The 93,230-nt window shown below is 71.5% G+C and carries 90 protein-coding genes, 1 pseudogene and 1 riboswitch (1 of these 92 only partly in view); of the genes and pseudogenes, 47 read left to right on the top strand and 44 right to left on the bottom strand.

What is annotated here, in order from left to right:
- The 3 genes and pseudogenes from ACIRP7_RS15045 to ACIRP7_RS15035 form a co-directional block, all read left to right on the top strand.
- Positions 1-331: pseudogene (locus ACIRP7_RS15045) on the top strand (hypothetical protein); the annotation flags it as partial.
- Positions 328-1,404, top strand: a complete 1,077-nt coding sequence (locus ACIRP7_RS15040) for an S-adenosylmethionine:tRNA ribosyltransferase-isomerase (protein ID WP_403658370.1) — start codon at positions 328-330, stop codon at positions 1,402-1,404. The pseudogene ACIRP7_RS15045 and the gene ACIRP7_RS15040, both read left to right, overlap by 4 nt.
- A 297-nt stretch (positions 1,405-1,701) precedes the next feature.
- Positions 1,702-2,490, top strand: coding sequence for a transglycosylase SLT domain-containing protein (locus ACIRP7_RS15035; protein ID WP_403658367.1), 789 nt, complete (start codon positions 1,702-1,704; stop codon positions 2,488-2,490).
- 75 nt (positions 2,491-2,565) lie between these two features.
- On the opposite strand, the gene ACIRP7_RS15030 is transcribed toward ACIRP7_RS15035, so the two are convergent.
- Positions 2,566-5,193, bottom strand: coding sequence for an FHA domain-containing protein (locus tag ACIRP7_RS15030; protein WP_403658364.1), 2,628 nt, complete (start codon positions 5,191-5,193; stop codon positions 2,566-2,568).
- Between the two features lie 239 nt (positions 5,194-5,432).
- On the opposite strand from ACIRP7_RS15030, the gene ACIRP7_RS15025 reads away from it, so the two are divergent.
- Complete coding sequence (locus ACIRP7_RS15025) at positions 5,433-7,781, top strand: streptophobe family protein (RefSeq protein WP_403658361.1); 2,349 nt, start codon at positions 5,433-5,435, stop codon at positions 7,779-7,781.
- A 126-nt stretch (positions 7,782-7,907) separates the two neighbouring features.
- Positions 7,908-9,122, top strand: coding sequence for a phosphoserine phosphatase SerB (gene serB / locus ACIRP7_RS15020; protein ID WP_403658358.1), 1,215 nt, complete (start codon positions 7,908-7,910; stop codon positions 9,120-9,122).
- A 92-nt stretch (positions 9,123-9,214) separates the two neighbouring features.
- Here the strand turns inward: serB and ACIRP7_RS15015 are convergent, their stop codons facing one another.
- The 4 genes from ACIRP7_RS15015 to ACIRP7_RS15000 all read right to left on the bottom strand — a co-directional run bounded on the left by ACIRP7_RS15015 (position 9,215) and on the right by ACIRP7_RS15000 (position 11,675).
- Entirely contained in the window at positions 9,215-9,733 is a 519-nt protein-coding gene (locus ACIRP7_RS15015) for a SixA phosphatase family protein (RefSeq protein ID WP_403658355.1), read from the bottom strand.
- Positions 9,734-9,798: 65 nt separating this feature from the next.
- Positions 9,799-10,005 carry a hypothetical protein gene (locus ACIRP7_RS15010; protein ID WP_403658352.1) on the bottom strand — a complete coding sequence of 69 codons (207 nt, stop codon included), beginning with the start codon at positions 10,003-10,005 and terminating at the stop codon, positions 9,799-9,801.
- 155 nt (positions 10,006-10,160) lie between these two features.
- Positions 10,161-10,277 (bottom strand): SGM_5486 family transporter-associated protein, encoded by a 117-nt coding sequence (locus ACIRP7_RS15005; protein ID WP_086023195.1) that lies wholly within the window; start codon positions 10,275-10,277, stop codon positions 10,161-10,163.
- A 48-nt stretch (positions 10,278-10,325) separates the two neighbouring features.
- A complete protein-coding gene (locus tag ACIRP7_RS15000) occupies positions 10,326-11,675 on the bottom strand; it encodes a CynX/NimT family MFS transporter (protein WP_403658349.1) in 1,350 nt (449 codons plus the stop codon).
- A gap of 70 nt (positions 11,676-11,745) precedes the next feature.
- On the opposite strand from ACIRP7_RS15000, the gene ACIRP7_RS14995 reads away from it, so the two are divergent.
- A complete protein-coding gene (locus ACIRP7_RS14995) occupies positions 11,746-12,441 on the top strand; it encodes a FadR/GntR family transcriptional regulator (RefSeq protein ID WP_403658347.1) in 696 nt (231 codons plus the stop codon).
- Here ACIRP7_RS14995 and ACIRP7_RS14990 read toward each other — a convergent pair.
- The 3 genes from ACIRP7_RS14990 to fabG form a co-directional block, all read right to left on the bottom strand.
- Positions 12,416-12,769 (bottom strand): hypothetical protein, encoded by a 354-nt coding sequence (locus ACIRP7_RS14990; protein ID WP_403658344.1) that lies wholly within the window; start codon positions 12,767-12,769, stop codon positions 12,416-12,418. The two genes, ACIRP7_RS14995 and ACIRP7_RS14990, sit on opposite strands and share 26 nt — an antisense overlap.
- 157 nt (positions 12,770-12,926) lie before the next feature.
- Complete coding sequence (fabI, locus tag ACIRP7_RS14985) at positions 12,927-13,694, bottom strand: enoyl-ACP reductase FabI (protein WP_403658341.1); 768 nt, start codon at positions 13,692-13,694, stop codon at positions 12,927-12,929.
- 5 nt (positions 13,695-13,699) lie between these two features.
- The gene (gene fabG / locus ACIRP7_RS14980; protein ID WP_403658338.1) at positions 13,700-14,404 is read right to left on the bottom strand and encodes a 3-oxoacyl-[acyl-carrier-protein] reductase; all 705 of its coding nucleotides are present in this window, start codon (positions 14,402-14,404) and stop codon (positions 13,700-13,702) included.
- A gap of 251 nt (positions 14,405-14,655) precedes the next feature.
- Between fabG and ACIRP7_RS14975 the strand changes: the two genes are divergently transcribed.
- From ACIRP7_RS14975 to tyrS, 3 genes are read left to right on the top strand one after another with little or no spacing between them, the layout of a single operon-like run.
- Complete coding sequence (locus ACIRP7_RS14975; protein ID WP_403658335.1) at positions 14,656-16,179, top strand: TldD/PmbA family protein; 1,524 nt, start codon at positions 14,656-14,658, stop codon at positions 16,177-16,179.
- Positions 16,176-17,570, top strand: coding sequence for a metallopeptidase TldD-related protein (locus ACIRP7_RS14970; RefSeq protein ID WP_403658332.1), 1,395 nt, complete (start codon positions 16,176-16,178; stop codon positions 17,568-17,570). Before ACIRP7_RS14975 ends, ACIRP7_RS14970 begins: the two co-directional genes overlap by 4 nt.
- 57 nt (positions 17,571-17,627) lie before the next feature.
- Complete coding sequence (tyrS, locus tag ACIRP7_RS14965; protein ID WP_403658330.1) at positions 17,628-18,896, top strand: tyrosine--tRNA ligase; 1,269 nt, start codon at positions 17,628-17,630, stop codon at positions 18,894-18,896.
- Positions 18,897-18,959: 63 nt separating this feature from the next.
- On the opposite strand, the gene ACIRP7_RS14960 is transcribed toward tyrS, so the two are convergent.
- Positions 18,960-19,238, bottom strand: a complete 279-nt coding sequence (locus tag ACIRP7_RS14960) for a GlsB/YeaQ/YmgE family stress response membrane protein (protein ID WP_352390415.1) — start codon at positions 19,236-19,238, stop codon at positions 18,960-18,962.
- Between the two features lie 245 nt (positions 19,239-19,483).
- Between ACIRP7_RS14960 and ACIRP7_RS14955 the strand changes: the two genes are divergently transcribed.
- Positions 19,484-19,882, top strand: a complete 399-nt coding sequence (locus ACIRP7_RS14955) for a DUF3099 domain-containing protein (RefSeq protein WP_403658327.1) — start codon at positions 19,484-19,486, stop codon at positions 19,880-19,882.
- 190 nt (positions 19,883-20,072) lie between these two features.
- Positions 20,073-20,291, top strand: coding sequence for a hypothetical protein (locus tag ACIRP7_RS14950; RefSeq protein ID WP_403658324.1), 219 nt, complete (start codon positions 20,073-20,075; stop codon positions 20,289-20,291).
- On the opposite strand, the gene moaA is transcribed toward ACIRP7_RS14950, so the two are convergent.
- The 3 genes from moaA to ACIRP7_RS14935 all read right to left on the bottom strand — a co-directional run bounded on the left by moaA (position 20,288) and on the right by ACIRP7_RS14935 (position 23,407).
- Positions 20,288-21,277 carry a GTP 3',8-cyclase MoaA gene (gene moaA / locus ACIRP7_RS14945; protein WP_403658321.1) on the bottom strand — a complete coding sequence of 330 codons (990 nt, stop codon included), beginning with the start codon at positions 21,275-21,277 and terminating at the stop codon, positions 20,288-20,290. The genes ACIRP7_RS14950 and moaA overlap by 4 nt on opposite strands.
- 157 nt (positions 21,278-21,434) lie before the next feature.
- Positions 21,435-23,054: a cation acetate symporter gene (locus ACIRP7_RS14940; RefSeq protein WP_403658318.1), complete on the bottom strand. Its 1,620-nt coding sequence runs from the start codon at positions 23,052-23,054 to the stop codon at positions 21,435-21,437.
- Entirely contained in the window at positions 23,051-23,407 is a 357-nt protein-coding gene (locus tag ACIRP7_RS14935) for a DUF485 domain-containing protein (RefSeq protein ID WP_403658315.1), read from the bottom strand. The genes ACIRP7_RS14940 and ACIRP7_RS14935 overlap by 4 nt, the downstream gene beginning before the upstream one ends.
- Positions 23,408-23,660: 253 nt before the next feature.
- Here ACIRP7_RS14935 and ACIRP7_RS14930 point away from each other — a divergent pair, with 253 nt between their 5' ends.
- The 4 genes from ACIRP7_RS14930 to ACIRP7_RS14915 all read left to right on the top strand — a co-directional run bounded on the left by ACIRP7_RS14930 (position 23,661) and on the right by ACIRP7_RS14915 (position 29,354).
- Positions 23,661-25,199, top strand: coding sequence for a S8 family peptidase (locus tag ACIRP7_RS14930; protein WP_403658312.1), 1,539 nt, complete (start codon positions 23,661-23,663; stop codon positions 25,197-25,199).
- A gap of 92 nt (positions 25,200-25,291) precedes the next feature.
- Positions 25,292-26,842 carry a S8 family peptidase gene (locus ACIRP7_RS14925; RefSeq protein WP_403658309.1) on the top strand — a complete coding sequence of 517 codons (1,551 nt, stop codon included), beginning with the start codon at positions 25,292-25,294 and terminating at the stop codon, positions 26,840-26,842.
- Positions 26,843-26,903: 61 nt separating this feature from the next.
- Entirely contained in the window at positions 26,904-28,235 is a 1,332-nt protein-coding gene (locus tag ACIRP7_RS14920; RefSeq protein WP_403658306.1) for a CoA transferase, read from the top strand.
- Between the two features lie 111 nt (positions 28,236-28,346).
- The gene (locus ACIRP7_RS14915) at positions 28,347-29,354 is read left to right on the top strand and encodes a CopD family protein (RefSeq protein WP_403658303.1); all 1,008 of its coding nucleotides are present in this window, start codon (positions 28,347-28,349) and stop codon (positions 29,352-29,354) included.
- A gap of 52 nt (positions 29,355-29,406) precedes the next feature.
- On the opposite strand, the gene ACIRP7_RS14910 is transcribed toward ACIRP7_RS14915, so the two are convergent.
- The 3 genes from ACIRP7_RS14910 to ACIRP7_RS14900 all read right to left on the bottom strand — a co-directional run bounded on the left by ACIRP7_RS14910 (position 29,407) and on the right by ACIRP7_RS14900 (position 32,009).
- Positions 29,407-30,111, bottom strand: coding sequence for a lysoplasmalogenase (locus ACIRP7_RS14910; RefSeq protein ID WP_403658445.1), 705 nt, complete (start codon positions 30,109-30,111; stop codon positions 29,407-29,409).
- 116 nt (positions 30,112-30,227) lie between these two features.
- A complete protein-coding gene (locus tag ACIRP7_RS14905) occupies positions 30,228-31,142 on the bottom strand; it encodes a sterol desaturase family protein (RefSeq protein WP_403658300.1) in 915 nt (304 codons plus the stop codon).
- 138 nt (positions 31,143-31,280) lie between these two features.
- Positions 31,281-32,009 carry a VIT family protein gene (locus ACIRP7_RS14900; RefSeq protein ID WP_403658297.1) on the bottom strand — a complete coding sequence of 243 codons (729 nt, stop codon included), beginning with the start codon at positions 32,007-32,009 and terminating at the stop codon, positions 31,281-31,283.
- 88 nt (positions 32,010-32,097) lie between these two features.
- On the opposite strand from ACIRP7_RS14900, the gene ACIRP7_RS14895 reads away from it, so the two are divergent.
- Positions 32,098-33,081 carry a DEDDh family exonuclease gene (locus tag ACIRP7_RS14895; RefSeq protein WP_403658294.1) on the top strand — a complete coding sequence of 328 codons (984 nt, stop codon included), beginning with the start codon at positions 32,098-32,100 and terminating at the stop codon, positions 33,079-33,081.
- A 63-nt stretch (positions 33,082-33,144) separates the two neighbouring features.
- On the opposite strand, the gene ACIRP7_RS14890 is transcribed toward ACIRP7_RS14895, so the two are convergent.
- Both ACIRP7_RS14890 and ACIRP7_RS14885 read right to left on the bottom strand, forming a co-directional pair.
- Positions 33,145-33,360, bottom strand: a complete 216-nt coding sequence (locus tag ACIRP7_RS14890) for a hypothetical protein (protein ID WP_403658291.1) — start codon at positions 33,358-33,360, stop codon at positions 33,145-33,147.
- Between the two features lie 535 nt (positions 33,361-33,895).
- Positions 33,896-34,144 (bottom strand): hypothetical protein, encoded by a 249-nt coding sequence (locus ACIRP7_RS14885; RefSeq protein WP_403658288.1) that lies wholly within the window; start codon positions 34,142-34,144, stop codon positions 33,896-33,898.
- Positions 34,145-34,271: 127 nt separating this feature from the next.
- Between ACIRP7_RS14885 and ACIRP7_RS14880 the strand changes: the two genes are divergently transcribed.
- Positions 34,272-35,069 (top strand): SURF1 family protein, encoded by a 798-nt coding sequence (locus ACIRP7_RS14880; RefSeq protein WP_403658285.1) that lies wholly within the window; start codon positions 34,272-34,274, stop codon positions 35,067-35,069.
- 79 nt (positions 35,070-35,148) lie between these two features.
- Here ACIRP7_RS14880 and ACIRP7_RS14875 read toward each other — a convergent pair whose 3' ends face one another.
- The 4 genes from ACIRP7_RS14875 to ACIRP7_RS14860 form a co-directional block, all read right to left on the bottom strand.
- A complete protein-coding gene (locus ACIRP7_RS14875; RefSeq protein WP_403658282.1) occupies positions 35,149-36,096 on the bottom strand; it encodes a hypothetical protein in 948 nt (315 codons plus the stop codon).
- Positions 36,097-36,158: 62 nt separating this feature from the next.
- Positions 36,159-36,365 (bottom strand): YbdD/YjiX family protein, encoded by a 207-nt coding sequence (locus tag ACIRP7_RS14870; RefSeq protein WP_403658279.1) that lies wholly within the window; start codon positions 36,363-36,365, stop codon positions 36,159-36,161.
- The gene (locus ACIRP7_RS14865; RefSeq protein WP_403658276.1) at positions 36,362-38,461 is read right to left on the bottom strand and encodes a carbon starvation CstA family protein; all 2,100 of its coding nucleotides are present in this window, start codon (positions 38,459-38,461) and stop codon (positions 36,362-36,364) included. The genes ACIRP7_RS14870 and ACIRP7_RS14865 overlap by 4 nt, the downstream gene beginning before the upstream one ends.
- Before the next feature lie 98 nt (positions 38,462-38,559).
- Positions 38,560-38,775, bottom strand: coding sequence for a DUF3311 domain-containing protein (locus ACIRP7_RS14860; protein ID WP_403658273.1), 216 nt, complete (start codon positions 38,773-38,775; stop codon positions 38,560-38,562).
- 166 nt (positions 38,776-38,941) lie between these two features.
- Between ACIRP7_RS14860 and ACIRP7_RS14855 the strand changes: the two genes are divergently transcribed.
- The 5 genes from ACIRP7_RS14855 to ACIRP7_RS14835 are packed head-to-tail and all read left to right on the top strand — an operon-like array spanning position 38,942 to position 43,921.
- Positions 38,942-40,474: a sodium:solute symporter gene (locus ACIRP7_RS14855; RefSeq protein WP_403658270.1), complete on the top strand. Its 1,533-nt coding sequence runs from the start codon at positions 38,942-38,944 to the stop codon at positions 40,472-40,474.
- Positions 40,471-41,040 (top strand): sigma-70 family RNA polymerase sigma factor, encoded by a 570-nt coding sequence (locus ACIRP7_RS14850; protein WP_403658267.1) that lies wholly within the window; start codon positions 40,471-40,473, stop codon positions 41,038-41,040. Before ACIRP7_RS14855 ends, ACIRP7_RS14850 begins: the two co-directional genes overlap by 4 nt.
- Positions 41,040-41,315, top strand: coding sequence for a hypothetical protein (locus tag ACIRP7_RS14845; RefSeq protein WP_352390591.1), 276 nt, complete (start codon positions 41,040-41,042; stop codon positions 41,313-41,315). The genes ACIRP7_RS14850 and ACIRP7_RS14845 overlap by 1 nt, the downstream gene beginning before the upstream one ends.
- 33 nt (positions 41,316-41,348) lie before the next feature.
- On the top strand, positions 41,349-43,160 hold the full coding sequence (locus tag ACIRP7_RS14840) for a glycoside hydrolase family 15 protein (RefSeq protein WP_403658264.1): 1,812 nt from the start codon (positions 41,349-41,351) through the stop codon (positions 43,158-43,160).
- 5 nt (positions 43,161-43,165) lie between these two features.
- Positions 43,166-43,921 carry an SDR family oxidoreductase gene (locus ACIRP7_RS14835; RefSeq protein ID WP_403658261.1) on the top strand — a complete coding sequence of 252 codons (756 nt, stop codon included), beginning with the start codon at positions 43,166-43,168 and terminating at the stop codon, positions 43,919-43,921.
- A gap of 10 nt (positions 43,922-43,931) precedes the next feature.
- Here ACIRP7_RS14835 and amaP read toward each other — a convergent pair whose 3' ends face one another.
- The 5 genes from amaP to ACIRP7_RS14810 are packed head-to-tail and all read right to left on the bottom strand — an operon-like array spanning position 43,932 to position 46,272.
- Positions 43,932-44,510 carry an alkaline shock response membrane anchor protein AmaP gene (amaP, locus tag ACIRP7_RS14830; protein WP_403658258.1) on the bottom strand — a complete coding sequence of 193 codons (579 nt, stop codon included), beginning with the start codon at positions 44,508-44,510 and terminating at the stop codon, positions 43,932-43,934.
- Positions 44,511-44,515: 5 nt separating this feature from the next.
- Positions 44,516-45,190 (bottom strand): DUF6286 domain-containing protein, encoded by a 675-nt coding sequence (locus tag ACIRP7_RS14825; RefSeq protein WP_403658254.1) that lies wholly within the window; start codon positions 45,188-45,190, stop codon positions 44,516-44,518.
- Positions 45,187-45,579, bottom strand: coding sequence for an Asp23/Gls24 family envelope stress response protein (locus tag ACIRP7_RS14820; protein WP_403658251.1), 393 nt, complete (start codon positions 45,577-45,579; stop codon positions 45,187-45,189). Before ACIRP7_RS14820 ends, ACIRP7_RS14825 begins: the two co-directional genes overlap by 4 nt.
- Positions 45,576-45,770: a hypothetical protein gene (locus ACIRP7_RS14815; RefSeq protein ID WP_059206289.1), complete on the bottom strand. Its 195-nt coding sequence runs from the start codon at positions 45,768-45,770 to the stop codon at positions 45,576-45,578. The genes ACIRP7_RS14820 and ACIRP7_RS14815 overlap by 4 nt, the downstream gene beginning before the upstream one ends.
- A gap of 37 nt (positions 45,771-45,807) precedes the next feature.
- A complete protein-coding gene (locus ACIRP7_RS14810; RefSeq protein WP_352390441.1) occupies positions 45,808-46,272 on the bottom strand; it encodes an Asp23/Gls24 family envelope stress response protein in 465 nt (154 codons plus the stop codon).
- An 86-nt stretch (positions 46,273-46,358) separates the two neighbouring features.
- Between ACIRP7_RS14810 and ACIRP7_RS14805 the strand changes: the two genes are divergently transcribed.
- Positions 46,359-47,072, top strand: a complete 714-nt coding sequence (locus ACIRP7_RS14805; RefSeq protein ID WP_403658248.1) for a nucleopolyhedrovirus P10 family protein — start codon at positions 46,359-46,361, stop codon at positions 47,070-47,072.
- A 19-nt stretch (positions 47,073-47,091) separates the two neighbouring features.
- On the opposite strand, the gene ACIRP7_RS14800 is transcribed toward ACIRP7_RS14805, so the two are convergent.
- From ACIRP7_RS14800 to ACIRP7_RS14790, 3 genes are all read right to left on the bottom strand, one after another.
- Positions 47,092-47,904, bottom strand: a complete 813-nt coding sequence (locus ACIRP7_RS14800) for an enoyl-CoA hydratase/isomerase family protein (RefSeq protein WP_403658245.1) — start codon at positions 47,902-47,904, stop codon at positions 47,092-47,094.
- A gap of 130 nt (positions 47,905-48,034) precedes the next feature.
- Complete coding sequence (locus ACIRP7_RS14795; RefSeq protein WP_280887789.1) at positions 48,035-48,256, bottom strand: helix-turn-helix domain-containing protein; 222 nt, start codon at positions 48,254-48,256, stop codon at positions 48,035-48,037.
- Between the two features lie 374 nt (positions 48,257-48,630).
- Positions 48,631-50,229, bottom strand: coding sequence for an ABC-F family ATP-binding cassette domain-containing protein (locus ACIRP7_RS14790; protein ID WP_403658242.1), 1,599 nt, complete (start codon positions 50,227-50,229; stop codon positions 48,631-48,633).
- A 217-nt stretch (positions 50,230-50,446) separates the two neighbouring features.
- On the opposite strand from ACIRP7_RS14790, the gene ACIRP7_RS14785 reads away from it, so the two are divergent.
- Together ACIRP7_RS14785 and ACIRP7_RS14780 are read left to right on the top strand one after the other, a co-directional pair.
- Positions 50,447-51,337: a neutral zinc metallopeptidase gene (locus ACIRP7_RS14785; RefSeq protein ID WP_403658442.1), complete on the top strand. Its 891-nt coding sequence runs from the start codon at positions 50,447-50,449 to the stop codon at positions 51,335-51,337.
- Between the two features lie 103 nt (positions 51,338-51,440).
- A complete protein-coding gene (locus ACIRP7_RS14780) occupies positions 51,441-51,854 on the top strand; it encodes a VOC family protein (RefSeq protein WP_403658239.1) in 414 nt (137 codons plus the stop codon).
- Between the two features lies 1 nt (position 51,855).
- Here the strand turns inward: ACIRP7_RS14780 and ACIRP7_RS14775 are convergent, their stop codons facing one another.
- From ACIRP7_RS14775 to ACIRP7_RS14765, 3 genes are all read right to left on the bottom strand, one after another.
- Positions 51,856-53,262, bottom strand: a complete 1,407-nt coding sequence (locus ACIRP7_RS14775; protein WP_403658237.1) for a hypothetical protein — start codon at positions 53,260-53,262, stop codon at positions 51,856-51,858.
- Between the two features lie 158 nt (positions 53,263-53,420).
- Positions 53,421-54,566, bottom strand: coding sequence for an alpha/beta hydrolase (locus ACIRP7_RS14770; protein ID WP_403658233.1), 1,146 nt, complete (start codon positions 54,564-54,566; stop codon positions 53,421-53,423).
- Positions 54,567-54,810: 244 nt separating this feature from the next.
- A complete protein-coding gene (locus ACIRP7_RS14765; protein ID WP_403658230.1) occupies positions 54,811-55,476 on the bottom strand; it encodes a class II aldolase/adducin family protein in 666 nt (221 codons plus the stop codon).
- Between the two features lie 58 nt (positions 55,477-55,534).
- Here ACIRP7_RS14765 and ACIRP7_RS14760 point away from each other — a divergent pair, with 58 nt between their 5' ends.
- From ACIRP7_RS14760 to cobI, 10 genes are all read left to right on the top strand, one after another.
- Complete coding sequence (locus tag ACIRP7_RS14760; protein WP_403658227.1) at positions 55,535-56,185, top strand: GH25 family lysozyme; 651 nt, start codon at positions 55,535-55,537, stop codon at positions 56,183-56,185.
- Positions 56,167-57,417 (top strand): inorganic phosphate transporter, encoded by a 1,251-nt coding sequence (locus tag ACIRP7_RS14755; protein WP_352390450.1) that lies wholly within the window; start codon positions 56,167-56,169, stop codon positions 57,415-57,417. Before ACIRP7_RS14760 ends, ACIRP7_RS14755 begins: the two co-directional genes overlap by 19 nt.
- 25 nt (positions 57,418-57,442) lie before the next feature.
- The gene (locus ACIRP7_RS14750; RefSeq protein ID WP_352390451.1) at positions 57,443-57,664 is read left to right on the top strand and encodes a hypothetical protein; all 222 of its coding nucleotides are present in this window, start codon (positions 57,443-57,445) and stop codon (positions 57,662-57,664) included.
- A 207-nt stretch (positions 57,665-57,871) separates the two neighbouring features.
- Positions 57,872-58,015: riboswitch (cobalamin riboswitch) on the top strand.
- 97 nt (positions 58,016-58,112) lie between these two features.
- The gene (locus ACIRP7_RS14745; RefSeq protein WP_403658223.1) at positions 58,113-59,054 is read left to right on the top strand and encodes a cobalamin biosynthesis protein; all 942 of its coding nucleotides are present in this window, start codon (positions 58,113-58,115) and stop codon (positions 59,052-59,054) included.
- Positions 59,051-60,586 (top strand): cobyric acid synthase, encoded by a 1,536-nt coding sequence (locus tag ACIRP7_RS14740; RefSeq protein ID WP_403658221.1) that lies wholly within the window; start codon positions 59,051-59,053, stop codon positions 60,584-60,586. The genes ACIRP7_RS14745 and ACIRP7_RS14740 overlap by 4 nt, the downstream gene beginning before the upstream one ends.
- Positions 60,583-64,239: a cobaltochelatase subunit CobN gene (cobN, locus tag ACIRP7_RS14735; protein WP_403658218.1), complete on the top strand. Its 3,657-nt coding sequence runs from the start codon at positions 60,583-60,585 to the stop codon at positions 64,237-64,239. The genes ACIRP7_RS14740 and cobN overlap by 4 nt, the downstream gene beginning before the upstream one ends.
- Entirely contained in the window at positions 64,236-66,248 is a 2,013-nt protein-coding gene (locus ACIRP7_RS14730) for a putative cobaltochelatase (RefSeq protein WP_403658215.1), read from the top strand. Before cobN ends, ACIRP7_RS14730 begins: the two co-directional genes overlap by 4 nt.
- Positions 66,248-66,847, top strand: a complete 600-nt coding sequence (cobO, locus tag ACIRP7_RS14725; RefSeq protein WP_403658212.1) for a cob(I)yrinic acid a,c-diamide adenosyltransferase — start codon at positions 66,248-66,250, stop codon at positions 66,845-66,847. The genes ACIRP7_RS14730 and cobO overlap by 1 nt, the downstream gene beginning before the upstream one ends.
- Entirely contained in the window at positions 66,844-68,328 is a 1,485-nt protein-coding gene (locus ACIRP7_RS14720; RefSeq protein ID WP_403658210.1) for a cobyrinate a,c-diamide synthase, read from the top strand. The genes cobO and ACIRP7_RS14720 overlap by 4 nt, the downstream gene beginning before the upstream one ends.
- Complete coding sequence (cobI, locus tag ACIRP7_RS14715; protein WP_403658207.1) at positions 68,313-69,059, top strand: precorrin-2 C(20)-methyltransferase; 747 nt, start codon at positions 68,313-68,315, stop codon at positions 69,057-69,059. Before ACIRP7_RS14720 ends, cobI begins: the two co-directional genes overlap by 16 nt.
- A gap of 44 nt (positions 69,060-69,103) precedes the next feature.
- Here the strand turns inward: cobI and ACIRP7_RS14710 are convergent, their stop codons facing one another.
- Entirely contained in the window at positions 69,104-69,832 is a 729-nt protein-coding gene (locus ACIRP7_RS14710) for a ZIP family metal transporter (RefSeq protein WP_403658204.1), read from the bottom strand.
- A 95-nt stretch (positions 69,833-69,927) separates the two neighbouring features.
- Between ACIRP7_RS14710 and cobM the strand changes: the two genes are divergently transcribed.
- From cobM to cobC, 6 genes are read left to right on the top strand one after another with little or no spacing between them, the layout of a single operon-like run.
- The gene (gene cobM, locus ACIRP7_RS14705) at positions 69,928-70,749 is read left to right on the top strand and encodes a precorrin-4 C(11)-methyltransferase (RefSeq protein WP_403658201.1); all 822 of its coding nucleotides are present in this window, start codon (positions 69,928-69,930) and stop codon (positions 70,747-70,749) included.
- Entirely contained in the window at positions 70,746-72,068 is a 1,323-nt protein-coding gene (gene cbiE / locus ACIRP7_RS14700) for a precorrin-6y C5,15-methyltransferase (decarboxylating) subunit CbiE (RefSeq protein ID WP_403658198.1), read from the top strand. The genes cobM and cbiE overlap by 4 nt, the downstream gene beginning before the upstream one ends.
- Complete coding sequence (gene cobJ / locus ACIRP7_RS14695) at positions 72,065-73,750, top strand: precorrin-3B C(17)-methyltransferase (protein WP_403658195.1); 1,686 nt, start codon at positions 72,065-72,067, stop codon at positions 73,748-73,750. The genes cbiE and cobJ overlap by 4 nt, the downstream gene beginning before the upstream one ends.
- Positions 73,747-74,337: a precorrin-8X methylmutase gene (locus tag ACIRP7_RS14690; RefSeq protein ID WP_403658194.1), complete on the top strand. Its 591-nt coding sequence runs from the start codon at positions 73,747-73,749 to the stop codon at positions 74,335-74,337. The genes cobJ and ACIRP7_RS14690 overlap by 4 nt, the downstream gene beginning before the upstream one ends.
- Complete coding sequence (locus ACIRP7_RS14685) at positions 74,334-75,263, top strand: sirohydrochlorin chelatase (RefSeq protein WP_403658191.1); 930 nt, start codon at positions 74,334-74,336, stop codon at positions 75,261-75,263. The genes ACIRP7_RS14690 and ACIRP7_RS14685 overlap by 4 nt, the downstream gene beginning before the upstream one ends.
- Positions 75,253-76,323, top strand: coding sequence for an Rv2231c family pyridoxal phosphate-dependent protein CobC (gene cobC, locus ACIRP7_RS14680; RefSeq protein WP_403658188.1), 1,071 nt, complete (start codon positions 75,253-75,255; stop codon positions 76,321-76,323). The genes ACIRP7_RS14685 and cobC overlap by 11 nt, the downstream gene beginning before the upstream one ends.
- On the opposite strand, the gene ACIRP7_RS14675 is transcribed toward cobC, so the two are convergent.
- The 9 genes from ACIRP7_RS14675 to ACIRP7_RS14635 form a co-directional block, all read right to left on the bottom strand.
- Positions 76,271-78,178: a DUF2264 domain-containing protein gene (locus ACIRP7_RS14675; RefSeq protein WP_403658185.1), complete on the bottom strand. Its 1,908-nt coding sequence runs from the start codon at positions 78,176-78,178 to the stop codon at positions 76,271-76,273. The genes cobC and ACIRP7_RS14675 overlap by 53 nt on opposite strands.
- 14 nt (positions 78,179-78,192) lie before the next feature.
- Complete coding sequence (locus ACIRP7_RS14670; RefSeq protein ID WP_403658182.1) at positions 78,193-79,248, bottom strand: LacI family DNA-binding transcriptional regulator; 1,056 nt, start codon at positions 79,246-79,248, stop codon at positions 78,193-78,195.
- A 43-nt stretch (positions 79,249-79,291) separates the two neighbouring features.
- Positions 79,292-80,929: a sugar ABC transporter substrate-binding protein gene (locus ACIRP7_RS14665; protein WP_403658179.1), complete on the bottom strand. Its 1,638-nt coding sequence runs from the start codon at positions 80,927-80,929 to the stop codon at positions 79,292-79,294.
- 31 nt (positions 80,930-80,960) lie between these two features.
- The gene (locus ACIRP7_RS14660) at positions 80,961-81,848 is read right to left on the bottom strand and encodes a carbohydrate ABC transporter permease (RefSeq protein WP_403658176.1); all 888 of its coding nucleotides are present in this window, start codon (positions 81,846-81,848) and stop codon (positions 80,961-80,963) included.
- On the bottom strand, positions 81,845-82,699 hold the full coding sequence (locus ACIRP7_RS14655) for an ABC transporter permease (RefSeq protein ID WP_403658439.1): 855 nt from the start codon (positions 82,697-82,699) through the stop codon (positions 81,845-81,847). Before ACIRP7_RS14655 ends, ACIRP7_RS14660 begins: the two co-directional genes overlap by 4 nt.
- Positions 82,700-83,107: 408 nt before the next feature.
- Positions 83,108-84,199 carry an amidohydrolase family protein gene (locus ACIRP7_RS14650; RefSeq protein WP_403658173.1) on the bottom strand — a complete coding sequence of 364 codons (1,092 nt, stop codon included), beginning with the start codon at positions 84,197-84,199 and terminating at the stop codon, positions 83,108-83,110.
- A 73-nt stretch (positions 84,200-84,272) separates the two neighbouring features.
- Entirely contained in the window at positions 84,273-85,043 is a 771-nt protein-coding gene (locus ACIRP7_RS14645; RefSeq protein WP_403658170.1) for an amino acid ABC transporter ATP-binding protein, read from the bottom strand.
- On the bottom strand, positions 85,040-85,873 hold the full coding sequence (locus ACIRP7_RS14640) for an amino acid ABC transporter permease (RefSeq protein WP_403658167.1): 834 nt from the start codon (positions 85,871-85,873) through the stop codon (positions 85,040-85,042). The genes ACIRP7_RS14645 and ACIRP7_RS14640 overlap by 4 nt, the downstream gene beginning before the upstream one ends.
- On the bottom strand, positions 85,870-86,721 hold the full coding sequence (locus tag ACIRP7_RS14635) for a transporter substrate-binding domain-containing protein (protein ID WP_403658164.1): 852 nt from the start codon (positions 86,719-86,721) through the stop codon (positions 85,870-85,872). The genes ACIRP7_RS14640 and ACIRP7_RS14635 overlap by 4 nt, the downstream gene beginning before the upstream one ends.
- A 175-nt stretch (positions 86,722-86,896) precedes the next feature.
- On the opposite strand from ACIRP7_RS14635, the gene ACIRP7_RS14630 reads away from it, so the two are divergent.
- The 5 genes from ACIRP7_RS14630 to thpD all read left to right on the top strand — a co-directional run bounded on the left by ACIRP7_RS14630 (position 86,897) and on the right by thpD (position 91,557).
- On the top strand, positions 86,897-87,997 hold the full coding sequence (locus ACIRP7_RS14630) for a pyridoxal-phosphate-dependent aminotransferase family protein (protein WP_403658161.1): 1,101 nt from the start codon (positions 86,897-86,899) through the stop codon (positions 87,995-87,997).
- Positions 87,998-88,361: 364 nt separating this feature from the next.
- On the top strand, positions 88,362-88,889 hold the full coding sequence (gene ectA / locus ACIRP7_RS14625; RefSeq protein ID WP_403658158.1) for a diaminobutyrate acetyltransferase: 528 nt from the start codon (positions 88,362-88,364) through the stop codon (positions 88,887-88,889).
- 49 nt (positions 88,890-88,938) lie between these two features.
- Positions 88,939-90,210: a diaminobutyrate--2-oxoglutarate transaminase gene (gene ectB, locus ACIRP7_RS14620; protein ID WP_403658155.1), complete on the top strand. Its 1,272-nt coding sequence runs from the start codon at positions 88,939-88,941 to the stop codon at positions 90,208-90,210.
- A gap of 44 nt (positions 90,211-90,254) precedes the next feature.
- Positions 90,255-90,659 (top strand): ectoine synthase, encoded by a 405-nt coding sequence (locus ACIRP7_RS14615; RefSeq protein WP_403658152.1) that lies wholly within the window; start codon positions 90,255-90,257, stop codon positions 90,657-90,659.
- A gap of 4 nt (positions 90,660-90,663) precedes the next feature.
- Positions 90,664-91,557, top strand: a complete 894-nt coding sequence (gene thpD, locus ACIRP7_RS14610) for an ectoine hydroxylase (protein ID WP_403658149.1) — start codon at positions 90,664-90,666, stop codon at positions 91,555-91,557.
- Between the two features lie 28 nt (positions 91,558-91,585).
- Here the strand turns inward: thpD and ACIRP7_RS14605 are convergent, their stop codons facing one another.
- On the bottom strand, positions 91,586-91,792 hold the full coding sequence (locus ACIRP7_RS14605) for a hypothetical protein (protein WP_403658146.1): 207 nt from the start codon (positions 91,790-91,792) through the stop codon (positions 91,586-91,588).
- A gap of 155 nt (positions 91,793-91,947) precedes the next feature.
- Here ACIRP7_RS14605 and ACIRP7_RS14600 point away from each other — a divergent pair, with 155 nt between their 5' ends.
- Positions 91,948-92,250 (top strand): hypothetical protein, encoded by a 303-nt coding sequence (locus ACIRP7_RS14600; RefSeq protein ID WP_403658448.1) that lies wholly within the window; start codon positions 91,948-91,950, stop codon positions 92,248-92,250.
- Positions 92,251-92,501: 251 nt separating this feature from the next.
- Here ACIRP7_RS14600 and ACIRP7_RS14595 read toward each other — a convergent pair whose 3' ends face one another.
- Positions 92,502-93,230: the 3' portion of an aminotransferase class V-fold PLP-dependent enzyme gene (locus tag ACIRP7_RS14595; RefSeq protein ID WP_403658143.1), read on the bottom strand. 324 nt of this gene lie beyond the right edge of the window; only the last 729 of its 1,053 coding nucleotides appear in the window; its start codon lies beyond the right edge, outside the window — the gene reads right to left on this strand; its stop codon occupies positions 92,502-92,504.

Below are 93,230 nucleotides of genomic sequence, written 5' to 3'. Positions count from 1 at the left end.
CGAACAGCGCGGGCCCCGGCTCGACCGGACACAGGCCGCCGCAGCCGCCCTCGGCCCACAGCCCGCGGCGGCGAGGCGACCGAGGGCATCCTCCGAGCGGGCGGTACGAGGCCGCCTCGCTGAGGGAGGGCCGATGACACTCGCCCTGCGCGTACCGAAGGAACTGCCGACACAGGTGCCGGCCGAACAGCGCGGGACCGGGCTCGACCGGACACAGGCCGCCGCAGCCGCCCTCGGCCCACAGCCCGCGGCGGCGAGGCGACCGAGGGCATCCTCCGAGCGGCCGCCGAGCGGGCGGTACGCAGCCTCCTCGCTCAGGGAGGGCCGATGACACTCGCCGTGCGCGTACCGGAGGAGCTGTCGGCGCGGGTGCCGGCCGAGCAGCGTGGGGCCGGGGTCGACCGGGATGCCGTACGGCTGCTGGTGTCGCGGGGTACCGCGGTGTCGCACCACTCGTTCGGGGAGCTTCCGCGGCTGCTGCGGGCCGGGGACCTGCTCGTCGTCAACACCTCCCCCACGCTGGCCGCGGCCGTCGACGGTCGGATCGGGCACGCGCGTGTGGTCGTGCACTTCTCCACGCGCGGGGACGACGGCCGGTGGGCGGTGGAGCTGCGGGAGCCCGACGGGAAGGGCACCACGCGTGCGCGTGCGGGCGGGCCCGCGGGAACGGAGGTGCGACTGCCCGGGGGCCTGCGGCTGGTGTTGGAGGAGGCGGTGAGCGGGCGGCTGTGGTGGGCGCGGGTGTGCGGCGGGGAGGTTCTCGGGCTGCTGCGGGAGCACGGGCGGCCCATCCGGTACTCCTACACGGAGCGGGACCAGCCGTTGTCCGTGTACCAGACGGTGTTCGCGCTGCCGTCGCCCGACGGGTCGGGCAGTGCGGAGATGCCCAGTGCGGCACGGCCCTTCACCGCTCGGCTGGTGGTGGAGCTGGTGAGCCGGGGTGTGCAGTTCGCGCCGGTCACGCTGCACACGGGGGTGGCCTCGGCGGAGGCGCACGAGCCGCCGTACCCCGAGCGGTTCTCGGTGCCGGAAGTCTCCGCGCGACTGATCAACGCGGTGCGGGCCGGGAACGGCAGGGTCGTGGCCGTGGGGACGACGGCCGTGCGGGCCGTGGAGTCGGCTGCCGGGGCGGACGGGGTCGTACGCGCGCGTGAGGGGTGGACGGACCTCGTCGTGACCCCGGAGCGCGGGGTGCGGGTGGTGGACGGGCTGCTGACCGGGCTGCACGAGCCGCAGGCCTCGCACCTGCTGATGCTGGAGGCGGTCGCGGGGCGGGCGGCGATCGACCGCGGCTACGAGGAGGCCCTGCGCCGGCACTACCTGTGGCACGAGTTCGGGGACGTGCATCTGCTTCTCCCTGAGGAGCATCCTCACGCACAGCATTGCGAGCGCAACTGTTGGTGAAAACGCTGTGCGGCCGATGTGAGCCCGCACATAGGGCGCAGATCACGTACTAGGTGAAATAGGAGACAAAGGCTCCCGGCATGAACGGGGCAGACGTGTTGGTCTGTCCCGTTTTGCCCTCCCTGGGTCCACTACCCAGGGTCGTACGTCACACCTTTGCCCGGGCATTTTGCGGCAGCTAAGAATGGCCAACGTCGCTCAGCGCCGTGGGTTCCGCCCGCGGCGTTTGTGCCGGAAGCACCCGTCCGACACCGGACAGCGAGCGACCTCCGCGCTATTCGAAGAGGTCCATTCCGCATGCCCAAGAACCCTTTCACCCGTCCTCACAGTCGTGCGCTGACCAAGCGCCACAAGATCGCCATCGCCGGAGTCGCCACGCTCGGCGCCGCCGCCGTCGCCTTCAGCGCGGTTCCGGGCAACGCCGAGACCACCACCTCCGAGGTCGCCGTCTCCTCGGCCCCCGTGAAGTACACCTCCGAGCAGCTCAAGGGCCTCCAGGCGGACGTCAGCGAGCAGCTCGCCGCCAAGGCGCTGCAGAGCAAGGCCGCCACCGAGGCGAAGGCGGCGAAGGCGCACGCCGAGGCGAAGGCAGCGAAGGCGCACGCCGAGGCGAAGGCCAAGGCCAAGGCCGCGGCCGCCGCGAAGAAGAAGGCCGCGCACGCCGCCGCCGCCAAGAAGGCCGCCCAGGCGCGCAAGGCCAGGGCCAAGGCCGCGAGCCGGGCCGCGCATCGCGCCAAGCTCAGGGCCGCGGTGCACAAGAGCTACGCCAACAACCTTGACGGCTGGATCAAGGAGTCCCTGGACATCATGAAGGCCAAGGGCATCCCGGGCAGCTACAACGGCCTGCACCGCAACATCCTCCGGGAGTCCTCGGGCAACCCGAACGCCATCAACAACTGGGACATCAACGCCATCAACGGCATCCCGTCGAAGGGGCTGCTCCAGGTCATCCCGCCGACGTTCCAGGCGTACCACGTCGCGGGCACGTCCTGGAACATCTACGACCCGGTCGCCAACATCACCGCCGCCGCCAACTACGCGGCCGACAAGTACGGCTCGATGGACAACGTCAACAGCGCGTACTGAGGTCGCGCGGACCTCTTCTACGCACAAGGGCGGCACCCGGTCGGGGTGCCGCCCTTCACTGTCGTACGACGGTGGTCACTTGCGCATGACCTCGGGCTCGTGGCGGCGCAGGAAGCGGGAGACGAGCAAACCGCAGACGATCCCGATGGCGATCAGGGCGACCATGTTCAGGCCCCAGGTGGTGAGGGTGTGGTCCCACAGCGGGTCAGTCGTGTCGCCCGGTTTGACGGGCGGGTTGACCTGGTTGAAGTCCAGCGTGGCGCCCGCGGCGGCAACCGCCCAGCGCGACGGCATCAGATACGAGAGTTCGTTGACGCCGAGCGTGCCGTGCAGGGTGAACAGGCAGCCGGTGAAGACGACCTGGACGATCGCGAACATGACCAGCAGCGGCATGGTCTTCTCGGACGTCTTCACCAGTGCGGAGATGATCAGCCCGAACATCATCGAGGTGAACCCGAGCCCCATGATCGGCAGCGTCAGCTCCGCGAGGGTGGCGCTGCCGAGGACGAGCCCTTCCTTCGGCAGCCCGCGGGTGGCGAAGCCGATGACGCCGACCATCAGCCCCTGCAGGATGGTGATCGCGCCCAGTACGACCACCTTGGACATCAGGTACGCCGAGCGGGACAGGCCGGTGGCGCGCTCCCGCTCGTAGATCACCCGTTCCTTGATCAGCTCACGGACGGAGTTGGCCGCGCCGGCGAAGCACGCGCCGACCGCGAGGATCAGCAGGACGGTGGTGGCCGTGCTGTTCGGCTCGGGAAGCCTGGTCCTCGGGTCGACCGGCTTGGGCAGCAGGTTGTCGCCGAAGTCGATGAGCAGGCTGACCGAGCCGAGGACGAGCGGCAGGATCACCGTCAGCGCCAGAAAACCCTTGTCGGACGCGATCACCGACACGTAGCGGCGCACGAGAGTCCCGAACTGGCCCGTCCAGCGCTGTGGTTTCGGCGGCTTCATGCCCTGCATGGGAGGCGTCTGTACGGACTGCGGCGCAACGGCGTCTATGTCCGCGGCGTACATCTGGTAGTGCTGCGAGCCCTTCCAGCGGCCGGCCCAGTCGTAGTCGCGGTAGTTCTCGAAGGAGGAGAAGACGTCGGCCCAGGTGTCGTAGCCGAAGAAGTTCAGTGCCTCCTCGGGCGGCCCGAAGTAGGCGACCGCGCCGCCCGGGGCCATCACCAGGAGCTTGTCGCACAGGGCCAGCTCGGCCACGGAATGGGTGACCACGAGGACCGTACGGCCGTCGTCGGCGAGGCCGCGCAGCAGTTGCATGACATCGCGGTCCATGCCCGGGTCGAGGCCGGAGGTCGGCTCGTCGAGGAAGATCAGGGACGGCTTGGTGAGCAGTTCCAGGGCCACCGAGACGCGCTTGCGCTGACCGCCGGAGAGGGAGGTGACCTTCTTCTCCTTGTGGATGTCGAGCTTCAGCTCGCGCAGCACCTCGTCTATGCGCGACTCGCGCTCGGCGCCGGTGGTGTCGGCCGGGAAGCGGAGTTTCGCCGCGTACTTGAGGGCCTTCTTGACGGTCAGCTCCTTGTGCAGGATGTCGTCCTGCGGGACCAGACCGATGCGCTGGCGCAGCTCCGCGAACTGCTTGTAGAGGTTGCGGTTGTCGTAGAGCACGTCGCCCTGGTTGGCGGGCCGGTAGCCGGTCAGCGCCTTGAGCAGGGTCGACTTGCCGGAACCGGACGGTCCGATGACCGCGATCAGGGACTTCTCCGGGACGCCGAAGGAGACGTCCTTGAGGATCTGCTTGCCGCCGTCGACCGTGACCGTCAGGTGCCGGGCGGAGAACGACACCTCACCGGTGTCGACGAACTCCTCGAGGCGGTCGCCGACGATCCGGAACGTGGAGTGGCCGACGCCGACGATGTCGCTCGGGCCGAGCAGCGTGGAGCCGCCCTTGGGGATCGGCTGGCCGTTGACGTACGTGCCGTTGTGGGAGCCCAGGTCGCGAATCTCCATGCGGCCGTCGGGCATCGAGTGGAACTCGGCGTGGTTGCGGGAGACCTGCAGGTCGGAGACGACCAGGTCGTTCTCCAGGGCACGGCCGATGCGCATGATGCGGCCGATGGTGAACTGGTGGAACGTTGTCGGGCTGCGGTCGCCGTAGACCGGCGGCGCGCCCGCGCCCGCGCTGCCCGCGCCGGGGCCCTGCTGGTGCGGGATCTTCTGCGGCGGTTGGTGCGCGTGCGAGTACGGCTGCGCCCGCGGCTGTTGCTGAGGCTGTGGCCAGCCGGACGGCGAGGCCTGAGGTGCGGCCTGTCGAGGGGACTGGTCGGGGGCGGCGGCCTGGTGGGGTGATGGTCGCGGTGTCTGCTGCGGGGCCTGCTGCGGTGTCTGCTGGGCCCAGCCGGGGTTCGCGCTCTGCGCGGCGTACGGCTGCTGCCTGGGTTGAGGCTGCGCGGCCGGGGCCGCGGTGCCGGAGAGGTTCAGCAGCGGGCCGTCGCTCGCGTTGCCGAGGTGGACGGCCGCGCCGGGGCCGATCTCCGTCTGGTGGATCCGCTGACCGTGCACGAACGTGCCGTTGGTGCTGCTGTGGTCCTCGATGACCCAACCGCGCCCGTCCCAGCGGATCGTGGCGTGACGCCAGGAGACCCTGGCGTCGTCGAACACGATGTCCCCCTGCGGATCGCGTCCAAGGCTGTACGACCTGGCCGGATCGAGCGTCCAGGTACGTCCATTCGCTTCCAGTACGAGTTCCGGCACTCCAAGCCCCACTGAGTAGTCCCCCGAATTGCCCCCGTCACAGGGAGTGTAGGGATGTCGAACATCGTCGGGAACTATTTCAGGATCCCCCTCCTGACCGAAAGTCGAGCCCCGAGAACACCACGTTCACGCGCTTCGGCCGGTTCCGTTGACGGGGTTGAAACCGACCCGGAGAGTGGGTAATCCACGCGAGGGGGACAAGCGCGGTCTCGGCCGCGCCGCGGATCGGGGGGTCTGCCATGAGTGCGTCCATGAGCACGGAGGCCACGAAGCAGGGCGTGCGACTGCCGTGGGGAGACATCCTGCTGTCCGCGATTACGGCTGTGAGCTGGGCGTTGATCGGGATGGCGGGGGCCGCCGCGCTCGGTCTGCATCTGCTGGAGGCCGATTCCGTGGCCTCACTGGGTCCGATGACCGCGGCCGTTGTGGCCCTTGCGGCGGGTGGTTCGGTGACGCCGTCCGGTGATGTGTCCGCGTTCGGGCTGACGGGGGCGCAGGCGGCGACCGCCATCGAGATCACGCCATTGGGCGTCAGCCTCGTCGGTGCGGTGCTTTTGTCATGGTTCTTCCTGCGGTCCCTGCGGGGCGCCGGAGCGGTGATCGCGCCATCGGAACTCCTCGCGCGTGCGGGCTCGGTGGTCGCGCTGTTCACGGCGATGATGGGCGGGCTGGCCTGGGCGGGGCACGACGTCATCACGCTCGACGGGAGCGCGCTGGGGCTCGACAAGTTGCCCGGCGCGGGCGGGGGCGGCGGTCTCGACATCCCCGGGCTGGGGGACGTCGGGGACATCGGCGGACTGCTGCCCGACCAGATCGGCGACCTGATCGACGCGAAGGCGGCGGTCGGCTTCACGGTGGACACCGCGCCGACGCTGCTCGGCGGGCTCGGCTGGTCGGCCGGCATCCTGCTGGTCGCCCTGCTGGCGTCCCGTCGTACGCCGCTGCCGCGCGGCTGGGAGGCCCTCCACCGGGTCGTACGGCCGGCCGTGTCCGCCCTCGTGACGGTGCTGCTGGTCGCGGTGGCCGCGGGGTTCTCGGCGGCGGCGTACGCGGCGATCGGCGACGACCACCCCAAGCGGATCGCGGGAGCGGCGCTGCTCGGGGCGCCGAACGGGGTGTGGCTGGGCATCCCGGTCGGTCTGTTCGTCCCCTTCGACGGCCGCGCGACGGGCGTACTGACGAACTTCCTCCCGGACCCCCTGGACCGGCTGCTCACCTCCGACTCCGACCGGTCGGTGACGCTGGGACGCCTGGCGGAGCTGGACGGGCGGGTGTGGCTGCTGGGGGTGGGGGCGGCGCTGATGATGCTGCTGGCCGGGGTGCTGACCGCTGTGCGGACGCCGGGGACGGCTCCTGGGGCGGGGAATCCGGGGGCCCTTGGTTTCGCGGGGCGGTGTGCGCTGCGGCTGGGGGTCGCGACCGCGTTGGCGCTGCCGTTGCTCGCCTGGCTGACGGAGGTGTCGGTGGACGCCTCGCTGTCGGTGCTGGGGTTCGACGCGTTCGGCGCGGGGGTGCGGCTGCGGGGGCAACTCGGGATCGCGGTACTCCTCGGGGCGCTGTGGGGGGCGGGGGCGGGGGCCGCGGGGGCGTTGCTGGCGCGGGCGACGGGGGCGGCGGGGTCTCGGGCCGCGGGGTTGGCACGGGGTGACGTGGCGGGGGGTTCCGGTGTCGAGGCGGTGGGGGTGCCGGGGGCCGGGACTGACGGGGTTCCCCGGTATGCGGGTGAGGGCGGGGCCGGGCCGTCTGCAGATGGGGGCGGGGCTTACTGGGGTGAGAGCGCTCCTTATGGAGGTGACGCCGGCGCGCGCGGAAGTGAGGCCGGGTTTTACGAGGGGGGTGCCGGTGCTTCCGGCGGCGCGCCAGGAGGGTACGAGGGGGCGGGTGGTTCGTACGACGACGCGTCGCGGTCGTACGAAAGCGGGAGGCGGTCGTACGAAAGCGGAGGGGTGCCGTACGAAAGCGGAGGGGTGCAGTACGAAGGCGGAGGGCGGTCGTACGAGGAGGGTGCGGCAGGGACGGGCGGCGGTGAAGCCGGGCCGTACGTGCCCGGTACGCCCTATCGGGCGCCCAATCCGGCTACGAACCCCTATCTGCGGGTGCCGGACGAGCTGCGGGGGCCGGAGGATGCGCGGCCTGGCGGTGAGCCGCGGCGAGCCGGCCCGCGGGAGACGGGCCGTGAGAGTGGCGGGCAGGAGTCGCGCCCCCGGGATGATCGGGGAGCATCGGGTGGGGTGCCGCCCGCCCGGGGACCGCGGTCGTCCGATGGGTACCTGCAGGGCGAGGGCTCGGGCTCGTCCGAGGGCAGCGGTCCGCCGCAGGAGGTCGTACGGCCCCACGAAGACCGTTCGCAGCCGTCGGACGAGTCGAGCGGACCGGGCCGGCCGGGCGGCTCAGCACCGCCCGACAACGTCTACGGCGCCCCGACCGTGGCCCGCCCGATCGACCAGCCCCCTCGTGCGCCGCAACCACCTCCCAGGCAGCGGCCCGGCGGCCGACGACCCTCGGGGGACGAGGGCCGGCAGTCGCCGCCACCGCCTCCTCCCCCACCCCCACCGCCGCCGCCCAGGCAGCCGAAGGGGCCGCGCTGACCCACCGCAGTACACCCGTGGCCTGCCCGTAAGGATCTCGCCATCCGCTCGACACCCAGTGTTCCGTGTCCGTCAGACGGACCGCGGGAGCGGCAGGCACTGGGTGCCGGATACGGTGGGAGCACCATGAGTGCTTCGCAGAGCTCGTCCTCCGACGTCCCCACCCTTCTCGTCAAGATCTTCGGGAAGGACAGGCCGGGCATCACGGCCGGCCTCTTCGACACCCTCGCCGCCTACTCCGTCGACGTGGTCGACATCGAGCAGGTCGTCACGCGTGGCCGGATGGTGCTGTGCGCGCTCGTGACCGCGCCGCCCCGTCCGCTGGAGGGCGATCTGCGGGCGACCGTCCACAGCTGGGCCGAGTCGATCAAGATGCAGGCGGAGATCATCTCCGGTCTCGGCGACAACCGGCCGCGCGGGCTGGGACGTTCCCTGGTCACCGTGCTCGGTCACCCGCTCACCGCGGAGGCCACCGCCGCCATCGCCGCCAAGATCGCCAAGGCGGGCGGCAACATCGACCGTATCTTCCGGCTGGCCAAGTATCCGGTCACGGCCGTCGAGTTCGCGGTGTCCGGCGTGGAGACCGAGCCGCTGCGCACCGCCCTGGTGACGGACGCGGGCAAGCTCGGCGTGGACGTGGCCGTCGTCGCCGCCGGTCTGCATCGCCGGGCCCAGCGGCTCGTCGTCATGGACGTGGACTCCACACTGATCCAGGACGAGGTGATCGAGCTCTTCGCCGCGCACGCCGGCTGCGAGGACGAGGTCGCCGAGGTGACCGCGGCCGCGATGCGCGGCGAGCTGGACTTCGAGCAGTCGCTGCACGCGCGCGTGGCGCTGCTGGAGGGCTTGGACGCCTCGGTCGTCGACAAGGTGCGTTCCGAGGTACGGCTGACGCCGGGCGCGCGCACCCTCATCCGTACGCTGAAGCGGCTCGGCTTCCAAGTCGGTGTCGTCTCGGGCGGCTTCACCCAGGTCACCGACGATCTGCAGGACCGGCTGGGGCTGGACTTCGCCCAGGCGAACACCCTGGAGATCGTCGACGGGAAGCTGACCGGCCGCGTCACCGGGGAGATCGTGGACCGTGCGGGCAAGGCGCGGCTGCTGCGCCGGTTCGCCGCCGAGGCGGGGGTGCCGCTGTCCCAGACGGTGGCGATCGGCGACGGCGCCAACGATCTGGACATGCTCAACGCGGCCGGGCTCGGGGTCGCCTTCAATGCCAAGCCGGTGGTGCGGGAGGCCGCGCACACCGCGGTGAACGTGCCCTTTCTCGACACGGTGCTGTATCTGCTGGGCGTCACCCGCGAAGAGGTCGAGGCGGCGGACGCGCACGAGGAGGACTGACCTCGACGACGGATCGGCAGGGGCCCGGCGCCGTGATGGTGCCGGGCCTTTGCCGTTTCTCGCGTGCCGTTTCTCGCGCGAGTGGGATGTCGTCAGTCGGTCGGCGCCCAGTAGTCGACGAGGGTGGCCACTCCGGGCTCCAGGGCCTTCCAGGGGCCGCTGAACGACAGGACGGCGAAGGCTGCGGCGGGGAAGCCGCGGTCGCTCATCCGTTGGCGGGCCTCCCCCTCGGCGGCGCCCGCGAGGACGTCGGCGAGGCCCTGCACACCCGGGTTGTGGCCGATCAGTACGAGGTTGCGCACGTCGTCCGGGGTCTCGTTCAGCACGGCGATCAGCTCGCCGGGAGAGGCCTCGTAGATCCGCTCCTCGTAGACCGTTTTCGGCCGGTGCGGGAACTCCTGCACGGCGAGCTTCCAGGTCTCACGGGTCCGGGTCGCGGTGGAGCAGAGGGCCAGGTCGAGGGGGATACCGGAGTCGACCAGCCGTCGTCCCGCCTCCGCTGCATCTTTTCGGCCCCGGTCGGCGAGCGGCCGCTCGTGGTCGGTCACCTCGGGCCAGTCGGCTTTCGCATGCCGGAAAAGGACAATCCTGCGGGGATCTGCGACGCTCATAGGATCCAGCTTCGCATGAAACAGGCCATGGGGCGCAGGGAGTTGACGGGCGGCTTCGCGGGTGCTCAGCGCGCTATGAGGTGCTGTACGCGCTCCAGGAACTGGGTGACGACGGGGTCACCGGAGGCCGCGTGCGCGTCGGTGGGATTGAGGATGAGGGCCAGCAGTACCACGAAGGCGAGCGTCGGCAGGGCGAGGGCCCACCAGGGCAGCCGGATGTCGACGCCGCCCCGGGACGCCGGGTGGGGCGGGGTGTGCGTAGGGGCCGACATGAGTGCCTCCGCTGGTCTTCGAGTCCTCCGTGATCCGCTTCTCGCGGTCACATCTCGAAGCTACGGAACCGGGGCTCCTCAACCCATCCGGTGATCCACCCAGTTGACCCTGACACTCGCCCCCTAGGGGACTGGGGGGTTAACCCCACCGTCGGTCAGGGTGAGGCGATCGTCGCGATGATCGCGATGATGACGAAGATGGCGAAGAACGAGCCGAAGACCAGCAGCATCTTCTTCTGGCCGTTCTGGGGATTCGGATCGAGCACTGGCATACGGCCAGTCTCGCACCCCGGTCTCCTACCGAAGCCGCCAGGGTGACCTCAGCGGGCCGCCTCGTCCTCCACCGTACGGTCGCGGCCCGCCAGCACGCCGACCGCCATCTGCGGGACCATCAGGCCGATCATGAGCGCGATGGGCAGTCCCCAGCCGCCGCTGTGCTGGTAGAGCACGCCCACCAGGAGCGGTCCCGGGATGGAGATCAGATAGCCGGTGCTCTGTGCGAACGCGGACAGCTGGGCGACGCCCGGGCCGGTCCTGGCACGCATCCCGACCATGGTGAGAGCCAGTGGGAAGGCACAGTTGGAGACACCGAGCAAAACGGCCCAGGCCCAGGCACCGGCGGCGGGGGCGAGGTACAGGCCCGCGTAGCCGGCGAGACCGCAGACGCCGAGGGCGATCACGATCGGACCCTGGTGCGGCAGCCGGGTGGCCACGCGCGGGATGACGAAGGCGAGCGGGACGCCCATCACCATCGTGACCGCGAGCAGCAGCCCGGCGGTGCCCGCGGATACGCCCGCGTCCCGGAAGATCTGCGCCATCCAGCCCATGGTGATGTAGGCGGCGGTGGCCTGGAGCCCGAAGAAGACGGCGAGCGCCCAGGCGGTCCGGCTCCGGGCGATCCGCAGCGCGGGTGGCTCCACGCGTGCGTGCACGTGCCGGACGGGTCCGGCGCCCTCCACACGCGTGTGCACGCTCCGGGCCGCCTTCGGCTCCGTCGACGCCGGCCCCCGGTCTCGCACGAGCGGGATCCACGGCAGTACGGCCGCCGCGGCCAGGGCCGCCCACACCGCGAGCCCGGACTGCCAGCTCCCGCCCAGCGCCTCGGTCATCGGAACGGTCACGGCGGCCGCCGCCGAGGTGCCGAGGGCGAGGGCCATCGAGTACAGGCCGGTCATGGAGCCGACCCGGTCGGGGAACCAGCGCTTGACGATGACCGGCATCAGGACGTTGCTGACGGCGATGCCCATGAGGGTGAGGGCGCTGGCGGCCAGGAAGCCCGCCGTGGAGCCCGTGTACGGCCGTATCAGCAGGCCGGTCGTGATGGCGACCATGCCCGCGCACACCACCGCGCCCGCGCCGAAGCGGCGGGCCAGCCGCGGGGCCATGACGCCGAAGACGGCGAAGCACAGCGGGGGCACCGAGGTGAGCAGGCCGGCCACGCTGCCGCTCATGCCGAGTCCGTCGCGCACCTCTTCGAGGAGGGCGCCGAGGCTGGTGATGGCGGGGCGGAGGTTGAGGGCGGACAGCACGATGCCGACGACGACCAGGCGCACCGCCCACGCGGGCGTGGCGGGCACCACCAGTGGTTCCCCGTCGGGCGGGGTCGCGGAGCTGCGTACGGTCGGGGACTTCACTGTCCGGGTTTCCTCGCTTGCCATGCCCCCCATCATAGAATCATGGGATGATTGGTTGTCCATCCCCGGGTCGTCCGCGGTCGTCCCGCCCGTGCGAAGGTGTGCCATGCCCCTGAGCCATCCCCGCCGCTCGGCGCTGTCCGAGCAGGTCATCGCCGCGCTGCGCAACCAGATCACCTCGGGCGAGTGGCCGGTCGGCTCCCGGATCCCGACGGAACCCGAGCTGGTCGAGCAGCTGAGGGTCGCCCGCAACACCGTCCGCGAGGCCGTCCGCGCGCTCGCGCACAACGGGCTGCTGGACATCCGCCAGGGCTCGGGGACATACGTCGTGGCGACCAGTGAGCTGGCGGGCGTGATGCACCGCAGGTTCGCCGACGCGGATCCCCGGCACATCGCCGAGCTCCGCTCCACCCTGGAGTCGTCCGCGGCGCGGCTGGCCGCCGAGCGGCGTACCGAGAAGGACCTCAAGCAGCTCGACGCGCTCCTGGTGCGGCGCGAGGAGGCCTGGGAGTCGGGCGACGCGGAGGCCTTCGTGACGGCGGACACCACCTTCCACCTGGCCGTGGTGGCCGCCTCGCACAACGACGTGATGACCGAGATGTACGCCGACCTCGGCGAGGTGCTGCGGGACTGGCTGCGCGAGGACGTCGGCGACGAGCTGACGCCGGAGACGTACATGGACCACACGCGGCTCGTCGACGCGATCCGCGCGGGCGACGCGTCGGCGGCCGCCGACCAGGCGGCCGGCTACCCCTTGCAGTGCCGTCCGGGACGGTTCAGCGCGCCAGCTTCCGATGGCTGACCCACGCCGAGCGGACCTCTTTCCAGCACCGGCCGGTCAGCCGCACGGTCTGCGCGGGCCCGGCCGCGACCTCGGCGCTGTCGGTGTCGAGGTCCCACCAGCGCTCGCACTCGATGTGCAGACGGACGCCGTCGCTGCGCGGATAGGGGTTGTGGCAGTAGGTGGTCACACGGGAGCCGGTGACCTTGCTGCGGCAGGAGGCGCCGAACAGCTCCGACGCGGCGGCGCCGGGCTCCGCCACGCGTGCGTGCGACATCGCTTCGTACGGCAGGTACATCACGAGACAGACGGCTGCGGTCACTGAGGCCAGACTGCGGGACAGGCGCACAAGGGGACCTCCTCGGCCGTGCTGGGGAGGGAATCGCAGGTGAACGCGTTATCCAGCGTGCCCAGTCGTGGCAGGTGCGCGCCCGGCCTGGTGGGCCGAACGGGTGAGGGCCCGCGTCCCGAAGGACACGGGCCCCGCACTCGCGAGAGGTGCGGTGTCAGGCGCCGATGGCGTGCAGGCCGCCGTCCACGTGGATGATCTCGCCCGTGGTCTTCGGGAACCAGTCGCTCAGCAGGGCGACGATGCCCTTGCCGGCCGGCTCCGGGTCCTTGAGGTCCCACTCCAGCGGGGAGCGGTTGTCCCACACGGCGGCCAGGTCGCTGAAGCCGGGGATGGACTTGGCGGCCATGGAGGCGAGCGGGCCCGCGGAGATGAGGTTGCAGCGGATGTTCTGCTTGCCCAGGTCGCGCGCGACGTAACGGCTGGTGGCCTCCAGGGCGGCCTTGGCCGGGCCCATCCAGTCGTACTGCGGCCAGGCGTACTGGGCGTCGAAGGTGAGGCCGACGACCGAGCCGCCGTTCTGCATCAGCGGCAGGCAGGCCATGGTGAGCGACTTCAGGGAGTACGCCGAGACGTGCATGGCGGTGGCCACGGACTCGAACGGCGTGTTCAGGAAGTTGCCGCCGAGCGCGTCCTGCGGCGCGAAGCCGATGGAGTGCACGACGCCGTCGAGGCCGCCGAGCTCCTCGCCGACGATGTCGGCGAGTCGGCCGAGGTGCTCGTCGTTGGTCACGTCGAGCTCGATGACCTTGGTGGGCCTGGGCAGCTTCCTGGCGATGCGCTCGGTCAGCGTGGGCCGCGGGAACGCGGTCAGGATGATCTCGGCGCCCTGCTCCTGGGCCAGCTTCGCGGCGTGGAAGGCGATGGAGGACTCCATCAGCACACCGGTGATCAGGACGCGCTTGCCCTCGAGAATTCCGCTCATGGTGTTCAGTGACCCATTCCCAGTCCGCCGTCAACGGGGATGACGGCTCCAGTGATGTACGAGGCGTCGTCCGAGGCGAGGAACCGCACCGTCGCGGCGACCTCCTCGGGCTGCGCGTAACGACCGAGCGGCACCTGCTTCACGATGCCCGCACGCTGTTCGTCGGTGAGCACCTTGGTCATGTCGGTGTCGACGAAGCCGGGTGCGACGACGTTGAAGGTGATGTTGCGCGAGCCCAGCTCACGGGCGAGCGAACGCGCGAAACCGACCAGGGCGGCCTTGGAGGCGGCGTAGTTGGCCTGGCCGGGGCCGCCGTAGAGGCCCACGACCGAGGAGATCAGGACGACCCGGCCCTTCTTGGCGCGCAGCATGCCGCGGTTGGCGCGCTTGACCACGCGGAAGGTGCCGGTGAGGTTGGTGTCGACGACCGAGGTGAAGTCCTCCTCGGACATCCGCATCAGGAGCTGGTCCTTGGTGATGCCGGCGTTGGCGATCAGCACCTCGACCGGGCCGTGCTCGGCCTCGATCTCCTTGTAGGCCTGCTCCACCTGCTCGGTGTCGGTGATGTCGCACTTGACGGCCAGGAAGCCGGCCGGCGGCTCCCCCGAGCGGTATGTGATGGCGACCTTGTCGCCGGCCTCGGCGAACGCGCGGGCGATGGCGAGGCCGATGCCCCGGTTGCCTCCGGTGACGAGAACCGAGCGGCTCAACGGATCACCCTTTCCCTTGGGGTCTGACACACCCGCCCGAACACCCTGGATGGCAGGCGGCTTCTCCGAAAACCTATCGGGCCGGTCGCTGTCACGGACATTCGGGCACCGACAGTGGCTTACGGGACTCGCTGTCGGGTCCCTACAGAAAGATGCCGGCAGCGGTCCCAAACGTGTGGTCCGGGCACCGGTCGTCGCGACATGATCGGAGCAGCCGTCGCCCACCCTCATGCCGACAGGAAGAGACCCAGGTGCCTCATACCATCGACGAAGCCTTCACAGCGCTTCCCCTACGTGCCCTCGCCGACGCCGCGCTGGCACGCGCGCGTGCGCTCGGTGCCGAGCACGCGGACTTCCGGTTCGAGCGGGTGCGCAGCGCGTCCTGGCGCCTCAGGGACGCCAAGCCGTCCGGGTCCTCGGACACCACCGACCTCGGGTACGCGGTGCGGGTCGTGCACGGCGGTACCTGGGGCTTCGCGTCGGGCGTGGACCTGACACTGGACGCCGCCGCCAAGGTCGCCTCGCAGGCCGTGGCCATGGCGAAGCTTTCCGCCCGGGTGATCCGCGCGGCCGGGTCCGACGAACGAGTGGAGCTCGCCGACGAGCCCGTGCACGCCGACCGTACGTGGATCTCGTCGTACGAGATCGATCCCTTCTCCGTGCCCGACGAGGAGAAGGCTGCGCTGCTCGCGGACTGGAGCGCGCGGCTGCTGGGGGCGAGCGGCGTCAACCATGTCGACGCCTCGCTGCTCACCGTGCACGAGAACAAGTTCTACGCCGACACCGCGGGCACGGTGACCACGCAGCAGCGGGTCCGACTGCACCCGCAGCTGACCGCCGTGTCGGTCGACGAGTCCAGCGGTGAGTTCGACTCCATGCGGACCATCGCGCCACCGGTCGGACGCGGCTGGGAGTACCTCACGGGCACCGGCTGGGACTGGGAGAGCGAGCTCGAGCAGATCCCCGAGCTGCTCGCCGAGAAGATGCGGGCGCCCAGTGTCGAAGGGGGCCTGTACGACCTCGTCGTCGACCCGTCCAACCTCTGGCTGACCATCCACGAGTCCATCGGCCACGCCACCGAGCTGGACCGCGCCCTCGGCTACGAGGCCGCCTACGCCGGCACCTCCTTCGCCACCTTCGACCAGCTCGGCAAACTCAGGTACGGCTCGGAACTGATGAACGTCACCGGTGACCGCACCGCCGAACACGGCCTCGCGACCATCGGCTACGACGACGAGGGCGTCGCGGGCCAGTCCTGGGACCTGGTGAAGGACGGCACCCTCGTCGGCTACCAGCTGGACCGGCGGATCGCGAAGCTGACCGGGTTCGAGCGCTCCAACGGGTGCGCCTACGCCGACTCCCCCGGGCATGTCCCGGTGCAGCGCATGGCCAACGTGTCGCTCCAGCCGGACCCGGCGGGCATGTCGACGGAGGATCTCATCGGCAGCGTGGACCGCGGCATCTATGTCGTCGGCGACCGGTCCTGGTCGATCGACATGCAGCGCTACAACTTCCAGTTCACCGGCCAGCGGTTCTTCAGGATCGAGAACGGGCGGATCACCGGGCAGCTGCGGGACGTCGCCTACCAGGCGACCACCACCGACTTCTGGGGCTCGATGGCCGCGGTGGGCGGCCCGCAGACCTACGTCCTCGGCGGCGCCTTCAACTGCGGCAAGGCCCAGCCGGGCCAGGTCGCCGCCGTGTCGCACGGGTGCCCGTCGGCCCTCTTCAAGGGCGTCAACATTCTGAACACCACGCAGGAGGCCGGTCGATGAGCCCGCGCACCAACAAGCCGTACGAGATCGTCGAGCGGGCCCTCGCGCTGTCGCGGGCGGACGGCTGTGTCGTGATCGCCGACGAGCAGTCGACCGCCAACCTGCGCTGGGCGGGCAACGCGCTCACGACGAACGGCGTCACGCGCGGGCGCACACTCACGGTCGTCGCGACCGTCGACGGCAAGGAGGGCACCGCCTCCGGGGTGGTCTCCCGGTCCGCGGTGACCGAGGACGACCTGGAGCCGCTGGTGCGGGCCGCCGAGGCCGCCGCGCGCGGTGCCGAGCCCGCCGAGGACGCCCAGCCGCTGGTCACGGGCGTCCCGGAGTCCCCGGACTTCACGGACGCGCCCGCCGAGACCTCCTCGGCCGTCTTCGCCGACTTCGCGCCGGCGCTCGGCGAGTCCTTCGCACGCGCGCGTGCGGGCGGCCGCGAGCTGTACGGCTTCGCCAACCACGAGCTCGTCTCGACGTACCTGGGCACCTCCACGGGGCTGCGGCTGCGCCACGACCAGCCCAACGGCACGCTGGAGCTGAACGCCAAGTCGCCGGACCGTACTCGCTCGGCCTGGGCGGGGCGCTCCACGCGGGACTTCAAGGACGTCGACCCGGCCGCGCTGGACGCCGAGCTCGCCGTACGCCTGGGATGGGCCGAGCGGCGCATCGAGCTGCCCGCCGGGCGGTACGAGACGCTGCTGCCGCCGACGGCGGTCGCCGATCTGCTGATCTACCAGCTGTGGTCGGCGTCGGGGCGGGACGCGGCCGAGGGGCGGACGGTGTTCTCGAAGCCGGGCGGCGGCACCAGGATCGGCGAGACGCTCACCGATCTGCCGCTGACGCTGCACAGCGACCCGAACGAGCCTGGCCTGGAGACCGCGCCGTTCGTCGTCGCGCACTCCTCCGGAGGCGATCAGTCGGTGTTCGACAACGGCCTTCCGGTCGGGCCGACCGCGTGGATGAGGCAGGGCACGCTGGCGCATCTGACCACCACCCGGCACAGCGCGGGCCTGACCGGGCTGCCCGTCGCCCCGGCGATCGGCAACCTGATCCTGGACGGCGGTCAGGACCTCTCCCTGGAGGAGATGGTCGCGAACACCACGCGGGGGCTGCTGCTGACCTGCCTCTGGTACATCCGCGAGGTCGACCCGGCCACGCTACTGCTCACCGGGCTGACCCGGGACGGCGTGTATCTCGTCGAGAACGGCGAGGTGACCGGCGAGGTCAACAACTTCCGGTTCAACGAGTCGCCGGTCGGCCTGCTGGGGCGGGCGACGGAGGCGGGGCGGACGGAGAAGACTCTGCCCAGGGAGTGGAGCGACTACTTCACCAGGGCCGCGATGCCGGCGCTGCGGGTGCCGGATTTCAATATGAGTTCTGTCAGTCAGGGCGTATAACCTCGTAGCCGGTAGTCACTCGACTGCCCGAGGACCTTTCGAGGAGATACGAGAACCGTGACGGACATCGTCGACGAGCTGAAGTGGCGGGGGCTGTGGTCCCTGTCCACTGACGAGGACGCTTTGCGCAAGGCGCTCGCGGACGGTCCCGTCACGTTCTATTGCGGCTTCGACCCCACCGCGGCCAGTCTCCACGTCGGTCACCTGGTCCAGGTCCTCACCATGCGCCGGCTCCAGCAGGCGGGCCTTCGCCCGCTGGCGCTGGTGGGCGGGGCGACCGGCCAGATCGGCGACCCGCGCCCCACGGCCGAGCGCACGCTCAACGACCCGGAGACGGTCGCGAACTGGGTGACCCGGCTGCGCGGGCAGATCGAGCCGTTCCTGTCCTTCGAGGGCGAGAACGCCGCGGTGATGGTGAACAACCTGGACTGGACGGCCGGGCTGTCGGCCATCGAGTTCCTGCGGGACATCGGCAAGCACTTCCGCGTCAACAAGATGCTCACCAAGGACTCGGTCGCGCGCCGGCTGGAGTCCCAGGAGGGCATCAGCTACACGGAGTTCAGCTACCAGCTGCTCCAGGGCATGGACTTCCTCGAGCTGTACCGGCGGTACGGCTGCACGCTCCAGCAGGGCGGCAGCGACCAGTGGGGCAACCTCACCGCGGGGCTCGACCTGATCCACCGGCTGGAGCCCGGGGCCGAGGTGCACTGCCTGGCCACGCCGCTGATGGTCAAGGCGGACGGCACCAAGTTCGGCAAGACCGAGGGCGGCGCCGTCTGGCTCGACCCGGAGATGACGACGCCGTACGCGTTCTACCAGTTCTGGCTGAACGTGGACGACCGGGACGTCTCGACGTACATGCGCATCCTGTCCTTCAGGTCCCGCGAGGAGCTGGAGGAGCTGGAGAAGCAGACCGAGGAGCGGCCGCAGGCCCGGGCCGCGCAGCGGGCGCTGGCGGAGGAGCTGACGACGCTGGTGCACGGCGCCGACCAGACGGCCGCCGTGATCGCCGCGAGCCGTGCCCTCTTCGGGCAGGGTGAGCTGGCGGAGCTCGACGAGCGGACGCTGACCGCGGCGCTCTCCGAGGTGCCGCACATCCAGGTCGCCGAGCTCGGTGCCGTCGTCGACCTGTTCGCCGAGGTCGGGCTCGTGGCCAGCAAGTCGGCCGCGCGGCGGACGGTGAAGGAGGGCGGGGCCTACGTGAACAACGTCAAGGTCGCGGCCGAGGACGCCGTTCCCGCCGCGGAGGACCTGCTGCACGGCCGCTGGCTGGTGCTGCGCCGGGGCAAGAAGAACCTGGCCGCGGTCGAGGTCACGTCGGCCTAGGTCCGAGCACGGCAGAAGGGGGCGCCTCTCCCGATGAAGGGCGCCCCCTTCGTCGTACGGCTCTCAGGTCCGGTGTTTCCTCTTGCCGAGCGTCGCCATGTAGAGCATGTCGCCGACGGCGACGATGATGATCGCGGCGATGAGCTGGAAGGCGTGGCGGCTCCAGTCGATGCCGGAGGTCTCGTCCACTCCGAACCCGCGCGCCATGGCGTTGCCGGCGATGGCGCCGAGCATGCCGAAGATGGTGGTCAGCCAGAGGGGACTGTGCTGCTTGCCGGGGATGATCGCCTTCGCGATCAGGCCCAGCACGAATCCCACGATGATCGCCCACAACCAGCCCATGGCTGCCTCCTCGTACGGCTCTACGTGAGCATTTCGGCCAGTGTCGGTCCGTTCGCACTACGCCGCATGTCGGTACGGCCGTACGTGCCGGGAGTGAGGCCGTCGGCCCAGGCGGGAGGTGCCCCGGTCTCGTAGGCGGCGCAGGCGCGGCGTACCGTGGAAGACGGCCGGGCCCGGTACCTCCACCGGGTACGGAGCGGATGTGGAGCCGGGAGCGGTCCGATGCGGGCGGATGGTGGAATGTGATGCGGAAGCAGCATGGCGGCGGCAGCGCCCAGGTGTTCCGGATCACCGGAGCCCGGACGAGCCTTCAGGAGGACGTGCGCGGACGTCAGCGCCGGTACGTCATCTCGATGACGGTCCGTACGCTGTCGGTGGTGCTCGCGGCCACGCTCTGGAACGTCGAACGGCACGTGGCGATCGTCGCGCTGGTGCTGGGGGCGGTTCTGCCCTATATCGCCGTCGTCATCGCCAACGCGGGGCGGGAGAACGCGCCCTCGCTGCCGTCGACCTTCGTGACCGCTCCGGTCCGGACGATGATCTTGCCGCCGCGGGCCGAGGACGAGTTCGCGGAACCCGTGCCGGAAGGCGGTACGGGCGAATCGGCGTCGGGTGCCCGGGGGGAACCGCGCGAGCGGACGTGACGGGTGTCCTGAGCACCAAGCTCAAGAAAAGCTCAGATCAATCATGTTGTTCCGGTGCCGGGCCAAGGCTTACCCGTGACATACTTCGTACGCGCTCCGCATCCCCCGTCGGAGCGACAGACCGACGCCGGGCAGCTCCCCCCGTGGCTGCTCGGCGTCGCCTTTTCCCCCCGCTTGTGAGACGAATTCCGTGAGTGACGAGACCCCGATCTGCTCCGCCAAGGGCTGCCGCGTCGACGCCGAGTGGGTGCTCGCGTGGAACAACCCGAAGCTTCACACGCCGGAGCGGCGCAAGACCTGGCTGGCCTGCGAGGAGCACCGGGAGCACCTGTCGCAGTTCCTAGGGGTGCGGGGTTTCCTCAAGGATGTCGTGAAGTTCGAGGACTGGCAGGCGCCCGAAGGGGCCTAGCCGCCGATCGCGGACATGGGCCGGTCCGGCTGGACGAAGGTCGGGTCGTCCAGGCCCGCGCCGGCCTTCTTGCCCCACATCGCCTCGCGCCAGATCCGGGCGATCTCCTCGTCACCGGCGTCGGAGCGCAGGGCCGCTCGCAGGTCGGTCTCCTCGCGGGCGAACAGGCAGGTGCGTATCTGGCCGTCGGCGGTGAGGCGGGTGCGGTCGCAGGCGGCGCAGAAGGGGCGGGTGACCGAGGCGATGACGCCGACCACGTGGGGGCCGCCGTCGACGATCCAGCGCTCGGCGGGGGCCGAGCCGCGCTTGTCGGCGCCCTCTTCGGTGAGGGTGAAGCGGGTGCGCAGGGAGGTCAGGATGTCCCCGGCGGTGATCATGCCGTCGCGTTTCCAGCCGTGCTGGGCGTCCAGGGGCATCTGCTCGATGAAGCGCAGTTCGTAGTCGTGTTCCACGGCCCAGGCCAGCAGGTCGGGGGCCTCGTCGTCGTTCAGCCCGGGCATCAGGACGGAGTTGACCTTGACGGGGGTCAGGCCCGCCTCGCGGGCGGCGTCCAGGCCCTCCAGGACATCCCGGTGGCGGTCGCGGCGGGTGAGGGTCTTGAAGACGTCCGGGCGCAGGGTGTCCAGGGAGACGTTGACCCGGTCCAGGCCCGCCGCCTTCAGGGCGTGCGCGGTGCGCTTGAGGCCGATGCCGTTGGTGGTCAGGGACATCTGGGGGCGCGGGGCGAGGGCCGCGACGCGCTCGACGATGCCCACCAGGCCGGGGCGCAGCAGGGGTTCACCGCCGGTGAAGCGGACCTCCTCGATGCCCAGGCAGGTGACGGCGATGTCGATCAGGCGCACGATCTCGTCGTCGGTGAGCAGATCGGGCTTGGCCAGCCACTGCAGGCCCTCCTCGGGCATGCAGTAGGTGCACCGCAGATTGCACCGGTCGGTCAGCGAGACCCTCAGGTCGGTGGCCTGCCGGCCATAGGTGTCGATGAGCACGTGGGCCCCCTCCCTCGTAGCGGATCAGTACCTGCACCATCGTTTTCCGTCACTTGCGAGCCTACGTGACCGCACTGACAACGACAGTGCCCGATCCCACGACGTACGAAGCGGCCGTGTCGTAGAGACCTACGACACGGCCGCTTCACGGGGTGTGTCAGTGGGCGCCGGTGCCGGTCAGGGACCGGACCTCCAGTTCCGCGTACTTGCCCTTGTCCGGCTCCTCCTTGGAGAGGTAGGTGCCGATGATGCCGAGCAGGAAGCCGACCGGGATCGAGATGATGCCCGGGTTCTCCAGCGGGAACCAGTGGAAGTCGACGTCCGGGAACATCGAGCTGGGCTTGCCGGAGACGACCGGCGAGAACAGCACCAGGCCGACCGCCGTGACGAGGCCGCCGTAGATCGACCACAGGGCCCCGGAGGTGGTGAACCGCTTCCAGAAGAGGCTGTAGATGATCGTCGGCAGGTTCGCGGAGGCGGCGACCGCGAAGGCGAGGGCGACGAGGCCGGCGACGTTCAGGTCGCGGGCGAGGGCGCCCAGCAGGATGGAGACGGCGCCGATGCCGACGGTCGCCCAGCGGGCCGCGCTCATCTCCTGCTTCTCGGTGGCCTGTCCTCGCTTGATGACGTTCGCGTAGATGTCGTGGGCGAAGGAGGACGACGAGGCCAGGGTGAGGCCCGCGACGACCGCGAGGATCGTGGCGAAGGCGACCGCCGAGATGGTGGCCAGCAGGACCGCGCCCCAGTTGGAGTCAACGCCGCCCAGATGCAGTGCCAGCAGTGGCGCGGCCGTGTTGCCCGCCTTGTTGGAGGCGATGATCTCGTCCGGCTTGATGAGGGCCGCGGCGCCGAAGCCGAGGGCGAGGGTCATCAGGTAGAAGGCGCCGATGAGGCCGATGGCCCAGATGACCGACTTACGGGCGGCCTTGGCGGTGGGCACGGTGTAGAAGCGGATCAGGATGTGCGGCAGGCCGGCGGTGCCGAGGACCAGGGCGATGCCGAGGGAGATGAAGTCCAGCTTGGTGGTGCCCGTGGCGCCGTACTTCAGACCCGGCTCCAGGAAGGCCGCGCCCTTGCCGCTGTTGTCGGCGGCGGAGCCCAGCAGGTCGGAGACGTTGAAGTCGAACTTCAGCAGCACCAGGAAGGTCAGCAGCAGGGCGCCCGCGATCAGCAGGACGGCCTTGACCATCTGGACCCAGGTGGTGCCCTTCATGCCGCCGATGGTGACGTACACGATCATCAGGACGCCGACGAGGGCGACCACTCCGATCTTGCCGGCGTCGCTGGTGATGCCGAGGAGCAGGGAGACCAGGACGCCCGCGCCGGCCATCTGGGCCAGCAGGTAGAAGATCGAGACGACGATGGTGGAGGTGCCGGCCGCCGTACGGACCGGACGCTGGCGCATCCGGTAGGCGAGGACATCGCCCATCGTGTAGCGGCCGGAGTTGCGCAGCGGTTCGGCGACCAGGAGCAGGGCGACGAGCCAGGCGACCAGGAAGCCGACGGAGTAGAGGAAGCCGTCGTAGCCGAAGAGGGCGATGGCGCCCGCGATGCCGAGGAAGGACGCGGCGGACATGTAGTCGCCGGAGACGGCGAGGCCGTTCTGGAAACCGGTGAACTGGCGGCCGCCCGCGTAGAAGTCGGCGGCGTCCTTGGTCTGGCGTCCGGCCCAGACCGTGATGACGAGAGTCGCGACGACGAAGACCGCGAACAGGCTGATGATCAGCCCTCGGTGCTCGCTGGCCTCGCCGGCCGCCAGGGTGATCGTGGGGCTCATGCGCCGCCCTCCATCCGGGACTTGATGGCCTCGGCCTTGGGGTCGAAGCGGGCGGCAGCGGTCCGCGCGTACCACCAGGCGATGAGGAACGTCGTGAGGAACTGGGCGAGGCCCAGGATCAACGCGACGTTGATGTTGCCGAAGACCTTGGTGCCCATGAAGTCGCCCGCGTAGTTGGACAGCAGGACGTACAGCAGGTACCAGGCGATGAAGCCGACGGTCAGCGGAAAGGCGAAGGAGCGGTAGGAGCGGCGCAGTTCACCGAACTCCGCGCTCTCCTGCACCTCGGTGAACTCCTCGGTGGTGGGGAGTTGGTGGGTCTCTTTCGCGGGTGGCGGTGCGTCGGTGGCCACGGGGTCTCCTCGCGTAGCGGCTGCGGTTGTGACGGGGATCGGGGGCGAGTGTCCTCGCGTTCCCTGTTCAAGGTCACGGCGCCGCGCCTGGACCGGTTCAACTCGCTTTGCTTCTTTCCGAACTCGCCTTGGGGAACTCATTGCTGGCCAGCGGCTTCGAGAGATAGCTTCGGCCTGCACCGCCCGTCATGTACCTGCCCGAGCGACACCTGCGTCTCGGGCCGGTTTCGTTTCCGGATGATGTGGAGACCCCATGTCCCAGCCGCGTTCCAGACGTTCGCGACACCGTCTCGCACTCGCTGTGCCCGTCGTGCTGTCCCTCACGGCCTCGCTCGGCTTCCTGCCCTCGGCAGCCTCGGCCGCGCCCGCCGCGCAGGCCACGGCTCGGGCCGCGGAGGCGACGGACCTGTCGTACGTCGTCAACACCAAGGTGGACCACCGCACGATCGCGTCGGCGAAGAAGGCGATACCGGTAGCCGGCGGCACCGTCGTGATCGCGTACGAGAAGATCGGCGTGATCGTCGTCCACTCCGCCGCCCCGGACTTCGCCCAGAAGATCCGCAAGGTGCGCGGGGTGCAGTCGGCCGGCGCCACCCGCACCTCGCCGCTGACCCCGGCGGGGACGACGGACGAGGGCGCGGTCCAGGTCCTGTCGGACGCGCAGGCCGCGAAGCTCGCCAAAGCCTCGGCCGCCGCGCCGGACAGCGAGCCCCTTGAGGCCGACCAGTGGGACCTGCGCGCGATAGGCGCCGACAAGGCGGCCAGGATCAACGCCGGCAGCCGCAAGGTGACCGTCGCCGTGATCGACACCGGCGTCGACGACACCCACCCGGACATCGCGCCGAACTTCTCGGCCGCCCAGTCCGCCAACTGCGACGGCGGTGTGCCGAACACCAGCCCGGGCGCGTGGCGGCCGTACACCGCGGACGACTACCACGGCACGCATGTGGCCGGTGAGATCGCCGCGGCCCGCAACGGCATAGGCGTGGCCGGGGTCGCTCCCGGCGTGAAGGTGTCGGCCATCAATGTGACCGACCCGAGCGACGGCCTTTTCTACCCGGAGAGCGTCGTGTGCGCCTTCGTGTTCGCGGCCGACCACGGCGTCGAGATCACCAACAACAGCTACTACGTTGATCCATGGATGTACAACTGCATGGACGATCCGGATCAGCGGGCCATTGTCGATGCGGTCAACAGGGCGCAGCTGTACGCCCAGAAGAAGGGCACCCTGAGCCTGGCCTCGGCCGGCAACTCCAACCACGACCTGGACTCCGACGCGATCGTCGACACCACGAGCCCCGACGACTCGACTCCGGTGGAGCGGACCGTCGACCCGCACGAGTGCTTCGACGTGCCGACGCAGCTTCCGGGTGTCGTCACGGTCAGCGCGACGGGCGTCAAGAACCTCAAGTCGTACTACTCCTCGTACGGCAAGGGCGTCATCGACGTCGCGGCGCCCGGCGGCGACCGGCTCTACCAGATCCCGGACACGCCGTCGCAGAACGGCCGCATCCTGTCGACCCTGCCGAACGGCGAGTACGGCTTCCTGCAGGGCACTTCGATGGCCTCCCCGCACGCCGCGGGCGTCGCCGCGCTGCTGAAGTCGACGCACCCCAAGGCGAGCCCGGCCCAGCTGCAGGCGCTGCTGAAGGCGGAGGCGACCGCCACGAGCTGCCCGGCCTCGTACGACCAGAACGGCGACGGCACGCAGGACGCGGTGTGCGAGGGCGGCACCCGGGTCAACGGGTTCTACGGCTTCGGCATCGTCAACGCGCTGCGCGCGGTCAAGTGACGCGCCGGACCCGAGACTTCGCCCGACCCGGCGGCACCCGCACGGACCGCTCGCACCGCTCGCACCGAGAACGAACTGGAGAGATGCACACCATGACAGGGCCCCACCCGCGCTATCGGCGCACGCTCGCGATCCCGCTCGGTATGGCCATCGCGACGGCCATGGCCTTCCTGCCGGGCGCCACGGCGTCCGCGACCGGCCTGCCCCGCACCGGCGCCGTCAGCGACGTCCTCGCCGCCGCCGGCACGGACGGGACGGCGCTCAGCTACGTCGTCAACGTCCGCCCCGGGCACGGTCCTTCCGCCCAGGTGAAGAAGGCCGTCGCCAAGGCCGGCGGCACGATCGTGACGTCGTACGACGAGATCGGCGTGATCGTCGTCCACTCGTCGAACCCCGACTTCGCGAAGACCATCCGCAAGGTGCGCGGAGTCGAGTCGGCGGGCAACACGCGCAACGCGCCGCTGCCCGCGCAGTCGACGACCGACGAGGGGACGCCGAAGGCGCTCAGTTCGGCGCAGATGACCGCCGCGCAGGCCGCCGCCGACGCCGGCCAGGACCCGCTGGAGTCGTTGCAGTGGGACCTGCCCGCGATCAAGGCGGACAAGGCGCACGAGAAGTCGCTCGGCAGCAGCAAGGTGACCGTCGGCGTGATCGACACCGGTGTGGACGACACCCACCCGGACCTCGCGCCGAACTTCGACCGGGCCGCGTCGGTCAACTGCGTGACGGGCAAGCCGGACACGACCGACGGGGCGTGGCGGCCGAGCGCGGCGGAGAGCCCGCACGGCACGCACGTGGCCGGTGAGATCGCGGCCGCCAAGAACGGCGTCGGCATGACGGGCGTGGCGCCCGGTGTGAAGGTGGCGGGCATCAAGGTGTCGACCACCGACGGCTACTTCTACACGGAGGCCGTGGTCTGCGGCTTCATGTGGGCGGCCACGCACGGCGTCGACGTCACCAACAACAGCTATTACACCGACCCGTGGTACTTCAACTGCACCGACGACCCGGACCAGAAGGCCCTCGTCGACGCGGTCACCCGGGCCTCGCGGTACGCGGAGAAGCGGGGCGTGGTCAACGTGGCCGCGGCCGGCAACGAGAACTACGACCTCGCGGCGGACGAGATCACCGACCCGGTCTCGCCGAACGACGGCACGCCGTCGGACCGGGTGATCGACCCGTCGGAGTGCTTCGACATACCGACCCAGCTTCCGGGGGTCGTGACGGTCGCGTCGACCGGCGCCAAGGGCATCAAGTCGTCCTTCTCCAACCACGGCCTGGGCGTCATCGACGTCGCCGCGCCCGGCGGTGACTCCACGGCGTACCAGACGCCCGCGCCGCCCGCGACCAGCGGTCTGATCCTGGGCACGCTGCCCGGCGGCAAGTGGGGCTACATGGCCGGTACGTCGATGGCCTCGCCGCACGCCGCGGCCGTGGCCGCCCTGATCAAGTCGACGCACCCGTACGCCCCGCCGGCCCTGGTGAAGGCGCTGCTGTACGCCGAGGCGGACGCCACGCCGTGCACGGACCCGTACGACATCAACGGCGACGGCAAGGTCGACGCGGTGTGCGAGGGGTCCAAGAACCGCAACGGCTTCTACGGCTGGGGCACGGTGGACGCACTGGACGCGGTGACGAAGTAGCAGTACAGGACAATCAGGATTCGTCCATATATTGATTGAGTCAATACTGGATAGTACAGTCATGACTTCAATCAAGTTCGTGAGGCGGGAGGGCGCTCTTCAGGGGCGCCTTCCCGTGCAGGACCTGGCGCGGGCCTGTGTGGGTGAGTGCGCGCTGGCCGCCGCCGAACTCGGGGCGCGGCGGGCCGGCCTCGCCGAGGTGCCGACCGTCTTGGTGGACGACGGTGCGGTCGCCACCGCCTTCCTGAGCGAGCGTCACCTGTCGGTCAAGGGGCGCGCGCCGGTCACCTTCGCACCGCTGTCCCGGTTCTGGCGGACGGCGGACGGGTGGGTGCGGACGCACGCCAATTACCCGCACCACCGGACACGGCTGCTCGACGCGCTGGGAGTACCGGAGGACACGGCGGCCGTCGAAGCGGCCCTCGCCGAGCGGTCCGCCTTGGACGTCGAGGAAGCCGTGTACGCGGCCGGGGGTCTGGCCGTCGCCCTGCGCTCTCCCGAGGAGTGGGCCGCACACCCGCAGGCGGCCGAGGTGGCGAAACGGCCGCTGGTCGAACGAGGGCGGCTGGACACGGCACGCGCGCGTACCTTCGCGCCGGTCGGCACCTCTCCCCTGCTGCCGGCCGCCGGCCTGCGGGTCCTGGACCTGACACGGGTCCTCGCGGGCCCGGTCGCCACCCGCACGCTCGCCCTGCTCGGCGCGGACGTCCTGCGCCTGGACGCACCCCAGCTCCCCGAACTGCCGGACCAGCACGCCGACACCGGCTTCGGGAAGCGGTCGGCGACGCTCGACCTGGCCACCGACCGGCAGACCTTCGAGGACCTGCTCCAGGCGGCTGACGTGGTCGTCACCGGGTACCGACCGGGTGCGCTGGACCGGTTCGGGCTGTCCGCCGAGGCGCTGGCGGAGCGGCGGCCGGGGGTGGTCGTCGCGCAGTTGTCGGCGTGGGGCGCGTACGGGCCCTGGCAGCTGCGGCGGGGCTTCGACAGCCTCGTGCAGGCAGCCACCGGGATCGCGGTGCTGGAGGGTTCGGCGGAGCAGCCGGGCGCGCTGCCCGCACAGGCCCTCGACCACGGCACGGGCTATCTGCTGGCGGCAGCCGTGCTGCGGGCGCTGACCGAGCAGTCGTACGAGGGCGGGAGCCGGTTCGTGCGGCTGGCGCTCGCGCGAACGGCCCGGTGGCTGACGGACGGTGTGGACGGCATGGGCGACCTGGCCGCGGGAGATGCGGGGAGCGGTTCCTACGACGGTCCCGGGCCCTGGTTGTCGGAGACGGACAGCGCGCTCGGGCGGCTGCGGTACGCGCTGTCGCCGGTCGCCTTCGAGGGCGGCCCGACGGACTGGGACCGGCCGCCGGTGCCGTGGGGGACGGACGCTCCGGGCTGGCGTTGACCCGGCCGGAACCGACAGCGGCACCGGAAGCGTGTGTATGGGTGGAATGCCGTACCACCACTTGTTTCCCTGCAGTTGCCCGTTTCTGTCCGTTGTGGTCAAGATCGTACGGTGACGTTGCCCAGATCCCCCTCCGCGGTGACCGACGCGAGCGGCCCCGCACGGCGCGCCGGCACCGGCCGGCCGGTCGCCGTCCTCGTCCTGGCGATGGTGGCCGTGGCGACACCGCTGCTCGGGCCGTCCGCCGCGCTGCACGGCACCGGGGAGGCCGGCGCGCCCGGGGCCGGCGGAGTGGCCCTGCTGCGAGCGGTGTTGTTCCTGGCGTTGTGCGTACCGCTGGGCGAGCTGTTCGTGGGGCGGCTGGCGCGCTCGGTGCCCGGCACTCCCCCGGACGTTCCGCGCTCCTGGGCTCTCTGGGCGGCCGCCGCCGGGTTCCTCGCCGCGCTGGGCCTGGCGTCGGTCGTGGCGACCGGCAATCTGGTGCCCCACAGCCTCTCCGCGATCGATGTCGGCGGCCTGTACGCGTCGCGGGACGGCAAGTTGGCCCTGCTGGAGGTCAACGCGTTCCTGCTGGCCGGTCTGTGCGCCCGCTCGGGCCGCCCGACCGTCCAGGTGTGGCCCCTGTCCGCCGTGATGGCGGCGGAGGCCCTGCGCGCGCATCCCGTGACCGAGCACAGCCCGCTGGTCGGCTCCGGGCTGACGCTGGTTCACCTCACGTGCGCGGCGCTGTGGGCGGGCGGACTGCTGCATGTGTTGCGGACGCTGCGCCACTGGGGCCCCGCGGAGCAGGGCGCGGCGCTGCTCGGGCTCTACGCGCGCGTGGCAGCCGTATTGCTCGCCGCCATCTCCGCGACCGGGGTGTGGAGTTCGCTGCGCCGGATGCCGCTCGGCACCATCCTGGAGCAGCTGACGGACACGGCCTACGGGCGCACGCTGCTCGCCAAGGTGCTCCTCGTGGCGGTCGTCGCCGTGCTCGCCCTGTGGGCCCGCACCCGGCTGCGCCGCTCCCCCGACCCGCTGACCGCCTGTGCCCCCGCGCGCGTGGAGGTCGTGGCCCTGGGGCTGGTGGTGCTGGTGTCGGGGCTGCTGACGGCGCTGCCGTTGCCGATCCACTGGTGAGGGCTGCGCGCCGCCGTCGCGGGAGATGCGGACGCTGTCGGACCACCTGCGTTCAGGGAGTGGTCGAGCGGATCTCACCGTACGTCGCCATCGGTCCCGGACACGCTTCGAGGGCTCGTCGTACGCCACTGGCCAGCAGGAACTGCGCGGCGACATACGTGAGCATGATCCAGAACTCGGGTCGTGGGAGCTGGGGCCAGTCGGCGACGCCGGTCGCGATGAGGGTGTCCGAGAGAAGGAAGAGCACGCCGCCGAGTCCGGTGAGGATGCCGAGCCGGGCGGCGGTGTACGCCATGGTCACGAGCAGGGTGCTGTAGCCGGCGACGGGGATGCGGAGGTCCGCCGGCAGGCCCGGCCACAGGAGGGCGACCATGGTGACGAGGGAGAGGGCGTAGACGGGGGCCGGGAGGAGGGCACGCGTGCGTGGCGTGCCGTAACCCCGAAAGAGCGCGATGTAGCAGACGTGGCCCGCGGCGAAACAAGCCATGCCGGCGAGGAAGGCCGGACCGGTGTTGGACAGCAGGAGGACGTCACCTCCCCAACCGCACAGGAGCGCGATGACGAGGAGGCGCGGTATGCCTCGGACGGCCGCCCAGGTCGCGAGGAGCGGCATGAGCAGAGGCTTGGCGACGACATGGCCGCCGCCGAAGCCGACGGCCAGGGAAACGAGGTCGGTGAGGGTGGCGGCGGCGAGGCAGGCGAGCAGAAGCGCAGCGAGGGAACGCGCGCGCGGTCCCCGCCCGGATGGCGCGCGTATGGACGCCCGCCGCTCGGGACGGCTTCGGTCACGCTCCTCCCGCCCGGTGTGCACTCGCCCGCGCCCCTGCCGCCCCACGAGGCCACGCCCGCGCGCCCATAGCCCGGGCCGGGCTCTCACGCGGCCGCGCTCCCTCCGGCCGAAGCCGGTTCCGGTTCCTGTCCCTGACCCTGTTCCGACGCCGGGGCCGATTCCGCCGATCGCGACGGCTGCCACCCCGGCCCGCCGAACACCCGCCCGGCCCGCTCACGCCAACTCCGGGCCTTCCTGACGTCCTTGATGATCGCCACGTACTCATGAGTGGCCACCTTGACCGGGTTGAACGTGTTGATGTTCTTGGTCAACCCATAGACGGGCCGTTCGGTCTCGGCGACGAACGAGCCGAAGAGCCGGTCCCAGACGATGAGGATGCCGCCGAAGTTGCGGTCCAGGTAGCCACCCTGGGAGGCGTGGTGGACGCGGTGGTGGGACGGGGTGTTGAAGACGAACTCGAACCAGCGGGACATCTTGTCGATGCGTTCGGTGTGGATCCAGAACTGGTAGACGAGGTTCGCGGAGGAGCAGAAGGCGAGCGCGGCCGGGTGGACTCCGGCGGCGACGAGGGGGACGTAGAACGGCCAGACGGTCAGGGTCGTCCAGGGCTGGCGCAGCGCGGTGGTGAGGTTGAACTTCCGGCTGGAGTGGTGGACGACGTGACAGGCCCACAGGATGCGGATGACGTGGTGGCCGCGGTGGGACCAGTAGTAGAAGAAGTCCTGCCCGAGCAGCATCAGGGGGACCGTCCACCACAGGACGGGTACGCGCAGCGGGGTGAACTCGTACAGGGCGGTGTAGACGGCGACGATCGGGATCTTCCAGAGGAAGTCGAAGAAGAGGCTGCCGAGCCCCATGCCGATGCTGGTGGCGGCGTCCTTCGTCTCGTAGCCGGCCGCGTCCTCGTCGGGATGGACCCGGACGCTGATCATCTCGATGACGGTGAGCAGCACGAAGGCGGGTATGGACCAGACCACGACATCGGGGAGGTTCGGCATGCGTGCACCGTAGAACCGCCGGTCGGGCGGGGCTAGACGTTGTTACCCACAAGTATTACCGGTGGTACGCGCTTGCTTCTTGGCGATCTCCGCCAAGGGAAGCCGACGGGCGGTGACGCCAGCTGCTGCGCCGGGGCGTCAGCCGACCCCCGCCGCCCCCAACAACACCCCCACCCCGTACGTGACCCCCATCGCCAACAACCCGCCCGCCACGTTCCGCACCACCGCGCGCCCCGCGTGCGCGGCACCCAACCGCGCGCTGCTCCACCCGGTCAGCACCAACGCCGCCACCACCGACACCACGGTCACCGGCACCCGCCACCCCGCCGACGGCAACACGATGGCGAGCAGCGGCAGCAACGCCCCCGCGGTGAACGCCAGGAAGCTCGCCCAGGCCGCATGCCAGGGGTTGGTCAGTTCGTCCGGGTCGATGCCGAGCTCCACGCGTGCGTGAGCCCGCAGCGCGTCACGTTCCGTCAGTTGTTCCGCCGCCTCGTGGGCCACGTCACGGGACAGACCCCGTTCCTCCAGAAGCCCCGTCAACTCCTCCAGCTCCGCCTCCGGCCGTTCGCGAAGTTCCCGTTTCTCCACGGCCAGCGCGGCCATCTCGGAGTCGCGCTGGGTGGACACGGACACGTATTCCCCGGCCGCCATGGACATCGAGCCGGCCAGCAGGCCCGCCAGACCCGCCGTCAGCAATGCCGCGCGGTCGCTCGTCGCGCCGGCCACGCCGACGACGAGGCCCGCCGTGGAGACGATGCCGTCGTTCGCGCCGAGAACGGCCGCGCGCAGCCAGTTGAGGCGGGCGCCGAGCCCACCGCCGTGTGCCTCGTCGTGCGCCGATGTGCTCGCACCCTCTTCGGTCATCCCCGGAGGATCGCACCCCGGTCGTCGCGAGCCCGGTACCGACGCCGCCGTGAGGGACTGTCAGTCGTGGCCCGTATCCTCGTGAACCATGCTCGAAGACCAGACGACCGCAGCGTCCTCCCCCGCAGCGTGGCCGGCCGCGTATCCGCACGGATACGCGGTCGTCGACGTGGAGACCACCGGCCTGGCCCGCGACGACCGGATAATCTCCGCGGCCGTCTACCGACTGGACGCGCGCGGCGAGGTCGAGGACCACTGGTACACGCTGGTCAATCCGGAGCGCGACCCGGGCCCCGTGTGGATCCACGGGCTGACGAGCGAGACACTCGAAGGCGCCCCGCTCTTCCCGGACATCGCCGACGAGTTCTCGGCCCGTCTCGACGGTCGCGTGCTCGTCGCGCACAACGCCGTCTTCGACTGGCAGATGATCGCCCGTGAGTACGCGCGCGCGGGCCGGGCGGCGCCGGTGAGTCAGCGGCTGTGCACCATCGTCCTGTCGAAGGAGCTCGGTCTGCCGCTGCCCAACCACAAACTGGAGTCGCTGGCGGCCCACTTCGGCGTCGTGCAGCGGCAGGCGCACCATGCCCTCGACGACGCGCGTGTGCTCGCGGAGGCGTTCCGGCCGAGCCTGCGGGCCGCCGCCGCGCGAAGCGTGCGGCTGCCGCTGCACGAGTGCCGACCGCTAACCGAGTGGACGGACCGGGCGGTGCCGCGGCAGTCGTCGGGCTACAGCGGTTACCGTCCGACCAGTTGGCGGCCCGCGCGCAAGCGGCCCGCGTGCCCCTACCCCAACCCGGGGCGGTACGAGGACGGCAAACCGCTCAAACAGGGCATGCGGATCGCCTTCTCCGGGGACACCTCGACCGAGCGCGACCTCCTGGAGGACCGGGCGATCGAGGCCGGGCTGCATGTCGCCACCAGCATTTCCCGGCTGACCAGTCTGCTCGTCACCAACGACCCGGACTCGAACACGTCCAAGGTGGTCAAGGCCCGGCAGTTCGGCACACCGGTCGTCGACGAGGCGGCCTTCGGGCAGCTCCTCCGCGACGTGGAGCCGGCGTCGGGAGGATGACCGTACGGACATGTACGGGTCGAGGCCGCGGTATCGGCGGTGGGGGCCGGTGCGCCGGGTCGGTCAGGCGATGGCGATGCCGTCCAGCTTTCCGGCCTTGGCCTCCTCCACCAGCGAGGCGAACTGGTCGGCGCTCATCTGGACGCGCTGGCCGAAGTCGTCGGTGAGCAGGACGCGGCGCTCCGCGGGGGCACTCGGGTCGACGAACAGCTGCGGGCAGCCGCAGTCGCACTCGCCACAGAAGGTCGCCAGCGGTTCCAGTGCGTTGGTGTCACTCATCGTGAACTGCCTTTCACGGGGAGACCGGACGGTCGGATGGGTGCCGCCCGCCAGGTCTGCGGGCGTGGCCAAGGCATACCCCGCGTGCAGGACGCGACGCGCTTGCGTGCGGACCGGCGGGAGCGCGGTCCGGGCGGCCGTGCGCCGATGCGCACCCGATGCTTCCTCTCGCTCCGGAGCCGTGGGAACCAACTCATCCAGAGTTACGACCACTTGAGGGGCCCCCGGCCTCCGCACACGGACCGGCGTCCGCCGGGCGGAGGCCGGCGAGGAGGTCCGGGGTGAGAACGCCCAGGACCGGCCCTGGGCCAAACGCGCGGGCCGGAGGCTCGCGGCAGGGCCGTCCGGACAGGGAAGGCGAGCACCGCGGTGACGAGGAGCCGCTCGCGCTCCTGCCGGGCGGCGGCGGGCAGGCCCGTCATCCCCGGCCTCTCCTCACCGCCGTCCCCGTCCCCGTCCCCGTCCCCGCCTGGCGACGCGACGGGCGTACGACGAAACGAGGGGGCCGGCGGGTTCGCCACCCCCTCGGTGTCGGTCACACAGCGGAGCCGACCTTGTCCACGATGCCGACCTTGCCCTCCGAGCGGGCACAGTGCGCGCCGCAGAACCAGTGACCGTCCACCTCGACGCCCTGGCCGATGATCTGCACCCGGCAGTGCTCGCAGATGGGTGCCATGCGGTGGATCGCGCAGGCGAACGAGTCGAAGACGTGGCGTGCCCCGTCCCGGGTCTCGACGGTGAACGCCAGGTCGTAGTCGTTCCCACACACTTCGCAACGTGTCATAAGCCGAATCGTCAGGGGCGGGCCCGGCACTCGCAAGCCGACAGCGCTCCATCGGGTGGGCATCGTCGACCGGGCCCGACCACACCCCTGTGCGAGCCCCGCGTCGTCCGAGTTGTACGGTCGTGGGGTGTACCGCTTCCTGTTGTCCCGGCAGTGGGTGATCCTCACGCTGGTCGCCCTCCTCCTCATCCCCACGATGATCAGGCTGGGCATTTGGCAGATGCACCGCTACGAGTTGCGCACCGCCCGCAACCAGCTGGTCTCCGAGGCGCTGTCCGCGAAGCCGGTGCCCGTGGAGCGGATGACCTCGCCCGGACACACGGTCACCACGCACGACCGGTACCGCAGCGTGACCGCGAAGGGTCACTTCGACGCCGACGACGAGGTCGTGGTCCGGCGTCGCACCAACTCCGACGACGAGGTCGGCTACCACGTCCTGACCCCCTTCGTCCTCGACGACGGCAAGGTGCTGCTGGTCAACCGCGGCTGGATCCCCGCGAACGGTCCCAGCCAGACCGTGTTCCCGAAGATCCCCACTCCCCCGAAGGGCGAGATCACCGTCACCGGGCGGCTGATGCCGGACGAGACGACCGCGGCAAGCGGTATCAAGAACCTCAAGGGACTGCCCGACCGGCAGATCATGCTGATCAACAGCGAGCAGGAGGCCGAGCGGCTGGGTGCCACGGTGCTCGGCGGCTACATCGCCCAGACGGCACCCGAGCCGAAGGGTGACAGCCCGGAACTGATCGGCGCCGATCCCGGCAAGGAGGACGCCGCGCTGAACTACGCCTACGCCATCCAGTGGTGGCTGTTCTCCGTCGGCGTTCCGATCGGGTGGGTCGTCCTGGTGCGGCGCGAACTCCGCGACCGCCGGGAGAAGGCGGAGCGGGAAGACGCGACGGATGCGGAGCCGGCCGCGGTGTGACACCCCGGCCCGCCGACCCGCCCCTGACAGCACCCGTCACGGCATCACCCTCCGCCCCACCCCGGCATGGCCCACTGCCTCACCCGCCCTCGCGGTCGCGCCAATACAGAAACGTCCGTTCCGGCTCGGGCAGCAGTTCCCACGGGTGTGGGGTCATGTGGCGGCCGATGCGCCGGAACACGGGGGCCGCGTCGGTCGGGCGGTGCGTGCGGGCCAGTGCGAAGGCCAGGATGTTGAGGTCGGCGACGGCCTCGGCGTGCGGTGGGGCCGCGGTGTGGAACCAGTCGGTCAGGGCCCACTCGATCTCCGCGCGGGCCCTGGGTTCGTTCCAGTGGCTGTCGGCCCCGAGGGACATCTGCCGCTGCCGGTGGGCAACGAGTTCGACGCGGGCCGCCACGGGGAGCAGGGCGAGCGGTGAACCGTACGGGGCGCGAGCGGCGGCCTGACCCGCGAAGTCCATCATGTCGGCGACCGAGCCCTGTCCGCGCGGGGACAGGCAGCTCAGCAGCAGGTGGTAGGCGCCCCGGTGCCACGGGGCCCGCGTGACGGCCTCCGTCCACACGGGCACGGTGTCCCGGGCCGGCACGGCGAGGGAGTGCATCAGCCCGAGGAGGGCCAGCCAGGGCGTCGGATCGTCGGGGCAGACCTCGGCGGCGCGCAGGCAGGCCCGCTCGGCGTCCTGGACGGCGGCCCCTCCGTCGCCCCATCCGTCGACCGAGGCCCGCCGCGCGCACCGGACACAGGCCCACAGCACCAGCGCGTCCCCGTCGTCGGGGCGTTCGCCGATCCACCGCCGGCACACCGGGACCGGCAAGTGGTCCGCCAGTACGGACATCCGGTGCCACCGGCGGTCCCAGTCCCTCCCCGTGTCCCGCAGCAACTGGGCTACCGGCTGCCAGAGCGGACGGCTGGAACCGGCGCCGAGGCCGTGCAGCTGAAGGGTGGGCCGGAGTTCCGTCAGCGTCGCGTGCAGCGCGTCGTCGTCGAGGGCGGGGTGGACCTGCAGGGCGGTACGGCGTCTGAACATCTCGGTCCCGAAAGGTGAGAGGGGCGGGCGGGGTGCCCGCCCCGTGGTCCACGACGGCGGCGTCAGCAGCACCGCCCCTGCGGGTGAGCCTCCCGGTGCCGGGTGCGCAGCACCTCGTACTCCCGCCGGGTGGGGACCGGCGCGCGCGGATGGTGGCGCAGATGCCGCTCGCGGTAGCGGTCGTACTCCGCCTCGCCGGTCAGCTCCCGCAGGTACCACCGGACGGCCCCCGCCCACCGCCGCGCCGTCACCGTCAGCGTCAGCGTCACGAGCGCACCCCCACCAGCTCCTCACCGGCCCGCTCGGGCACGTCGATCCGCGACTCGACGTACGGTGCCTCGGTGGTCGGCAGCGTCCCCGGCGCCCGGACCACCCGCACGCACACCACCCCCGCGTTGACGATGACGACCGCGACCAGCAGCAGGAACACGGCGATCAGCACCCCGTCGACCGTGGAGTTGGTGACCACCGTGTGCATGTCGTCGAGCGTCTTGGCGGGCGCGAGAACCTGGCCCGCGTCGATGCCGTCCGCGTACTTGGCCCGCTGGGCGAAGAACCCGACCCGCGGATCGCCGGAGAAGATCTTCTGCCAGCCCGCGGTGAAGGTGACCGCGACCACCCAGGCCAGTGGGACCCCGGTGACCCACGCCCACCGCAGCTTCCCGGACTTGACGAGGACCGTGGTGCACACGGCCAGCGCGATCGCCGCCAGCAGCTGGTTCGCGATGCCGAAGAGCGGGAAGAGCTGGTTGATTCCGCCCAGGGGGTCGGTGGCGCCGGTGTAGAGGAAGTAGCCCCAGGCCGCCACCACCAGGGCGCTGCACAGCCAGATGCCCGGCTTCCAGTTGACCCGGCCGACCGGCTTCCACACGTTGCCGAGCATGTCCTGCAGCATGAAGCGGCCGACACGCGTGCCCGCGTCCACCGTCGTCAGGATGAACAGCGCCTCGAACATGATCGCGAAGTGGTACCAGAAGGCCTTCATGGCGGTGCCCCCGAACACCCCGGAGAAGATCTCCGACATGCCGACCGCGAGGGTCGGGGCTCCTCCGGAGCGGGCGATCAGCGACTGTTCCTCGACCGCCTTGGCGGCCTGCGTGAGCTGTTCCGGCGTGATGGTGAAGCCGAGGCCGGCCACGGCGTGCGACGCCGACTGGGCCGTCGCGCCCAGCAGTCCCGCCGGGGCGTTCATCGCGTAGTACAGGCCGGGCTCCAGGGTCGCCGCCGCGATGAGCGCCATGATCGCGACGAACGACTCCATCAGCATGGCGCCGTACCCGATGAGGCGGACCTGCGACTCCTTCCGGATCAGCTTCGGCGTCGTACCGGAGGAGACCAGCGCGTGGAAGCCGGACAGCGCGCCGCAGGCGATGGTGATGAACAGGAAGGGGAACAGGGAACCCGCGAACACCGGCCCGGCGCCCGAGGTCGCGAAGTCGCTCACCGCGTCCGCGCGCAGCACCGGGGCGGCGACCACGACCCCCACCGCGAGCAGCGCGATCGTGCCGATCTTCATGAAGGTGGAGAGGTAGTCGCGGGGGGCCAGGAGCATCCAGACCGGGAGGACGGATGCCACGAAGCCGTAGCCGACCAGGCAGAAGACCAGGGTCGTCGGGCTGAGGGTGAAGGTGGAGGCCAGCGAGGAGTTCTGGACCCAGCTGCCGCCGACGATCGCGAGCAGCAGCAGCGCGACGCCGATGAAGCTGGTCTCCACGACCCGGCCGGGGCGGATGCGGTGCATCCAGAAGCCCATGAACAGGGCGATCGGCATCGTCATGGCGACGGAGAAGGTGCCCCACGGGGAGTGCGCGAGGGCGTTGACCACGACCAGGGCCAGCACGCCCAGCAGAATGATCATGATGGCGAAGACCGCGACCAGCGCGGCCGCCCCGCCCAGCCGGCCGATCTCGTCCCGGGCCAGTTGCCCGAGCGACGTGCCGTCCCGGCGCATGGACAGGAAGAGAACCACCATGTCCTGCACCGCCCCCGCGAAGATCACTCCGGCGACGATCCACAGGGTGCCGGGCAGGTAGCCCATCTGGGCCGCCAGCACCGGGCCGACCAGCGGTCCGGCGCCCGCGATCGCCGCGAAGTGGTGGCCGAGGAGGACCCGCTTGTCCGTGGGGTGGAAGTCGACGCCGTCCTCGAGGCGTTCGGCCGGGGTGGCACGGCGGTCGTCCGGTTCGAGGACCCGGCGGGAGATGAAGCGGGAGTAGAAGCGGTAGGCGATCGCGTACGAGCCGAGCGCGGCGACGACCAGCCAGACCGCGGAGATCTTCTCGCCCCGGGCCAGCGCGAGCACGCCCCAGGCGGCCGCGCCGAGCAGCGCGACGACGGCCCACAGCAGGATCGACCTAGGTGACATACGAGATTTTTCGGGCACCTTGAGAGCAGACTGAAGGACGGTCTCGGGCATGGCGGCTCCTCACCGGAAACGGTGGAACGGGAAAGACAGAAAGAGACTCAGCGGCGATGTCGCTCCGACAGCGCATACGCGGCGAGCAGGCACAGACCGCACCCCGGCACCCAGGCGAGCTGGTACCAGTAGAAGAACGGCGTGCCCGCCAGACGCGGCTCCGCACCGGCATACATCGGGACCCACAACAGTCCCGCGGCCGGGGCGAGAAGCAGCACGGCGATCGCGACGCGCCGTAGCCGGTGATGACCGGTCCGTGCCATGACCTGCGCTCCTCTCCCCATCGCTGTCGGTCTGTGCAAGAGTTGCCCACCTCCCGCGGACGGTTGACAGCGAATTCCGAGGAGATTTCCCGCCGGTGTCCGTCATCCGAACCGGCGGCCCGCGCAACTTAAGCGCGAGGGCACAGACACACCAAGGACGGTGACCATGGCCGACAGCGCCATGACCGCGACGTTCCTCGCCGTGATCGGCGGAGCGTCGCTGCTCGCCGTGACCGCGCGCCGGCTGCGCCCCAGCGACCGGTTGCCGTCCCTGGAGGGCTGGGCGCTGGCCGACCGCAGCCTCGGCCCGGTGTGGACCTGGCTGCTGCTGGGCGGCACGATCTTCACCGCGTACACCTTCACCGCGGTGCCGGGACTGGCGTACGGCAACGGCGGGGCCGCGTTCTTCGCGGTGCCGTACACGGTGATCGTGTGCCCGATCGCCTTCGTGCTGCTCAGCCGCCTGGGCGAGGTGGCCCGCCGGCACGGCTACATCACCGCCGCCGACTTTGTGCGCGGCCGCTACGGTTCGCCGCCGCTGGCCCTGGTGGTCGCGCTGACCGGGATTTTGGCGACCATGCCGTATCTGGCGCTCCAGCTGCTCGGGATACGGGCGGTGCTGACGGCCGGGGGCGTGTATCCGCGGGGCGCGAGGGGCGACCTGGTGATGGTGGCGCTGTTCGCGGGGCTCGCGGTGGCCACCTATCGGCACGGGCTGCGGGCGCCCACCGTGATCTCGGCGCTCAAGGCGGTCGCCGTCTTCGTCTCGCTCACCGCCGTCACCTGGCTGGTCCTGGAACGGCTCGGCGGTCCTGGCGCGGTGTTCGACGGGGCCGCCGAGCGCCTGGGCGGACCGGCCCTGCTCCTCTCCCCCGAGCAGCAGCCCACCTACGCCACCCTCGCCCTCGGCTCCGCGCTCGCCCTGCTGATGTACCCGCACGTCCTGACCGCCGGGTTCGCCGCCGACGGCCCGCGCACCCTGCGCAAGGTCGCCGTGGCCCTGCCCGCCTGGACGGGGCTGCTCGCCCTCTTCGGGTTCCTCGGCATCGCGGCGCTCGCGGCGGGCGTCCGAGCACCGGAGGGCGGTGCCGAGACCGCCGTACCGATGCTGGTGGACCGGTTGATGCCGGGGCCCCTGGCCGGGCTGGTGTTCGGCGCGATCACCGTGGGGGCCCTGGTGCCGGCCGCGGTGATGTCGATCGCGGCGGCCACCAGCTTCGTGCGCAACGTCTACGTCGAGTACGTGCACCCCACGGCCACGCCCAAACGGCAGGTGCGGATCGCCAAGGCGGTGTCGCTGACGGCGAAGGTGGGCGCGGTGGCGTTCGTGTTCGGGCTGCGCGACCAGGACGCCGTCAACCTCCAGCTCCTCGGCGGGGTCTGGATCCTGCAGATCTTCCCGGCTGTCGCCGTGGGCCTGTTCACCGGGCGGCTGCATCCGCGGGCGCTGCTCGCCGGGTGGGGCGCGGGCATGCTGGCCGGCACCTTCCTCGTCGTCCGCGAGGGCTTCTCCTCGCTCGGCAGCGGGCCCTTCCAGGTCTACGCCGGTCTCGTCGCCCTCCTGCTCAATCTGACCGTCGCCCTGGCCGGAACCGCGGCCCTCGAACGGCTCGGCGTCCCGCGCGGCGCCGACCTGACCGACCTACCGTCGCGCCTGACCGTCAGGCGGCGCCCCGAGACGGGAGCGAACAACCCGTGAGACAGCACCTGAGAGCCGGCACCCCCGTGCCCGCCCCGCTCGCCCCCGCGGCGGCCGACCCGGCCGAACTGGAGCGCGAGGCCGGTGTGGCCCACCTTTTCGAGCTGCACTACGCCTCCATGCTCCGCCTCGCCGTGCTGCTCGGCGCCGACGACCCGGAGAACGTGGTCGCCGAGGCCTACTACCAGATCTACCGGAAGTGGCGGCGCCTGCGCGACACCGAGGCCGCGGAGGCCTATCTGCGCTCCACCGTCTGCAATCTGACGCGGATGCGGATACGCCACCTCCAGGTGGCCCGCAAGCACGTGGAGAATCCCCCGACGAGAACGGACGAGCTCGTCGCCTCCGCCGAGAGCACCGCGCTCCTCCACGACGACCAGCGCGTCCTCATCGACGCGCTCCAGCAGCTGCCCGCCCGGCAGCGCGAGGCGCTGGTGCTGCGGCACTGGCTCGGGCTGAAGGAGAGCGAGATCGCCTCGGCGATGGGCATCTCCTGCGGTTCCGTCAAGACCCACACGGCGCGCGGCCTCGCCGCCCTGACCCAGGCGATGGAGGCCCGGCGATGATGAACGACGCGAGTCCGGACCGCACCGAGCGGGAACTCCAGGAGGCCCTCGCCGCGCTGGCGGGCAAGGTGCACGCGGCGCCCGACGCCTACCGCACGGCACGCGGCGAGTGGCTGCGCCGGGAACGCCGCCGCCGGCTCGTCCTCACCGTCCTCATCGCGGTCGTGTTCGCGCTGGCCACGCTGATCGGACTGTGGGTGCTGAACCAGACTCCCGCGCACCCGGGAGTGATCTTCTCCGGCACGGCGGCGTCACTCCCCCGGCCCCACCCCTGATTGCCCCCGCGACCAGCCGGGAAGCGCCACTGCGTGCACCCCCGAACCCCACCGGCCACCCGGATCCCCCGTATCGAGGACTACGCCCTCATCGGCGACGAACAGACCGCCGCCCTGGTAGGCACGGACGGCTCCGTGGACTGGCTGTGCCTGCCCCGCTTCGACTCGGCGGCCTGCTTCGCCAGACTGCTCGGGGACGAGGAGAACGGCCACTGGCGGATCGCCCCGAAGCACGCGGACCGGTGCACGAGACGCGCGTACCGCCCCGGCACCCTCGTCCTGGACACCGAGTGGGAGACCGACGAGGGCGCGGTGCGCGTCACCGACCTGATGCCGCAGCGCGACGTCGCCCCCGACGTCGTACGCGTCGTGGAGGGGCTCACCGGCCGGGTCACCGTGCGCAGCACGCTGCGGCTGCGCTTCGAGTACGGCTCGATCGTGCCCTGGGTGCGCAGGTCCGGCGGACAGCGGGTGGCCGTCGCGGGACCCGACGCCACCTGGCTGCGCAGCGAACCCCCGGTCCACACCTGGGGCGAGCACTTCGCGACGCACTCGGAGTTCACCGTCGAGGCCGGCGAGAAGGTCGCGTTCGTCCTCACCTGGCACCCCTCGCACGAGCCGCGCCCCCCGCTGACCGACCCCTTCGAGACGCTCGAGAGCAGCGTGGCCGACTGGCAGGCGTGGTCGGCGCGCTGCCGCTACGAGGGTCCGCACCGGGATGCCGTGGTCCGTTCCCTGATCACCCTGAAGGCGCTCACCTACCGGCCGACCGGCGGCATCGTGGCCGCGGCCACGACCTCGCTGCCGGAGGAGATGGGCGGCGTGCGCAACTGGGACTACCGCTACTGCTGGCTGCGCGACTCCACGCTCACCCTGGGCGCCCTCGTACAGTGCGGCTATCTGGAGGAGGCCGAGGCCTGGCGGGACTGGCTGCTGCGCGCGGTCGCCGGCGACCCGGCGGACCTCCAGATCATGTACGGCGTCGCGGGCGAACGGCGGCTGCCCGAGTTCGAGTTGCCGTGGCTGTCCGGTTTCGGCGGCTCCCGGCCGGTACGCATCGGCAACGAGGCCGTGAAACAGCTCCAGCTGGACGTGTACGGCGAGGTCATGGACTCGCTGTCGCTGGCCCGGCGGGCGGGCCTGCCCGCCAAACCGCACATGTGGTCCCTGCAGAGCGTCCTGCTGGACTTCCTCCGGTCCTCCTGGCGGCAGCCGGACGAGGGGCTGTGGGAGGTGCGCGGCGTCCGCCGCGACTTCGTCCACTCGAAAGTGATGGTGTGGGTCGCCGCCGACCGCGCCGTGCGCGCCCTGGAGGCCTTCCCGGAGCTGCGGGGCGACCTGGACGGCTGGCGCGCGCTGCGCGACGAGGTGCACCACGAGGTCTGCGAGAAGGGCTACGACCCCGGACGCAACACCTTCACCCAGTACTACGGCTCACGCGAACTCGACGCGTCCCTGCTGCTGATCCCCCGCGCCGGCTTCCTGCCCGCCGACGATCCCCGTGTCGTCGGCACCATCGACGCGATCCGCGCGGAGCTGGAGCACAACGGACTGGTACGGCGGTACAGCGGCGCGGAGACCCCCGTCGACGGGCTGCCCGGCGGCGAGGGCACGTTCCTGGTGTGCTCGTTCTGGCTCGCCGACGCCCTGCACATGACGGGCCGTACGAAGGAGGCGCGGGACCTCTTCGAACGGCTGCTGGGGCTGGCCAACGACGTGGGGCTGCTGTCCGAGGAGTACGACCCCGTGGCCGGCGCCCAGCTCGGCAACTTCCCGCAGGCGTTCAGCCACATCGGGCTGGTGAACACCGCCCTCACTCTGTTCGGGGGCGGGGAGGCAGGATAGGGACCATGGATCTTGGACTGAAGGACCGTGTGTACGTCGTCACCGGAGCGACCCGTGGGCTCGGCAACGCGGCCGCGCGTTCGCTGGTCGCGGACGGGGCGAAGGTCGTGGTGACCGGGCGGGACGAGAAGGGCGCGCTCGCCGCGGCGGCGGAGTTGGGACCGGACGCGGTGGGGGTGGCCGTCGACAACGCCGACCCCTCGGCGCCGGAGCGGCTGATCGCCACCGCGCGGGAGCACTTCGGGGGCTTCCACGGGGTGCTGATCAGCGTGGGCGGGCCCCCGCCCGGTTTCGTCGCCGACAACACGGACGAGCAGTGGCAGTCCGCGTTCGAGTCCGTGTTCCTGGGAGCGGTCCGGCTGGCTCGGGCGGCCGCGGCGGAACTGGAAGCCGGGGGTGTCATCGGGTTCGTGCTCTCCGCGTCCGTGCACGAGCCGATTCCGGGGCTGACCATTTCGAACGGGCTGCGGCCCGGCCTGGCCGGGTTCGCGAAGTCCCTCGCCGATGAGCTGGGGCCGCGCGGGATCCGTGTGGTGGGGCTGCTGCCGTCGCGTATCGACACGGATCGCGTGCGCGAGCTGGACGGGATGTCGGCGGACCCGGAGGCCACTCGGGCCGCGAACGAGTCCCGGATTCCGTTGCGGCGGTACGGGACGCCGGAGGAGTTCGGGCGGGTGGCGGCCTTCCTCCTGTCGCCGGCCGCTTCCTATCTGACCGGGGTCATGCTGCCCGTCGACGGGGGCATGCGGCACGGGTTCTAGGTGCGGACTCTCAACTGACCCTTTCCGCCTTGTGCTTGACGCCGGTCATGCGGACCTCGGCCGGAAGTGACGCGAGGCCTGCCGAGTTGCGGGCGTGGTCCAGGGCCCCGGCCGTCAGGTGATGCAGGGCCGTTCCCGGGTCCACGTGGGGTTCCAGCAGGAGTCGCACGCGGGTCCCGGGAGCGTCCGGGCGGCCGGTCAGGTGGGCGTGGGCCCGCTGGACGCCGTCCAACTCGGCTGCGTCGCCTTCGAGTACGGCCTCCAGGGCCCGCCCCCTCAGCAGGGCGCCCTCGCCGTCGCCGGTGTTGACGCGGACCTCCGTGAGCCGGCGCCTGCGCAGTACCGCCGTCAGCCACCACAGGGTCAGCAGCACGACGAGGGCCAGTGCGGCGATGACCGTCGGCCACCACCAGCCCTCGCCGTCCCAGCGGGTGCGCTCCGCGTCGCTCAGCAGGACGTCCTTCTTGCCGTCGTGGATCCACCAGGAGGGCGGGTCGAGGCCGAGGCCCACGGCGAGCACCGAGCCGCCGACGACGAGCAGGACCAGGCCCACCAGGGCGAGCAGTACGCGGTTGACGGTCCTGAGCATCGGCCTCAGCCCTTCTTCCGGGTCGTCCGCGTCACGTGCACCGACAGGGCGGGGGGCCGGGCCAGACCCAGTCCCCTGATCGCCTCGGTGAGGGTCACGTCCAGGTCGTCGCGTACGTCGTCCAGCTCGCGGAAGTGGGAGACCGCGCGGACGTCGGCCTTCGTCCGCTTCACCCGTACGCGTGCGGACTGGACGCCGGCCACCTCCATGGCCCGGTCGCGCAGGACCATGGCGGCCGCGTCCCGGTGGAGGCCGGCGCGGACGTCGGGGTGGGTGCGGCGCATCGGGAGGACACGGCGCAGACCCGGTGTGGCGGCCAGGACGATCAGCCACAGGCCCAGGGCCGCGGCCACGCCGGCGCCGATCAGGACCCAGGTGTCGTCCAGGGGGCGTGCGGCGAGTTGCCGGGAGAGTTCGCGGCGCCAGTGCATGGCCGGCCGATGGGCCCGGACGGCCACGATGTCGTACAGGAAGATGCCCGCGCCGAGCAGGAGCAGCAGGGCGACGAGGGCGGCCGGAACCCTGCGCGCCGACCAGAAGCGGCGCTCGCCGCCGCCCGTCCCGGCGTCCGGGACGGGCGGCGGTCCGTACGCGGCCGGATCGCGCCGGTCCGGTTCCGCCGCCCGCTCGATGACCGGCAGTCGCCGTGTGGTGCCTTCCGAGCCCTGGGGCTCGCTCATCGCGTCCTCCCCTGTGCCGCGCCGTGTGCCGGATACAGCCGCTCCACCTGGACGGCGACCTCCGACACCTCCATGCCCACCAACGCGACTACCCGCTCGACCACGTGCTGACGCACCTGACGGCATCGCGCGCCGATGTCGCAGGGGTAGTCGAGTTCGAGGTGCATGCGGATCCGGGCGTTCTCGTGGTGGACCACGACGGTGGCGTACGGGGGTTCCGCCGCGGCGGGGAGTTTTCCGAGCGCCTCACGGGCCGCCTGTCCCGCGACCTTCGCGACCACCCGGTCGGCGATCCTCGTCGCCCCTCGGTCACCGGGGGGAACGGCGGTCGCGGTCAGGGGGCTGCTGAGCGCGTCCGCCGCGCCGGCCTCGCTGCTCACGGACGTCATCGCCGCCGGTCGCGACGCTCGTCACGGGTACGGAAGAGATCGCCGATCTCCAGGTCCCCCTCCAGGAACCGGCCGACGACGAAGCCGATGGCGCCCAGCGCCGCCACCAGCAGGAAGGCACCGAACCCGCCGAAATACCCCGCGAAGCCCAGCGCCATGCCGGCGATCATGCCGACCACGGCCATGCTCATCGTGCGCTCCCTAAAGGTCCCTCAAGCTGTGGGCCGGCTATTGCAGCCGCGACTCCGGCTCCTCGTCCTCCTCGTCGGGCAGCTTCACATCGCTCACCGCGACATTGACCTCGACGACCTCCAGGCCGGTCATCCGCTCCACCGCGGCGATGACGTTCTCCCGCACCGCCTTGGCCACGTCCGCGATCGAGACGCCGTAGTCGACGACGATCTCCAGGTCGAGCGCGGTCTGCACCTCGCCGACCTCGACCTTGACCCCGCGTGTGGCGGACTTGGAACCGCCGGGCACCCGGTCCCGTACCGCCCCGAAGGTTCGGCTCAGCCCGCTGCCCATGGCGTGGACGCCCAGGACGTCCCGTGCCGCGAGCCCGGCGATCTTCTCCACGACCCCGTCGGCGATAGTGGTCCGCCCACGGTTCGCCGGGTCGCCGCCGCCGCGCCTGGTGGTCTTGTGAAGCTGCGCCTGCGGCTCCACCTCGGTGCTCTGCGTCATGTCGGTCATCGCCGTCACCCCTTTCGGTCGTCCTCCTTCGACCACCGTAAGCGCGGTGGCGCGATCGCGCGCCGGAGATGCGGCAGGCTGGAGGAATGACGGCGGAGCAGTGGGCACGGACGGTGCGGCATCAGCTGCGGCTGGGCAGGCTGCTGCCCCTGGGCGGGCCGCGGGACGGAGCGTGGATCTCCGAGGAGGCGGCCCGGACGGTGCTGCGGGCCGCCGCCGAGGACCTCCGGGGCGTACGGCTGGGGACGGTGCGCATCGGGCTCGCCCGTCCGGAGGACACGCACGAGCCCGCCGTCCCGGCGCCGCCGAGCGCGCTGCCGCCCGGCCCGCTGCGACTCGCGGCCGAGTTCGAGGCCACGCCCGCACAGCCGCTGCCGGTGACGGCGGAGCTGCTGCGCACGGCACTCGCCGGGGCGGCCACGGGGCTGCTGGGGTTGGAGATCGGCGAGGTGGACCTGCGGGTGACGGCCCTGCTGGACGAGGACGCGGAACGTTCCCCCGTACGGGCGCCCGAGCCGCCGCGTCTCGTGGAGGCGGGACTGGGCGACGAGACCCTCCCGGCGGTCGCCGCGCTGGCGGTGCCCGGTGTGGTCCGGCTGACCGGTCTGCTGGGGCGGCCCGTGCACATCGAGGACCGGGAGACCGGGGGCGGCTCGCTACCGCGCCGCCATGTCCGCGTCGAAGTGGCGGTGGGCGCGGACCGCCGGGCCCTGGACGTGGCCCGGGAGGTCCGCGCCGCCGTGGGAGCGGCGCTGTCGGACGGTCCGACGGTGGCCGTCCTGGTGACGGCCCTCGTCTAGATCCACTCGCCGACCGGATCTACTCGCCGACTCCGGCGAGGTCCCGCAGGCGTCGGGTCTGGGCCGCGCGCTCGGCGCCGCGCTGCTCGTCGTAGGTGCGGTCCTGGGCGCCGCGCAGCAGCGCCTTGGTCTCGATGACCGCGTCGCGGGGGGCGGACAGAAGTGCGGCCGCCAGGTCCTTCACGGCGCCGTCGAGCTGCTCCAGGGGTACGGCGAGGTTGGCGAGGCCGGTGTTCACCGCCTCCTCGGCCGTGACGAAGCGCCCGGTGGCGCAGATCTCCAGCGCCCGGGCGTATCCGACGAGGCCCACCAGGGGGTGGGTGCCGGTGAGGTCGGGGACCAGGCCGAGGCTGGTCTCGCGCATGGCGAACTGCACGTCGTCGGCGACGACGCGCAGGTCACAGGCGAGGGCCAGCTGGAAGCCCGCCCCGATGGCATGCCCCTGCACGGCGGCGATGGACACGACGTCACTGCGCCGCCACCAGGTGAAGCCCTCTTGGAACTGGGCGATGGCGGCGTCGAGTTCGGCGTCACCACTGCGGGCGAGGTCGATGAACGACGGCTCGCCCTCGATCCCCTCGGGCGTGAACATCTGCCGGTCGAGCCCCGCGGAGAAGGACTTGCCTTCGCCACGCAGCACCACGACCCGGACGGAGCCCGGCACCAGCCGGCCGGCCTCGGCGAGCGCTCGCCACAGAGCAGGGCTCTGCGCGTTGCGCTTGGCGGGGTTGGTCAGCGTCACCGTGGCGAGGGTGTCCTCGACGGTGAGCCGTACGCCGTCCTTGTCGAGCAGGGGAACGAGTTCCTGGCTGTCCTGGCTGGACGTCGCCATGGGGCGCCTCCGATGAGTGCGGTCATCCTCCGTGCCGCAGGACGGCACAGCTAAGTGACTGCACAGTAACCACCCGGTCAGTCAACCGACCGACCGGGTGGCCACCATCGAAGCCGATGGGCCGCCCGGCTCAGGACGACGCGGCCTTCTTGCCCCGCGTCGCCCCGCCACGCCCACGGAGCGTGACGCCCGATTCGCTGAGCATCCGGTGTACGAAGCCATACGAGCGGCCGGTTTCCTCGGCCAGTGCCCGAATGCTCGCACCGGAGTCGTACTTCTTCTTCAGGTCTGCCGCGAGCTTGTCGCGCGCGACGCCGGTTACCCGGCTGCCCTTCTTCAGAGTCTCGGCCACCCGGTCCTCCTCATGGGAAGTGCGCTCTGGTCCTCTCATGATCACCCCTCCGAGCGTTCATGGCCACCCATTCGGCAAGGTCCGTAAGACATGGTTTTGACGACAGGAGCGGGTCCCCACATACGGAATCTGTGATTCCACCCGGGCGCGTTCGTACCGCCGAACGGGTTCCTTTGTGAAGTGCCAGGTCAGAGACGTGCGACGGCCGAGTCCTTGTCGATAAAGGACTCGGCCGTGAAATCGATGTAGGACACACCTCGGTACGAGGAGATCTCACACAGATGGTGGATCACCGGTGGGCCGAATGATCCATACGCCGTTGATCACGCCGTGGATCACCCCCTGGATCACGCTTTCGATCAAGCGGCGCCTACTCAGGCGAGGGCGACGAGATCCGCGTAGTCGGCGCCCCACAGGTCCTCGACGCCGTCCGGCAGCAGGATGATCCGCTCCGGCTGGAGCGCCTCGACCGCGCCCTCGTCGTGGGTGACCAGGACGACAGCGCCCTTGTAGGTGCGCAGCGCGCCGAGGATCTCCTCGCGGCTGGCCGGGTCGAGGTTGTTGGTGGGCTCGTCGAGGAGCAGGACGTTCGCCGAGGAGACGACCAGGGTGGCGAGCGCGAGCCGGGTCTTCTCGCCGCCGGACAGGACGCCGGCCGGCTTGTCGACGTCGTCGCCGGAGAACAGGAACGAGCCGAGCGTCTTGCGCACCTCGACCAGGTCGAGGTCGGGGGCCGCCGAGCGCATGTTCTCCAGGACCGTGCGCTCCGGGTCGAGGGTCTCGTGCTCCTGGGCGTAGTAGCCGAGCTTGAGGCCGTGGCCCGGCACGACCGCGCCGGTGTCCGGCTGCTCGGTCCCGGCGAGCAGGCGCAGCAGGGTCGTCTTGCCCGCGCCGTTGAGGCCCAGGATGACCACGCGGGAGCCCTTGTCGATGGCCAGGTCGACATCGGTGAAGATCTCCAGCGAGCCGTACGACTTCGACAGGCCCTCCGCCATGAGCGGGGTCTTGCCGCAGGGCGCGGGCTCGGGGAAGCGCAGCTTGGCGACCTTGTCCTGCTGGCGCACCGCGTCGAGGCCCGCGAGCAGCCGGTCGGCGCGCTTGGCCATGTTCTGCGCGGCGACCGTCTTGGTGGCCTTGGCGCGCATCTTGTCGGCCTGCGAGTGCAGGGCGGCGGCCTTCTTCTCGGCGTTCTGCCGCTCGCGCTTGCGGCGCTTCTCGTCGGCCTCGCGCTGCTGCTGGTAGAGCTTCCAGCCCATGTTGTAGACGTCGATCTGGGCACGGTTGGCGTCCAGGTAGAACACCTTGTTGACGACCGTCTCGACCAGATCGACGTCGTGGGAGATCACGATGAAGCCGCCGCGGTAGGACTTGAGGTAGTCGCGCAGCCAGATGATCGAGTCGGCGTCGAGGTGGTTGGTCGGCTCGTCGAGGAGCAGGGTGTCGGCGTCGGAGAACAGGATCCGGGCCAATTCGATACGGCGGCGCTGACCACCGGAGAGAGTGTGCAGGGGCTGGCCGAGCACCCGGTCGGGGAGGTTCAGCGCGGCGGCGATGGTGGCGGCCTCGGCCTCGGCGGAGTACCCGCCCTTGGTGAGGAACTCGGTCTCCTGGCGCTCGTACTGCCGCAGCGCCTTCTCCCGGGTGGCACCGCTGCCGTTGGCGATGCGCTGTTCGTTGTCGCGCATCTTCTTCAGCAGGACGTCGAGGCCGCGCGCGGAGAGGATGCGGTCGCGGGCGAGCACGTCGAGGTCGCCGGTGCGGGGGTCCTGGGGGAGGTAGCCGACCTCGCCGGAGCGGGTGATCTGGCCGGCGGCGGGGATGCCCTCGCCGGCCAGGCACTTGGTGAGGGTGGTCTTCCCCGCGCCGTTGCGGCCGACCAGGCCGATGCGGTCGCCCTTGGCGACACGGAAGGTGGCGGACTCGATGAGGACTCGGGCGCCGGCGCGCAGCTCGATACCGGAGGCGGAGATCACGGACAGACTCCAGGGCGGATTCGGGATTGACGGGTGGGCGGCTGAGGACGTTCCCGCCGTCTAATGCGCGAGGAGAATGGCCATGGGCCAAGTCTAACGGGGGCGTGCAAGCACTTTTTCTGGGTTCGGGTGTTCGGTTGGTCTCGCTCCGGGTATCCGGTCGGTCCCGTCGAGGATGCCCCGCGGGGGGCCGGTGAGCGCAGAGGGCGGTGTCCGCATGCAGTTCGACGACGACGCCAGTTTGGACACCTCCGAGGTGCAGGACGTGCGCGGCAGCCGCATCCCGGGCGGCAGGGCGACCATCGGTGGCGGCATCGGCGGGCTGATCGTCCTGCTCCTCGGGCTCTTCCTCGGCGTCGGTCCCGACCAGCTCGGACTCACCGACAGCGGCGGACAGCCCGCGGCCACGGCCTCCGGCCTCTCCGAGGTCCAGCGGAGCTGCCGGACCGGGCAGGACGCGAACACGCGCGACGACTGCCGGATCGTGGCGGTGGTCAACAGCGTGCAGGACTACTGGGACCAGGAGTTCGAGCGGCGCGGCGCCACGTACACCCGCTCCCCCACGTTCTTCTTCGGTGAGCAGGTCGGCACCGCGTGCGGGTCGGCGACCTCGGCGGTCGGGCCGTTCTACTGCCCTGGCGACCGGAGGGTCTATCTCGATCTGGGGTTCTTCGACGAGCTGCGGTCGAAGTTCGGGGCCAGTGGCGGGCCGTTCGCGCAGGCGTACGTGGTGGCGCACGAGTACGGACATCACGTGCAGGACCTGATGGGCACGCTGAGCCGGTCGCAGGACGGGCGGACCGGCGCGGACAGCAACGCGGTGCGGGTGGAGCTCCAGGCGGACTGCTACGCCGGGGTGTGGGCCCGTCACGCGACCACGACGAAGGACGAGTCGACGGGGCGGCCGCTCATCACGCGTCTCACGGACGCGGACATCGCCGACGGCCTGGACGCGGCGGCGGCCGTGGGCGACGACCGGATCCAGGAGCGGTTCCAGGGGCGGGTGACACCGGAGTCGTGGACCCACGGGTCGGCGCAGCAGCGTCAGAGCTGGTTCCGGCAGGGCTACGAGTCCGGCGACATGGCACGCTGCGACACCTTCCGCTGAGGCTTTCGCCTGCTGGGAGGCCGTTGTCAGTGGCCGCTGCGAGACTGGACCGCAGAGGGGATTCGCGGCTTCTGGCCGGTCTCGTCACAAGGGAGTGATCGGCATGGCAGGCACGAGCGGTGGGCGTCCGAGCATCTACCCGGCACTGCTGTACGCGGACGCGAAGGCGGCGATCGAGCAGCTGACGGAGGCCTTCGGCTTCACCGAGCTGGCGGTGTACGAGGGCGAGGACGGCCTGGTGACCCACGCGGAGCTGGTGCAGGGCAACGGCGCGGTGATGCTCGGTTCGAAGGGCACCGGCAGCGCCTACGACAAGCTGATGAAGGACGCGGGCCCGGTGGGGGTGTACATCGTCGTGGACGACGTCGACGCGCACCACCGCCGCGCCGTGGAGCACGGCGCGGAGATCCTGATGCCCCCGACGGACCAGGACTACGGCTCCAGGGACTACATGGCCCGGGACGCCGAGGGCAATGTGTGGAGCTTCGGGACGTACGCGCCGGAGATACGCGCCTGACTCACCCTCCGGTGTGCACCTGGAAGGCGGCGCGGCGTACGGCCTTGGCCAGGGCCGGGTCGGGGTGCGCGGCGGCGAGGGCGACCAGGACCTGCACGGTGCGCGGGTGGCCCACCGCCCGCACCTCGTCGAGCAGTTGAGGGACGGTCGGCTGGAGCGCGGACTCCAGGTGCCGCACCAGCATCGGTGCCTCGCCGTGGTCGGCGACGGCGGCCGCGGTGTCGACCCACAGCCAGGTGGCCTCCTGCCGGGTGAGGACCTCGTGGGCGTCCTCCGGGTCGATCCCGTCGTGCTCGGCCAGCCACAGCAGGGCGTACGGCCGCAGGGTGGGCTCGTCGGCCACGGAGCGCACGTCGGGCTCGGCGGGGGCGCCGACCACCCGCAGGGCCTCGAAGGCGAGGCCGCGCAGCAGGGCGTCGTCGCCGCGGGCGGCGTCGAGCAGCTCGGTGACGGCGCTGCCGACGGGGCGGGCGGCGAGCCAGGCGCGGTACTCGGCGCGGGCCGCGTTGGGCCGCAGCTGGGCGCAGCCGCGCAGCATCTCCTCGGCGGCGACCTCGATGTTGCCGGCCGGGCTCTGCGCGGCGACGCAGATCTGCTCCAGCTTGACCCACACCGCCCAGCTGCCGAGCGGGGTGAGGGTGGCCTGGCCGTCGCCGTAGGTCAGGGCGCCGACGGAGGCGAGGGCGCGCAAGGCCCAGTCGAGAAGCGGGGCGAGGGAGGCGTCCTGAGTGTCCGCCGCCTCGGGCTCCTCCACGGGCTCCGGCTGCGGGCCGTAGGGGATCTCGCAGCGCTCGGTGCGCAGTTCGGTGACGCGCTGCTCCAGGAGGTCCAGGAGCTGTTCGACGGGCACAGGGCCGGCGGACAGCTGCAGGAAGGAGAGCACCTGGGGCATGGCCGAGACGACCTCGGCGACGGAGGCGGGCTCGCGGTCGCCGGGTTCCGGGAAGGCGAGCGACCAGGCGTCGAAGAGGGCGACCCAGCCGCGCAGTACGGCACTGTCGTCGCGGTCCCAGGCGCGCAGCCGCCAACCCGGGCGGGCGCTGTCCCCGTGCACCTCGACGAGGCCGGCGAGGCGGGCGGTGTCCCAGTCGGCGCGAACCTGAGCCACGGTCAGACCCAGGTCCGCGGCCGCGCGAGCGGCGGATTCGTCGGAGAGGGTGCCGTTGCCGTCGGAGCCCGCACCGTCCCTGCCGGGGCCCAGGGCGCCGTCGGCCCAGTGCGCCACGCGGGCCGCGTCGGCAAGACCGGAGCGCGCCATTCTGGCCAGTACCGCCGGGGCCGGTGTGCCCTCCGGGGGCCGCGGCGCGGGGCGGCGTGGGCGCCGTTGGTTCACTGCTGTGGGGGCGGCGGCCAGGGGTCGCGGGCGGACGAGTCGGAGCCTGGAGTCGCGCGGGATACGGGACGTCACGGGTGCAGTCTTCCGGTTGACGGTCCGAAAACCCAAACGGAATGTCACCGCGGGCCCCGGGGAGGGCGTGGCGCCGGCGCCACGCGGAGGGACATAGACCGAGATCAGGCCAGTGGTACGGGCTTAAACGGAACCTGTGGGACGGGAGCGCCCGGAGGTCACATCAGGGGGGTGAGGAAACGGCGCAGTGTCTCTTCGTAGGCGCTCGGGTCGGCGTTCCACATCGCCGCATGGGGGGCCTGGCGGACCGTGTGGAGGGTGATCCGGTCGGGGTGGGTGGCGGCGAGACGGCGGGAGAGGTCCCAGGGGGCGAGCGTGTCGTCCGGGCCGTGGAAGATCAGGGTGGGCGGTGGGGGCCGGTCGGGGCCGATGTCTTCGGTCCGGTGCTCGGTCCTGTTCTCCTGGTTCGCGTACAGGCCGGTGCGGCCCTGTGCCGCGCGCACCGCGAGCGGCAGGAGGACACCGGGGGTGTGGCGGGCCGTGGCGAGGGCGCGCAGGGTCCGCTCCCAGCTGAGGACCGGGGAGTCCAGGACGAGCCCCTTGACGTGGTCGCGCAGGCTCGAGCGGACGGCGGCGCGCAGGGCCATGGTCGCGCCGGTGGACCAGCCGTGCAGCACGAGTTGGCGGGCGCCGTTGCCGACGGCGTAGCGCATCGCCGCGTCCAGGTCGCGCCACTCGGTCTCGCCGAAGTGGTTCAGGCCGTCCGGCGGGCGGGGGGCGCCGGTGTCGCCGCGGTGGGCGGGGGTGAGGACCGGGAAGCGGTGGCGGTGCAGGAACTCCATGATGTTCAGGGCGTGTTCGCGGGTCGCACCGAGGCCGTGCACCGCGATGACCCAGGTGTCCCTCGCGCCGGGCACGAACCAGGCGGGCAGGGAGCCGAGTTCGCCGGGAATGTCGACATCGGTGTGTTCGAGGCCGAGGGCCGACTTCGGGTCGCCGACGTGCGTGGTCGGGGTGAGCCAGACCTTGTCGCCGGGTTTCAGGGTGCCGTGGGTGACGCGTTCCAGGCGGCGGACGACGGTGTCGGCGGAGTGCGGTTCCGTGGCGAGGACGGGGCCCACGACGGCGTGGGAGGCGTCGCCGACGAGGCCGTAGGTGCCGGGGCGGAGGGCGGCGAGGTCGCGGGTGAGGGCGATGCGGCCGGCTGCGGTGGAGTGGACGGTGAGCCGGGGTTCGCCGGGCAGCGGGCGGCCCGCGGGCGCCTTCAGTCCGGCGTCGCTGGCGATCCTCCCGACGACGATGCCGGCTGCGCCGGCCGCCAGGGCTGCGGTGACGGCAGCGGCCGTCGCTTTGACAGTGCGCACGTCTTCAGTGTCGCGGGGGAGGCGGGGCGGGGCCAGTGGGCGGGTGCGGGTCCGGTGGGGGCGGGCGTTCTGCGCAGTTCCCCGCGCCCCTGAACGCCTGCGGCGGCCCCTGCGGCCCCGGTGAGCGTCCTGGCGCAGGTGACTGCAACCCCCTGGGGGCGCGGGGAACTGCGCGACCAGCCCCCACCGGACCGCACCCGCACGACAACCCGACCCGGCACCCCCCTTAGGCGCACCCGGCCCCCTAACCCCGCTGCCCGTACCCCCGCAACCGCTCCCCCGCCTCCTCAACCTGTCGCTCCGTCAGGAGGTTCGGGGTCAGGCCCGGGATCGAGCGGGACGTCAGCCACAGGTGGCACATCCATTCCAGCTGGGCCGTGCGGTCGTAGGCCTGGGTGAGTGTGGAGCCGTAGGTGATCGTGCCGTGGTTCTGGAGGAGGCAGGCGGAGCGGTCGGCGAGGGCGTGGAGCATGTTCTGGGCCAACTCGTCGGTGCCGTAGGTGGCGTAGGGGGCGACCCGGACGGGGCCGCCGAGGGCGCCGGTCATGTAGTGGATCGGGGGGAGTTCGGGCACGAGCGTGGAGACGGCCGTGGCGTGCACCGCGTGGGTGTGGACGATCGCGCGGGCGTCGGTGCTGCGGTAGACCGCCAGGTGCATGGGGAGTTCGCTTGTGGGGACCAGGGTGCCCAGGACCTGACGGCCCTCCAGGTCGACGCCGGTCACGTCGTCCGGGGTGAGGCGGTCGTAGGGGACGCCCGACGGGGTGACCAGGACCGTGTCCCCGACGCGTACCGAGACGTTGCCGGAGGTGCCGACGACCAGTCCGTCGGTGACCGTCCGGCGGGCCGTGTCGACCAACTCGCCCCACGCGTCCGCCTCACCCGGTGATTTCTGCCGTTCCTCAGCCATGCCGTGATCCTGCCAGGCGCGGCGCCGGAGAGCGCGTTTCCGGGCGTGCGCCCCTCTTGTGCGGCGACGCCGTTCCCGGGGAGACGCATGGCCCGTGATCGCAAGGCTGCCCGGCACCGAACCCGCGCCCTGGCCCTGTCCGTGGTCATGCTCAGTGTGGGAGGCCAAGGGCGCCAGGTTCGTCTACGTCAAGGCGACCCAGTCGGCATCCTGCGCGGGGTGTACCCCTTCGCACTGCCGGACAGCCTGGTCCGGGGACGGCTGGACCCTGCCGCCGGCGCTGGACATCGAATACAACCCGTACGGCAAGAAGCAGAAGTGCCACGGCATGACCGAGGCGGGACTGGTCGGCTGGATCAGGTCGTTCAGTGACGAGGTGAAGCGGCTCACCGGGCGCCGACCGGTGAGCTACACAACCCCCCAGGTGGCCCGCTACCACTCGGCAGATGCGGGAGCGCTGCGGGCACTCTGCCGGGTGACCAGAATCTCATCAACGGGTCGACGCGACAGCTCAAGAGGTTCGCCGCCGGGACGTAGCCATGGGGCGTACGGGTCGCGCGGGGGCGGCGGGGTTCGACGCGGGGACAGCAGAAGATTCCGGTCACCGTGCGGCCCGCCCCAGTTCACCTTCCGTTCATCCAGGTTACCTACGTTCAATCTGCCAATGACCTCGAACGATTGCCTGGGTAAATGGAAAACTTCTCGCTGATCCTCGCGATTGTGGTCGTCACCGCACTCGCGTTCGATTTCACGAACGGTTTTCACGACACCGCCAACGCGATGGCCACCACCATCTCGACCGGTGCGCTCAAGCCCAAGGTCGCGGTGGCCATGTCCGCCGTGCTGAACCTTGTGGGCGCCTTTCTCTCGGTGGAGGTCGCCAACACGATCTCCAAGGGTCTCGTCGACGAGACCGGCATCCGTCCCGAGGTCATCTTCGCCGCCCTGGTCGGCGCGATCCTCTGGAACCTGCTGACCTGGCTGGTGGGTCTGCCCTCCAGTTCCTCGCACGCCCTCATGGGCGGTCTGATCGGCGCCACCATCGCCTCGGCGGGCATGGGCGCGGTGCACGGCGACGCGCTCGTCACCAAGGTCCTCATCCCCGCCGTCGCGGCCCCGATCGTCGCGGGCGTCGCCGCCATGCTGGCCACCCGGCTCTCCTACACGCTGGGCAAGAAGGCCGACGGCAAGGCCGCCGCGAAGGGCTACCGCACCGGGCAGATCGCCTCGGCCGGCCTGGTCTCGCTCGCCCACGGCACCAACGACGCGCAGAAGACGATGGGCATCATCACCCTCGCCCTGGTCGCCGGCGGCGTCGTCGCCCCCGACTCCGACCCGCCCACCTGGGTCATCCTCTCCGCGGGTCTCGCCATCGCGCTCGGCACCTACCTCGGCGGCTGGCGCATCATCCGCACCATGGGCAAGGGCCTGACCGACCTTCAGCCGCAGCAGGGCTTCGCCGCCCAGACCAGCGCGGCCACCGTCATCCTGGCCTCGTCCCACCTCGGGTTCTCCCTCTCCACCACGCACTCCGTCTCCGGTTCGGTGATGGGCGCGGGCCTCGGCCGCAAGGGCGGGGTCGTCCGCTGGTCGACGGCGACGCGGATGTTCGTGGCCTGGGGGCTGACGCTCCCGGCGGCGGCCCTGGTGGGCGCCCTGGCCGAGTCGGTCACGAACCTCGGCGACTGGGGTACGGCGCTCGTGGCGGTCTTCCTCGTCGCCTCCAGCGCGGCGATCTGGAAGATCTCGCGCCGCGAGGTCGTGGACGCCTCCAACGTCAACCACACCGACGAGCCGGCCGGCGTGGTGACCACGGCGATCGCCGTCGTGACCCCGCCGCCCACGGGCACCGTGACCGAGGGCCTCACCGCCACGATCCCGGCTCCGGCCCCCGCCCCGGCCGCCGCGACGGAACCGGCCGCCCCGCCGGCCGCCGTCTGAGCCCCCCTCCTAAGGAAGCCTCACCATGAAGATCGACTGGGAAGCACTCGGCTCCGTCTTCGGCGTCAGCCTCGTCGTCACCGTGGGCCTCGTGGCCCTGTTCACCCTCGGCATCATGGGCCTGTCCCGCCAGGAGCGGGCCACGGCCCAGGGCGGCTCGGCCACGCTCGCGGTCACCGGCGCCTACGCCTGCTTCGCGGCGTGCGCGGCGGCGGTGGCGTACGGGATCTCCCTGATCGTGGCCTGACGGCACCCCGTCACTCGGCGGGGGGGGGGGGGGGGGGGGGGGGGGGGGGCGGGGGGGGGGCGGGGCGGCGGCCCCCCCCGCCGGGCGGGGGGGGGGGCGCGCCCCCCCCCCCCCCCCCCCCCCCCCCCCCCCCCCCGGCCGTCTTTCATGACCGGCGATGTGGGGTTCTGCACACTCTCCCGCCGCAGGTCAACAAGAAGTTGACGGGTCTCGAAGGCCCGTGGTGGACTGCCGGAGCCATTTACGGCGGCAGAAGAGGAAGCCGGTGCGAATCCGGCGCGGTCCCGCCACTGTCACCGGGGTAGACAACCCCGGGAGCCAGGAACTCTCGCCGCCGGACTCGTCGAACCAGGGCGTGGACACCCTGAGTGAGGACATGACGCGATGCTCGCCTGCCGATCGACCAGCGGTACCCGGTACGTGAACGACCCCGCGATCGGCTGACCCGATGCGTGCCGATCGCGTTTTCGCGTACGGCGCCGCCGCCGGTCTGATCGGTGACCTTCTGCTCGGTGACCCCCGTCGTGGGCATCCGGTCGCCGCGTTCGGGCGGGCCGCCGCAGCCGTGGAGCAGGTGCTGTGGCGGGACCACCGGGGGTGGGGCGCGCTGCACACCGCCGTGTGCGTGGGCGGTGCGGGGGCGCTCGGCGCCGTCGCGGAGCATGCCGTACGTCCCTCCCGTACCGCCTCCCTCGTGCTCACCGGCGCCGCCACCTGGGCTGTCGTGGGCGGGACTTCCCTCGTACGGGAGGCCCGGGTCATCGGGCGGGCGCTGGAGGCGGGGGACGTCGAGGCGGCCCGGGAGCGGCTGCCCCACCTGTGCGGGCGGGATCCGCAGTCCCTCGACGCCGACGGGATCGCCCGGGCGGTCGTGGAGTCCGTGGCCGAGAACACCTCCGACGCCGTCGTGGGGGCGCTCGTGTGGGGTGCCGTCGGCGGGGTGCCGGGGCTGCTCGCATTCCGGGCCGTGAACACGCTGGACGCCATGGTGGGGCACAAGTCGCCCCGGTACCGGCGTTTCGGGTGGGCTTCCGCCCGGCTCGACGACCTCGCCGGATGGCCGGGGGCGCGGCTCACCGCCGTACTCGCTGCCGTGGCCGGAGACGATCCCCGGGGTGCCGTGCGGGCCTGGCGGGAGGACGCGCACAGGCATCCGAGCCCCAACGCCGGGCCCGTCGAAGCCTCGTTCGCGGGGGCGCTGGGTGTCCGACTGGGAGGGACCCTCTCGTACGCGGGGCGGGTCGAACACCGGCCGGTGCTCCATCAGAAGGGGCGCGCCGTCGCCATGTACGACATCGAGCGCGCCGCACGGCTGTCGCGGCGCGTCGGGCTGCTCGCGCTCGGCGTCGGTGTCGCCGCGCGGGCCTTCGTGAAGGGGCGCAGCGCATGAGTGGCGGAGGGCTTCTCGTAGCCGGTACCACCTCCGACGCCGGCAAGAGTGTCGTCACCGCGGGGATCTGCCGGTGGCTGGTGCGGCAGGGGGTCAAGGTCGCGCCGTTCAAGGCGCAGAACATGTCCCTCAACTCGTTCGTGACGAGGGAGGGCGCGGAGATCGGGCGGGCCCAGGCCATGCAGGCGCAGGCCTGCCGCATCGAGCCGACCGCGCTGATGAATCCCGTGCTGCTCAAGCCCGGTGGCGAGCAGAGCAGTCAGGTCGTGCTGCTCGGGAAGCCGGTCGGTGAGCTGAGCGCCCGGGGCTATCACGGCGGGCGGCAGCAGCGGCTCCTCGGGACCGTGCTCGACTGTCTCGCCGAGTTGCGGGGCACGTATGACGCGGTGATCTGTGAGGGGGCCGGGAGTCCGGCCGAGATCAACCTGCGGCGGACCGACATCGTCAACATGGGAATCGCCCGCAACGCCGGGCTGCCCGTGCTGGTCGTGGGCGACATCGACCGCGGGGGCGTCTTCGCCTCCTTCTTCGGCACCGTCGCGCTGCTCTCGGAAGCGGACCAGAAGCTCGTCGCCGGGTTCCTCGTGAACAAGTTCCGGGGGGATGTCAGCCTCCTGGAACCCGGGCTCGACACGCTCCACAAACTCACCGGGCGGCACACCTACGGCGTGCTGCCCTTCCGGCACGGCCTCGGGATCGACGAGGAGGACGGGCTGCGGGTGTCCCTGCGGGGGACGGTCCGGGAGTCGAACACGGCTGCTCCCCTCGGGGAGGACGTGCTGCGGGTCGCCGTGTGCGCGATCCCGCTGATGTCCAACTTCACGGACGTCGACGCCCTGGCCGCCGAACCCGGTGTCGTGGTGCGGTTCGTGGACCGGCCCGAGGAACTGGCCGACGCCGACCTCGTCGTGATTCCGGGAACCCGTGGGACCGTCAAGGCACTTCAGTGGCTGCGGGAGCGGGGGCTCGCGGCGGCCATCGGGCGCAGGGTCGCCGAGCAGCGGCCCGTCCTCGGCATCTGCGGCGGCTTCCAGATCCTCGGCGAGCACATCGAGGACGAGGTCGAGAGCCGCCAGGGGCACGTCGAGGGGCTCGGAGTCCTTCCCGTCAGGGTGCGGTTCGCGCGGGAGAAGACCCTGACCCGGCCGGAGGGCGAAGCCCTCGGCGAGCCCGTCGCGGGGTACGAGATCCATCACGGGGTCGCCGACATCCACGGGGGCGAAGCGTTCATCTCTGATGACAAAGGACACAGCCTGGACGGCTGCCGCGTCGGCCAGACCTGGGGCACGCACTGGCACGGCTCGCTGGAGTCGGACGGCTTCCGGCGGGCCTTCCTGCGGGAGGTGGCGGCCGCCGCGGGCCGCCGGTTCGTGCCGGCCCCCGACACGTCGTTCGCCGCGCTGCGCGAGGAGCAGCTGGACCGGCTCGGCGACCTGATCGAACAGCACGCGGACACGGACGCGCTGTGGCGGCTCATCGAGTCCGGCGCGCCGCAAGGACTGCCTTTCATTCCACCGGGAGCGCCCGCATGAGCACAGTGTTGTTGTTGTCCACCGCCGACACGGACCTGTTGGCGGCCCGGGCCGCTTCCGGCGCCTCGTACCGGATCGGGAACCCGACCCGGGTCGATGTCGCGCAGGAGCTGCCGGCACTGATCGAGGGCGCGGACATCGCCGTCGTACGGCTGCTCGGCGGCAAGCGGGCCTGGGAGGACGGGCTCGCCGCGCTGAAGGCTTCGGGCATCCCGACCGTGCTGCTGGGCGGAGAGGCCGTTCCCGACGCCGAGTTGATGGCCGAGTCGTCCGTACCGGCCGGTGTGGTGGCCGAGGCGCTCAAGTACCTCGTCGAGGGCGGGCCCGCCAACCTGGAGGAACTCGCCCGGTTCCTGTCCGACACCGTGCTGCTGACCGGCGAGGGGTTCGTCGAGCCGCAGAAGATGCCGGAGTACGGCGTCCACGGCGACCGTCCTTTCGTGGCAGGCCGCCCCACCGTCGGCGTGCTCTTCTACCGGGCCCACGAGCTGAGCGGCAACACCGGCTTCGTGGACACCCTGTGCGAGGCGATCGAGGCGAAGGGTGCCAACGCCCTTCCCGTGTACTGCGGTTCACTGCGCGGGGCGGACCCCGCGCTCTACGAGATCCTCGCCCGGGCCGACGCGCTCGTCGCCACCGTCCTCGCCGCCGGCGGCACCCACGCCTCGCATGCCTCGGCCGGCGGTGACGAGGAGGCCTGGGACATCGGGGCGCTGGCCGACCTCGACGTGCCCGTGCTGCAAGGGCTCTGCCTGACGACGTCCAGGGCGGTCTGGGACGAGTCCGACGCGGCCCTGTCCCCCATGGACGCGGCCATGCAGGTCGCGATCCCGGAGTTCGACGGACGGCTGATCACCGTGCCGTTCTCCTTCAAGGAGCAGGGACCCGACGACGTCCCGGTGTACGTGGCCGACCCGGAGCGGGCCGCCCGGGTCGCCGGGATCGCCGTACGGCACGCGGAGTTGAGGCACAAGCCGAACGCCGAGAAGAAGCTCGCTCTGGTCTTCACCGCGTATCCGACCAAGCACTCCCGGGTCGGCAACGCGGTGGGCCTGGACACGCCCGCTTCGGCGGTGCGGGTGCTGGACGCGCTGCGGGATGCCGGGTACGTCGTCGAGGGGTACCCGGACAACGGCGACGAGCTCATCCACCGGCTCATCGAGGCCGGCGGTCACGATGTCGAGTGGCTCACCGAGGACCAGTTGGCCTCCGCGCCCGCGCGGGTTCCGCTCGCCGACTACCGGGCCTGGTTCGACCGGCTGGACCCGCAGCTGCGTCAGGCCATGCTGGACGCGTGGGGCGAGCCGCCGGGCTCCCTCTACGTCGACGGGGACGACATCGTGCTGGCCTCCCTCCAGTTCGGGAACGTCGTCGTGATGATCCAGCCGCCGCGCGGCTTCGGGGAGAACCCGATCGCGATCTACCACGACCCGGACATGCCGCCGTCGCACCACTACATGGCCGCGTACCGCTGGCTGGACCACTCGTTCGGCGCCGACGCGGTCGTCCACATGGGCAAGCACGGCACGATGGAGTGGCTGCCGGGCAAGGGCCTCGGCCTGAGTGGGGGCTGTGCTCCGGACGCGGTGCTCGGTGAGCTGCCGCTGATCTATCCCTTCATCGTCAACGACCCCGGCGAGGGCACCCAGGCCAAGCGGCGCGGCCACGCCACCGTCGTCGACCACCTGGTGCCGCCGATGGCGCGGGCCGACACCTACGGCGACCTCGCCAAGCTGGAGCAACTGCTCGACGAGTACGCGCTCGTCTCCGACCTCGACCCGACCAAGGCCCCGGCCGTCCGCGCGCAGATCTGGACGCTGGTCAAGGCGGCCGAGCTCCACCACGACCTGCATGTCGACGAGCAGCCGGACGACACGGCGTTCGACGAGTTCGTCATGCACATCGACGGCTATCTGTGCGAGATCAAGGACGTACAGATCCGCGACGGGCTGCACATCCTCGGGGGCGGTCCGGTCGACGAGGCCCGCGTCAACCTCGTGCTGGCCGTGCTGCGCGCCTCGCAGGTGTGGGGCGGCCAGGCGAACGCCCTGCCGGGGCTGCGGGCCTCCTTCGCGGCTCATTTCGGGCTGGTGGAGAAGGAGTTGCTCGCCGAACCGGGGGCGCCGCTGAAGGTTCCGGTGGAGCTGTCCGACCTCGTCGAGGGTCCCGCGCGGACGGCCGCCGACGCGATCGACCTGCTGGAGCAGCTGTGCCGGCGGGTCGCGGAGGGCATGGAGGCCGTGTCCTGGGACGCGGCGGCCGTCCCCGGTCTGGTCCGTGACGTCCTCGGCACCGAACTCGCCGACGCCGTCGCGGTGTTGGAGTTCGCCTGCACGGAGGTCGTGCCCCGGCTGGCCCGGACGACCGACGAGATCGGGCACATCCTCAAGGCCCTGGACGGCGGTTACGTCCCGGCGGGGCCTTCCGGCTCCCCGACCCGTGGTCTCGTCAACGTCCTGCCGACCGGCCGGAACTTCTACTCCGTCGACCCCAAGGCCATCCCGTCCAGGCTGAGTTGGGAGGTCGGACAGGCACTCGCCGACTCGCTGGTGCAGCGGTACCTGGCCGACACCGGTGAGTACCCGAAGTCCGTGGGGCTGACCGTCTGGGGCACGTCGGCCATGCGCACGCAGGGCGACGACATCGCCGAGATCCTGTCGCTCCTCGGCTGCCGTCCGGTGTGGGACGACGCCTCGCGGCGGGTCACCGGGTTCGAGGTGATCGGCCTGGCGGAGCTCGGGCGGCCCCGCATCGACGTGACCGTCCGGATCTCCGGGTTCTTCCGGGACGCGTTCCCGCACGTGGTCGGGCTGATCGACGACGCCGTCCGCACGGTGGCGGAGCTGGACGAGCCGGCCGACCGGAACTTCGTGAAGGCGCACGCCGACGAGGACACCGTCGAGCACGGCGACCGGCGGCGCGCGACCGCCCGGATCTTCGGGTCCAAGCCGGGGGCGTACGGTGCCGGTCTGCTGCCGCTGATCGACGCCCGCAACTGGCGCTCGGACGCCGACCTCGCCGAGGTGTACGCGGTGTGGGGCGGCTACGCCTACGGGCGCGGACTCGACGGGCGGGCGGCACGCGGGGACATGGAGACGGCGTTCAAGCGGATCAACGTCGCCGCGAAGAACGTCGACACCCGCGAGCACGACCTGGTCGACGCGGACGACTACTTCCAGTACCACGGCGGCATGGTCGCCATGGTGCGCCACCTCACGGGCGCCAACCCCGAGGCGTACGTGGGCGATTCCGCCACGCCCGACCAGGTGAAGACGCGGACGCTGGGCGAGGAGACCCACCGGGTCTTCCGCGCCCGCGTGGTCAACCCGCGCTGGATGGCGGCGATGCGACGGCACGGCTACAAGGGCGCCTTCGAGATGGCGGCGACCGTCGACTACCTCTTCGGCTACGACGCCACGGCGGGCGTGGTCGACGACTGGATGTACGAGAAGCTCAGCGCGGAGTACGTCTTCGACGCGGAGAACCGGGACTTCATGAAGAAGTCCAACCCCTGGGCGCTGCGGGGCATCACGGAACGGCTCCTGGAGGCCGCCGACCGTGGACTGTGGGCCGAGCCGGACGCGGACACGCTGGAGCGGCTGCGGGCCACGTACCTGGAGCTCGAGGGCGACTTGGAGGGTGACGAGAAGTGAGTACCCCGTTTCCGTTCACGGCCGTCGTCGGCCAGGAGGACCTGCGGCTCGCGCTGCTGCTGAACGCCGTCTCACCGGCGGTCGGCGGAGTGCTGGTGCGCGGCGAGAAGGGCACCGCCAAGTCGACGGCGGTGCGCGCGCTCTCGGCGCTGCTGCCGGAGGTCGCGGTCGTCCCCGGCTGCCGGTTCTCCTGTGACCCCGCCGCGCCGGACCCGTCCTGCCCGGACGGCCCGCACGAGCCCGGCAACGGCGGCATGCGCCCCTCCCGCATGGTCGAACTGCCCGTCGGTGCCTCCGAGGACCGGCTCGTCGGCGCCCTCGACATCGAGCGGGCGCTCGCGGAGGGCGTGAAGGCCTTCGAGCCGGGCCTGCTCGCCGACGCGCACCGCGGGATCCTCTACGTCGACGAGGTCAACCTCCTCCACGACCACCTGGTCGACCTGCTCCTCGACGCCGCCGCGATGGGGGCGTCGTACGTGGAGCGCGAGGGCGTCTCCGTGCGGCACGCCTCGAAGTTCCTGCTCGTCGGCACCATGAACCCCGAAGAGGGTGAGCTGCGGCCGCAGTTGCTCGACCGGTTCGGGCTGACCGTCGAGGTCGCGGCCTCGCGGGACCCGGACCAGCGGGTGGAGGTCGTACGGCGACGGCTCGCCTACGACGACGACCCGGCCGGGTTCGCGGCCCGTTGGGCGGACGAGGAGGCCTCCGTACGGCAACGGATCGTCGCCGCGCGGGAGTTGTTGCCGTCGGTGCGGCTGGGCGACGGGGCGCTCCGGCAGATCGCGGCGACCTGTGCCGCGTTCGAGGTGGACGGCATGCGGGCCGACATCGTGATGGCGCGCACGGCGACCGCACTCGCGGCGTGGGCCGGGCGGACCGAGGTGCTCGCGGAGGACGTACGGCAGGCCGCGCTGCTCGCGCTGCCGCACCGCAGGCGCCGTAACCCCTTTGACGCGCCGGGACTCGACGAGGACAAGCTCGACGAGACGCTAGAGGAGTTCAGCGGGTCCGGGGACTCGGGGGACTCCGGGGACGATGACGAGCCGGACCCGGACGGGCCCGGTGGGGGTGGTGGGCAGCCACCCTCCTCCGACGGACCTGAGGCCGACGGGAATTCCGGTGCGCAGCCGGAGGCCGGGGACGGCGGTGAGCCGCAAGCATCAGGGGCCGGTTCCGGGGAGCAGGCCGCCGCACGGGCTGCCGAGCCGTTCCGTACCAAGATGCTCAGCGTGCCCGGGCTCGGCGACGGCGCTGCCGGGCGGCGGTCGCGGGCGCGGACCGAGCACGGGCGCACCACCGGTGCGCGGCGGCCCCAAGGGGCTTTGACCAAGCTGCACCTGGCGGCCACCGTGCAGGCGGCCGCCCCGCATCAGCGGGCGCGGGGCCGGTCGGGGCGCGGGCTCGTGGTCCGGCGGGACGATCTGCGGCAGGCGACGCGTGAGGGGCGCGAGGGCAATCTCGTGCTGTTCGTCGTCGACGCCTCCGGGTCGATGGCGGCGCGGCAGCGGATGAGCGCGGTGAAAGGGGCCGTGCTGTCGCTGCTCCTCGACGCGTATCAGCGGCGGGACAAGGTGGGCCTGGTGACGTTCCGGGGTTCGGCGGCGGAGGTCGCGTTGCCGCCGACGTCGTCCGTGGACGCGGCGGCGGCCCGGCTGGAGACGCTGCCGACGGGTGGGCGTACCCCGCTCGCGGCCGGGTTGCTGCGGGCCCATGAGGTGCTGCGGGTGGAGCGGCTGCGGGATCCCGCGCGGCGGGCGCTGGTGGTGGTGGTGACGGACGGGCGGGCCACCGGAGGGCCCGAGCCGGTCGCTCTGGCGGGGCGGGCGGCCCGGCTGTTCGCCGCGGAGGGCGTCGCCTCGGTCGTCGTGGACTGTGAGTCCGGGCCCGTGCGGTTGGGGCTGGCCGGGCAGCTCGCCGGTGAACTGGGCGGTACCGCGGTGACGTTGGACGAGTTGCGGGCCGACTCGATCGCCGGACTGGTGAAGGACGTACAGAGGAGGGCCGCGTAATGCCGCAGGGACAGCCGAGTGTGGTGCCGGACGACGGGCTGACGACTCGTCAGCGTCGTAATCGGCCGTTGGTGGTCGTGCACACGGGGGTGGGCAAGGGCAAGTCGACCGCCGCCTTCGGGCTCGCCCTGCGGGCCTGGAACCAGGGGTGGCCCATCGGGGTGTTCCAGTTCGTCAAGTCCGCGAAGTGGAAGGTCGGCGAGGAGAACGCGCTGCGGGTGCTGGGGGCTTCCGGCGAGGGCGGGACCGTCGACTGGCACAAGATGGGTGAGGGCTGGTCCTGGGTGCAGCGCGATGCCCAGATGGACAACGAGGAGAAGGCCCGGGAGGGCTGGGAGCAGGTCAAGCGGGACCTCGCCGCCGAGACGTACAAGCTGTATGTGCTCGACGAGTTCGCCTATCCGATGCACTGGGGATGGGTGGACACGGACGAGGTGCTCGACGTGCTCGGGAATCGGCCCGGGACCCAGCACGTGATCATCACCGGACGGAACGCGCCCGAGAAGCTCGTCGACTTCGCCGATCTCGTGACCGACATGTCCAAGGTGAAGCACCCCATGGACACCGGGCAGAAGGGGCAGAGGGGCATCGAGTGGTGACGTCTTCCGTCCCTCGGCTGGTCATCGCCGCGCCGTCGTCCGGCAGCGGGAAGACCACCGTCGCCACGGGGTTGATGGCCGCGTTCGCCGCGCGGGGGCTCGCCGTGTCTCCGCACAAGGTGGGGCCGGACTACATCGATCCCGGGTATCACGCGCTCGCGAGCGGGCGGGTGGGGCGGAATCTCGACGCGTATCTGTGCGGTCCTGAGCTGGTGGCTCCGCTGTTCCTGCACGGGGCGCGCGGGTGTGACATCGCCGTCGTGGAGGGGGTGATGGGGATGTTCGACGGGGCCGCGGGGGAAGGGGAGCTGGCGTCCACGGCCCATGTGGCGAAGCTGCTGCGGGCGCCGGTGGTGCTGGTCGTCGACGCCTCGTCGCAGTCCCGGTCCGTCGCTGCGCTGGTGCACGGGTTCGCGTCGTGGGATCCCGAGGTGCGGGTGGGGGGCGTGATCCTCAACAAGGTCGCCTCCGATCGTCATGAGGCGTTGTTGCGGGAGGCGCTGGAGTCGGCCGGAGTGCCGGTGTTCGGGGTGCTGCGGCGGGTGGCTCAGGTGGATACGCCTTCTCGGCATCTGGGGTTGGTGCCGGTTGCGGAGCGGCGGGGGGAGGCGGTGTCTGCGGTCGCCGCGATGGCTACGCAAGTCGAGCGGGGATGTGACCTTGAGGGTCTGCTGATGCTCGCGAGGGGTGCTGGGGCGTTGTCGTGCACGGCTTGGGATGCGGCTGAGGTGTTGGGTTCCTCGCCCCCGCCGCCCCTCCCCTTCCCGTCCCCAGGGGCTGCCGCCCCTTCGACCCCGCCCGGGGGCTCCGCCCCCGGACCCCCGTCGGTCCTAGAAGGGCCTCGTCCTCGAACTCCCCCAGAGGGGGCACCCCCAGACGGGCTGGTAGTCGCAGTCGCCGGTGGTCCTGCCTTCACCTTCTCCTACGCCGAGCACTCCGAGCTGCTGGCCGCCGCAGGAGCCGAGGTCGTCACCTTCGATCCGCTGCGGGACGAGCAACTGCCCGACGGGACCGCCGGCCTGGTCATCGGGGGCGGTTTCCCCGAGGTCTACGCCGCCGAGCTGTCCGCCAACGAACCGTTGCGGAAAGCCGTCGCCGCCCTCGCGGAGACCGGCGCTCCCGTCGCCGCCGAGTGTGCCGGGCTGCTGTATCTGTGCCGTGAGCTCGACGGGCAGCCGATGTGCGGGGTGCTCGACGCCTCGGCGCGGATGGAGGAGAAGCTCACCCTCGGGTATCGCGACGCCGTCGCCGTGAGCGACAGTTCGCTCGCCGTCGCCGGGACGCGGATGCGGGGGCACGAGTTCCACCGGACCGTGGTGGAGCCGGGGGCCGGGGACGCGGCCGCGTGGGGTGTGCGGGTGCCCCGGCGGCGGCTCGAAGGGTTTGTACAGCGTGGTGTGCACGCGAGTTATCTGCACACGCACTGGGCCTCGCAGCCCGGTGTCGCCCGTCGGTTCGTGGAGAGGTGCCGGACGTCATGAGCAGCAGCAGGTTGATCGGGGTCGGGGTCGGGCCCGGGGACCCCGAGCTGGTGACCGTCAAGGGCGTCAACGCCCTGCGCGCCGCCGACGTGGTCGTCGTGCCGGTCATGGACACGGGTGAGCGGGGGCGGGCCGAGGCGACCGTGCTGCACTACGTGCCGCAGGAGAAGGTCGTACGGGTCGTCTTCGCCCTCAACGAGCGCACGGATCACGGCCGTCGGGAGGCCGCCTGGGACGCCGCCGGGGAGCGGGTCGCGCAGTTGTTGCGCGCCCACGGCTCCGTCGCCTTCGCGACCATCGGCGACCCCAACGTCTACTCCACCTTCACCTATCTCGCCCACACCATCGGCGAGCTCCTGCCCGGCGTCGTCGTCGAGACCGTGCCCGGGATCACCGCCATGCAGGATCTCGCAGCGCGGTCCGGGGCCGTACTGACCGAGGGCACCGAACCGCTCACGCTCGTGCCGGTCACCGCCGGTTCCGCCGTGCTCAAGGACGCCCTCAACGGGCCCGGGACCGTCGTCGCCTACAAGTTCGGGCGGCAGGCCGCCGAGGTGGCCGAGGTGCTCAGGGAGACCGGACGGATCGAGGACGCCGTATGGGGATCGGCGCTGGGGCTGGACGCCGAGTCCATTCGGCCCGCCGCCGAGCTCGACGGGGCTCCCCTGCCGTATCTCTCCACCCTCATCGCGCCCGCACGGCGGGACGGCACCCGGGGTGGCAAGTTGTGACACCCTCCGCAGCCCCCTCCGCAAGCCCCTCCAGAGCCGCCGGATCAGCCGGCCAGGCCCACCACCAGCCAGATGAACCCCACGCCCGCGACCGTGCACAGCAGGGTCGAGCGGGCGGGGTGTTCGTGATGGGCCTCGGGGAGGATCTCGGCCGCCGCGAGATACAGGAGCGCGCCGCCGAAGAGGCCGAGATAGCCGCCGAGCAGGCCCTCCGGGATGGTCACGAACGACGTCGAGGCGGCGCCCGCCACCGGGGCCAGCGCGTCCGCGACGAGCATGGTCAACGCCCTGCGGCGGTCGTTTCCGTACAGGCTCGTGATCGTGTACGTGTTGAAGCCGTCCGCGAAGTCGTGGGCCACGACGGCGAGCGCGACCGCCGTGCCCATGCCGCCGCCCACCTGGAAGGCCGCGCCGATCGCCACACCGTCCATGGCGCTGTGGCCGACCATCGCGGCCGCGGCCGTCAGACCCACCTCGGGCGCCCGGCCGTCCCTCTCCGCACCGCCGTGCGCGGCCTGGCGGGCGGCCAGCAGGCGTTCCACCAGATGGGCCAGGAGGAAGCCGGCCACGAACAGGAGCAGGGCCGCCGGGACGCCGAAGACCTCGTCGCCGGCCGCGTGCAGCGCCTCCGGCAGCAGATCCAGGCCGACCACGCCGAGCATCAGTCCGCCGGCCAGGCCGAGGACCAGATGACGGCGGTCGGTCACCCGCTGTGCCGTCCAGCCGCCGGCCAGCGTCATCAGGAACGCGCCGAGCGCGACGAAGACCGCCATAGGGCCTTCGTATCCGATCAACCCCCGTTCGCGCACATCCGGCCACCGCGCCGACCGCATCCCTAAGACCTTTTGTGACGAGAGGACCGATTTCCATGGCCGATGCCCCCACCGGCAAGGTGACCTTCGTCGGTGCCGGCCCCGGCGCCGCCGATCTGCTGACGTTCCGGGCCGCGCGCGCCATCGCCGAGGCCGACGTCGTGATCTGGGCCGCGAGCCTGGTGCAGGCGGAGGTCCTCGAGCACGCACGCGCGGACGCGGAGATCCTCGACTCGGCGACCATGTCGCTGGAGGACGTGGTCGCGGTGTACAAGCGGGCGCGCGAGAAGGGCCTCAAGGTGGCCCGGATCCACTCCGGCGACCCGGCCCTGTGGGGTGGTACGCAGGAGCAGCTCGACCGGTGCGCGCGGATCGGTATCGCCACCGAGGTCGTGCCCGGGGTCTCCGCGTTCTCGGCGGTCGCCGCACTCGCGCAGCGCGAGCTGACCATCCCCGAGGTCGCGCAGTCCGTCGTGCTGACCCGGCTCGGCGGCGGCAAGACGCCGATGCCGCCCGGCGAGGAGGTGCGGGAGTTCGCCAAGCACGGCACCACCATGGCGATCTTCCTGTCCGCCGCGCGCAGTGGGCAGTTGGTGCGGGAGCTGCTGGAGGGCGGGTATCCGACGTCCACGCCGGTCGTGGTCGCCTACCAGGCGACCTGGCCGGAGGAGCTGATCGTGCGCTGCACGATCGAGACGCTGGAGGAGACCGTCAAGGAACACAAGCTGTGGAAGCACACCCTGTTCCTGGTCGGCCCGGCGCTCGACTCCGAGGGCACGCGGTCGCATCTCTACCACCCCGGCCACTTCCACGGGTACCGCAAGGCCGACCCGGAGGCCCGGCGGGCCCTGCGCGCGTCGCGGGGTGCCGGCACATGATCACGGTGGTGGGCACGGGGACGGGGGCACCGCCCCAGGAGTGCCTGGCCGGTGCCGAGCTGGTCGTGGGCGGGCGGCGGCACCTGGATGCCGTACGGCTGCCGGAGGCGGCGGAACGGATCGTGCTCGGGCCGTTGGCTCCCGCCCTCGACACCATGGCGGAGTACCTGGAGAAGGAACGGCGGGTGGTCGTGCTGGCCTCCGGCGACCCCGGGTTCTTCGGGATCGTGCGGGTGCTGGCCGAGCGCTTCGGGCCCGCCGCGCTGGATGTGCGGCCCGGGGTCTCCTCCGTCGCCACCGCGTTCGCGCGGGTGGGTCTGCCGTGGGAGGACGCGGTGGTGGTCAGTGCGCACGGGCGGGATCTGCGGACGGCGGTGAATGTGTGCCGGGCTCATCCGAAGGTTGCGGTGCTCACCGGGCCGGGAACAGGGCCTGCGGAACTGGGGGCGGCACTGGCGATGGGCGCGAAAGGGGGTGCCGAGGAAGGTCGTCCGGCGGCTGCGGCGCCGTCCGGGCCGGTCGCGCAGTTCCCCGCGCCCCTTGAGGGCGCCGTTCCGCACCGTGTTCTCATCGTCGCCTGTGCCTTGGGCACCGGCGACGAGCGCGTGGAGCGGGTCACCCCCGCCGAGGCCGCCGCCCGGGACTGGGGTACGGCGGTGAGTGTCGTGCTGTGTCTCGACGAGTCCCGGGCACTCGGTGCCGTGCGCACGGTCGCCGGACCCACCGCCGCACCCGCCCAATGGGCCCTGGAAGAGGGCGAGTTCGCCCACCGGGACTCGATGATCACCAAGTTCGAGGTGCGGGCGCTGGCGCTGGCCCGGCTCGGGCCGCGGCTCGGGGAGCTGGTGTGGGACGTCGGCGCGGGTTCCGGGTCCGTGGCCGTGGAGTGCGCGCGACTCGGTGCCGCCGTCGTCGCGGTCGAGAAGGCCCCCGACGGTGTCGAGCGGATCCGCGCCAACGCGGCCGCCCACGGGGTCGACGTACGGGTCGTGCACGGGTCCGCGCCGGACGCGCTGGCCGAACTCGACGACCCGGACGCCGTGTTCGTCGGCGGTGGGGGGCGGGAGCTGCCCGACATCGTCGGCGCGTGCGCACGGCGGGCCCGGCGGAGCGTGGTCGTCGCCATGGCCGCGCTGGACCGGGTGCCGGCCGTACGCGCGGCGCTCACCGGCGCCGGGTTCGACTGCGACGGCGTACTGCTCCAGTCGTCCCGGCTCGCGCCGCTGCCCGGGGATGTGACCCGGCTCGCCGCGACCAATCCGGTTTTCCTGCTGTGGGGCGTCAGAAACCCCGTGTACCGAGAGGGAGTTGCTCTGTGATCGGCCTTATTTCCGCCACCGCGGCGGGGGCGGCGGCACGCGACCGGCTGGCCGCGGCATGGCCGGACCGTACGCGCGTGTACGACGGACCCGTGGGGAACGCCGTGCGGCGGGCGTTCGCGGAGTGCGAGCAGCTCGTGTGTTTCCTGGCCACGGGTGCGGTGGTCCGCCTGATCGCGCCGCTGCTCGGCGGCAAGGCGTCCGACCCGGGTGTGGTGTGTGTCGACGAGGGCGGGCGGTTCGCCGTGTCCCTGGTCGGCGGGCACGGCGGCGGTGCCAATGAACTCGCCCGGGAGGTCGGGGAGTTGCTGGGCGCCGAGCCCGTGGTGACGACGGCTACCGACGCGGTGGGGGTGCCGGGGCTCGACACGCTCGGGCTGCCGGTGGAGGGCGCGGTGGCGGCCGTGTCGCGGGCGCTGCTGGACGGGGAGCCCGTCGCCCTGCACAACGAGTCGCGCTGGCCGCTGCCTCCGCTCCCGGTCGCCGGGGAGGGGGCGTACGGCATCCGGGTGACGGACCGGCTGGTCGAGCCGCTGCCCGAGCGGGAGGTCGTCCTGCGTCCGCCCACGCTCGTCGTCGGCGTCGGCGCTTCCAAGGGCGCGCCGGTCGAGGAGGTGCTGGAGCTGATCGAGGGCTCGTTGCGCGAGGCCGGGCTGTCCCCGAAGTCGATCGCCCACCTCGCCACCGTGGACGCCAAGGCCCAGGAGCCGGGAATCGTGGCGGCGGCCGAGCGGCTCGGCGTGCCCCTGGTCACCCACTCCGCCGAGGAGTTGGCGGCCGTCGCGGTGCCCAACCCCTCGGACGCGCCCCTGGCCGCCGTGGGCACCCCTTCCGTCGCCGAGGCCGCCGCGCTCGTCCACGGCGGTGAACTCCTCGTCCCCAAGCGGAAATCGGCCGCGCAGCCCGCCATGGCGACCTGCGCTGTCGTACGGCGTCCCGCGCGCGGCCGGCTCGCGGTCGTCGGACTCGGCCCCGGCGCCCGGGACCTGCTCACGCCCCGCGCGAAGGCGGAACTCCAACGCGCTTCGGTGCTGGTCGGGCTCGACCAGTACGTCGACCAGATCCGTGACCTGCTGCGGCCCGGGACCCGGATCCTGGAGTCGGGGCTCGGGGCCGAGGAGGAGCGGGCCAGGACCGCCGTGGCCGAGGCGCGCGAGGGCCGGGCGGTCGCGCTCATCGGCAGCGGGGACGCCGGCGTGTACGCCATGGCCTCCCCCGCGCTCGCCGAGGCCTCCGACGACATCGACGTGATCGGCGTCCCCGGGGTCACCGCGGCCCTCGCGGCGGCCGCGATCCTCGGTGCCCCGCTGGGCCACGACCACGTGTCCATCAGCCTGTCCGACCTGCACACCCCGTGGGAGGTCATCGAGCGGCGGGTGCGCGCGGCGGCCGAGGCGGACATCGTGGTCACCTTCTACAACCCGCGCTCCCGGGGCCGGGACTGGCAGCTGCCCAAGGCGCTCGCGATCCTCGCCGAGCACCGTGAGCCGGCGACGCCGGTCGGGGTCGTACGCAACGCGTCACGGCCGGACGAGTCCGCTCGGCTGACGACCCTGGCCGCGCTCGACCCGGCGACGGTCGACATGATGACGGTCGTGACCGTGGGCAACACGGCGACCCGTGACATCGCGGGGCGCATGGTGACGCCGCGCGGCTACCGCTGGCAGGAGGGCGCCGAGTGAACCGTGTCGTCCACCCGATCGAGGTGGAGTCCTACCGGCGGCTGCGCGCCCGCCTGGACACCTCGCACTTCCCGCCGCTGACCCGGGCGGTGGTGGAGCGGGTCATCCACTCCGCCGCCGATCTGGAGTACGCCACCGATCTCGTCATGGACGAGGGCGAACTGGAGAAGGCGCACACCGCGCTGCACTCCGGCGCGCCCGTCGTCACGGACGTGGAGATGGTCGCGGCTGGGATCACCCGGCGGGAGACCGTCTGCCGGCTGCGGGACGCCAAGTCGGGTCCGGGGCTGACCCGTTCGGCCCACGCGATCCGGCTCGCCCACGAGCAGGTCGGCCCGGGGGCGATCTGGGTGATCGGCAACGCCCCCACCGCGCTGGAGGAGTTGCTGACCCTGGACGCGGCTCCGGCGCTCGTCATCGGGCTGCCCGTCGGCTTCGTCGGCGCGGTCGAGTCCAAGGCCGCGTTGCGCGAGAGCGGACTGCCCGCCGTGAGCAACGTGTCCGAGAAGGGCGGTTCGGCGGTGGCCTCCGCCGCGCTCAACGCCCTGCTGTACCACCCCACTCACCCCTCTGAGGAGACCTCGTGACCACCCCGCCGCCCGCCCTGCTCATCGCCGGTCATGGCACCCGGGACGATGCCGGAGCCGAGGCGTTCCGCGACTTCGTCCGGGAGCTGGGGGCCCGCCACCCCGACCTGCCCGTCGCGGGCGGCTTCATCGAGCTGTCCCCGCCGCCGCTCACCGACGCGGTGGCCGAGCTGGTTCAGCGCGGTGTCCGCCGGTTCGCCGCCGTGCCGCTGATGCTGGTGTCCGCCGGACACGCCAAGGGCGACATCCCGGCCGCGCTGTCCCGCGAGAAGGAGCGGCACCCCGGGATCTCCTACACCTACGGGCGCCCGCTGGGCCCGCACCCGGCGCTGCTGAACGTCCTGGAGCGGCGTCTCGACGAGGCGCTGGGCACCACCGGCGGACGCGCCCCGCTGGACCGGGCGGACGTGACCGTGCTGCTCGTCGGCCGGGGCTCCACCGACCCCGACGCCAACGCCGAGGTGTACAAGGCGGCCCGGCTGCTGTGGGAGGGGCGTGGATACGCGGGCGTGGAGACGGCGTTCGTGTCGCTGGCGGCGCCGGACGTGCCGAGCGGCCTGGACCGGTGCGTGGCGCTGGGGTCGCGCCGGATCGTCGTGCTGCCCTACTTCCTGTTCACCGGGATCCTGCCGGAGCGGGTGAAGCAGCAGACCGAGGGCTGGGCGGCCGCGCACCCGGAGGTCGAGGTGCGCTCCGCGGACGTCATCGGTCCGGAGCCGGAACTGCTGGACCTGGTGATGGAGCGGTACGAGGAGGCAGTCAAGGGCGATCTGCGGATGAACTGCGACTCGTGCGTGTACCGCATCGCGCTGCCGGGCTTCGAGGACAAGGTGGGCCTGCCGCAGCAGCCGCACTTCCACCCGGACGACGACGGCCATCATCACCACCACGGCCACCATCACGGCGCCCACACCCATGCGCACTGACCGAGCCGGCGGCCACGACCTGCGGCACCACGGCGACGCCGAGGTACGGGACGACGGGGCCCGGCTCACCGACCTCGCCGTGAACGTCCGCGCCGACACTCCCCCGGTGTGGCTGCGAGAGCGGATCGCGGGGTCGCTGGCCGGGCTCGCCGCGTATCCCGACGGGCGGGCAGCGCGGGCGGCGGTGGCCGCACGGCACGAGGTGCCGGTGGAGCGGGTGCTGCTGACGGCGGGGGCCGCCGAGGCGTTCGTGCTGCTCGCCCGCGCCCTGACGGTCCGTCACGCTGTGGTGGTGCACCCGCAGTTCACCGAGCCCGAGGCGGCGCTGCGGGACGCCGGGCACCCGGTCGACCGGGTGCTGCTGCGGGAGGAGGACGGTTTCCGGCTCGATCCGGCGGCCGTCCCCGAGGACGCCGATCTGGTGGTCGTCGGCAACCCGACCAACCCCACCTCGGTCCTGCATCCGGCCGCCACGATCGCCGAACTGGCTCGTCCCGGGCGGACGTTGGTGGTGGACGAGGCGTTCCTGGACGCGGTGCCGGGTGAGCGCGAGGCCCTGGCCGGGCGGACGGACGTGCCCGGACTCGTCGTCCTGCGCAGCCTGACGAAGACATGGGGCCTGGCCGGACTCCGGATCGGTTACGTCCTCGCCGCCCCGGAGACGATCGCCGAACTGGAGCGCGCCCAGCCCCTGTGGCCGGTCTCCACCCCGGCCCTCGCGGCGGCCGTGGCGTGCATGGAGCCGCGGGCCCTGGCGGAGGCCGCCCACGCGGCCCACCGCGTCGCCACCGACCGGGCCCATCTGGTCGCCGGGCTGCGGGAGTTCGCCCCGGACGGACTGAGGGTGGTCGAGCCGGCCGAGGGCCCGTTCGTCCTCGTACGCCTGCCGAAGGCCGCTGATGTACGACGGCATCTGCGCGATCTGGGGTTCGCGGTGCGGCGCGGGGACACGTTCCCGGGGCTCGGCGAGGAGTGGCTGCGGCTCGCGGTGCGGGACCGGGCGACGGTCAACTCCTTTCTGCAGGCCCTGGATCAGGCGGTGACGCTGGCCCGGCACTGAGGCGGGTGCCGTCGGGGAAACGGATCTCGACGGTGCCGCCGGTGGTGGGGGTGGCGTCCGCGCCCGTGAGGGGCACGTCCGCGCCGAGGGCCACGAGGGTGACCAGGAGCGGGCCGGTGCCTTCGAGGACGGGGGTCGCGGAGTACCGCCCGTAGGCGTTGGTGTGCTCGGCAGCCACGACCGTCCCGGCACCCTCGCCCCAGCCGTACAGGCCGACGACGGCGCTCGTCAGTCCGCCCGCCGCCCGGCGGACCCGCGCCCAGCCCGGCCCGCACTCGGCGACCGGCGGCCCGGAGTGGTCGGCGAGCGCCCAGCCCCCTTCCCGCACCGGGGTGTCGGATGCCGGATCGATGCGGTGCACGCGCACCTCCCACGGCCCGTGCACCACGCTCACCGTCTCGACGCGGTGCCCGAGTGCGCGGTGCCAGGAGGCGGCCGTGCGGCCCTCGCAGTGGAGCGGGTGGATACGGCCGCGGGGGGACGGTGTGCCGTCGGGGGCGAGCAGGGCGAGGTGGTTGTCGGGGCCGAGGGGGGTCTCGGGTGCGGTGGCGGTGGAGTAGGCGAGCTTGGCGTAGTGCGGGCTGTCGTCGTCGGTCGCGGGTGGGGGCGGGAGGCGGTCGGTGCCGTGGTTGACGAGGCGGACGATCCCGTCGGAGGCGGTCGAGTGGAGCAGCCAGCCGGGGGCGGGGAGCGCGAGGACCGTGTCGGCGGCGTCGGCGGGGCCGGGCTCCTCGGGGGCCGTCCACACCGGGTGGTCGGCGGGCAGCAGCAGGCCGAGGAACGCCTTGCTCGCCCAGTACGGGGAGGCGGGGCCCGAGTAGCGCTGGAGCACTCCCCCGAACGGCCGGTACCAGCCGAGGGTGAGCAGGCCGCGCTCGTCGGGGACGCCGCGCTCGGTGAAGTGCTGCAGGGCGCCGGAGGCCAGGCGGCGGGTGAGGCCGGGCGGCAACGGGGTGGCGTCGGCGAGGGCGCCCGCCCAGAGGGGGGCAGCGGCGGCGTAGCGGTAGGTGAGGGAGCGGCCCTGGTGGACGGGGGCGCCGTCGGAGCCGAAGAAGTACTGGTGGACGCCGAGGAACTCCCGCAGCCGGTCGCGGTGCCGGGCCACGGTCCCCGGGTCGGCGCGCGGTCCCGCGATCCGGGCCCACAGCACCGGGTACAGGTGCAGCGCCCAGGCGTTGTAGTAGTCGAACTTCTTCCCGTCCCCGTCGGTGTACCAGCCGCCGCCCCGGTACCAGTCGTCCAGGCGGGCGAGGCCCGCGTCGATCTCCGCCCGGCTGTGCGGGGCCCCGACGGAGGCCAGGAACTCCTCCGTGATCACCTGGAACAGCCGCCAGTTGGAGTCGTTGGCCCTGGCGCCGACGAACCGGCCGAGCCACTCGACGACCCGGTCCCGCACCCCGTCGTCGAGCCGGTCCCACAGCCAGGGCCGGGACTCGTGCAGCGCGAGGGCGATCGAGGCCGCCTCCACCATCGGCTGGGCGCGGTCGGTGATCGGCGGCCAGTGCTCGGGGTGGTGCGGATCGGTACCCGCGGCGAGCCCTTCGGCGTACCGCTCGACGAGCGCGGGGCCGACCCGCCCCGCCGACCCGGCGATCCGGAACGCGGCGAGCAGGAAGGACCGCGCGAACCCCTCCAGGCCGTCGGACCACGCCCCGGAGTGACTGGGCGGTCCGGGCAGCCGGTACTGGGCGAACCCGGGGGTGGCGTAGGGCAGCAGCCCGTCGAGCAGCCGGTCGGCGACGGCTTCCCAGTGGGCGCGGGTCCAGCCGGTGAGGGGGGAGAGGAGGGGGTCGGTGGTGGGCAGGTCGGGGTGGTGCGTCGGGTCGTCGGGGAGCGATAGATGCGGCGCGGTCATACGGGGGTGAGTCCTTAGTGGGTCGGTGGTGGGGCGACGCTCTTGCGTACGACGATGTGCGTGCCCAGCAGATGGTGGCTTCCGGCGGCGTGTTCGGGGTCGCGCAGGGCGATGCGTACGGCGGCGCGGCCGAGCTCCTCGGCAGGCGTACGGACCGTCGTCAGCGGGGGGTTGAAGTCCTCGGCGAGCGGGATGTCGTTGTAGCCGACGACGGAGATGTCCGCGGGCACGCCGAGCCCGGCGTCGGCGATGGCACGCAGCGCTCCCGCCGCGACCATGTCGTCACCGGCGACCACCGCCGTGAACTCCCTGGTCTCCTTGAGCAGTTCGGCCATCGCCCGCAGCCCCGCCGCCCGTCCGAGGCCGCAGTCGACGACCCGTGTGGCCGCCGGGGGCAGCCCGTGCTCGGCGAGCGCGGCCCGGTACCCGGCGACGCGCGCGTCCAGGGCGGTGTTCCCGGGCAGCCCGCCGAGGAAGACGATCCGCCGGTGCCCGGCGGACAGCAGATGCCCGGTGATCGCCCGGGCCCCGGCCTCGTTGTCGAACTCCACGACCAGCGCCGGGATCTCGGGATCCGGGGCGGGGCGGCCGCACAGCACCAGCCGGGCCCCGGTGGAGTCGAGGGCCTGCGCGTAGTGGGCCACGCGGGAGCGGTACGCGTCGTCCTCGACGACCCCGCCGACGAGGATCACCAGCCGGGCCCCCTCCTCCCGCATCAGCTGCACGAACTCCATCTCCCGCTGCGGATCCCCGCCGGTCGCCCCGACCACGCACAGCCACCCGCGGCCGGCGGCCTCGGCCTCCACTCCCTCGGCGACCTGGGCGTAGAAGGGGCTGGTGACCTGCCGGACGACGACGGCGGCCATCTTGCGGCCCCCGCCGACCAGCGCCCGGGCGTGCGCGTTGGCGACGTAGTCGAGATCGCGGGCGGCACGCAGGACACGGGCCCGGGTCGCGGCCGGCACCGGATGGTTGCCGCTGAGCGCGCGGGAGGCCGTCGCCATCGACACCCCCGCGCGCTCGGCGACGTCGCGGATGGTGACCCGTCGCCTGGACCCCGTGTCCGTCATGTCGTTCTCCATCCCCCGCGTCTCCTGTTCCACCGGCGGCGCCTCATGTGTTGGCCGCGTAGTCCTTCGCGAACTCCCCGGCCATTCTGTCGCCGCCCTGGGCCCGCCACTTCTTGACCACCGCGTCCCACTCCGACAGCGGCAGCCGTCCGGCGACGATCCCGGTGACGGCGTCGTCGAGCATCGCCCTGAGCGTGGTGCCCTGGGCGTTCTTGGTGCGGGACTGCAGGCCGTTGGAGGCGTTGCGGATGGCGTGCGGCACGACTTTCCGCTGCCAGGAGTGCAGGGCCCGTACGGCATCCGGCATGCCCGGCACGAACAGCACCTGCGGGCCTTCGGCGAGGTACTTCAGCGGCAGGTTGGTGTTGTTCTCGACCTCGCCGAGCTCGGTGGGCTCGGGGGAGCCGTCCTTGCCGCGGGTGAAGTGGGTGCCCTCGACGCCGTAGTGGACGAGCTCCCACTCCTGGCTGCCGAAGGGGGCGGCGAGGTAGTCGAGGATGCGCAGAAGGAGTTCGACGCGTTCCTTCTTCGCCTTCTTCAGGACGGTGTAGCCGAAGGAGCGGCGGGCGGCGACGATTCCGCCGGGCTTGCCGTCCACGCTGTACGGGAGGGCCGCGGCCGGGGTCAACTTGCCCTGGGACTCACGGTACTTGGGGAGGTAGGCGCCGAAGCCGTCCTGCATGGAGCCGACGGTGCCGTTGTAGTAGAGCGTGGTGAGGTCGATCTGGGAGACGGACGTCGAGTCCGGGTAGTAGGAGCCGCCCTTGCGGAGCCGGGCCTGGTAGGCGATGGCCGCCTTGTAGCGTTCGTCCGCGGCACAGTGCTGGAAGGTGCCGTCCTTGGTGACGGCCCACTCGTTGGGCGCGTTGTGGGCGGCGGCGTGCACGGCATTGCCGAACAGGGAGCCGTTGGCGGCCCCGAGCGCGTACGTGCGGCCGCTGGTGGCACGCCGGGCGACGGCGGCGAAGTCCTCGGAGGTCCAGCCCTCCTTCATGCCGGCGTCGGTGAACAGGCCCTGGTTGAGCCAGAGGGTGGAGCCGGGCAGCGGGCGTTCCAGCGGGATGCCGTAGATGCGGCCGCCGATGCGGCCCATGTCCTGCCAGGCGTGGGTGGGGATCCCGGCGAGGTTCGGGTATTCACTGATCGCCTCGCCGGAGAGGTACGGGGTGAGGTCCTCGGCCCGGCGCTGCACGAACTCCGCCTCGCGGGGCAGGACGAAGCCGGAGAACAGGTTGATGATGTCGGGCAGGGTGTCGGGGTCGCCCGCCATGACGGTGGCCATCTTCTTCTGGTAGTCGGCCTGGGAGACGATCGTGTACTCGATCTTCACCCCGAGCGCCTTCTCGACGGCCGCCCAGAACCGGTTCGCCGAGGCCGGCTTGGGCGGGGTGCCGAAGGACACCGACATGACCTTGACGGTCGATCCGTCGCCCGGCGTACGGGAGACGGACTTGACGAGGTCGGCGGGGTAGGCGGTGTATCCGGCCTGGACGCCCGCCTCGGTGGGGGCGAGGTCCGGCTTGGGCCCGCTCGCCGCCTTGTACGCGGGCCAGGGGGCCAGCTTCTTGCCCGCGTTGGAGACGTCGCTGTCGCCGGAGCCGGTGGAGCAGGCGGTCAGCGCACCGGAGACGGAGGCCGCCGCCGCGGACAGCAGCAGGGTGCGTCGGGACATGCTGGGCATGGGTGAATCACCTCGTGTCGGCTTGGGTCGGTCAGCTCTTGATGGCGCCGGTGAGCACGCCCTTGGTGAAGTACTTCTGGAGGAAGGGGTAGATCAGCAGGATCGGCACGGTGGCGATCACGAGGACCGCCATCTGCACGGTCTGCGGGGCGGTGACGGTGCCCTCGCCGGTGGTGGCGTCGGTGAGCCCGGAACCGGCCACCACGTAGGTACGCAGCACCTGTTGGAGGGGCCAGTGGTCGCTCTCCAGGTAGAGGGAGGCGTAGAACCAGGAGTTCCAGTAGGCCACCGCGTAGAAGAGCCCGACGACGGCCAACGCGGCCTTGGACAGCGGCAGTACGACGGAGACGAGCACCCGCCAGTCCCCCGCTCCGTCGAGACGCGCGGCCTCGTAGAGCTCGTCGGGGATGCCCTGGAAGAAGCCGCGCAGGACAACCAGGTTGAAGACGTTGACCAGCACGGGCAGGACCAGCGAGGCGTAACTGTCCAGCAGCCCCAGCTCCTTGACCAGCAGGAAGCTCGGGATCATGCCGGGCGGGAAGAGGAACGTGAACAGGACGAGGAGCAGGACGGGCTTGCCGCCGAGGACGCCGGGGCGGGACAGGGCGTAGGCGAGGGTGACCGTGCACAGGAGGCTCAGCGAGGTCCCCACGACGGTGACGCCGACGCTGACACCGAGGGCGTGGGTGACGATGCCGCCGTCGAGGATGTCGCGGTAGGCCTTGAGCGAGGGGTGGGTGGGCCACAGCACCCAGCCTCCGTTGTCGACGACCTCCTCGGTGGAGGCGAGCGAGGTCGACACGATGACGAGGAACGGGACACAGACCAGCAGGACGACCGCGGCGAGGGCGAGCGCCTTCGCGGCCTGCGTCACCGGCTTCGGTTTCTCCATCCATCCCGGACGGGCCTGGGCACTCACTTGTAGACCCCCTGTTCACCGAGGCGGTGGGCGACCTTGTTGGCGGCGTAGACGAGGAGGGCGCCGACGACGCCCTTGAACAGGCCCGCGGCGGCGGCGAATCCGTAGTCGCCGCCGACGATGCCCTGGTAGTAGACGAAGGTGTCGATGATCTCGGAGGCCTCGGGGCCGACCGCGTCGCGCTGGAGCAGCATCTGCTCGAAGCCGACCGAGAGGATGTCGCCGAGCCGCATGATCAGCAGCAGCACGATCACCGGGCGGACGGCGGGCAGGGTGACGTGCCAGAAGCGCCGCCAGGGGCCGGCCCCGTCGATCGCGGCGGCTTCGTACTGCTGCTCGTCGACCTGGGCGAGGGCGGCGAGGAAGATGATCGTGCCCCAGCCGGCGTCCTTCCAGATGACCTGGGCGACGACGAGCGGTTTGAAGGCGTCGGGGTTGCCGATGATGTCGACGCTGTGCAACCCCATGCCGTTCAGGCCGGAGTTGAGCAGTCCGGTGTCGCCGAGCAGTTGCTGGAAGAGGGCGACGACGATCACCCACGAGATGAAGTGCGGGAGATAGGCGACGGATTGCACGAACCGGCGGACGCTGCTCCAGGTGAGGCTGTGCAGCAGCAGGGCGAGGCCGAGCGGGACCGGGAAGTAGAACACGAGCTGGAGGACGGCGATCCAGACGGTGTTGAGCACCGCGTCCCAGAACGCGGTGTCCTCGAACATCCGTTGGAAGTTGCCGAGTCCGGTCCAGGGGCTGCCCCACAGCCCGTCGAAGGGCACGTACTCCTTGAACGCGATGACGTTGCCGACCAGCGCCCCGTAGTGGAAGAGCAGGAAGTAGGCGAGGCCGGGCAGCATCAGCAGGAGCAGGGCTCTGCTCTGAAAGCGTTTTCGTCGGACGACTGCCAAGGCTATTCCCTCTTCCTGGTGGGGCAGATCGAAGAGGAAGTTAAAGCGCTTTCATGCACGGGTCAACAGTTCTGACAAAGGTGGTGAGTTGGCGCAGGTCAGCGTGGGGCGCCGAAGCGGGAAGGCGAGTGAAAACGCTCTCAGTCAGCTACGAGCGGCGGGTCAGGCGGACGCACACGACGGCCACATGGTGCGGGACGCCGGACGTCGGACGTCGGATCCGCCGCAGGCATTCAGGGGCGCGGGGAACTGCGCACAACGCCCGCCCCCAGCGGCCCGCACCCGAACCCGGTCAGCCCCGGACCTGAACTCCGGGTGCCCGGTGCCGAAGGTGACGCGTCGGATGTCGGCCGCGGCCTACTCCACCGCCCGGCCGTTCAGCACGACCTGCCGCGGTGCCGCCAGGACGCGTACGTCCGTGCGCGGGTCCTGTTCGTAGACCACCAGGTCCGCGGCGGCGCCCTCCTCCAGTCCTGGGCGTCCCAGCCACCTCCGGGCACCCCATGTCGTCGCCGACAGGGCGTCCAGCGGGGGGATCCCGGCCGTCACCAGTTCCGCGACCTCCGCCGCGACCAGGCCGTGCGGGAGGGTGCCGCCCGCGTCCGTGCCGACGTAGACCGGGATGCCGGCGTCGTAGGCGCTGCGGACGGTGTCGTAGCGGCGTTCGTGGAGCCGTCGCATGTGGGCCGACCAGCGGGGGAACCTGGACTCGCCGCCGTCCGCGAGCTTCGGGAAGGTCGCGATGTTGACCAAGGTCGGGACGATCGCGACGCCGCGTTCGGCGAAGAGGGGGATCAGGTCGTCCGTGAGCCCGGTGGCGTGTTCGACGCAGTCGATGCCCGCCTCGACCAGGTCCTTCAGGGAGTTCTCGGCGAAGCAGTGCGCGGTGACGCGGGCGCCGAGGCGGTGCGCCTCCGCGATGGCCGCCTCGACCGCTTCGCGAGGCCAGCTGGGAGCCAGGTCGCCCACCTCGCGGTCGATCCAGTCCCCCACCAGCTTCACCCAGCCGTCGCCGCGCCGGGCCTCCTGGGCGACGTACGCGACGAGGTCCTCGGGCTCGATCTCCCAGGCGAAGTTCCTGATGTAGCGGCGGGTGCGGGCGATGTGCCGACCCGCCCTGATGATCTTCGGCAGGTCCTCGCGGTCGTCCACCCAGCGGGTGTCGGAGGGCGATCCGGCGTCGCGGATCAGCAGGGTGCCGGCCTCCCGGTCGGCCAGTGCCTGCTTCTCGGCCACGTCCTGGTCGACCGGGCCGTGCGCGCCGAGGCCCACATGGCAGTGCGCGTCCACCAGGCCGGGCAGCGCCCAGCCCGACACCGTGCGGATGTCACGGGCGGCGACGGGGCGGTCGTAGGAGATCCGCCCGTCGACCACCCACAGCTCGTCCCGGACGTCCTCGGGGCCGGCCAGGATCCGCCCCTTCACGTGCAGCACCGCGCGATCGCTCATGACCGCACCCTAGCCAGCCCGAGGTCACCGCTCCCAGGGCGGTGGGCCCTCGAAGGGGCCCTTGGTGTCCCTTTCAGGTGTCGTTCTCCTCCACGTCGGCCATCGCCGGGTCCAGGAGCCGGGAGAGGAAGTGGCGGGTGCGCTCATGGCTCGGGGCGCCGATGACCCGGTCCGGGGTGCCGTCCTCGACGATCACTCCGTCGTCCATGAAGATCACCCGGTCGGCGACCTCACGGGCGAAGGTCATCTCGTGGGTGACGACCATCATCGTCATGCCCTCCCGGGCCAGCATCCGCATGACCGCGAGCACGTCGCCCACCAGCTCCGGGTCGAGGGCCGAGGTCGGCTCGTCGAAGAGCATCACCTCGGGGCCCATGGACAGGGACCGGGCGATCGCGACGCGCTGCTGCTGCCCGCCGGACAGGGAGGCCGGGTAGGCGTCCGCCTTCTCGGCGAGGCCCACGCGCTCCAGGTTCTCGGCGGCGACCTTCGCCGCCTGCGCCTTGCCCCGCCGCAGGACCCTGCGTTGCGGCAGCGTGAGGTTCTCGGTCACCGTGAGGTGCGGGAACAGGTTGAACTGCTGGAAGACCATGCCGATACGGCGGCGGACGGCGTCGATGTCCACGTCGGGGTCGGTGAGTTCGGTGCCGCCGACGAAGACCTGGCCCTTCGTCGGCTCCTCCAGAAGGTTCACGCACCGCAGCAGCGTGGACTTGCCCGAGCCGGACGGCCCGATGACGCACACGACCTCGCCCTGGCCGATCTCCAGGTCGATGCCCTTGAGGACCTCGTTGTCGCCGAAGGACTTGTGCAGGCCCTTGACCTCGATCTCCGGTCGGCTCATTTCACGGCCTCCTGGGCCTTGGCCTCCATACGACGGACCACGAACCCGAGCGGGATCGTCACCAGCAGGTAGCACAGCCCCGCGACGAGGATCGGCGTGGAGTTGGCGGTCGTACTGGCCAGGTCGCGGCCGTACTTGGACAGTTCGCGCTCCTCCAGGGTGACGCCGAGGAACAGCACCAGGGAGGAGTCCTTGAAGAGCAGGACGAGTTCGTTGGTCAGCGGCGGGAGGATGATCCGGAACGCCTGCGGGATGATGATCGAGATCATCGCGCGGGCCGGTGAGAAGCCCAGTGAACGGGCCGCTTCCAGCTGTCCCTTGGGCACCGCCTGGATGCCCGCGCGGATCGTCTCCGCCATGTAGGCCGCCGCCACCAGGCCGAGGGCGAGGGCGACCTTGCCGTAGGTGCCGCCGATGATCTCCGTACCGGGAAACGCGAGCGGTACGGCCACGCCGATGAAGATGAAGATCAGCAGTGCGGGCAGCCCGCGGAAGATCTCGATGTAGACGCCGGCGAACCAGCGGTAGGGGCCCACCGACGACAGCCGCATCAGCGCTATGACCATGCCGAGGACGAGTCCGACGACGAAGCCGGACAGCGTGTAGAGCACGGTGTTCTTCAGCGCCAGGGTGATGACGTCGGGGAACATCTGGTCGGCGATGTCCGCCTGCGCGAACTGGTTCTTCAGCCGCCCCCAGTCCGCCGAGACCGCGAAGGCGATCACGGCGGCGACGAACAGGGCGTACTGGACGCCGCGGGACAGACTGCGCTTCTGACGCCGAGTCAGACCCTTTTTGCGAGGCTGGACTTGCGTGTCCGCCGCGGTCATGATGCGGAGGGAGATGCGACCGACTCGTCGTACGGGCCGATCCACTTCTCGTAGAGCTTCTTGTACGTGCCGTCGGCCTTCGCGTCCGCGAGCGCCTTGTTGACGGCGGCCAGCAGCTTGGTGTTGCCCTTCTTCACGGTGAAGCCGTACTGCTCGCCGGTGTTGATGTTGTCGGCGACCTGGAAGGCGTCGGCGTTGGCCTTGTTCTTCAGCCAGCCCTGGACGACCGGGTAGTCGATGACGACGGCCTTGACCTGGCCGGAGCGCAGGCCGTTGAGGACGGCGTCGGAGGACTCGAAGGAGACCGGGTCGAAGCCCTGCCCCTTGACGTAGTCCTCGCCGGTGGTCTGCGCCTGGGCGCCGAGCTTCACCTTCTTCGCCTTGGCGGCGGCGAGCGAGGAGATCCCGCTGCCCTTGGCGACCAGGAGGGCCTGGGTGGCGTCGAAGTAGGGGTCGGAGAAGTCGACGTTCTTCTTGCGCTCCGCGGTGATGGTCATGCCGGCCGCGGCCAGATCGCACGAGCCGGAGTTGAGGAAGGCGCCGGTCTTGAAGTTCTCGAAGGGCGTGTCGAGGATCTCCTGCTTCACGCCGAGGTCCTTGGCGACCAGGTCGATGAGGGAGACGTCGAAGCCCTGGACCTTGCCGTCGATCTCCGACTGGAAGGGCGGGTACGGCAGGTGGGTGCAGGTGGTGAGCTGTCCGCCCTTGACCAGTTCGACCCCGCCCGCGGCGGTCTTCGAACCGCTGCCGCCGTCGTCGCTGGAGGTACAGGCAGCGACGAGCAGGAGCCCGGCCGTCGCGGTGGTGGCGGCCAGGACGCGGGTCCGGCGCCCGGAGAGGGTGTTCACGGAAGGCCTCCTGTGGGGGAACTGTGGGTTCCGATTATAAGGAAAGGTTTGAGTGTCTCAAACCAAACCGATGGTCGCGAGGCCGTTCAGCCTAAGAAGTCGCCGGTCGCCGGGGGGTGATCGGGAACGGTTACGCTCGTTCACGTCTACCCCAGAGAGCGAAGAGAGCACCGTCGTGACGCACCCCTTCCTGGACCTGGCCCCGCTCGGCGCGGCACAGTTCGCCTCGATCGAGGACCGCGTGGCGCGGCTGCTGCGCACCGAGCAGGATGTCGTGATCATGCAGGGCGAGGCGCTGCTGCCGCTGGAGGGGGCGATCCGCTCCGCCGCCGGTCCGGGGACGACCGCACTGAACGTCATCACCGGTCCGTACGGGCAGACCTTCGGGAACTGGCTGCGGGACTGCGGCGCGACGGTGATCGACCTCGCGGTGCCGTTCCACACGGCGGTGACGGCCGAGCAGATCTCCGCGGCCTTCGAGAAGCACCCGGCGATCGACTTCGTGTCGCTGGTGCACGCGGAGGCGGCGACCGGCAACACGAACCCGGTCGCGGAGATCGGAGAGGTCGTACGGCGGCAGGGTGCCCTCTTCTACCTGGACGCGGTCGCCTCCGTGGGGGCCGAGCCGGTGCTGCCGGACGCGTGGGGCGTGGACCTGTGCGTGATCGGGGCGCAGAAGGCGATGGGCGGGCCGGCCGGTGTGTCGGCGGTGTCGGTGAGCGAGCGGGCGTGGGCCCGGATGGCCGCGAATCCGGCAGCGCCGCGGCGGTCGTACCTCTCCCTGCTGGACTGGAAGGAGCGCTGGATCGACGGCGGCCGCAAGGCCCTGCTGCACGCTCCGGCACAGCTGGAGATGCTGGCGCTGGAGGCGTGCGTCGAGCGGATCGAGGCGGACGGGCTGGACGCGGTGATGGCCCGGCACCGGGCGGCCGCGGCGGCGACGCGGGCGGGGGCGCGGGCGCTGGGCGGGGGTCTGGAGCCCTACGTGTACGAGGACCGGGAGGCCGCACCTGTCGCCACGACGCTGCGCTCCCCCTCCGGCCTGGTGGCATCGGAGCTCGTCGCCCGCGCCCTCGCGTCCGACCCCACGCTGCCGCTGGCCGCGGGCGGGGGCGCGCTGGCCACGGAGATGATCCGGGTCAACCACTACGGCCTGGACGCGACACAGGGAGCCGTACGGGCGAGCCTGGCGGCACTGGGCGCGGCACTGCACGAGAAGGGCCTCACGGTGGACGTGGAGGGCGCGCTGCGGGCGTCGGAAGAGGCGTGGCGCTAGGGGTTCATTGACCCATGGCCTCTTACGGGAACGCATCGACGGGGTTACCGCTGCATAATTGCTGGAGTAATTCCGAGCTTTATCAGAGATTAGCGTCCCGTTTTCTTCTGCCCGCTTTCCCTCGGCCTAAACGCAAAGATTCTGCGAACGCGAACCGGCTGAATTCGGGGAGATCTCGTGGTGGTTACATGCTTGTGACGCGTTACACATCTTGATCAATTTGCCCCTTATTTGATGGGCGTACTGGTGCATAACGGTCACTTCTTGTGCGTCGGTGCGCGCACGCGTGATAACACATGAAGCATCCGTTCGTAACCCCACCCGGCGATGCATTTTTTAATTTCGCTCGGTAAATTCGATTCGCATGATTGCCGCACAAGCAGACCTGCAAATCGACCGACCGACGGTCGCGGACGGAGCCGCGCTGTGGCGGATCGCCCGCGACTCCGAGGTCCTCGACCTGAACTCGTCGTACAGCTATCTGCTGTGGTGCCGCGACTTCGCCGCCACGTCGGCGGTGGCACGCAACGACCGCGGGGAGCCGATCGGCTTCGTCACCGGGTACGTCCGCCCGGACCGCCCCGGCACCCTGCTCGTCTGGCAGGTGGCGGTGGACTCGGCGTACCGCGGCCGCGGACTCGCCGCCGCCCTGCTCAACGGCCTCACCGCACGGCTCTCCGCCGAGCGCCCGCTGACCACCGTCGAGACCACCATCGCGCCGGGCAACACCGCCTCCGAGCGGCTGTTCACGGCGTTCGCAGAACGCCATGGCGCCCACCTGGAGCGTGAGGTGCTGTTCGACACGGGCCTGTTCCCCGACGGGCCGCACGACCCCGAGGTCCTCTACCGCATCGGGCCCCTCTCCCACGCTTCCGCCACCCCCTCCGCCTGACCCCCCGCGCACCCCCACGCACCCCCACGCACCCGAGGAGCGATTCGTCGTGACCATCACCCAGCCCGACCTCAGCGTCTTCGAGACCGTCGAGTCCGAGGTGCGCAGCTACTGCCGCGGCTGGCCCACCGTCTTCGACCGCGCGCAGGGCAGCCGCATGTACGACGAGGACGGCCACGCGTACCTGGACTTCTTCGCCGGCGCCGGTTCACTGAACTACGGCCACAACAACCCGGTGCTGAAACGCGCGTTGATCGACTACCTGGAGCGCGACGGCGTCACGCACGGGCTCGACATGTCGACCACCGCCAAGCGCGCCTTCCTGCAGACCTTCCAGGACCTGGTGCTGCGGCCGCGCGACCTGCCGTACAAGGTCATGTTCCCGGGCCCGACGGGCACCAACGCCGTGGAGGCCGCGCTGAAGCTGGCGCGGAAGGTGAAGGGGCGCGAGGCCATCGTGTCCTTCACCAACGCCTTCCACGGGATGTCGCTGGGCTCCCTGGCCGTCACCGGCAACGCCTTCAAGCGGGCCGGCGCCGGCATCCCGCTCGTCCACGGCACCCCCATGCCGTTCGACAACTACTTCGACGGCACGGTCGAGGACTTCCTGTGGTTCGAGCGGCTGCTGGAGGACCAGGGGTCCGGACTCAACAAGCCGGCCGCCGTGATCGTGGAGACCGTGCAGGGCGAGGGCGGCATCAACGTCGCCCGCAAGGAGTGGCTCCAGGCCCTCGCCGCGCTGTGCGAGCGGCAGGACATGCTGCTCATCGTCGACGACATCCAGATGGGCTGCGGACGGACCGGTGCCTTCTTCTCCTTCGAGGAGGCCGGCATCACCCCGGACATCGTCACCGTGTCCAAGTCCATCAGCGGCTACGGCCTTCCGATGTCCCTGTGCCTGTTCAAGCCGGAGCTGGACATCTGGGAGCCGGGCGAGCACAACGGCACCTTCCGCGGCAACAACCCCGCCTTCGTCACGGCCACCGCCACCCTGGAGCAGTACTGGGCGGACGGTTCCGCGATGGAGAAGCAGACCCGCGGGCGCGGCGAGCAGGTCGAGCAGGGCCTCATCTCCATCACCGAGGAGAACCTGGCCGACATCAAGGAGTACCGCGGGCGCGGCCTGGTGTGGGGCCTGGAGTTCCACGACAAGGACCGCGCGGGCCGGGTGGCGCACCGGGCCTTCGAACTCGGGCTGCTCATCGAGACGTCGGGCCCCGAGAGCGAGGTCGTGAAACTGCTCCCGGCGCTCACGATCACCCCCGAGGAACTGGACGAGGGGCTCAGCGTCCTCGCCCGTGCCGTACGGGAAACCGCCTGAACCACTGTCTGAACCACCGTCTACGTAGGAGGCATCGCAGCACCGTGATCGTCCGTTCTTTCAAGGACATCGAAGGCACCGACCGCCACGTGAAGGCCGCGTCCGGCACCTGGGAGAGCAAACGCATCGTGCTCGCCAAGGAGCGGGTCGGCTTCTCGCTGCACGAGACGATCCTGTACGCGGGTACGGAGACGTCGATGTGGTACGCGAACCACATCGAGGCCGTCGTCTGCGTCGAGGGCGAGGCCGAGCTGACCGACCACGAGAGCGGGCAGACGCACTCGCTCACGCCGGGGACCATGTACCTCCTGGACGGCCACGAGCGGCACACGCTGCGGGTCAAGGAGGACTTCCGCTGCATCTGTGTGTTCAACCCGCCCGTGACCGGCCGGGAGGACCACGACGAGAACGGCGTCTACCCGCTGCTCACCGAGCCCGAGGAGGTGTGACCGCATGACCACCGCCACCGTCACCGATCTCTACCCCAGCCGCGGCGCCACCGAGGTGTCGCTCCCCCGCCAGGACCCGGTCGTCTGGTCGGCACCCGGCGCGCCGGGACCGATCGCCACGGCCGAGCTGGAGACCTTCGAGCGCGACGGCTTCCTCGCCGTCGACCAGCTCATCGGCCCGGACGAAGTCCCGCTGTACCGGCGCGAGTTGGAGCGCCTCGTCACCGACCCGGACATCCGCGCGGACGAGCGCTCGATCATCGAGCCGAAGTCCAAGGAGATCCGCTCGGTCTTCGAGGTGCACAAAATCAGCGAGGTGTTCGCGAACCTGGTGCGCGACGAGCGGGTCGTCGGCCGGGCCCGGCAGATCCTCGGCTCGGACGTCTACGTCCACCAGTCGCGGATCAACGTCAAGCCCGGTTTCGGGGCCAGCGGCTTCTACTGGCACTCCGACTTCGAGACCTGGCACGCCGAGGACGGCCTGCCCAACATGCGCACGGTGTCCGTCTCGATCGCGCTGACCGAGAACTACGACACCAACGGCGGACTCATGATCATGCCGGGGTCGCACCGCACCTTCCTCGGGTGCGCGGGTGCCACCCCGAAGGACAACTACAAGCAGTCGCTGCAGATGCAGGACGCGGGCACGCCGTCGGACGAAGCGCTGACCGCGATGGCCTCCGAGTACGGCATCAGGCTGTTCACCGGCAAGGCCGGTTCGGCGACCTGGTTCGACTGCAACTGCATGCACGGCTCCGGCGACAACATCACGCCGTTCCCGCGCAGCAACGTGTTCATCGTGTTCAACAGCGTGGAGAACCAGGCCGTGGAGCCGTTCGCGGCTCCGATACGGCGACCGGAGTTCATCGGCGCGAGGGACTTCACGCCGGTGAGGTGACCCTGCGGTGACCCTCGGGGGGTGACCCTCACAGCCATGACAGCGACGCGGCCCGCTCCAGTACGTTCCGTACGGCGGCCGCGTCGCCCGTCGTTTCCCGGGGGACGGTGTCCGGCGCGTACCGGCCGCCGACGAGCAGGCAGAAGTCCACGGCGTCCAGGGTGAGTTCGGCGGCCACGGGGTCGCTCTGCGAGCCCAGGACCCACTGCTCGCCGCCCCGGACCGCGAACAGCACGGGCGGCGCCCCGGCCCCGAGGGTCCCGCCCAGGATGCGGACGGCCAGCCCGACCAGCCGCCCCTGGGCGGGCCAGGAAGTGCTCGGTGACGGGCAGCCTGAGGCCCATCAACAGGGTTGTGCCGACGCCGAGTTCGGGGTCGCGGGCATGTGGCGTGCCGAGCAGCGCGGCCGCCTGCGCGGACCAGTCGGCGACGGTCTCCTCGGGCGTACGGCCGTACTCGTGGGCGATCACCTCGGCGGTACGCCTCTCCCAGGCGTCCGTCCAGTCCGCGTCCTCGTCGATGCGCGCTCCCGGCACCCGGGCGTCGATACCGAGCCGCAGGGCCAGGTGTTCGTCGGCGGCGAGCAGATGGGCGACGGTGGCGTGCACGTCCCAGTCGTGCACGACGGGGGTGGACCAGCGTCCCGCCATCTCGGGCAGCAGCGCCTCGAGTCCGGCGACGGCGGCCGCATAGGCGCGAAGACCTCCTGCGCGACGTCCTCGGCCGCGGCCGGGCTGCGGGTCACGCGCAACGCGACCGCCCGCACCAGCCCGCCGTACGCCCGGTACGCCTCGGCCGGCGCGGACTCGTCGCCGTACACCAGCCGCCGGTGCAGCTCCGCGTCTGCGGGTCGCTGTACGGACGTCGTCCCGTCCGTGGACTCCACGGCACCACCACCCCTTGGTGCCCCTTCCTGGCGTCCCGCGCGGCCTGGCGCCAGCGGTTCAGGGAGACAGGGCGTCCAGGAGCCGGTCGACGTCCGCGGCCGTGTTGTACAGATGGAAGGAGGCGCGCAGGTTGCCGGCGCGGTTGGACACCTCGATGCCCGCCGCGCTCAACTCGGGCTGTTTCAGGCCGAGTCCGGGCACGGACACGATCGGCGAGCCGGGGGCCGGCAGGGGTGCGTGGCCGAGGGCGGCGAGTCCGGCGCGGAAGCGGTCGGCGAGGGCGAGGTCGTGGGCGCGCACGGCGTCCACGCCGAGTTCCTCCAGGAGTTCGAGGGAGCGGCGGGTGCCCGTGTAGGTGAACAGAGCGGGGCTGACGTCGAACCGCCGGGCGGAGTGGGCCAGTTCGGCGACGGGGCCGTAGCAGCTGTCCCACGGGATCTCCCCCGCGACCCAGCCGGCGAGCACCGGCCTCAGATCGCCGAAGTCCTCCGGGACGGCGAGGAAGGCCGCGCCGTGCGGGCCGAGCAGCCACTTGAAGGTGGTGGAGACGGTGTAGTCGTACGACTGCGCGTCCACCGGGAGCCAGCCCGCGGCCTGCGAGAAGTCGACGTAGGTGCGGGCTCCGTGTGCTTTGGCCGCCTCTCGCAGGGCGGGCAGGTCGGCGATCCGGCCGTCGGCGGACTGGGCGGCGCTGACGGCGACGAGGGCGGTGCCGGGGCGGACGGAGTCGGCGAGCCGTTCCAGCGGCACGGCGCGGACCTTGAGGTCGCCGCGGGTGTGGAAGGG

Source organism: Streptomyces sp. NPDC102270 (assembly GCF_044766405.1).
GTDB lineage: Bacteria > Actinomycetota > Actinomycetes > Streptomycetales > Streptomycetaceae > Streptomyces.
The sequence above is the reverse complement of the archived record's forward strand: the minus strand, read 5'-3'. Positions and strand labels throughout refer to the sequence as shown.

What these genes read in the sequence shown, in the direction of transcription:
- ACIRP7_RS15040 (WP_403658370.1), top strand. Translation starts at nt 328, where the DNA reads ATGACACTCGCCGTGCGCGTACCGGAGGAGCTGTCGGCGCGGGTGCCG.
- ACIRP7_RS15035 (WP_403658367.1), top strand. Translation starts at nt 1,702, where the DNA reads ATGCCCAAGAACCCTTTCACCCGTCCTCACAGTCGTGCGCTGACCAAG.
- ACIRP7_RS15025 (WP_403658361.1), top strand. Translation starts at nt 5,433, where the DNA reads ATGAGTGCGTCCATGAGCACGGAGGCCACGAAGCAGGGCGTGCGACTG.
- serB (WP_403658358.1), top strand. Translation starts at nt 7,908, where the DNA reads ATGAGTGCTTCGCAGAGCTCGTCCTCCGACGTCCCCACCCTTCTCGTC.
- ACIRP7_RS15015 (WP_403658355.1), bottom strand. Translation starts at nt 9,733, where the DNA reads ATGAGCGTCGCAGATCCCCGCAGGATTGTCCTTTTCCGGCATGCGAAA.
- ACIRP7_RS15010 (WP_403658352.1), bottom strand. Translation starts at nt 10,005, where the DNA reads ATGTCGGCCCCTACGCACACCCCGCCCCACCCGGCGTCCCGGGGCGGC.
- ACIRP7_RS15005 (WP_086023195.1), bottom strand. Translation starts at nt 10,277, where the DNA reads ATGCCAGTGCTCGATCCGAATCCCCAGAACGGCCAGAAGAAGATGCTG.
- ACIRP7_RS15000 (WP_403658349.1), bottom strand. Translation starts at nt 11,675, where the DNA reads ATGATGGGGGGCATGGCAAGCGAGGAAACCCGGACAGTGAAGTCCCCG.
- ACIRP7_RS14995 (WP_403658347.1), top strand. Translation starts at nt 11,746, where the DNA reads ATGCCCCTGAGCCATCCCCGCCGCTCGGCGCTGTCCGAGCAGGTCATC.
- fabI (WP_403658341.1), bottom strand. Translation starts at nt 13,694, where the DNA reads ATGAGCGGAATTCTCGAGGGCAAGCGCGTCCTGATCACCGGTGTGCTG.
- ACIRP7_RS14970 (WP_403658332.1), top strand. Translation starts at nt 16,176, where the DNA reads ATGAGCCCGCGCACCAACAAGCCGTACGAGATCGTCGAGCGGGCCCTC.
- ACIRP7_RS14960 (WP_352390415.1), bottom strand. Translation starts at nt 19,238, where the DNA reads ATGGGCTGGTTGTGGGCGATCATCGTGGGATTCGTGCTGGGCCTGATC.
- ACIRP7_RS14955 (WP_403658327.1), top strand. Translation starts at nt 19,484, where the DNA reads ATGCGGAAGCAGCATGGCGGCGGCAGCGCCCAGGTGTTCCGGATCACC.
- ACIRP7_RS14940 (WP_403658318.1), bottom strand. Translation starts at nt 23,054, where the DNA reads ATGAGCCCCACGATCACCCTGGCGGCCGGCGAGGCCAGCGAGCACCGA.
- ACIRP7_RS14930 (WP_403658312.1), top strand. Translation starts at nt 23,661, where the DNA reads ATGTCCCAGCCGCGTTCCAGACGTTCGCGACACCGTCTCGCACTCGCT.
- ACIRP7_RS14925 (WP_403658309.1), top strand. Translation starts at nt 25,292, where the DNA reads ATGACAGGGCCCCACCCGCGCTATCGGCGCACGCTCGCGATCCCGCTC.
- ACIRP7_RS14920 (WP_403658306.1), top strand. Translation starts at nt 26,904, where the DNA reads ATGACTTCAATCAAGTTCGTGAGGCGGGAGGGCGCTCTTCAGGGGCGC.
- ACIRP7_RS14905 (WP_403658300.1), bottom strand. Translation starts at nt 31,142, where the DNA reads ATGCCGAACCTCCCCGATGTCGTGGTCTGGTCCATACCCGCCTTCGTG.
- ACIRP7_RS14900 (WP_403658297.1), bottom strand. Translation starts at nt 32,009, where the DNA reads ATGACCGAAGAGGGTGCGAGCACATCGGCGCACGACGAGGCACACGGC.
- ACIRP7_RS14895 (WP_403658294.1), top strand. Translation starts at nt 32,098, where the DNA reads ATGCTCGAAGACCAGACGACCGCAGCGTCCTCCCCCGCAGCGTGGCCG.
- ACIRP7_RS14890 (WP_403658291.1), bottom strand. Translation starts at nt 33,360, where the DNA reads ATGAGTGACACCAACGCACTGGAACCGCTGGCGACCTTCTGTGGCGAG.
- ACIRP7_RS14885 (WP_403658288.1), bottom strand. Translation starts at nt 34,144, where the DNA reads ATGACACGTTGCGAAGTGTGTGGGAACGACTACGACCTGGCGTTCACC.
- ACIRP7_RS14875 (WP_403658282.1), bottom strand. Translation starts at nt 36,096, where the DNA reads ATGTTCAGACGCCGTACCGCCCTGCAGGTCCACCCCGCCCTCGACGAC.
- ACIRP7_RS14865 (WP_403658276.1), bottom strand. Translation starts at nt 38,461, where the DNA reads ATGTCACCTAGGTCGATCCTGCTGTGGGCCGTCGTCGCGCTGCTCGGC.
- ACIRP7_RS14860 (WP_403658273.1), bottom strand. Translation starts at nt 38,775, where the DNA reads ATGGCACGGACCGGTCATCACCGGCTACGGCGCGTCGCGATCGCCGTG.
- ACIRP7_RS14855 (WP_403658270.1), top strand. Translation starts at nt 38,942, where the DNA reads ATGGCCGACAGCGCCATGACCGCGACGTTCCTCGCCGTGATCGGCGGA.
- ACIRP7_RS14845 (WP_352390591.1), top strand. Translation starts at nt 41,040, where the DNA reads ATGAACGACGCGAGTCCGGACCGCACCGAGCGGGAACTCCAGGAGGCC.
- ACIRP7_RS14835 (WP_403658261.1), top strand. Translation starts at nt 43,166, where the DNA reads ATGGATCTTGGACTGAAGGACCGTGTGTACGTCGTCACCGGAGCGACC.
- amaP (WP_403658258.1), bottom strand. Translation starts at nt 44,510, where the DNA reads ATGCTCAGGACCGTCAACCGCGTACTGCTCGCCCTGGTGGGCCTGGTC.
- ACIRP7_RS14825 (WP_403658254.1), bottom strand. Translation starts at nt 45,190, where the DNA reads ATGAGCGAGCCCCAGGGCTCGGAAGGCACCACACGGCGACTGCCGGTC.
- ACIRP7_RS14820 (WP_403658251.1), bottom strand. Translation starts at nt 45,579, where the DNA reads ATGACGTCCGTGAGCAGCGAGGCCGGCGCGGCGGACGCGCTCAGCAGC.
- ACIRP7_RS14815 (WP_059206289.1), bottom strand. Translation starts at nt 45,770, where the DNA reads ATGAGCATGGCCGTGGTCGGCATGATCGCCGGCATGGCGCTGGGCTTC.
- ACIRP7_RS14810 (WP_352390441.1), bottom strand. Translation starts at nt 46,272, where the DNA reads ATGACCGACATGACGCAGAGCACCGAGGTGGAGCCGCAGGCGCAGCTT.
- ACIRP7_RS14805 (WP_403658248.1), top strand. Translation starts at nt 46,359, where the DNA reads ATGACGGCGGAGCAGTGGGCACGGACGGTGCGGCATCAGCTGCGGCTG.
- ACIRP7_RS14800 (WP_403658245.1), bottom strand. Translation starts at nt 47,904, where the DNA reads ATGGCGACGTCCAGCCAGGACAGCCAGGAACTCGTTCCCCTGCTCGAC.
- ACIRP7_RS14785 (WP_403658442.1), top strand. Translation starts at nt 50,447, where the DNA reads ATGCAGTTCGACGACGACGCCAGTTTGGACACCTCCGAGGTGCAGGAC.
- ACIRP7_RS14780 (WP_403658239.1), top strand. Translation starts at nt 51,441, where the DNA reads ATGGCAGGCACGAGCGGTGGGCGTCCGAGCATCTACCCGGCACTGCTG.
- ACIRP7_RS14765 (WP_403658230.1), bottom strand. Translation starts at nt 55,476, where the DNA reads ATGGCTGAGGAACGGCAGAAATCACCGGGTGAGGCGGACGCGTGGGGC.
- ACIRP7_RS14755 (WP_352390450.1), top strand. Translation starts at nt 56,167, where the DNA reads ATGGAAAACTTCTCGCTGATCCTCGCGATTGTGGTCGTCACCGCACTC.
- ACIRP7_RS14750 (WP_352390451.1), top strand. Translation starts at nt 57,443, where the DNA reads ATGAAGATCGACTGGGAAGCACTCGGCTCCGTCTTCGGCGTCAGCCTC.
- ACIRP7_RS14745 (WP_403658223.1), top strand. Translation starts at nt 58,113, where the DNA reads ATGCGTGCCGATCGCGTTTTCGCGTACGGCGCCGCCGCCGGTCTGATC.
- ACIRP7_RS14740 (WP_403658221.1), top strand. Translation starts at nt 59,051, where the DNA reads ATGAGTGGCGGAGGGCTTCTCGTAGCCGGTACCACCTCCGACGCCGGC.
- cobN (WP_403658218.1), top strand. Translation starts at nt 60,583, where the DNA reads ATGAGCACAGTGTTGTTGTTGTCCACCGCCGACACGGACCTGTTGGCG.
- cobO (WP_403658212.1), top strand. Translation starts at nt 66,248, where the DNA reads ATGCCGCAGGGACAGCCGAGTGTGGTGCCGGACGACGGGCTGACGACT.
- ACIRP7_RS14710 (WP_403658204.1), bottom strand. Translation starts at nt 69,832, where the DNA reads ATGGCGGTCTTCGTCGCGCTCGGCGCGTTCCTGATGACGCTGGCCGGC.
- cobM (WP_403658201.1), top strand. Translation starts at nt 69,928, where the DNA reads ATGGCCGATGCCCCCACCGGCAAGGTGACCTTCGTCGGTGCCGGCCCC.
- cbiE (WP_403658198.1), top strand. Translation starts at nt 70,746, where the DNA reads ATGATCACGGTGGTGGGCACGGGGACGGGGGCACCGCCCCAGGAGTGC.
- cobC (WP_403658188.1), top strand. Translation starts at nt 75,253, where the DNA reads ATGCGCACTGACCGAGCCGGCGGCCACGACCTGCGGCACCACGGCGAC.
- ACIRP7_RS14675 (WP_403658185.1), bottom strand. Translation starts at nt 78,178, where the DNA reads ATGACCGCGCCGCATCTATCGCTCCCCGACGACCCGACGCACCACCCC.
- ACIRP7_RS14670 (WP_403658182.1), bottom strand. Translation starts at nt 79,248, where the DNA reads ATGACGGACACGGGGTCCAGGCGACGGGTCACCATCCGCGACGTCGCC.
- ACIRP7_RS14665 (WP_403658179.1), bottom strand. Translation starts at nt 80,929, where the DNA reads ATGCCCAGCATGTCCCGACGCACCCTGCTGCTGTCCGCGGCGGCGGCC.
- ACIRP7_RS14655 (WP_403658439.1), bottom strand. Translation starts at nt 82,699, where the DNA reads ATGCTGCCCGGCCTCGCCTACTTCCTGCTCTTCCACTACGGGGCGCTG.
- ACIRP7_RS14650 (WP_403658173.1), bottom strand. Translation starts at nt 84,199, where the DNA reads ATGAGCGATCGCGCGGTGCTGCACGTGAAGGGGCGGATCCTGGCCGGC.
- ACIRP7_RS14645 (WP_403658170.1), bottom strand. Translation starts at nt 85,043, where the DNA reads ATGAGCCGACCGGAGATCGAGGTCAAGGGCCTGCACAAGTCCTTCGGC.
- ACIRP7_RS14640 (WP_403658167.1), bottom strand. Translation starts at nt 85,873, where the DNA reads ATGACCGCGGCGGACACGCAAGTCCAGCCTCGCAAAAAGGGTCTGACT.
- ectA (WP_403658158.1), top strand. Translation starts at nt 88,362, where the DNA reads ATGATTGCCGCACAAGCAGACCTGCAAATCGACCGACCGACGGTCGCG.
- thpD (WP_403658149.1), top strand. Translation starts at nt 90,664, where the DNA reads ATGACCACCGCCACCGTCACCGATCTCTACCCCAGCCGCGGCGCCACC.